This window comes from Arthrobacter sp. SAFR-044 (assembly GCF_059414985.1).
The window spans coordinates 883-109298 of the sequence record NZ_JBPFDN010000014.1; the positions used below are offsets into that span (position 1 = coordinate 883).

Sequence of the window (108416 nt, forward strand, 5' to 3'; positions counted from 1 at the left end):
CTGTGGACCTACCCGGGCCAGGGGAACGGCCTGTTCGGGTGGCGCATCAAGGTGGGCGATGGCTGGAACGTCATGACGGCCATCAGCGCGGCGGGTGACCTGACCGGAGACGGGGAGCCCGATCTCGTTGCCCGTGACACCAACGGGAGCCTGTGGACCTACCCGGGCCAGGGGAACGGCCTGTTCGGGTGGCGCATCAAGGTGGGCGATGGCTGGAACGTCATGACCGCCATCAGCTGATACAGGTGCACACAGTTATTTGAGGCGAGGCAACGTCAGTGAGCGCCTGAAGCAGTCGGGGATTTCTGTAGCAGCGCAGAAGCTATCGCCGGTGGCGGCCAAAACCGCCGCCGAGGGAGGGCTGGCTCCTGGATCTCCCGAGACCAGGAGCCAGCCCTCGGCGCAGCCCCGATGAAGACTGGATGGGCCCTCCCCAGCGAGGTGGCCACCGCCCGCAAGACGCCCCTAGCTAGCGGAAGCCGCGCGCGTTCAACCCGATCAGGTTAAGTACGTCCTTCTGCATGGCCAGTGCCGCCCCCTTCGGGCTGGACCGCCCGCCCTGCACAGTGACATCCCCGGCCTCCGGGCAGCTAAAAACCGCAGCCTTCTCCGGGCCGGCAATGGAGAAAAGCGGGTCAGCTGCTGAAACTTCTTCCAAGCGGACAGTAACCATCATGGGTCGCGCCAGGGAGGCGCCGGCCACCGCGCGCAAACGAAGTCCTGCCCCAGCGGCGGCCACCGCCCTGGCAGGCGTGGTGGAGCCGATCGGCTCCGCCTCCACGGCAATCCGGGAAACATCCCAGTTCCAGAGAAGCCCGGCGATCAGCCGTACCTTGGTGGCCGAGTCCTTCCCGGAAAGGTCTGCGGAAGGGTCTGCCTCCGCAATACCGCGGCGCTGTGCCTCCAGCACGGCGGACTCCAGCCCCGCGCCGCGGGAAAGCTCGTCCAGGATGAAGGTGGACGTGCCGTTGGGGCAGGCCCGGACGGCGTTGCAACCCATGCCCCTCACGGCAACACGGGCCATGTCCGCAGTGGGAAGCGCCGCTCCGGTGGCTCCGGAAATACGGATCCGGCTCCCACCTTCCCCGGCCGCACGTTCGAGGTCCCGCCAGTGGCTCAGGATGTGGCTCTTGGTGGCTGTCACCACATCCACGCCACCCCTCAGGGCAGCAAGCGCCTCCTGCAACGCGCGCGAGTGAGCTTCGGGCGAGGATGGCAGTGCCTGGACCAGGACGCCAGCCCGGGTAAGGGCCAGCGTCTCTTCAATGGACCGCACCGGCGCCCAGGAGGAGCGCCCCGGCACACCACCGCCGGGCGCAAGCAAGACTTCGGCCGCCCGGCCCCGGATGGCAGCAACCTGCAGCGGAGAAGCCTGCTCCTGGACAGCATCGGCAAAGGCGCGGCCCACGGCACCGAAGCCGGACAGAACCAGCCGCACGGGTTCCACCACCCCCCTACTTCTTCGTCATCCTGTACCGCTCGATCTGCCGCAACCGCCGCAGGAGGCTGTCGCGCCGCGGGTGCGGGACGGCGTCGGGCTCTTCCGCGGTGAGATCGATGTGTTTGGTGCCGTACTGCCAGAGCAGCAGGTCGTCCAGGAGCCGGTCCGGGCCGGGGGAGTAGCGGTGGTCCAGGGCCTTGCGGACCTCCGTGATCCGGTTGGCGCTGAGCAGTCCCGCCAGCTGCATGGTCTGGTTGAGCCCGTGCGCGGCGAGGAGCTCGGCCGCCCAGCCCCAGTCATCGTCCACCTTGCGGTCCACGTGCGGGAGCAGGGTCCGCCAGACGTCCCGGATCCGGTTGGGGGTGAGCGGGGCCGCGCCCTCGCCATCCATGTCCCAGAAGCTGCGCACTTCCTCGTAGCTTTCGTGCAGGTCAGCGAACGCCGTCTCCACGGTTTCCAGCATGGCCGCGGTGGCGGTGAACTGCCGGTCGAAGTGCGGCGTCCAGGCGCGCGGGTCCTCTGCCTTGAACCGGATGTCGTGCTCAATCTCGCTCCACGCGTGGGCGAAAATGGTGCGGATCTGGCACTCGAAGAAGTAGCTGCCGTTGGGCTGCAGATCCGGGTTGAAGACCTGCTGGTACTCCTTGACGGCTTCATTCTGGATGGTGCGCAGGATCAGGTGCCGGCTCGAATACCCGTAGGTGCCGGACTCGATGGAGCCGATGTCCTTTTCACGGTCGCCGCGGCAGTCGAAGAGCTGCCGCTGGCGCTTGATGATGTTGGCCACCGCGGCATTCTCCGCCGGCAGCTTGGTGATCACCCGGATGCCCACCATGTCATTAAGCGTGCGGAACGGGTCCGGAAACTTCAGGAGCCTCCGCCCGCCCGGCTCAAGCGGCTCCTCGGTGCGCGAGATCTTCTCTTTGAAGGATTCCACCGTCTTGGTGCGGCCCGTGACGAACAGCGGCGTGACCTCGCTGTCCTTCAGCATGTCCCGCAAAACCAGCAGGACATCACGGGTAACCAGCTTCAGGGCAGGCCGGACGCGCTCATAGATCTCCACGTTGTGCTGCACCGACTCACGCAGCGGTGCGTCCAGACTTTCCCAGTTACTCGCCATGGTCCCAGCTTACGGCGGGGGTATGACAGAACGACGGCGGCGCGGAGCCGGCTGGTCTCCCGGGGTGCCCCGCGCGATGCCCCTATCGCCAGGCCTCCCGACCCGGTGGGGCCTGGGACGCGAAAGGGGGCCCCGGGGGGAGGCCAAAGTGTTGACCCGCCGCGCGGGCGGGCCTAGATTCCTTCCCAACTGGGGGCAGCGGCCGTTGAGCCGCCGGCATCGGTCTGGTCGCCGCGAAGGCACACGACAATTCCCCTCCGGCGGCGTGAGCGTCGCTGCGGTGAGCAGGGACCCCCGCCGCCCGCACTTTCCAGGACTGCAACCATGACCAACCAGACGAAGACCCGCCGCATCGCCGCGGCAGCAGTGGCACTTATGGCGGCCGGTGCGGCCGGGATCAACGCGGCGCAGGCAGCACCCCAGGACAGCCCGGCCCGGTATGGGCACGGCGCCGCGGGAAGCGGCGACCCCTACTTTCCCTACGCGGGCAACGGCGGGTACGACGTCCTGCACTATGACCTGGCCCTGCAATACACTCTGCCGGCGGATCCGGCCGCACTCGCCGGGAAGCTCGCAGGGGAGGCAACCATTACCCTCCGCGCCACCCAGGACCTGGACAGCCTTAACTTCGACCTGCGCGGCCTTGCGGTGACGGCGGTGGAGGTGGACGGCAAGGACGTCAGCCACGGTGCGGGCCCTTCCGGCTGGACACAGGTGCAGGATGACGCCAACCGCACCTGGGAGCTCACCGTGGGACTCCGGACAAAACTGAAGGCAGGCCAGAAAACCACCATCACTGTCGACTACGGCGGGACCACGGGACGGCCGGAAGATACCACGGGGGCTCTCTACGGCTGGGTCACCACCGCTGACGGGGCCATGGTGGTCAACGAGCCCGATGGCGCGCCCACATGGTTTCCCGTAAATGATGACCCCGAAGACAAAGCCACCTACTCCTTCCACATCACGGTCCCGGAAGGGAAAACAGCGGTGGCCAATGGCCTGCCCGACGGCAAGCCCAAAACCAATGCCGGGTGGACAACGTGGACCTGGGAAGCGGCGGATCCGATGGCCAGCTACCTTGCAACGGCGAGCGTCGGTGACTACACCCTCACGTACGCCAAAGGACCCCACGGCCTGCCGATCATCAATGCGGTGGATGACGGCGTGGCAGGAGCCGAGCTGGAGAAAACCACCGCAGCCCTCGCACTGCAGCCCCAGATGATCACGTTCCTGTCCGGCCTGTTCGGACGGTACCCCTTCGAGGCTTTCGGCGCGGTTGTGGACGATGATTCCGTGGATTACGCCCTGGAGACCCAAACCCGGCCGCTCTATTCAGGGGCTGCCGATGAGGCCACCGTCGTCCATGAACTGGGACATCAGTGGTTCGGCAACGACGTCAGCCCGGCAGATTGGAAGGACATCTGGCTCAACGAGGGCTGGGCAACCTACATTGAGTGGCTGTGGGCCGACCATGCGGGCCACGCGACCGTGGCGCAGCAATTCGCGGACACCGTGGCGGAACTGGACAGCAAGAACCTCTGGGCGGTGAACATTGCCGATCCCGGCCGGGACAACCTCTTTGCGGCGGAGGTTTACAACCGGGGTGCCGCCGCCCTCCATGCCCTGCGAGCCAAGGTGGGGGACAAGGCGTTCTTTGCGGGAGCCAGCGATTGGCTGGACCGCTACAGCAACTCCTCGGCCACAACGGACGACTTTGAACAGGTGATGGAGGCGGCTTCCGGCCTGGAGCTTGACGCGTTCTTCAATGACTGGCTGCGGGAAGGGAACCGGCCGGCGATGCCGTAGTGGACCCGCGCACCACCAGCGACGTCTCCAGGGTGACGCCGCCGTGCCCCAGCGACTTCCCCTCCATGAGGCCGCGCAGCTGCTCGCCGGCCTTCTGGCCCAGGGCCGTGGCGGGCAGGTGCACACTGGTCAGGCCCGGATTGCTGGTGGCCGAATAGGGCAGATCGTCGAACCCGGCCACGGCCAGCTCCTCCGGGATCCGGATCCCTGCCACGCGCGCTTCCTGCAGCACCCCGTATGCGTGGGTGTCGGTGGCGCAGGCGACGGCGGTCACCCCCGCGCGCTGCCACTCCGGCCACGCTTCGGCGAACGCACCCGCAGCCGCACCGACGTCGATGGTGGTGCTGATAATGCGCTCCGGGCTTACGGAGATGCCGCGCGAGGCGGCCTCCTCCAGGAACGCCGCGCGCCGGACCGCGAACGTCTCGGTGCCGGTCACGCTGTCCACGTAGGCCGCTTCCCTGTGCCCTGCATTAGCCAGGTGCGCCGCCAGCTGGCGCGCCCCGCTGGCCACATCAAGGTTCACGGAGGGCGCGTAGGACTCCAGCCCCGGCGCATCAAGCAGGACAAGGGGCGACGGCGACGCGAGGTCTTCGAGGAACCGTGCGTTGGGTGCGTCCACCAGCAGCCCCGCCGGGCGGAGGGACATCAGCCGCCGGACGTCGTCGGCCTCCGGAAACTCGCCGGCCTCGGTGACGGACAGCAGCAGCTGGTACTGCGGGCCCAGCGATTCCCGCACACCTGCGATCACCTTGGCGAAGAACGGGTTGGAGATATCCGGCGCCACCAGGATCACGATCGAGCTGACGCCCTTGGCCAGGGAACTGCCGATCCCGTCCACCACGTACCCCAGCTCCGCAATGGCCTCCCGCACCCGGGAAATGTTGTCCTCGGCCACGCGGCCGGCCGTCTTGCCGTTGGCCACCAGCGACACCGTGGCCACCGAAACGCCGGCCCGCGCGGCGACCATCGCCGCCGTCACCCGCCGCGGCCGTGGCCGTTGCTGCTGCACCTGTTCCCCGGAATCCATACTTTGATCGTAGTAGGCACCGGCGCACACAGGTCCCGGCCCCGAAAGGCTTGCAAGGCGAGCAGCGTTCCCTTCCTTGTCGCATATGGCATCAAGCGTTTGACGTGCGGCAACAGCGGACGTCACGTTAAGCGCTTGACGTGCACCGCAAAACCCTGCCATGATCACTCGCGGAAGACTTAGAACCCCTGCCGTGAGGCAGGGCCCCAATGACGTGGAGCACCATCGTGGAACCAAATCCCCGGACCAGCACCAGCGAGCCCCGGAAGAACCAGCCTGAACCCCGGAAGATCATCCTGGACTGCGACCCCGGCCACGATGACGCCGTGGCCCTGCTGCTGGCACACGGCAACCCCAACATCGAACTGCTGGCCGTCACCACGGTGGTGGGCAACCAGACCCTCGAAAAAGTCACCCGCAACGCCCTGGCCGTCGGCACCATCGCCGGCATCACCGGCGTCCCCTTCGCCGCCGGCTGCCCCCGCCCGCTGGTCCGCAGCATCGAAACCGCACCGGACATCCACGGCGAGTCCGGCATGGACGGCCCCGCCCTCCCTGAGTCCACCATCGAGCTGGACCCGCGCCACGCCGTCGACCTCATCATCGACACCGTCATGGCGCACGAGCCCGGCACCGTCACCCTGGTCCCCACCGCCGGCCTGACCAACATCGCCCTGGCTGCCCGCAAGGAACCGCGCATCGTGGAACGCGTCAGGGAATTGGTCCTCATGGGCGGCGGCTACCACGTGGGCAACTGGAGCGCCGTGGCCGAATTCAACATCATCATCGACCCCGAAGCCGCGCACATCGTCTTCAACGAAAAGTGGCCCGTGGTGATGGTGGGCCTGGACCTCACCCACCAGGCGCTGGCCACCCCGGAGGTAGTGGAGAAGATCGCCGCCATCGGCACCGGCCCGGCGAAATTCGTCACCGAGCTGATGGACTTCTTCGCCCACACCTACAAGGACGCCCAGGGCTTCGACTACCCGCCGGTCCACGATCCCTGCGCCGTCGCGTACGTCATCGACCCCAGCATCGTCAGCACCCGCAAGGTCCCCGTCAACATCGAACTCCAGGGCACGCTGACCCTGGGCATGACCGTGGCGGACTTCCGCGCCCCGGCCCCCGCCGACTGCCACACCAGCGTGGCCGTGGACCTGGACCACGCACGGTTCTGGGACCTCGTCACCGACGCACTGGTCCGCATCGGCGAGCCCGGCACCGGCGACAAAAACAGCAACACCCAAGCGGACGACGGCGACCCGCGCCGAGGCGCGGCGCCCACCCAAGGCAACACGGCCGACGTCGTACGCCCGGAAAGTGCCTCCCTCACCACCGGAGGGGTCAAGTAGATGGCCACCGCAACCATGACTGAAACCAAGACCGGCCGCGGCAACATCGCCGCCCTCATGACCGCCCTGCTGGCCGCCTGCGTGGCGTTCCAGCTCAACGCCTCCATGCTCAGCCCCGCCCTGGTGACCATGGGCCGGGAACTCAAGGCGGACCAGGCCCTGATCGGGCTCTCGCAGACCTGGTTCTTCACCGCCGCCGCGCTGTTCTCCCTGTTCCTGCCGCGCCTGAGCGACATCATCGGCCGCAAGAAGGTCCTGGTGGGCATGATGCTGCTCATGGCCGTGGGCTCCGTCATCGCCGCGCTCGCGCCGGACATCACGTGGCTGTTCGTGGGCCGCATCATCCAGGGCGTCAGCGGACCCACCGTCCCGCTCTGCCTGATCATGCTGCGCTCCGCCGTCAGCAACCCGCGCAAGTACGGCACCCTGATGGGCCTTATTACTGCCGTCAACGGCGGCGTGGCCGGTGTGGACTCGTTCGTGGGCGGCTACTTCGCCGAGCACTTCGGCTTCCGCAGCATCTTCTGGCTGATGGTGGTCCTGGCCGTCGCGGCCACCGCCCTCATCATGTTCCTCGCCACCGAGAGCAAGCCCGGCGCCGGCACCCGCATGGACTGGCGGGGCGTGTTCTTCATCGTGGTGGCCGTGGGGGCCCTGCTGACCGCGCTGAACGAGGCCGCCAAGCTTGTGGCCGGCTTCGACTCCGGCACGCTCATGCTGAGCCTCGCCCTGGTGCTGGTGTCCGCCGTCGCGTTCTTCGCGTTCTGGCGCACCGAACAGCGCGCCGCCCAGCCCATGGTGGAAACCGTGCACCTGCGCCAGCGCGCAACCTGGGCCCCGCTGCTCACCACCACCCTGACCATGACCGGCATCTTCGCCGTGATCAACGGCATCGTGCCCGCCTACGTCCAGGCCGCCTCGCCGGGGTTCGGCGTGGGACCCACCGAGATGTCGCTGATCATCCTTACTCCGTACGCCCTGCTGGGCTGGCTGGTGGGCCCGCTCAGCGGCAGGCTGGCACCCGTCCTCGGGTACACCAAGGTGCTGCGGATCGGGCTGCTGGGCAGCATCGCCGCGCTCGCCGTCATCGCGTTCCTGGGCCTGCACAGCCTGCCGATGATGATCGCCGGAACAGTCTTGCTGGGCATCATGTACGCCGGTACGGTCAACATCATGCTCAATGGACTCGGCGTTGTCCTCTCGCCCACCGGCAACCCCGGCTTTCTTCCCGGCATGAACGCGGGCGCCTTCAACCTGGGCGCAGGGCTGAGTTTCCTGATCCTGCCCGCCGTGCTGGTGGCGACGTCGGCGTTCGGCGACGCGACGGCGTCATACCTCACCGTCGTGGTGGTTGGCCTGGCCCTGACCGTGGCAGCGTTTGCGGCGTCGCTGCTGATCCCCAAGCCGGTTGAGGCCGAGGTGGCACCGTGAGTGCTGCCGCCGCTTCTGGCCGGATCGTCGTCGTCGGCTCCCTGAACGCGGACCTCACCATCTACTGCGAGCGGCTTCCGCAGCCCGGCGAAACCGTGCAGGGCAACGGGTTCGCCGTGAATCCCGGCGGCAAGAGCGCCAACCAGGCCGTGGCCGCAGCGCGGCTGGGCGGCCACGTCAGCCTGGTGGGTGCGGTGGGGGAGGACGCCAACGGCAACATGCTCGAGGCCTCGGTGGCCGGCGCAGGCGTGGACGTCAGCCACGTGCGCACGTCCAGCGAGCCCACTGGTGTCGCCGTGATCGCCGTGGACGCCCGCGGCGAGAACAACATCATCATCTCGGCCGGCGCCAACGGCACCCTGTCCCCGGCGGACGTGGCCGGCGCGGCGGAGGTCCTTGAGGGGGCCGCCGTGGTGAGCCTCTGCCTGGAGGTCAGCATGGACACGGTGCTGGCTGCTGCCCAGGCAGGGCACGACGCCGGCGCCACGGTTCTGCTGAACCTGTCGCCTTACGCGGAGGTTCCGTCAGCCCTGGCCGGGTTGGCGGACGTCCTGCTGGTCAACGCGCATGAGGCCGCGCTGTTCCTGGCTTCTGCCATTCCCGGGGCGGAGGCTCCGGCCGGGGAGTGGGACGCGGTGCGGGAGCGGTTTGCCGGCCGGGGGATCCGGCAGGTGCTGGTGACGCTGGGTTCGCGGGGGTCCGTGGTGCTGGATTCGCTGGCTTCTCCCGGCGCCCGGGTGACCCGCGTCCAGCCCACCACGGTGGGGGCCGTGGACACCACCGGCGCGGGCGACGCCTTCACCGGAGCAGTTGCCGTCCGGCTGGCAGCGGGTGATGCGCTGGCGGATGCTGCCGCGTTCGCCTCCGTTGCCGCGGCGCTGGCGACCACCCGCAAAGGGACGCAGGCGGCGTATCCGGAAGCGGCCGACGTCGAACGCCGCCTCGGTACGCCCTAACCGCATCAACTGCCCGCCGACCCACCCATCGATTGCTCCGTAATTGTCGTTTTCGCGCGTGAAAACGACAATTACGGAGCAACGGATGGGTTTAGGTAAGCGCGTCCAGGGTCACCCCGGTGTGTTGCGCGAGCTGCGTGAGCAGGGCGTCCTGGAACTGGGGGTCGTTGGCAGCCGGGTGCGGGGCCTGCCGGTGCTGGTGGTACCAGTAGCCGCCGCTGGACAATGCTTCGGGGTCATCACTGGTGGCCAGCCACTCCTGCGTGCGGTGGCCCAGTTCCAGGCTGTCCGGAGCCGACCGGCCGCCCATCCGGGTGGGCACCCAGCCGGGATCCACCGCGTTGCTGGCGACGCCCGGCACCAGCCGGGCCACCGCAGCCGACAGCGCAGTGACGTGCAGCTTGGTGGTGGAGTAGGAGGCCGTCGTCGTGCGCCCTGTCCAGTCCAGGCCGTCCAAACCGGTGTCGCCGCCCCGGTGCATGCCGCTGCTCAGGTAGATGAGCCGGCCGGGGCCGGGGATGAGTGCCGTCAGGAGGTACGGGGCCACGACGTTCACCGGTAGCAGCGCCGTGCCGCTGAGGACGCCGGCGTTGTGGATGACGGCATCGATCCCGCCGATCCCGTTGACGTCCTCCGCGATCTGCCGGACCTCGGCCAGGACGGCGAGATCTCCGACAACGCATTTTGCCCCGCGGTCCAGCAGGTGCTGTACTGCGGGGACCCGCAGGGAGGACCGCGCGTGCACGATGACGTCGTGGCCGTCCTGCAGCAGCGTGTCTGCAGTTGCGAGGCCAAGCCCGTCGGTGGATCCGGTGATGAAGACGCGTGCCATTCGCGGCCCTTCCTGGTAGCTGGGTTCTCCTTACGCTACCCGTGGCGCTCCCGCGGTCCAGTCCCTGCCTCGCCGGGACTGGATCAGCCGCGCTTCCTGCCCAGGATCAGTGCCAGCAGTCCTCCGAAGGCCAGGAACAGCAGCCCGACCACCAGCAGTCCGCTGTTGACGCCGGTGTCGGCCAGGGTCTTGGACTCAGAGGCGCTGGCCACTGCCGGTGCGGCGGTCCCGGCCGCTGCCGGGACGCGGGTACTGCCGGCAAACGGCTGGACAACGTAAGAGGCGGCACCGCCCGGGAAGGGCGCGGTGTGGTCAGCGGCATGGGCGGCTGCGCCGTTGGCAGCCAGAAGGCCGCCTGCGATGACGGCGCTGAGCAGGCATCCACGGATAGTGCGGTGCATCATTTGGAGTTCTCCTGAAAGTTGGTTCGGGCCTACTGCTTAGCCCGGGGATTGGCTCATTCGCGCTGGGCGGGAAGGGGCCTCAACTAGTCAGGAGATGATCCGGGGTCGAAGGACACCGGTGCCGGGGCAGTGCTCGAACCGCCCTTGATGGCGGCTGTGCGGGCCGCCGGGACCTGCAGGTCATGGACGCTGAGCCATGCGGGAACGGCGGTAACACCACCGCCGGACGCGCTGCTGGCGCCGGTGGCACCCGGAACGATAGGCGTCGGATCAGCCGGCCCGTGGAACGGCCGGCTTTGCGGATCCGCTCCCGACGCCAGCGGAGTCCCGGCAGCGGGCCTTATCCGGGGGTCGCACGCCGGGCCGTGGCTGTAGAACGATTGGCGGGGCGCGGGAATCTCGTGGAGGGACTGCACGGCAGCCGGTGCAGCGCCGGTGGTCCCGGCCGCGAGTTCAGCTGGCTGTGCAGGCACGCCATCACTGGCCGACGGAACGTCAGCACCGGCCGGGAGCGGCGGCGCCGCCGTCGTAAGCCCGGGGGTAACGGGAACGACGGTCCCCACGGTTTCGCCCATAACGCCATCCACAGTGCCAACGGCCGGATCCACCACCGTCGCCACGGCTCCTGCCGGCACTACCGTACTGACCACCGGAACAGCCTGCAGCGCGTCGTCGGCCGAGGCGCTGACATCCTCCACCACCGGGCGGAGGGGCGGCAATGCGGCAGGTGGCGGAGTGGCCGGAGCGCTTACCGGTCCGGATTCCGCTGGCGCCAGGACGTCAGTGGCCCGATGGGTGACGGTGGTGACCGATGCCACCGCGGCCTGGCCGGGCACCGGAAGCGGGCCACCGGGAGGGGAGGAATCAGCGGACGCTCCCGCGGCGGACAAGGCAATCCACGATGCGGCTGCCGCCACGGCGAGCAAAAGGAGGCGGAGAAAAGCCCAAACAGTGAGTTTTGACTTCATCCAGAACGCCTCCCCCAGGCTCACCTGCAACAATGCTGCCCACCATAAGCACAGCCGTACGGCAGAGTCCAACCACTTCAAGAACGCAATCAGCAGGAAGCGGTCGGATGTTTGCGCTGCTCAGGCCGCGTCTGTCGGGGCGGCGCGGTGGTCGATGCCGGCGGTCAGGCTGTCGATGCGGTCCATGGCTTCATTGAGTTGCTCGACGGCGGCCCACAAGTCCGGATGCTGCTGACGGACCTGCTCCAACGTGGCCCCGGTGGACCGAAGGGACCCGAGATCGAAACTGACATTCGTGCGGGCACCGGCCACGGCAGCGCGGAGGGCACCGAACGCGACCACGACGTCCGCGACCAGCGCACGGTTGCCGTTGATGGCCAGCCAGGCGAGGTCATCGACGGCTCCGATGGCGCGCTCGCCAAGGACAGCAGAGGACGCCGCGGCCTCCACGGATGCCCGGCGGATCGCCTCGTCCCGTTCCTCGCCCGGGTCCAGGCGGAAGGCGGCACCGAAAGCCTTGGAGGCGGATGCATCGTCATCTGCCAGGCGCAGGGCTTCCCGGCGCAGCGCCTGGGCCCGCGTCCGAATCCCGGCCGGCTCCCCGCCGTCGTCCTCCCCGTCGCCGCTGTAACCGGCGACCATCGACGTCAGCGACGCCGCCACCGCCAGCATCAGGCCGGTCCCCGCGCCACCACCTGGCGACCCCGTGGACTCCGCCAGCGCGCGTGTCCACTCCTCAACAGTGGATTCCTGGGTGGTTACTTCAGCCTCTTCCATGCCAGGAACCGTGCCCACAACGGCCACCGGCTAAACGGAAACGGCGGCAATGCCCACACTGGCCCAGTTATGCCGGCGGGACCTTGGGAAATCCAAGGTCCCGCCGCCGGCTGCCGTCCAAAAGTGGGCCAGTCTGACACCGTGGCCACGGCGCCCGCCTGTAGTGTCGGCAGGGTGCAACGCCACCGCTATGACTACGGCCAGGACCCCAGCCAGTGGGGCGAGCTTTTCCTACCGGATCTTCCGGCCGGCGGTAAACACCGGGGCGTGGTGGTGGTGATCCACGGCGGCTACTGGCGCTCCACGTACGGGGCCGAGCTTGGGGAGCCGCTGGCCAGAGACCTCGCGGAACACGGCATGGCCGCCTGGAACCTGGAGTACCGCCGTGCCGGCAACGGCGGCGGCTGGCCGGGCACGTTCCAGGACATCCTGGCAGGCATCGACAAGCTTGCCGCGCTCGCAGGGCCGCACTCGCTGGACCTGGGTAGGGTGGTGGCGCTGGGGCACTCGGCCGGCGGCCACTTGGCGGTGTGGGCCGCGGGCCGGAACCGGTTGGACCGGCTTGGGGCGGCGGAAGCCCGCGAGGTGGAGAACGGGGCCGACGGCGTGCGCCTCACCGGGGTGGTGAGCCAGTCCGGCGTGCTCAACCTGGCCGAGGCCGAAAGGCTGCGCCTCAGCAACGGTGCGGTGGGCAATCTGCTGGGCGGGCCGCCGTCGGACTTCCCGGGGCGCCACCGCATGGCCGACCCCATGGTGGCGCTGCCCCTGGACGTTCCCGTCTACGCCGTCCACACAACCGAAGATGAGGATGTTCCCCTGGTCATGTCCACGACCTACGTGGACGCAAGCCGTTCCGGGCCCGTCCCGGCGCAGCTGGTCACGGTACCGGGGGACCATTTCGCACTGATCGATCCCGCCGCGGAAGCGTATGTGTCGTGCCGGGAACTGGTGCGGCAGCTGCTGCACTGACACGAACTGCTGACGCCGCCGTCTTTCTGGCAGAGTATGACCATGCTCACAGTGATCGGCGAAGGCCTTGTTGACGTTGTCCAGCGCGCCTCGGGAATTGAGGCCCACGTGGGCGGAGGTCCCCTGAATGTCGCAGTTGGCCTGGCCCGGCTCGACCACCCGGTGCAGTTCATCGGCCGTTACGGCCGGGACGCGTACGGCGACTCGGTGGCCGCGCACCTGCGCGCGAGTTCGGTCATGCTGCCGCTGCCCCCGGACGAGTTGCCCACCAGCGTGGCCACCGCACTGATTGACGACGACGGCGCCGCCACCTACACGTTCGACCTCGCCTGGGCGCTGCCGCACCTGGCAGACCGGCTTGGCTTCATGCTGCAGGGAACCACCCTGGTGCATACCGGTTCCATTGCCACGATGCTGGTGCCCGGTGCCACCGAGGTGCTGGCCGCCGTCGAATACGCGCACCCGTCCGCCACCATCAGCTTTGACCCCAACTGCCGGCCCAGCATCATCAGGGACGTGGACTTCGCCCGGGAGCAGGCTGAAAAGTTTGTCACGTTGTCCGACGTGGTCAAGGCCTCGGATGAGGACCTGGCCTGGCTTTACCCGGGACAGGACGTGCTGGATTCGGCCCGTAAGTGGCTGGCGCTGGGCGGGGAAGAAGGTCCGGCGATGGTGGTGGTCACCCGCGGTGCGGACGGGCCGTGGGGTGTGTGCCGTGCCGGGGAAGCATCCGTGGCCGCCCCAAAGGTGGAGGTGGCGGACACCGTGGGGGCGGGGGATTCCTTCATGGCGGCGCTGCTGTCAGGCCTGGTGGACCGGGAGCTGGACGGCGCCCAGAACCGGCAGGACCTGCGCGATCTTCCTGTCGAGGGCCTGACTGAACTTTTGGCACACGCCGCCTGCGCCGCCGCTGTCACGGTGTCCCGCCCGGGCGCCAACCCGCCCACCCGGGAGGAGCTGCACGGGGCCGCGTTAAAGGAGGGTTAGGCGCTCGTCAAAGCTGCGGGACGCAGGGTCCGCTGCCCAGCAGGGCCAGACCGGCCCGGTCGCCGTCGGCGAGGTCCAGAACACCCATGTTTTCGGAGTGCATCAGTTGGGTTGGATCATCGACGTGGTCCAGGCCCAGCACGTGTCCGAGCTCGTGCATGATGATGGCGCGCACCTCCGCCGCGCCGTCCGGCCTGCTCGCCATGATGCCGGCAAGATCAGGAGCATCAAGGCGCACCTGGCCGGCTTCGAGGATCAGGGGCTGCCCGGCGGCCTCCACGTAGCCGCTGCCGCCAAGGCCGGCAACATTTCCTGCAAGGCCGGGCGTCTCAACGGGTGTTGACCAGGCGATGAGCACCGGCACCCACCGCTTTCCGTAGCGGTCAGGCTGGAAGGCTGACCGGTCATCAGACGGCGCTTCCGTGGTTGGTCCATCATCGACAAACTGCAGGCCGGATGCTTGGGAGACTGCCGCCACTGCTTCCCGGACCAGGACATCACCACCCGGCAACGCGTTGTCCGGCCGGACAGCGTAATGGACCGGGCGGCACGGATCGTACGCGACCAGCCGCTGGCCTTCTTTCGGCGACTCCTGCAGCACAAAGGCGGTAGAGCCCGTGCTTGCGGGTGGTGTGCCCAACGGCGCGGCAGCTGCTTCGTATCCCGGCGGCGGCATCTTCGCCCCGGGCAGGTATGGAGCCAAGACAGGAAGAACCATGCGGTCGAAGAGCGCCGGTGTGAAGTACAGGCAGGCCACCAGGGCGATCCCCAACACCGCGCTGAACCGTACCGACCGCTTGGGCTGGCGCCGTAGTTTCCTTGGCCGGCGGCGGAACCTCTTGCGGCCGGGCTGAGGAGGTTCCGTATTGCGCCACGGCGCGGGCGCCTCAGTGTTACCCAATGCTTCATCAATGGCCCACTGAGGGATCCGTCCGGTTGGGGAACGGCGGACATTTGCCGGCAGAAAGCCCGGTGTATCCGACAACTGATCCCTGTCTGTCCCAAAACCGTGCACCGGCATCCCCCAGTCTTTCGCAGCCCGCCGAAGGGCAACCCCCTCAGCCTATTGGCGCGCTGCCCACCCTTGGCGCGGGAAAGGCGCAGGATTTAGGCAAGAAAGGCGGCCCGCGGCAAATCGATTGCTCCGTAATTGTCGTTATGAGGGGTCAAAACGACATCTACGGAGCAATCGATGAGGCTTTACTCCTTGCCGAGCCCGGCGGCCGAGGTGATTCCGTTCGAGACACTGTTGAGGGCCCGCAGGTCGAAGATCCCGTTGATGTCGGCCTGCTTGGTGGTGCCGGCGGCCACGCCGTCGGCCAGGAGCTTCTGGTAGGTTCCGGCCAGCGGGTCAACGGTGAAGACGATGTTCTTCAGGGAGCGGTCGATGACATCCGCCTTCAGTTCGGCGCCGGCTGCTTCCTTGAGGGCTGCATTGATGACGGTGGCCTTGTCGCCAACTGAAGCGCTGTTGAGCCATTCGACGGACTTCGCGTGGCCCTTCAGGAGTGCCTTGACGGTGTCCGGGTGGTCTGCCGCGAACTTTTGGTTGACGATCAGGATGGTGGTGGGGAACTCGCCCGGCTTGCCGGACAGCGAGCCGTCCCAGAGGTCCTTTTCGTCCACCAGCACCTTCGCGCCGGCATTCAGCACCAGGCGTGACGCCCACGGCTCAGGCAGCCACGCGCCGTCGAGCTTTCCGTCCTGGAACAATTTGAGCGTCTGGGCGTTCTCCGTGGGGTTGATGGCGACGTCGCCGCTGCCGTCCACGCTGGTCTTGTAGCCCTGGGATGAGAGCCATGCGCGCAGGGCCACGTCCTGGGTGCCGCCCAACTGCGGGGAAGCGAGCGTCTTGCCCTTGAGGTCGGCGGCGGAGCTGATTTCCGGCTTGACCACCAGTTGCGCCCCACCGGCTGCGGCGCCGGCGATGATGTTGATCGACTGGCCCTGGCTCTTGACGAAGGAGTTGATGGCCGGGTTGGGACCAATGTAGGTGGCGTCGATGGCACCTGCGTTCAGGGCTTCGATGGCTGCGGGGCCGGCATTGAAAACCTGGGTGCTGAGCCTGGTGCTCCCAAGCTCGTCGGCGATGAAACCCTTGTTGACGCCTACCAGTGCGGGGGCGTGCGTGACGTTTCCAAAATAGCCGAGCTTCAGCTCGGCGGCGGGGCTGCCGGAAGGAGCAGTGTCCTGCGCGGGGGCCGGGGTGCCGCTGTTGACGGAGGAGGCGACGGCGGCGCCCCCGCCAAGGAGGGCCAGGACGGCGGCCGCGATGCCGATCTTGAGGCCGACGGGGCGCGTGGGCCTGGCTGACTGGCCGGCGACGATGCGGGTGGAGCCGTGCGCGTTCTGGGGATTGCTGTCCTGCGGGTTTGCCATGGGGAATCCTTTGCTGGGCCGATGTTGAGACGAGATTACGGAGCACCCGGAAACCCCACAATCGATGCTGTAGCAGGCGTTCACAGGGCGTCGCGAACGCTCAACACGGCGTAGCGGGACGTCACCACCCGTCGCAGGACGTCTTGATTCAGGGCCGAAATGTGCCCGGGTAACCGCCGGGGTGTTCAGTACCCGCCACCCTGATTTGCCTGCCGCGTTGGTGGGTACGTGCACCGCATGGGGACTTTGTAAAACTAGTCAAGGAGACTCTCATGTTGCTTTGGATCGCCATTATCATCGCTGTTCTCTGGCTTCTCGGCCTGCTCGCAAACATCGGCGGCGGGCTCATCCACATCCTTTTGGTCGTCGCAGTGGTCGTCCTGATCTTCCACTTCATCCAAAACAGGTCCCGAGCCTAGACAGGTCCCGCCTCCAGGAAAGAGGCCGCGCCTTCAGCCGGCGGCGGGGCCTCTTTCAGGCCGCCTTTACCAACGGGAGTTCGTCCCAGTGCGTGGTGTACCGGGGCGAGCGCATGTCCCGTTTCATGGTCCAGTCCAGGCCGGACCTGATCCCTGCGTGCCCCAGTCCGATCGAGCCACGGCCGAAGCGACGGCTCACGTCCTCCAGCAGCGGCCCGATGCCGCGTTCCTCATGCGGGTTTTCGAACGGCTCCAGCGGCGGCTGGTTTCCGGTGGGCCGCAGGTCGGTGAGCATGAGGCCTGCCTTGGCATACCGGAGTCCTTCCCGGATGTGGGGCAACAGTGTGTGCGCGGCTTTGGTGAGCAGCAACGGATCCGCCGTGGGCATGGGCAGTGAGACGCACACCGAGGGGTAGGACTGTTCGTTATCCCGGAAGGGGGACGTGGCAGCGAACGCCGTCAGGACCTTTGCCTGCAGCCTATGCTTTGAGAGCCTGGCGCTCGCCTGCTGCCCGTAGACGCTGAGCACCTCCCGAAGCCCGGCGACGGTGGTCACAGGAGTGGCAAAAGAGCGGGAGAAGATCAGCTGGTCGCGGCCAATCCGCTCTTCCTCCATGGGAATGCAGGGCGTGCCGCGCAGTTCCAGGACGGTGCGCATCACCACCACCGAAAACTTGTCCCTGATCATCACCGGATCCGCCCCAACAAGGTCCTTGGCAGTGAAGATTCCCAGCACGTTGAGCCGCTTTGTCAGCCGCCCGGCAATGCCCCAGATCTCGTCCACCGGCAGCCGGGCCATCAAACCCTCCCGCACCTCCGCCGGAACGGATTCCCACAGGCAGACTCCGCCGAAGGCGGGATTGTTCTTGGCCCACTTGTTGCACAGTTTTGCCAAGGTCTTGGTGGGTGCGATGCCCACGCACACGGGAACGCCCACATGCCGCCGTACTGCCTCTTTCATCCTGCAGCCCAGGGCCAACAGCTCTCCCGGGCCGCCCTTCACGCCCAGGAATGCCTCGTCAATGCTGTATATCTCCAGCCAGGCGGAGTACCTGCCCAGCAGCTCCATCACCCGGGCGCTGATGTCCCCGTACAGCTCATAGTTGCTGGATTTTGCCACCAGGCCCCACTCCTTGGCCCGGGGCGCGAGCTTGAACCACGGTTCGCCGGTGGTGATGCCAAGTGCCTTCGCTTCCGGGGAACGGGTCACCGCACAGCCGTCATTGTTGGACAGCACTACCAGCGGGCGCCCCTCCAGTGAGGGGTCGAATGCGCGCTCGGCGGAGGCATAGAAGCAGTTGACGTCCACGTGCGCGATCTGCGGCATCCGCCGCATGGGGACAGGCTTAGCCACAGCACTTCCCACCCATTGTGGCCCTCAAACGTGGTGCAGGCATCTGGTGGCGACACCCCAGATGGTCAGCTCGGACAGCGCGGGAACATGGATGTCCGGGTACTTGGGGTTCTCGGCCTGCAGCACCACGCCCGTGGGGGTGATGCGGAGGCGCTTCACGGTCAGTTCCCCGTCCAGCACGGCGATCACCACGGAGCCGTCCTTGGGCTCAAGGGCGCGGTTGACGATCAGTTCGTCTCCGTCGCTGATGCCTGCACCCTCCATGGAAATCCCCGTGACGCGGACCACGAAGGTGCTAGTGATGTCCTTGATCAGGTGCGCGTTGAGATCGATCCTGCCGTCGAAGTAGTCCTGTGCCGGAGACGGAAAACCCGCCGCCACCGCCACCGGCGAGATCAGCACCGAGAACAAAGAGGCGCCCGCGTCTATCACGCGGGGACCGACAATAACGCCCACAACACACCTTTATTCGAAAATATGTTTCCTTCAGCCTTCGGCTGGATGTCTTTGACGTAGCCTACGGGTGGCCTACGACAGTCACGCCCGGCTTCGCGGAGTGTTATCTGGAGTGTTGTCCACGAGTTCACGGTTCAGTCAATTGGGCCTGTTAGACCGGATGCCATCACACGAACCTGCTTCCAAGGAGCCGCGATGCCCTGGTCCGTTCAGCGAGTGCTTCAGCGCGATGGCGGGGAGTCGTGGACCGTCACCGATCCCTCATACGATGTTGTGGCTCCGGTCGACCGTTTCCTGACCCATTTGGACGCGGTTGATCGGTCACCTGGGACTGTTAGGTCTTATGCCTTCGACCTGCGAGACTTTTTCACCTTCCTTGAACGGTGCCAGGTCCAGTGGCGTGACGTGCAGCTGGAGGACCTTGGCCGCTTCGCTAACTGGCTGCAGTTGGCTCCCAGTGAGAGAGGGGGACAAATGCGGCGGCTGGCCGTTGGGGCGCAGCATTGTTCGGCCGCGACGATCAATCGCAAGCTTTCCGCCGTCGGGTCGTTCTACCGGTTCCATCATCAGCATGGGGAGGTCTTGGAGTTCCCGGCGCTGACGAACCGTCATGGCGGCGGAAGATCATGGAAACCGTTGCTTGCGCATCTGGGCGGCCCGGGGCGGCCGGGGAAGGAATTGAAGCGGCGGGTGCCGGCTAGAACGCCACGAATGCTCACCCCAGAACAGGTATCGGCGGTTCTGGAGGCCTGCGACCACCTGCGGGACAGGTTGCTGTTCGCCCTCTTGGCCGGGACGGGAATGCGGATCGGTGAAGCGCTTGGCCTTCGTCACAGTGACCTGGATTCTGCGGAGTGCCTCGTGAAGGTCCGTTTCCGGCAGAACGCCAATAACGCCAGGGCAAAAACTGGTGACCGCGACATTCCCATCCAGCCCGGCCTGGTGCGGCTGTTCGCGGACTACTTGTTCGAGGAGTACGGGACACTGGATTGCGACTACGTTTTCGTGAATCTTTGGGCCGAGCCCGTGGGCCGTCCCATGACCTACCAGGGTGTCCTTGATCTGGTCGCCCGCCTGCGTGCCCGCACAGGTTTCCACTTCACGCCGCACCAGTTCCGCCACACCTATGCCACAGACTTGCTTCGCAGCAACGTCCCATCGGAGGTCGTCCAGAAGCTTCTGGGCCACTCATCCGTCGCTACTACGATCGACACGTACTCACATATTGACGTCCAGCACCTGCGGAAGGCGCTGGCTGCGGCAGGGTGGGTTCCTCAACGCCCGGAGACCAGCAATGAATCCCCTTCCTGGAACAGGGCACAAGATGAACCCGCCTAGAACAAGGGGCGTCTCTGCCGGCCCCGGTGACGCCCTGCCACGCATGCGCGTCGCCCTATCACCACGCTTCGACGCCGCAGTGATAGTCCTTGATGACCCGGAACTGACGGCAAATTTGTACCCGATCTGCAGCATCGACGGGTGCGCCCGGTTCCTTAGCACCAGACAGCTCTGCCAGACGCACCTCGGCCGGTGGAACAAGCTCGGCCAACCCACACTCGATGAATTCAGGACCATGTCGGGCCCCAAGACCAATCCTGAAAAAATCGACCTCACCGGCCTGCCAGAAAGGCTCCGGGTCGAGCTGGCCTTATCACTTCAACTGTTGGCATCCAGCCCACGGAACGGCCGACGCTTCCGGTTACAAGACCTACGCGACCTGATCAAAGTTCTGAGGCAACTGGAGGCCGGGTCATTGCTCACGGAGCTGCCCTTAGAAAGCGCCGAAATCCAGAAGGGTTCCAAGGAAATGCGACGGGCGCACGCTGCCCTGCACGCGGCACTGGAACACTTCCTGGAACCGCCTAATGCGTCCTCCGAGTTCGAACGCGATGCCTGGCGGCTCGAGATCATGGGCTTCCGAGGCCGGACCGGCCAGCAGGGCATATTGCGGTTCGGCACCATCCCGCAGCCGTGGCTAAAGATGCTTGCCAAGCGTTTCATGCGGTGGCGGATCTCAACAAGCACGAGCTACTCCCAACTCAACCGGGACATGACAGCCCTTCACCGCCTGGCTGACGCTTTCACCGAACATGCCGGCGCCAAGGGAACGGTGCAGAATTTCACCAGAGAAAGCATCGAGGTCTACCTCAACCTCCTGCTTCGGCTCCGCCTGAGCCCGGCTAGCCGCAGCTACTCGCTCAGCTCAACAGCCCTGTTCCTCCGCGCTATCCGCGAAAACAACTGGCAACCAGACCTGCCGCCATCTGCCGCAATCCGTTCCAGCGACCACCCCCGCCGCACTGCAGCTCTTCCCCGGGCGCTCCCGGAATTCATCATGGCCCAGATTGAAGACACCAAGGCTCTCGCGCAACTGGAGCAACCGCACCGGCTAATGATGCAGATACTTACCCGCACCGGCCTACGCCTTTCCGACACCTACCGTCTGGAAATCGACTGCCTCCTCAGCGACCACCAGAACGCCCCCTACCTGCGCTACTTCAACCACAAAATGTCCCGCGAAGCGACCCTGCCAATCGACGACGAACTCGCCGCCGCGATCACCGAGCAGACCAAGGCCGTGCGAGCAGTCCTGCCGGACGCGCGCTACCTGGCCCCCGCCCCCAACTCCAAAACCGGCGATCGGCCGTGGAACCCCGGAACCGCCGCCGGCCACATCCAGACCTGGCAGAGGACAATCGGACTCCACGATGAGCAAGGCCGTCCGTTCCGCTTCACCGCTCATCAGCTCCGACACACATATGCGACTCGACTCATCAACGCCGACGTCCCGCAGGAAGTGGTCCGCCGACTCCTCGACCACGAATCGCACGAAATGACCGCCCGATATGCCCGGCTAAAGGACGAAACAGTCCGCCGTCACTGGGAACAAGCCAGGAAAATCACGATTCACGGCGAGATCATGAACCCATCGGAGGATGCCGCAATCAACGATGCAGCCTGGATGAAGGAAAACCTGGGCCGGGTCACCATGGCCCTACCAAACGGCTACTGCGGTCTGCCACTGCAACAGGCCTGTCCCCACGCCAATGCCTGTCTAACATGCCCGGTCTTCGTCACCACCCCCGACTTCCTTTCCGATCACCTCGACCATTTACGCTCCACGAAAAGACTCATCGCCCAAGCTGAATCGGCAGGACAAACCCGCGTCGTGGAGATGAACAGCCAAGTCGCGACCAACCTGCAAAACATCATCGACACCATCCAAAGCACCGGGGAGCGAAGCAACATCGATGCGAACTGACAACAGCCAGCACCTCCTGGCAGCCACGCGGCGTCGATCCGACAGGGCGCGTCAACAAGTGGAGGAAGCACTCAAACAACTCGGGCAAACCACACAACCCGTGACCATCAGTGAACTGGCGAGAAGATCAGGCGTTTCACGCTCGTGGTTATACACACAACCGGACCTGCTGGAGCAGTTCCAACAAAGGAAAGTACCCGCCAAAATGGCCCCAACGGGACCAGATGTTCGCGCATCCGAGGCATCAATCCAGCGGCGCCTCGAGCTCGCCCACAAACGAATCCGACAACTGACCGACGAAAACAAACGCCTGGAGGAGCGGCTGGCACGAGCACACGGCGCCTTGCGCGAAGCCCGACATTGACGCCTTTCGCCTTGCAGCGGCTAGAGAGTCAGTGTCCGGTAGGCGATCCTTAACCGGGCTTGTGGCGCTCGGCAGAACATGCTGCTGTTATGAGGGGACCGGGGCTACGGCAGTCTCACAAAACTGCCAAGGCTTTCCCAGGTTTTGGTCTCGTTGTTGAGGATGGTGGTCGCGGCACCGGATCCTTTTACTTCTCGGAAGCCGTATTGGAACCCCTGGATGGAATATTCCTCGGCCGTACCATCTTTGTGCTGCTGGGGCAACAGGAGTGCGATGTAGTCCTTCCCGACAGTAATTTCGGCGTCCTCCGAATAGGTTTTTTTGATGTATTGGACTCCTGTTGGCTTCTGACCGCCGTTCAGGTGTGCGAACTTGTCCTGTTGCTGGGGATTGAGGCTCTTCCAGTAGTCATCGAAGGAGACGATTCCACCGCCTTTGTTGTAAATCAGCTGTGCGCCGGGCTTCACGTCTCCCTTGTATACGGCCTGGACGGTCATCTTCCCGATGGTTTGGGGGAAGGTGTATTGATCGAAGATGGGGCTGTAGGTGCGCCCGCCGTCTATTGAGTCGATATGCACGCGGGCCACGATGGGGTAGGTGTCATATCCGTAGTACGGGTCGCTCGCGTCCCACATGAAGTCAGCGTCGCTTTCGGAGTCCTGAATTTGGTCAATTGGGATGGCGGCGTACGCATCGTGAGGATTTCCGGGTGCAGCCTGTTCCACCTGCTGGTTCATCCCGTGATCGGCAGCGCTGGGTGGATTCTCTGTGCTGGGCATTTGCAGTGCTACGGCTGCTCCGCTGACGGCCAGAGCAATTACGACACCAGACAGCAGGATCCGTTTGCCCCTGGTGTTTTGAAGGTGACGGTTTTCCGGGGTTCCGCGCTGCGCAACAGCTGTTACCAGCGCTTCGATGGCTGCGCTCCGGGCCGGTGTGAATTGCGGTGAGTCTGGTTTGTTGGTCATGGCTAGTCCTCTTCAGACGTCAATGCAGTCCGCGGCGGCAGGAGCCCAGCAGGTGGGTTCACCAGCCTTGAGAGTTTGCTCTTTGCGCGGGAGAGCCTGGATTTCACGGTGCCTGGAGGAATTCCCAGCAGGGCGCTCACCTGCGACGTACTCATGTCCTCATAGACACACAGCGCGATGATCTCCTGGTCCTGCCGACCCAGTGAGCGGTAAGCGCGGTGCAGAAGCTGGGAACGGCGGTCCTCGTCAACTGCTTCTGCGACGGAGTCACTGTGATCCGGCACTGCCGGGCTCTGTGGAAGTTTCCGCAACAGGCGTTCATAGCGAAGCGTGGATCTTTTCTTGTTCCTGGCAACATTTGTGGCAGTTACCAACAGCCAGCCGAGCATCGACTCGTCCACCAGTCGCACTTTGGATCTGCATCGCCACGCTTCAAGGAACACCATTGCTGTCACGTCTTCAGCTTCAAATGTGGTCCGTACCAGCCGGAGGCTGTGAACAAAGACCCGGTCCCGGTGGCGCTTAAAAAGGGAAGCAAAAGCAGGGCCGTCGCCGTCCATGGCGCGCTGCCAAAGCTCCTTGTCTGTAGATGAATCTTTGCTGTCCCCCATGTCTATAAGTGTCCGGCACCCCGACCGCGGTTCCATCAAAACGGCGAGGCATTTCTAATCGCGCTACTTGCGAGGATTTGGCAGTTGTTTGGTAAGTCCCGTGAGGGCTTCTGTGCGCCTGCTCATCCACTTGGCACCGCCCGGAAGCCGGTCCACCACCGACAGGCATTCCGTCCTGGGAAGCGTTCATCGAAATTCCCGCCGGCCCAAAGTCTCTTGGGTTCCCGTAAGACCGCCCCCAAAACTGCCCGGCTATGGGGCCGCAGAGACTACACACCGGAGCATCTTCAGAACACCGGCATTGACCGAGCGCTGGGACTACTCCAACAGCCTCCACCGGAGGCCCGTCAAGGACAGGTGTCTTCGCTCTCGAACCCATGTCCTATAAGGAAAGGCGCGCCGAGAGCTAATGGGAATATATGTTCGATAGTTTCAGTGTAGCCCCGGGCGCCGACAACGTGCAGTCCCGCTCGTGGGGGACTAGGCTCAGGCCACGTCTGCTTTGGGGGGAAGCGATGCGATTAGTACGGCGTAGGTGGATTGCGGCGACGATGACGCTGGGACTGGCGGGGTGCGGGTACGCTCCTCCTGCCCGCCGGCCAGCGTCTTACCACCGGCGCCCCGGTAGTCCTCAAGGGCACTCGCGCGCCGGCCGATGAAAGCCTGAGCATGTGCCTGAACTACGCACGGCTCCTCTCCGTGGAATCGGCGAACGCGAGCCAATCGCCCACGTAGACTTGCAGGATGCGGTTGGTAGCAAGCGATATTGACGGAACGATCCTCGGACACGACGGAAAAATCAGCGACCGCACCATCCGTGCCTTCCACGCCTGCCGGGATGCCGGCGTCGAACTGGTGTTTGTGACCGGCCGCCCGCCCCGCTGGCTGCACCCGCTTGAAGAACAGCTGGGCCACACCGGCCGCGTGATCTGCTCCAATGGCGCCGTTGTCTGGGACCTCGAGGCCGACCGCCTGGTCTCCGCCCGCACGCTTGCCATCGACACCGTCCTGGAAGCCCGCCGGATCATCAAGGCGCTCCGCCCGGCCGCGCTGTTCGCAGCGGAAACGCTCACCGGCTTCCATTTGGAACCGGGCTTCATTGAAAACGACTCCAGCGAACTCCTCGCCGAATTCACCCCCGCCCCGCTGCGGGACACCCTCACGAGCGATGATTCCGTGGTCAAGTTCCTCGCCATCGTCCGGGACGGCACCCCCGACGACTTCCTGGCCGAGGTGGCGCCCGCCGTCGAACACCTGGCCGCCACCACCCACTCCTCGCCGGGCATAGCCATGCTGGAACTGTCGCTTCCCGGCGTGAACAAGGCGGTCACCCTCGCTGAATACGCGCGCGCCCTGGGCATCGAAGCCGCTGACGTGGTGGCCTTCGGTGACATGCCCAACGACATTGAGATGCTCCGCTGGGCCGGTCACGGGTACGCGATGGCCAGCGGCCACCCGGAAGCCATCCGCGCGGCAGGACAGCAGGCTCCGCATTTCGACGACGACGGCGTGGCCCAGGTTCTGGAGGCCCGGCTCGCCGCCCTGGGCGTCCAGCTTTCCTGACCCTGCTTTCCTGCCCCTGCCTTTGCTGGATGCCGCGCCCCCATTTTCACAGCTTGCGCTCACCTGCCGTTTACCTTGCCTCCGTAGCGTGAAGCCTGGAGAGCAGGCACCCTCCCGCCGGCTCAAAGGGGGCAATAATGGCACGAAACGTCAGGCAGCAGGCGGGCGATGCGCCGCTGCGCAAAGCAACGCCCGCTCCGCACTGGAAGCAGCTGCGCCAGGGTGACCGGGTCCGGGTCCTGTTCGCGCCCGGTTTCCAGGCAGGCGGCGTGGTGGACACCATCACCGCGGACCACACAGCTGTATGGATCCACCTGGACGGCGGCCGCGGGCGGACGCTGCTGCACTGCGGCGACGGCGTGGACATCCTCCCCTGCGGGGAGACCGCCTGCCTGGACTGACGGCAGGTTTCAATCGCCTGAGCAGCGGTAGGCTCGGGGTGTGAGCCTGCCTTTCTTTGAGCACCCTGACGACGCCGGGCGGCAGCTCCCCATTGCCATGGCCCATCGAGGGTTCTCGGCTGAGGGCCTGGAAAACTCCATGGCAGCGTTCCGTGCCGGCGTCGAACTCGGCTTCCGCTACCTTGAAACGGACGTGCACACCACAGCGGACGGCGTCCTGCTGCTCTTCCACGATGAAAGCCTGGACCGGGTAACTGACGGCAACGGCCGGGTCGCGGAACTGCGGGCCGTGGACGTCGCCAAGGCCCGGATCAACGGACGCGAGCCCATCCCCACGTTCGACGAACTGGTCACCGAGCTTCCCGAAGCGCGGCTGAACCTCGACGTCAAAGACTGGGGCTCGGTCCACAGCACTGCTGCCGCCATCGAGCGGCACCAGGTGCACCACCGGGTGCTGGTCACCAGTTTCTCGGACCGCCGGCGCCGGGCGGTCCTGAAACTGCTCAGCAGGCCGGTTGCCTCATCCGCCGGAGTGGCCTCAAACGCCCTCTTCACCCTGCTGGGCCCTGTGCTTCCCCGCAGGGTGTTCCGGCGGTTGATGCGCCGGGTGCTCCGGGACGTGCACGCGCTGCAAGTGCCCGTCCACTATGGACGTGTCCCCGTTGTCACCGCCGGCTTCATCCGGCGCGCCCATGACCTTGACCTGGTGGTGCACGTGTGGACCATCAACGATCCAGGCGAAATGCACCGGCTCCTCCAACTGGGCGTGGACGGCATCGTCACGGACCGGGCAGACCTGCTCCGCGACGTGCTGCAGGTCCGCGGCCAGTGGCCGGACAGGCCCGGGCGTGCCAGCCCGCCGCCTGGGCCGGCTGCCTAGGCCCGGTCTGTTTCCGTGGGCGCCGTGGCGTCGCCGGCCAGGCCGCCGTCGTCCGTCCCGCCGCCCTGCTCCCGGTCGTTGTGCGCCTTGTCGTTGTCTGTCTCATCGACGTCCCCGCCGAGCGGACTGTTGGATACCGGAGCCGGGGCGGCCCCGGTCTTGAGGCCGGGCGCCTTCTGCTTCTCCGCCTCCATCGCGTTTGAGCCTTCGCTTAGGGATGAGTGGACTTCCACGTCATCATTGGGGTCTGCGGGGTCCGGCACGTCCGTCTTCTCCGTCGGCTTGGATGTCCCGGCCAGGTCTTCCATGGCGTTTTCTGCTGCCTTGCCGATGCTGTCGCCGATTCCCATGTGACTGCTCCTTTCGACATTGCATGCCGGCCGCCCCAGCGGCGAACCGGCCCTACTCCTCCAGAATTATCAGCATGCTTACAATTAGTCCAGTGCTGGGGAATGAACCGCAGCCGGAAAGGAAGGAAGGCAATGAGCACTTACCATCCGGAAAATGACCCCGCGAACCCCGACCGTCCGGGGAAGGAAGACGTGGGTGCCGCCCAGCCCCACCTTGCGCAGCAACGCAGCAGGGAGTCGGCCGGTTCGCCAAACCCGGACCCGGCAGAAGGGAACGTCACCGGCCTGGAACCGGGCGGGGGAGTGCCGCCGGGAGAGACGCCGCCGGCGGAGGACCAGATGAGCAGGGACCAGGGCCACTCCGAATGACTCCTGGGCGTGGAGCGGGGCGGCGCGCTCAAGGCCCGCCGCCCCGGCGCCTGCGTCACCTTCTCAGGACGGCTGTTTTCCCGGCGGGATGGCCCGTGATTCCCCCGGCCCTGCCAGATGGCGCTCCAGTCCGTCCATATCAAGGCGCGTGTTCCAGTTGGCCCAGTCCCTGGGGCGCACCGACGGCCGGCCCAGCAGGTACCCCTGGCCGGCGCTGATCCCCAGTTCGGTGAGGACCTTGAGCTCACCCACGGTTTCGATGCCCTCGGCCACCAGGGTGATGCCGACCTGGTCGGCGAAGTCCACCAGGCAGGCAGCCAGTGCACGCTGGAGACCGTCGTTGTCGACGTCGCCGATCACGTTGCGTCCCACCTTGAGGAAGTCGGGCCGCAGGTGGACCATGCGGCTCAGCGCACCGGCACCGGTGTGGGTGTCGTCGACGGCGATGCGCAGCCCTTTCTCCCGCAGCGGATTGATTGCGGAGAGGAACTGCAGGTATTCCTCTTCCGGAATGTCCTCGGTTAATTCGAGCACCACCCGGTGGATGGGCAGTTCAATGTGGTCGAACAGCTCCGGAAGCCGGGGGTCCATGCAGGACGTGGGCGAAATATTGAGGGACACATAGAGGTTCTCAGGCAGGTCCCTGGCCGCCGCTGCCGCGGATCCCAGCGCCGAGAACTCAAGGTTGGCGCCCAAACCCACGGCGGCAGCCTCGGCAAACCACAGCTCGGCCGCCGCGCCGTCGTCGCTGACGAAGCGGGAGAGCCCTTCGGCGCCCACCACGGTTCGTCCTTCCAGTCCGTAGATGGGCTGGAATGCGGTCATCAGCATATGGTTTTCGAGCAGCGCGCTGATCCGGGAGGTGCTCCGGATGGCGTCCAACTGCTCCGCGAACTGCGGCGGGAGCGCCGGTGGTGTGAGGCGCATGTCCCGGGCGCTCTCCAGCGTTTCCACCATGTTGGCGTCACTGCGCCGGGTCTCCAGGAGATACTCCAGCAGGGCCCGCTCCGGCACGCCGGGATTCTCATCGAGGGTGTTGCTCAGCCGCTGCCGGACGGCGGCTCCCGCAGGATCCGTATCCGCCAGCACGGCGGCGATAATTCCCCATGCCTGTACCCGAACCGACATTAGCAACGCCCCCAGTTGACGAAGTAATGACCCGATGGCCCAATAGTGTTCAAATGTCCAAACGCCTTATAAAAGAACGGTGCTGCCAACCTGATTTCCAAGGCGGCGAAAAACCAGACACCGCACGCTGATCGTATAACGGCGGCCGCAAAAGTGCAGCAGTTTTTGCGTTACTGGTTAGCGCTTTCCTGCTGGTCAGCCAGCAGTTCCGGAATCCGGTCCGGGGGAACGGGCCGGCTGAAGTAGTAGCCCTGGGCACTCCGGCAGCCCAGGCCGCGCAGGATTTCCGCCTGCTCGGCCGTTTCAACGCCCTCCCACACCGCTTCCAGCCCGCATGCCCGCACCAGCTGCAGGACCGCTGCCACCAGGGCGGGCTGGTTGGGGTCGCTCTCCAGCCCGGTGATCAGCGACCGGTCAACCTTGACCCGGTCCACCGGCAGCCGGCGGAGGTAGCTGATGGACGAGTAGCCGGTGCCGAAGTCATCGATCTCGATGCCCACGCCCAGGCCGCGGAGGCCGCCCAGCGAATACCGGTCCAGCTCATTGCCTTTGACGATGGCCACTTCCGTCAGCTCCAGGACAACCTGTTCAGGCCTGACCCCGGTCTCCTGGAGTGTGTTGCGCACGTCCTCGATGAACTGCAGGCTTTGCAGGTCGGTGGCGGAGATGTTGATGCGCACGGAGAACCTGCTGTCCACCAGGGTGGCATCAATCCAGGCCCGCAGCTGCTTCACCGCGGTCCTGAGGACCCAGAGGCCCAGTTCCGAGATCAGTCCGGCCTCTTCGGCAAGAGGGATGAACTCATCGGGCATGATGAATCCGCGGGTGGGGTGGTTCCACCGGACCAGCGCTTCCACGCCCTCGATCCGTCCGGTGCCCAGCTCCACCACCGGCTGGTAGTACAGCGTCAGCGCGTCGTTCTTGATGGCGGCCCGCAGGTCATCCACCAGCTGGCTGCGGAGCCGGCGCATCAGCAGCAGTGCGGGCTCGAACCGGTGCAGCTTGTTCTGCCCTTCGGCCTTGGAGGCATACATGGCGACGTCCGCTTCCATCAGCATGTCCTCCGGGCTCTGGCCCGCGCTGCCCACGCTGAGCCCGATGCTGGCACCGCAGCGCACGCTGCGGCCTGGGAGCTCAACGGGTTCCTTGAGGGACGCCAGGATGCGGTGCGCCACGATGGCCGCCTGGTCTGCCGAGGCGGAGGGCATGACGATGGCGAATTCATCGCCACCCAGGCGGGCAACGACGTCGGACGAGCGCACCGCGGCCCGAAGCCTGTCACCCACGGTCACCAGGACCTGGTCACCGGCCGTGTGCCCCAGGCTGTCGTTGATGGATTTGAAGGCATCCAGGTCCATCAACAGGATGGCCGGCCCTTCCTCCGCCCGCTCGCCGTCCGCCGCGGCCCGGGCTTCCAGCGGGGCGCGGAGGGCCTCGAGCAGCGCCGACCGGTTGGCCAGTCCCGTCAGCGGGTCCTGCATGGCCATCTTCTGCATCTCAAGGTGCGCCTCGTGAAGAAGCTGGGTCCGGACCTGGACCCGCTGCTCGAGTTCCTCGTAGATGACCTGCAGGTCTTCAGCCAGCAGATTGGTGCCCATGATGATCGCATCGAGCTCGTCCCGGGCCGGGGACACCTCTATCCGGGACGTAAGGTCGCCGGAGGCAAGCCGGACAATGCCTTCCAGGAGCTGGGAGAGCCGGGGATCGTCATCGGCAAACATGCCAGTCCTCCTTCGGCGCCTAGTTGGCCTGGACGCGGTCGGTGCCGAGGGGAAGGCTGACCGTGACGGTGGTCCCGGTGCCCAGGGTGGAGGCGACGTCGATCCGGCCGCCATGGCGGTCCACGATGTCTTTTGAGATGGCAAGGCCCAGCCCTGTTCCAGGGATGGCGCCGTTCATCGCGTTGGAGGCCCGGTAGAACCTGGTGAACACGTGGTTGATTTCGTCCTCCGAGATGCCGATGCCGGTATCGGCGACCCGCACGGTGGCCCACTTGGAGCCATCGGCCGTGGCATGGGATTCGCTGCCCACCTCGATCCGGCCGCCGCTGGGCGTGAACTTGATGGCGTTGGAGACGAGGTTGGTGAACACCTGCTGCAGCTGCACCTCATCGGCGAGTATTTCCGGGTCCTCCGGAACCGGGTCCACCTCGATGGTGACGTTCTGGAGGGTCGCCAGCGGGCGGAGCGCCGCGGCCACCAGGTCCAGCGTGCGTCCCAGGCGCACCGGCGACAGCTGCATTTCGGCGGTGTCCAGGCCGCCGCGGGAGACGCTGAGCATGTCCTCGATGAGCGTCCGGAGCCGTTCGGTGTTGCGGACCACGATGTCCAGCATCTGGTGGACTTCCTTGGACACCGGGTGCTCGGTGCTTTCCTGGATCATGTCCAGGTACGCCATGATCGAGGTCAGCGGCGTGCGCAGCTCGTGGTTCACGGTGGCCAGGAAATCTGTCTTTGCCTTGTCGAGTTCGCGCAGCTGCTTCACCACCTGCTGCTGGCTGCTGATCAGGTGGCTTTGGATGAGCCCGTAGGCCGCGTTTCCGGCCACGTGCTGGATCAGTCCCAGTTCGGCGCTGGACCACGTCCGGGGGCGGTCCATTGTCGCGATCCAGATGATGCCCAGGGAGGACTTGCCTTCGCCGATGGGCACCGCCAGGGTGGAGGCCGCTCCCGCGACGGCCCGTGCCGGCTTTTCGTCGGCCCTGGGCTCGGTTTCGTTGCCGTCCGCGGACAGTGTCTCTGTTCCGGCCCAAAGCGCATCGGCCGTGGCCCGCGCCTCGTCCTCGCCGGGAAGGGCCTCCCGGGGCAGTTCCGCCAAGCCCTGCCGGTGCCAGCTGGCGGTGATCACCGGGACGCGGTGGTCCTCGAAGGTGGCCAGGACAACGTGGTCGGCCTTAAAGGTCCGGCCGAAGCCGGAGACCACGTGGTTGGCGATTTCTTGCGGATCGTTAGTGGCGCGGACCGCGGCGGAGACCTCACGCAGCTGCTCGCGGAGCCCCTCGGCCTCCTGCCGGGCGGCACGGCGCCGGGCCACCTGCTCGATGAGGACGGATGCGCGGTGCACCAGCTCTTTGGGCTCCGGCGGTTTGGTGATGCAGTCGTGGACGCCAGGGGGGTTGGCTGCGGCTGTCTCCTGCGGATTGTCCAGGTCCACCATGACCAGGACGGGGACCGCGGACTGGGCGGGGGACAGAAGCGCGTCGGCGACGACGACGGAGGGTTGGCCCGCGTCCAGCAGCGCGGCGAGGCCGTCCGCGTCCGTTGCCTCCAGGACGCCGTACCCGGCGTCCCGCAGTGCCTGGGCATTGCGGGCCAGCCGGCCGGCGTCGGGATCGGCGACGACGGCGGTGCGGGCCAGGCGCACGCCACTCGGCACAGCCGTCACAGTGTTCCTTTCCTCCCAGTTGAGTACATTCTAGGGGGACGCAGGCCGAGCCGGTCCAGACCGGGCGCACCCGCGGTTCGACGCTCCGTCATCGCCACCGCGGGGAGACGCGCCGTAAGGCGACTGAAGCGGCGTGGGTTGGCCTGGGTGGACCATATATTTGAGCGGTGTCCTCCCCAACGAAGTCGCCGCGGTCCGTCCTGCAGAAGTACCTGATGATCCCCAAGCTGGTCAGGTTGTCCCGGGGCGCGCCAAAGGACCGGCACAAGGCATGGGATGCGTACTGGGCGGGCATCACGGCCACGGGTCCGGGCGGCGAGGTCTTGTGGGATTCGGGCAGCGACCATGAGTTCCTGGGCTACAGGGACAGCCTCCTGCGCTACCTGGACCCTGCGCTTCCCGTGGTGGACGCCGGCTGCGGACACGGCAGCTTCACCCGGGCCCTCGCCGGCGTCTTTCCGCGGGTGGTCGGCGTGGACGTGTCGCCGCACGCTGTTGCCAGGGCCCGCGTGGAGTCCGCCGGAACCGGCAACATGGCCTTTGAGGCACGGGACATGACGGCGGAAGGCGCCGGGGCAGCCCTGGCAGAGTCCATCAACGCTGACACTGACGGGGCCAACGTCTTCATCCGCGGCGTCCTGCACGTCCTGGCCCCGGCACACCAGATGGCGCTCGTCGAGAACCTCCGGTTCCTGGCTGGCCGCCGCGGCACCGTCTTCATGGCGGAAACCAACTTCCAGGGGAACCCGGTGGAATACGTGTCCCATCTCGGGGCAACCACCCGGGGCATTCCGGCGCCGTTGGAGCTGGCCATCCGCGGACTTCCCATGCCGGGGCACTTCGGCCCCGAAGAGCGCGGACTTGCGTTCCCGGCGTCGGACTGGGAACTCCTTGAAGATGGCCACACGGCCATTGAAACCAACCCCGTGACAGGTGTGCCCGGCCAGGACCGGGTGCCCGGTTACTACGCCATCGTCCGCCCCTGCAGGTAACCCTGCCCGCAGGGTTATTAATATCCCCGCAGACTTCCGCAGGCAGTCCGCAGATCACCTTCCTTCCCCTTGACAGGGAAGCAGATCCAGAGGCTCCATGGTAAGTAGACTTACTAGTTAGCCGAGGCGAAAGGAAGGCCGCTGTGGCAGAGGATAAAGGCAATAGGGCCCGCAATCCGGGCGGGGAAGGGGACGAAGAGGATCTGGGCGCCGGTCCCGAAGGCGGGAAGATCCGGCGTGGACCCGAGTCCTCGAAATCCCTGAAATACTCGCAGGAAATCACCTCGCCGGATGACGAGCCGGAACGCGAAGGCCGCAGCCTGGCCACCACCCACCACGAAGCCATCAGGCAGTGGGCGGAGGAACGCGATGGCGTTCCGGCCACGGTGGAGGGCACGGAGCACGGCGACCATCTCGGAGTGCTCCGGATCGACTTCGGTGGCAAGGACGACAAGCTCCGCCACGTCAGCTGGGAGGAATGGTTTGACACCTTCGACTCCCGGAAACTGAACTTCATCTACCAGGAACAGCGCAGCGACGGCACCCAATCCAACTTCTTCCGGCTGGAAAACCCCAACCGGGAAGACGCCTAAGCCGCACCCGCGCCCCAGCGTCCCCGGGCACCGGATTACCTTCCGGGGCCGCTGCACCGGCCGCCGGCGCAAGACCCACAGGAACGATCATGACCAGCCTCATTCCGTCCGGCGAACTCCGCCGGATGCTGCTGCCCCCCACCTACGGACGGCACGTCACCTCCGCCACCGAATTCACCATCCTTTCCGTGGAGGTATGGGCCTCCGGGTTAGTGGTAAACATCCACCTTCCCTCTGACGACGCCCCCGAGCCCCGGCTTATGCTGCAGGACCACTTCGGGACCGAATACACGCTGCAGGAATCCGCCACCGTCGGCAGCCGCAACCTGCAGGTCTTCACCCCATCGGTGCCCCCCGGCACCAGGAGCCTGACCATCAGGTCAGCCGACGACGCCGACGGCCGGCCCGTCGTGACCTTCGCGGTGCCCCTCATGGCCGTGCAGGAAGACCGGCGAAACCTGGCGGCGGAAGGCCGCGAAACCTCCACCGCCGCCGACGACGAGTCCTACCAACCCGACCTCCGACGCCCCGCCTGACCTACCGAAAGGTCCGCCATGCCCGACACCAGCAACTTCACGCCCTCCACCGCCATTGTCACCGCCTCCGACTCGGGGATCGGCAAGGCAACAGCTGTTGCGCTGGCCCGCGCCGGAATGGACGTGGGCGTTACCTGGCATACGGACAAGGCGGGTGCGGAGGGAACGGCCGAAGAGATCCGCAACCTGGGACGCAGGGCCGTGGTCCGGCAACTGGACACCACCGAACTCCGCGGCGCGGCGGCCGTCATCGACGACCTTGCCGCAGAACTGGGCGGGCTGGACGTTTTCGTGAACAACGCCGGCACGGGGGCCAACACCAGGTTCCTGGACATGGGCATCGACGACTGGATGCGGATCCTGGACACGAACCTCAACGGGGCATTCGTCTGCCTGCAGGCCGCGGCACGCCGGATGGTCGCGGCCGGCAAGGGCGGGCGCCTGGTGGCGGTCTCCAGCGTGCACGAGTTCCAGCCCCGCGTCGGGTCCTCCGCTTACGACGCGTCCAAGCACGGACTGGGCGGCCTCATGAAAACGCTGGCCCTGGAGCTGGGACAGTACGGGATCACGGCCAACACGGTGGCGCCCGGCGAGATCGCCACGCCCATGACAGGGCAGGAGGACCAGGATCCGACGACGACGGAGCGCCCGGGGGTGCCGCTGGGCCGGCCGGGCCATGCGCGGGAGATCGCAGACGTCATCGCCTTCCTCGCCTCGCCCGCCTCAAGCTACGTGACTGGGGCCGCCTGGGTGGTCGATGGCGGCATGCTGCAGATGGGCCCCCAGGCGGGTTCGCACCTTACGGGCAACGAGTGGCGGGAAGGCTAGGCGGTTCCAGCCGCCAGGCAGTCCGCATTGCGGATCTGGCAAGCGCTTTCCGAGTCCGTGCTGGCATGATGGAGCGCATGCGCATTCTTATCGCTCCGGACAAGTTCAAGGGGTCCCTGACCGCAGCCGAGGCCGCCGCCGCCATTGCCGAAGGGGCGCTGCGGGTTTACCCCGATGCCGTCGCCACCCAGTTCCCCATCGCCGACGGCGGGGAAGGAACCCTGGAAGCGGCCGTCGCCGCAGGCTATGAGGAGCGGCTGAACGCCGTGGTGGGCCCCATCCTCGCCCCGCTCGGCGCCGCCTGGGCCATCCACAAGGGAGGCGACGGCAAGGTGACGGCAGTGATCGAGACGGCGCAGGCGTCCGGCCTGGCGGACATGGAGCCGACCCCGGAAAACTCCCTCCGCGCCCACAGCTACGGCTGCGGCCAGCTCATTGCCGCGGCCCTGGATGCCGGTGCCACCGAGATCGTCCTGGGGCTGGGCGGTTCGGCCATGACCGACGCCGGCAGCGGCGCCCTGCGCGCCCTGGGCCTGAAACCCCTGGACTCCGCGGGCAACGTGGTGCCCCTGGGCGGCGGGTCGCTGGCCGACGTCGTCGCCCTGGACATGAGCGGGCTGGACCCCCGGCTCTCCGCAACCACTTTCCGCATCGCCGTCGACGTCCAGAACCCGCTGTACGGGCCATCCGGCGCCGCCCACGTCTTCGCCCCGCAGAAAGGTGCGGACCAGGAGACCGTGGAAATGCTCGACGCCGGGCTGCGCAACTGGGCGTCAGTGCTGCGGGAAAATACAGGCCGGGACGTGAACGTCCCCGGCGCCGGCGCCGCCGGCGGCTTCCCGGCGTCGTTCCTTGCCTTCACCGGCGCCACGCTTGAAGGCGGCTTTGCACTGGTGGCCGGCCTCACCGGACTGGCCGGCCAGCTGGACCAGGCGGACCTGGTGATCACCGGGGAGGGGTCCATGGACTCCCAGTCGCTGACCGGCAAGGCGCCGATCGCGCTGGCCGACGCGGCCCGTGAACGCGGAATCCCCGTCATTGTCGTGGCCGGCAGGATCCTGGTGACCTTCGATGACCTCGCCGGGCACGGAGTGGTGGCCGCAGCCCAGTTGCTGGATGTGGCATCCAGCCCGGATGATGCTGTGGCGAACGCCGGCAAGTACCTGGCCTGGGCAACCAGCCAGGTACTTGAGGGCGCCTAACCCACGATCGTGGTGTTGCGTCGCCGCCGGAAGATGAGGATGGCAATCACCACCAGGACGGCCACGCCGGCGACCACCCACGGGGTGTAATTCAGGCGGGTGGACTCATTCTGCGCCGACTCGCCGGTCCCCGGATTGGCCGGACCTGTGGACGCGGTATCCCCGGGAGAAGGCGTGGGAGAGGTGGCAGCGGCCCACGCCCCTCCTGAGGATCCCGAGGCCACCCGTTCCGGGAGTGCCTGGCCGGTGGCGGACACGGGCGCCGCAGCGGTGGCCGTGCCGGCAGCAAGGGCCGGGGCGGCCAGGAGCAGCAGGGCCAGCAGGGTGGTTCGCACGAAAGTTCGCATACAGTCTCTCCTCTTTGAGCGTGGCTGGTTGGGTTGAACCGGGGCCTCAAGCACCGGTTTCGTAGTGGGGTTCTGCAGTTGGCTTTGATTCCGGGGACCCCTTTTCCCGGAGGTAAACCGACGCGCCCACCAGGACGGCGACGGCCAGGAACTCGCTTTGCCAGTTCTGGAAGGACTCGAACCAGAAGCGGCTGGTGCCCAGATACTGCAGGAACGATATGGCGGGCTGGCCATGGCTTTGCTGATCCTGGTTGTACTCGTCGACGCCTCCTGCCGCGTGCAGGAGGAACGAAGCCAGGAACAGCACGAAGAACATGATCGACAGGGAGTGCTCATACAGTTTGAGGGCGGCGCCGCCGCGCCGGACCGGCCACGGGGTGGCCCTGCTGATGGAAGCGTGGCGTGGATCCTCATCCTGCGGTGCCTGCTGGCCCATCGGTTTGGACTCGGATGAGCCCTTCTGGAACAGGAACACTGTCAGGACCACGTACATGGCCATCTGCAGGAACTCCGATTCCCAGTTCTCAAAGGTCGCCTCCACGAAGGCGCCCGTTCCCAGGAACTGCAGGACCGATACCGCAGGTTCCCCGTGAGCCTGCTGCTCATCGCTGTAGGACGCTGCGCCGGACAGGATCATCCCCACGAAAAACGCGAGGAAGAGGCCCGCGTTGGCCAGCAACAGCCCATGCTCTTTGGCCCATTTACGCATTTCTCACTCCTTAGCTTCGGCGGCCGGGAGCATTTTCCCCGAGGCCCGCTTATTCAGGCGCAGCGGCACGAACACCAACATGACCACCATGACGCCCAGCAGTGCGCCACCGGCTGTGATTCCGGCCGAACGTCCAACTGCCACGTCGAAGACAAGGGCTGCCGTCCCCGCGCTCAACAGGGCAATGCCTCCGAGCGCGATTTTGGTGATGGTGTCCGCGCTCGAGACCAGTGTTTCCTTCAGCCGTTTGCGGAAAAGCCGGCGGTGCACACTCACCGGGAGAAGGATGAACGCGGTGGTCAGGGCCGCGATCACCACATTGGTGAGGTAAAGGCCCACTTCCCAGTCGTCCAGCTTTTCAAACCGCTGCTGGAACGGCAGGGTCAGCAGGAAACCGGCCAGGATCTGCACGCCGGTCTGGAGCACCCGCAACTCCTGCAGGAGTTCCGCCCAGTTACGGTCCAGCTGCTCCTCGCGGGTCTCGTTCCGTCCCGTTCGGCCGGTGTAGTCCTCAACTTCGGACATCTGCCCTCCTCGCTCTTCCCGCCTGGTCCAGGCCTTCTTTCTACTCCTCCCGTACCCAGAAACAAGGCAGGCCGTTGCGCCTTCTCCAACATTTGATAAGTTTACTGATTATTACCCGCGGTGGTGGACTTGGTCTTCTGCCCGGGATAGCTTCAAAGGGCCGGAGCACGGCGGGCTCTTCTACATCGACACCGGTCAACCGACAGCAGGCAGGCGGACTATGAGCGACACGGACAAGCAGACAGACCAGCCAAAAGATCCGCGCGGCGGCTACCACTCCGGCCCGTTCCCGGAGCAGGAACAGAAGCAGCCCGGGCTCACGGCGCCAATGGATCCCAAACCGGACCACGGGGAGCACAGCTACAAGGGAAACGGCAAGCTCGAGGGAAAAGCGGCACTCATCACCGGCGGGGACTCCGGCATTGGAAAAGCTGCAGCCATCGCCTTCGCCCGCGAGGGTGCCGACGTCGCCATTTCCTACCTGCCAGAGGAGGAAGACGATGCCCAGGACACGGCAGAGTGGATCAGAAAAGCCGGGCGGCGGGTGCTTCTCTTTCCCGGGGACGGGCGCGAAGAGCAATTCAGCACCCGCATCGTAGAGGAGACGGTGGCCGAATTCGGACGCCTCGACGTCCTGGTGTTGAACGCCGCGTACCAGAAGAACCGCGAAAGCCTGGAGTCACTTCCCACCGAGGAGTTCGACCGGGTTTTCCGCACCAACCTTTACTCGCTGCTGTGGTCCGCGCGGGCGGCGGTACCGCACCTGAAGGCCGGTGCTTCGATCATCACCACGGCCTCCATCCAGGCCTTCAACCCGTCACCCGGGCTGATCGACTATGCCATGACCAAGGCGGCGCAGGTGGCGTTCACCAAAGCCCTGGCCCAGGAGCTCGGCCCCAGGGGAATCCGCGTCAATGCTGTGGCCCCGGGCCCGATCTGGACACCCTTGATTCCTGCCACCGAGTGGCCGGACAAGCTCCCGTCCTTCGGGCAGGACACGCCGCTGGAACGGGCGGGACAGCCGGCGGAACTCGCCGCGGCCTATGTGCTGCTCGCATCCGAGGACGGCTCCTACATCTCCGGCGCAGTCCTGCCGGTCACCGGCGGCAAGGGACTCTGAGCAGGACGGGGCAGCATCACGGCGGCAGTGCCAAGAAGACCAGCAACATCGGCAACGAACAACAGGAGGAAGCATGACGCAGGAGAACCAGCAGGCTGAACCCGAGTCCGCCCCGGGCGGCTACGGCACCCCCACCGCGGAACAGGAAGCGGCAGGCACCCAGGGCGGCCAGCAGTCCGGCGGGGGAGCGCAGCAGTCCAGCGGCGGCACTTCTTCAGGCGGCGCGGACACCAATGAACCGCAAGCGGGAACGGGCCAGAGCCAGGTCCCGCATGACATGGACCTTCCCTCCAGCGCCGCGGAGATCGACGAGTCGAACGACGATTCCCAAGGATCGGCGCCGGTCTCATCCGAGTCCGGCCAAGAGGCCACGGGCATTCCGGACGGCAGCGGAAACGACCTTCCGCAGGAGGAATCGCCCAATGACGACGACGAAAGCTTCGACGCCGGGTAAGCCAGCCTGAGCCAGGGCCCCTGTTTTTGTCGCCTTTGACGGTGGCCGAAGCGGGGCCCTTTCGCCGTTCCGGCAGGGCAGGCCTACGGGCATACATCCAGCCCCGCTGGGTACGGAACACGGGAAACCAATTCGCCGGCCAGCGGCAGCCGCAAGCACCTTGTGCTGCCCGCCGGCGCCAACTTCAAAGCCAGGAAGGTGAACCGTGGGCATGAGGTTTTCGGAGCAGTGGGCCCGGCAACCAGACGGGCCGGGCAAGGTGGCGGTGGACGTCCTGGTGCCCACCTGCAACCGGCCGGCCGAACTCGCCGTCACCCTCGCGGGACTGGCCGCACAGCAGGAACCTGAGTTCGCCGTTGTGGTCAGCGACCAGTCCGCGGGGCAACCGGCCTGGGAACACCCTGCCGCCGCAGCTATGGTCCGGGTGCTTGAGGCACAGGGCCGCCCCGTCACGCTGCTGCGCCACCTCCCGCGCCGTGGACTTGCCGAACACCGGCAGTTCCTGCTGGACCAGTCCACCGCGGACCAGTGCCTCTTCCTGGACGACGACGTCTGGCTGGAACCCGGTGCCCTGGCACGGCTGAGCCAGGCGCTCGACGAACTCCAGTGCGGCTTTGTGGGAATGGCGCCCCAGGGCCTGTCCTTCCTTGACGACCACAGGCCGGAACAGGCGGCAAACTTTATGGCCTGGGACGGCCCCGTGACCCCGGAACGCGTCCGTCCGGGCACCCCGGAATTCGAACAGTGGCCGCTGCACAGCGCCGCCAACCTCAGCCACCTCAGCACGGAACTGTCGCTGCAGCCAGGCCAGTGGGTGCCGTACCACGTCGCATGGCTGGGCGGCTGCGTGCTCTACCGCAGGGAGGCATTGCACGACGCCGGCGGGTTCCGTTTCTGGAGCAGCCTCCCGGCTGACCACGCCGGGGAGGACGTGGTGGCGCAGTGGCAGGTAATGGAACGGCATGGCGGTGCGGGCATCCTGCCCTCCGGCGCGGTCCACCTGGAGTCGCCCACGACCGTGACGGACCGTCGGGTGGAGGCCCACGACGTCGTCCTGAAGAAGGACTCGGTCTGACCAGCCCCTAGTGGCCGGGTGTGGCGGCGAGTTTCAGTCCGAATCCCACCAGGACGGTACCGGTGATGCGGTCCACTACCTTGATGCTGCGGGGACCCTTAAGCCACTTCGAGGCGAGCTGCGATCCGAAGATCAGCAGGGTGAACCAGGCCATGGTCAGCAGGCAGTGCACACCGGCCAGCACCACACCCGACAGCAACGGTGAGGTCCCGGCAGGGATGAACTGCGGGATGGTGGCGATATAGAACACCCCTACTTTGGGGTTGAGCAGGTTGGTGCCGGCACCGGTCGCCCAGCCCCGCACCAACTGCCCGTTCCCGGCCACCTGGACCGCGGCCGCTTCGGATGGCGTTGCCTCTGCCCCTGCCTTTGCCCGGCTCTTCCACAGCAGGGACGCGCCCAGCCAGACCATGTACGCAGCGCCGGCCAGGGTCAGGGCGCGGTAGGCAATTTCGGAGGCTGCCAGCAGGGCCGATACGCCGACGGCGGCCGCCACTCCCCAGATCATGGCACCGGTGCTGATGCCCAGGGCGGTGGCAAAGGCGTAGCCCCGCGACCTGGTGATGGACGAACGCAGCACGAGTGCGGTGTCGATGCCGGGAACCAGTGTCAGGAGTCCTGCCACTACGGCGAATGAAAGTACGGCCTGGGTAAGAGTCACCCTTCCAGAATAAAGGGGCCGGCGGCTGCCTCAGTTCCCGCTGCCAGGCACGCCCGAGGCGTCCAGCGGGTACGCCACATACGCGAAACGGTCCGAATCCGGCGACCAGCTGTTGACATTAAGGGTGCCCTGGCCGCCGAACACCGGCCAGGTGTTCAGCGGCGTGGCCCAGTCACTGGTGGAGACAAGGACGACGTCGACCGGCAGGTCCGCGGGGTGGCCTTGGGTTCCTGCGGGGAAACGGACGTAGCTCGCAAGGCGGCCGTCGGGGGAGAGATGCGGAAACCAGTCCACAGTGCCGCTCTTCAGGAGCTGCTCGAACTGACTGCCGCCGGGCGGACGCGGCCAAGCTGGGCGTGTCCGGGAACCATGGTGAAGGATTCGGTATTCAGGTACAGCCAGGTTCCATCCGGGCTGTACTCCGGCCCGTCGCAGTGGCCGGGTCCGACGTCGACCGTTGCGGCAGCACCGCCGTCGGACGCCGTGGTCATCAGGCGGCCCGGCCGCGTGAAATCCCCACCCTCAATCCCGACATAAGCGAGGTGCTCGCCGTCGGGACTGACGCCATGCAGGAAATGGAAGCAGCCGTCGTCGTCGGTGATCCTGGTGCCCCGGCCGCCAGCCAGCGGCGCACGGTAGATGTGCCCGTCGTCAGCCGAAAGGAAGATGGTCTCACCGTCTGGTGCCAGCACATGGTCGTTGTTAAGGGCCGGGACGCCGGTGAGCGGGACCTCGGAAAGGGACCGGTCAGCCAGGCTCAACGTCCAGAGCCTGCCATCCCCGTTGAGGATGAGTGCCTGGCCGTCGAACGTCCAGTTAGGTGCCTCGAGAAGCATATTCTCCGTGGAGTATGCCAACTCGGGTTTCCCCGGAACCGCTGCAATCCATACCTCGCAGCGCTGGCCCGGCCGAAGCCTCCGCACGGGTCAGTCCTTGCTGCTGAAGGCGGCGTCGAAGCTGGTTTGGGAGGCGGGGAAGTCGTATTTCTTGAGTGCTGCGAGGGCTTCGGGGGCGCCGTGGAGGCGGTCCATGCCGGCGTCTTCCCATTCGACGCTGATGGGGCCGTCGTAGCCGACGGCGGCGAGGGCGCGGAACGAGGCTTCCCAGGGGACATCGCCGCGGCCTGCGGAGACGAAATCCCAGCCGCGGCGGGGGTCGCCCCAGGGCAGGTGGGAACCCAGGACGGTGTTGCGGCCGGTTTGGCGGATCTTGGTGTCCTTGCAGTCCACGTGGTAGATCCGGTCCTTGAAGTCCCAGATGAAGGAGACGGGGTCGATGCCCTGCCACATCATGTGCGAGGGGTCCCAGTTCAGGCCGAACGCTTCGCGGTGGCCGATGGCTTCGAGGGTGCGGACGGTGGTCCAGTAGTCGTAGGCGATTTCGGAGGGGTGGACTTCATGGGCGAAGCGGACGCCGTTTTCGTCGAAGACGTCCAGGATGGGGTTCCAGCGGTCGGCGAAGTCCTGGTAGCCGGCGTCGATGACTTTTTCCGGGACGGGCGGGAACATGGCGACGTACTGCCAGATGGCGGAGCCGGTGAAGCCGACGACGGTGTCCACGCCGAGGGCCTTGGCGAGCCGGGCGGTGTGTTTCATTTCCTCGGCGGCGCGGGTGCGGACGCCTTCGGGGTCGCCGTCACCCCAGACCTTGGACCCGACGATGGCCTGGTGGCGGAAGTCGATGGGGTCATCGCAGACGGCCTGGCCCTTGAGGTGGTTGGAGATGGCCCAGACCTTGAGGTTGTATTTGTCCAGGATTTCGAGTTTGGAGTCGACGTAGCCGGGTTCGTCCCAGCGCCAGGCGTCCAGGTGGTCTCCGGAGACGGCGATTTCGAGGCCGTCGTAGCCCCAGCCGGAGGCAAGTTTGGCGACTTCTTCGAAGGGCAGGTCGGCCCACTGGCCGGTGAACAGGGTGAACGGGCGGGGCATGCGGGGCTCCTTGACTGAAGGCTGGGCTGGCGGGCGCGGCTGGTGTGCGGCGCTAGTGGCGGACGACGGTGAGGGTGCTCTTGTTGGCTGCGGATTCCTCCACGGCGTCCAGGACATATTGGACGTTCAGTCCTTCTTCGAACGACGGCGAAGGCTGGGTCCCGTCCTTGATGGCGGTGAGGAAGTCGCGGACCTGGTGGGTGAAGGTGTGTTCCCAGCCGATGATGTGGCCCTGCGGCCACCACGCTTCGAGGTAGGGGTGCTCGGGCTCGTTGACCAGGATGCGGCGGAAGCCTTGTTCGCGCACTGGGAGTGTCGCGTCGAGGAAGCCGAGCTCGTTGAGGTTTTCCAGGTCGAACAGGAGACTGCCCTTGTCGCCGTAGACCTCGATCTGCAGGCTGTTCTTCCTGCCGGTGGCCACCCGGGAGACCTCGACGGAGGCGATGGCCCCTGAGGTGAGGGACAGTGTAGCCCAGGCGGCGTCGTCGACCGTCACGTCCTCGGTTCCCTCTGACCCGGGGCGCTGGCTGACGAAGGTGTTGAGCCGGCCGGAGACTTCGGTGACCTGGCCGCCGAGGAGGAACAGGACCTGGTCGATGGCGTGGGAGGCGATGTCGCCGAGGGCACCGGACCCGGCGGTTTCCTTCCGCAGCCGCCAGGTCATGGGTGCCTGGGCGTCGGCGAGCCAGTCCTGCAGGTAGGCGGCCCGGACGTGCCGGACGGTGCCCAGCCGGTCTTCGGCGATCAGTTCTTTCGCGAGGGCCAGGGCGGGCACGCGGCGGTAGTTGAAACCGATCATGGACTGCACACCCCGGGCGCGGGCCTTCGCCGCTGCGGCGGTCATGAGTTCGGCTTCGGCCAGGGTATTGGCGAGGGGTTTTTCCACCAGCACGTGCTTGCCTGCCTCCAGGGCGGCGATGGCGATCTCGGCGTGCATCCAGCCCGGCGCGCAGATGTCCACGATGTCGATGTCATCCCGTTCGATCACGGTGCGCCAGTCAGTGGCTGATTCGGCCCAGCCGTACTTCGCAGCGGCCTCAGCCACGGCGGTGGCGTCCCGGCCCACGAGGACCTTCTGCTCGAAGGCCGGGACGTCGAAGAAGCTGGCCACATTCCGCCACGCGTTGGAGTGGGCCTTGCCCATGAAGGCGTAACCGATGGCGGCCACACCCAGCGGGCGGGAGGCCGGGCGGGAGGCCGCCCGGGAGGCCGGGGATTCTGACGGGTGTGCGGGTGCGGTCATGATGCGTTCCTGCGTGCTTCCTGCTGGCTGGACGGGTGTTGCCGGGTTAGATGGTTGCGGTTTCCGGCGCCCAGTCCTCGGGGAGGGCGGGGGATGCCGGGGCCGAACTCTCGACGTTGACGAACGTGCCCGAATCGACTGATTCCGAGATGGAGACCATGGTGTCCAGGACGTGGTAGGCCAGCTCGCCCGTGGCGCGGTGCGCGACGCCGGCGCGGATGGAGCGGGCCATGTCCAGGACACCCATGCCGCGGCCGTTGGCGGGTCCGGTGGCGGGAACTGTGGTCCAGTCCTCGTCGCCGGCGCGCCAAAGCTTGATGTCGCCGGTGAAGTAGTTGGGGTCCGGCAGTGAGATGGTGGCTTCGGTTCCGGTGATCTCTACGAAGCCCATCCTGGTGCGGGGGGATTCGAAGGAGAAGACGCTGTGCGAGGAGGCGCCGGATTCGAACTGCGCCATCGCGGAGACGTGGGTGGGCACCTCGACGGTGAACTCCTCGCCTGCCTTGGGCCCGGACCCAATGACGCGCACGTCCTTGGATTTGGAGCCGACGGCGGCTACCTTGCGGATGGAGCCGAAGGCCTGGACCAGGGTGGTCAGGTAGTACGGGCCCATGTCGAACAGCGGGCCGGCGCCGTGCTGGAAGAGGAAGGCCGGGTTCGGGTGCCAGGATTCCGGGCCAGGGGTCTGGAACGTGGTCATGGCCGTCAGGGGAGTGCCGATGTCGCCGCGCTGGATCAGGCGCAGGGCGGTCTGGATCCCGGCGCCGAGGAAGGTGTCCGGTGCGCAGCCCAGGCGGATGCCGGCGGCGTCGGCGGTCTTGAGCAGGCCGAGCCCGGATTCGCGGTCCAGGGAGAAGGGCTTTTCGGTCCAGACGTGCTTGCCGGCGTTGACGGCTGCTGTGGCCACCTCCACGTGCGCGGCGGGGATGGTGAGGTTGACGATGATTTCGACGTCCGGGTGGTCCAGGGCCTTGTCCACCCCGCCCCATTCGGGGATGCCGTATTCCTTGGCGCGGGCTTCGGCGGCGTCCTCGAACAGGTCGGCGATGACGTGGACCTTGAGGTCCGGGAACGCCGTGAGGTTGTCCAGGTACTGCTTGCTGATCACGCCGGCGCCAATGACGCCTACGCCTACCGGGCCGCTGCGGGCCGGCTTGCCTGCGGGGGTGCTCATGCGTTGGCTCCTTCGGCTGCGGTGTTGGTCTCCAGGAAGGCAAGGCTCTGGGCGATGCCCTCGAAGATGTCGCCGTCGTAGTCGTCAAACTCCACCACGCCCACCTCGAGGGACTTCGCGGCTGCGATGACGTCAAGGACCGGGACCTTGCCCTGTCCGGCCGGCTGCTGTGCCTTGTTGTCCCTGGTCAGGGGGCCGTCCTTGATGTGGATGAACTTCACGCGGTCACCGAGCTTGGCGAGGATATCGATGGGGTCCTGGCCGCCGACGGCCACCCAGTAGGTGTCCACTTCCAGGACCAGTTCCGGATCCAGCAGGGACTCGAAGTACTCCAGCGCGGTGCGTCCCTCGATGGTGGACTCCAGTTCCCAGGCGTGGTTGTGGTAGCCAACCCGGATGCCGTACTCCGCGCCCTTCTTTGCGGCGGCATTGAGTTTCTCCGCGGTGGACTGGATGTCCTCGGCCTTCTGCCAGTGCTCGGCAGGCAGGAACGGATCGATGACCGTGGTGATGCCCAGTTCCTTGGCCGCGGCGAAGATCTCGTCCTGGTCCTGGCTCAGCAGCGGCGCGTGGCCCGACGGTGCGGTGAGGCCGTTTTCCTTCAGGGCGGCGCCGAGTTCCTTGGCGGTGGCCACGAAGTTGTAGGGCTCAACCTGGGTGTAACCGATCTCTGCAACCTTCCGGATGGTGCCTGGAAGGTCCTCGGCGATTGCGTTGCGCAGGGTGTAGAGCTGGAGTGAGTAGGACATGGTTTTCCTTAACGTTCTGTGGTGGGTCGTTGTGGGCTTGTGTCAGCGGCCGGCGAGGGAGCCGCCGATGCCGCCGACGCTGAAGTATTTGTTCAGCGTGGCGAAGACGATGACGGGCGGGAGCATCATGACCACGGCCAGGGCCATGACGGATGTCCAGTCCGTGGCGTTCTGCTGGAAGAAGGACTGCACGCCCATGGGAAGGGTGAAGATTTCGTTCGAACGCAGGAACACGATGGCCACGAGGTAGTCGTTCCAGGCCAGGAGGAAGGCGAAGATCGCGGTGGAGAGCACGCCGGGAAGGGAGTTCCGGAGGACCACCTTGGTGAAGGAGCCGAAGACCGAGCACCCGTCGATCCAGGATGCTTCCTCAAGGCTGATGGGGATGGAGTCGAAGTACGCGGCCATCATCCAGGTGGCCACGGTCATGGTGGAGCCCACGTAGATGATGGTCAGGCCCAGGAGGTTGTCCACCAGGCCCATGCCGGCGAACAGGATGAACAGCGGCACCACGGAGGTGATGATGGGCAGGGACTGCATGACGAACAGCAGCAGGGAGTACCCGGAGACTGCCTTGCTGCGGCCGCGGGAGAGCACGTAGCCGGCCGGGGCTGCCACGGCCACGGAGACCACCACGGTGGAGAGGGTGGTGACCAGGCTGTTCTTCAGCCAGGTGGCGGCCAGGGTCTTGGAGAAGACGCCGCTGAGGTTCTCGAACGTCAGGCCGGTGGCGGTGCTGTTGGGGCCCGGGGTGAAGGCGAGCACCACGGTGACCATGATGGGAATCAGCACGATCGCGGTGATGATGAGGATCGCGGTGAACCGCCACCAGCGGCCGCGCTGGCCCGCTTCGGAGAGGACCCTGCGTCGCTTGCCGGTGTCGACGCCGAGCGCGGGGCCGGATTCTGCGTGGGCGTGAAGGACTGCGCTCATTATTCGACGCTCGACTTTCGGATCTGGCGGTACAGGATGACTGAGATGACCACCAGGGTCATGGTCATGAGGAAGGCGATGGCCACGCCGGGGCCGGTGGCGAAGTCCTGGAATACGGTCCGGTAGGCCAGGACCACCAGGGAGGTGGTGGCACTGACGGGCCCGCCGCCGGTGAGCAGGTAGATGGTGGGGAAGTCGTTCACGCAGAAGATGGTCATCAGGATCCAGCTGATGTACGTGGACCGTGCAATCAGCGGAAGGGTGATCTGGCTGAACTGCTGCCAGCGGCTGGCGCCGTCCATGCTGGCTGCTTCGTAGACGGTGCTGTCCACGGAGGCCAGGGCGGCGGAGATCATCATCATCATGAAGGGGAAGCTGACCCAGACCTTGAATACCATCACCGTTACGGAGGCCAGGGTGGGATCCGCCAGGAAAAGCGGCGTACCCATGCCCAGGCCCCGGAACAGGGACGGGATCAGGCTGTCCGGGGTTGCCACCAGCCAGTTCCAGGCGGTGGAGGACACCACGATGGGCACCACCCAGGGCAGGAGGAGCAGGACCTTGAAGGTGTTGCCGGCCGGGATCTTGGTGCGCAGGAGCAGGGCGAGGCCCAGGCCCACGAGCCAGGACCCGAAGACGCCCACGATGGTGAACCACAGCGTGAACTGGGCAGCTTTCCAGAACGCGGGCGAGCCAAGGACCGTGGCAAAGTTCTGCGCGCCCACGAAATTGCCGGTCTGGAGCAGGTTGCCGTCATGCGTTGCCTGGACGGCGGCATAGATCAGCGGGTAGCCGTGGATCAGGACAAGCAGGACCACGGAGGGAAGCAGGAGCCAGAAGAAGGTCCTGGTTGCCTGTGCCGATAGCTTGCTCTTGCGTTTGCCGGGGGCGGCCCCGGACCCGCCGGGGGCAAGTCCCCGGCGGGCCCTGGACAGGCCGGACTGTGCGGTGGTGCTGGACATGGCCGGTGCCGTTCTACTTCTTCAGGACCGATTCGAGGCCGGACTGGAAGGCCTGCAGTGCGGTCTTGGCATCCGACTTCCCGGTGATGATGGTCTGGCTGAACTGGTTCAGGGCCTGTCCACCGTCAAGGGCGGCCAGGTTGGCGTTCAAAGTGTTGCCCTGGGCAGCGAACGTCTTGGCGATGGGCTGCCAGTCCTTGACGATCTTGACGTTGTTGGGATCGTTGGCGAACTCCGGGATCTCGGTGATGGACTTGAAGACCGGGAGGGCGGACATCAGCTTCTTCTGCCACAGCTGCTTGAGCTGGCCCAGGTAGTACACCAGGAACTCCTCCGAGGCTTCCTGCGACGGGGTGTTGGTGTACATCATGATGTTGTTCGGGAACACGATGGTGGCCTTGTCCCCGTGCGGGCCGGTGATGGGATCCGCCACCAGCAGGTCGCCGGAGGTATCGCCCACGCGCTGCGGGACGTTCACCTGGAAGAGGCCGTAGCCTGCCTTGCCGTCCTTCCACTGGGCCGACATGTTGTCCGTGGTGTAGCTGACGGCGGCCGGATCGACGATGCCGTTGGACACCAGCTCCAGGACGAATTCCATGGCCTCGACGTTGCGGTCGTTGAGCAGGTCCAGCTCGCCGTCCTTGTTCCAGACGCCGCCGCCGTTGTTGACCATCATCATGATCATGGAGTGGTTGGCGTAGTTGTTGCCCGTGCCTGCGCCGGTGGTGAAGCCGAATGCACCCACCTTCTTCAGGGCCTTGCCCGCCTCAAGCAGGGACGGCCAGTCAGTGGGCAGGGCAACGTTTGCCTTCTCGAACAGGGACTTGCGGTACCAGAAGACGCGCATATCCAACTGCCACGGGACGGCCACGTAGCCCTTGCTGGACTTGAACGGATCCAGCACGCCGGGCAGGAAGTCGTCGAACTGGCCGTTGGCCTTCAGCTTCTCGATCACCTTGTCCGCGTAGGCGATCTGGCCCTGCTGCTCGAACTGGAATGCCTGGAAGCCACCGCCCGTGGACACAGCCGGGCCCGTCTTTGAGGCAATGGCAGAGGAGAAGGTCTGGTAGAAGTTGGCCCACTGGATGATCTGGTAGGACGCCTTGCTGCCGTTCGCACCGGAGAAGCCTTCGGCGATGCCCTTGGCGGCGTCGTTGTAGGCGGGCGTTGCCCACGGCATATCCCAGAACTTCACGGTCCCGCCGGCCCCGCCCCCGCCGCCTCCCTGTGACGCCGAGCCGCCGCCGCAGGCAGCGAGCAGGGGTACGGAGGCTGCGGCAGCCGTCAGGCCCAGGAAACCGCGCCGTGAGAAGGAGCGGCTCTGTTCGGGAGTTGCGTTCATGATGTGTGTCCTTTCGGGACCGTCTTGCGCTGTGCGCCGTTGGTGCGGTCCTGCTCATCGTTGAGAGTGGAGGTGGGACTGGACTGTGCTTTGGGACTGCTTGTTCGGTTGCGTATCGGTGGGCTGGTTACGTGGCAGCGAGGGTTGCGTAAAGGTCGGTCAGCCGGGCAAACCCGGCCAGATCGTCCGGGAGGGTGCCGGCGCTGAGATGGTTCTTCAGCCGCCGCCACGCCGCCCGGTGGGCGGATTCGTACAGGGTGGGAAGCAAAAGTTCGCCGTGGGCCCCGGTGACCCTGACGTCGGCGGGCCACGCCGCGTCGGGATCCGGAACGCGGACGTCCACCCCGCCGTCGGCCGTGTAGAGATGGATGTCGACGCCGGACCGGCGGGCTGCCGTGAGCACGCCCTGGGCGGTGAACGGGGAGCCGTTGGCCAGCCTGCCGGTGACGGTGTATCCGGTGGTGCCGCTGCGGAGGATGCCGACACCGTGGAGCGGTCCGCTGACGGCCAGCACTGCGGCGAGGTGCCGGGCCAGGAGCCGTTGCAGGTCCGTGCCCGGCGCTGCCGTGGCAACGCTGTCCATCAACGACGCCGTGCCCAGGGCGCTGCGTACGGCATCGCGGGCGTCGGGATCGCCGCTTTCGCTGACGAGTGCGGGGTTGGATGCCCAGTGGAGATCGAGGACGACGGCGGCCCCGGCGGCCTGTGTGGCCGCCGCCAGCTGCGTGGCCTCCTCGGGGACGGGATCCACTACCAGGATGCCGCGGGAACCTGCTTCGACGGCCCGGGCGGCTTCCGTGGTCCAGCCTGCTTCGCCTGCAATAACGGCAACGTCGGCTGCCAGGTCCTCCGACGCAGGGCCGAACGTTGCCGGCAGGGAGGCTACCGCCAGGGCTACTGCGCCTGCCTCTTCGGCCTGGGGCGTTGCTGTCACTGTGTACGCGCTCATGCTGTGGCTCCTGCCCTTTCCGCAGAAGCAGCGTGTCCTGCGGCAACGTTCTGCACGGTGGCCTCGGAGATGGCCAGGGCGAAAGTGAGGTCGTCGATCAGGGCCTGGGCGGATGGCGCCTGGCGCGTTCCGCGGGCCAGTTCAGCCAGTTCGCGCCACTCACCTTCGTAGCCGTTGTGGCCGTACGGGCCGAAGGTGCTGGTCTCGCTGTCCCGGGAGAAGGTGGCGACGGCGGAGCCGGCCTGGACGTAGGACGGCGTGAAGTCGATTCGGAGCGCGGAATCATCGCCGATGGCCTCGAAGGTCCACTCGGGCTTCCAGGTGCTGTTCATTACGGCACGCAGTTCGATGACGCGGGTGGGGGTTCGTAGCGAGACGGAGTACCCGAACGGCCGGACGTGCCGCGCCTGGAGGACCTCGATCTCGCCGAAGTCCGGGGTGAAGCGGCGCACCAGCGGCAGGTCGTGGATGGCCAGGCCCATGATTCCGCCCTGCATCATGGCCTTGACGACATCGATATCCGAGTAATCGTGCGTCCCGGCGGCCGGGCGGGTGATGATCTCGGTGGCGAAGTCCTCGAAGCGGGCGTTCGGCGGGAGCACGATGGAGGAGCGGATGGTGTGCACCTGCTCGGGAAGTTTGCCCCAGTTCTGTTCCGCAGCGAGCCAGCCTGGGTCGAAGGTGTGCATCGCGCCTACTACGATCGGCACGCCGGTCGCGGCGCTGACGTCCGCGATCCTGGCCGCCTCGTCGCCGTTCATGGCGAAGGGCTTCTCGCAGAGGACTGCTTTCTTACCGGCCCGGCAGGCGGCAATGACCTGGTCGGCGTGGAACTGGTGTGGGCTGCAGATCGCGACGATGTCCACCCCAGGATCGCCAAGGAGGGCCTCCATGCTGGTGCTGGATGCGGCACCAACACGCGCCGCCACTGAGGAGGCCACAGCGGGATCCACGTCCATGATGTGGCGTACTTCCAGAATGTCCTGGAGGCGGGCCAGTGCAGGGAGGTGGATGGCCTGGGTGACGGGTCCGGCGCCGAGGATGCCGACGCCGATGGGCCGGTCGGCTGGCGCTGTGAAGTGGGACAAGTTCAATTACCTCTTTGTAAGCGGACTCTGGAAGATCGGAGCCATCACCGCGACGGATGGCTGCCATCGGAACTGCAGATGTGCCTTGAATCACAACCTAGAGCGACTTTTGACGCGCGTCAAGCAAAAGCTGTCTGTTGCGCGCCATTCTTCTGCTGTGGTGACAGCACTAAGTAACAGTGTTATGACTTAGTGCATGACTTCAACGACCGGCAGGCAGGCCGGAAAAGACTCCGACGTCGGCAGCCTGTCGCGGGCAGGGGACCTTTTCCAGTTGCTGCGTGACGGTAAGGCCCGCACGCGGGCCGAGCTCGCCCTGAGCACGGGGCTGGCCCGCTCCACGGTCGCCTCGCGGATCGACGCCCTCATGCTCTCGGGCCTGGTGGGCCCGGCCGGGGAGGCGCTCTCCAGCGGCGGCAGGCCGCCGTCGCGCTTTGCCTTCAACCCGTCCGCCCGGCTGGTGCTGGCCGTGGACGTGGGGGCCACCCACGTCATCGTCGCGGTCACGGACCTCGGCGGGAAGATCCTCGCCGAGCACCGGCTGGCGCAGCAGGTGGCAGCCGGACCGGAGGCCGTGCTGGACCAGGTGGTTGCGCAGGGCAGGGAGCTGCTGGCCTCGGCCGGCCGGAGCGTCACAGAACTTGCCGGGATCGGCATTGGCCTGCCCGGGCCCGTGGAACATGACACGGGCAAGCCCGTAAAGCCTCCCATCATGCCCGGCTGGGATGGGTTCGACGTGGTCAGCTACGTCCAGCGGTCCCTGCCCGTCCACGTGCTGGTGGACAACGACGTCAACATCATGGCCCTGGGGGAGCAGTCCGCCCATTGGCCCGAGCACAACAACTTCTTCTTCGTGAAGGTGGCCACCGGCATCGGCTCCGGCATCATCAGCAACGGGGAACTTCAACGCGGCGCCAACGGCACGGCAGGCGACCTCGGGCATGTCCAGGTGGCCCGGGGCACGGAGGTCCTGTGTGCCTGTGGAAACTACGGGTGCCTGGAAGCGCTGGCGTCCGGTCCCGCCGTCGTGCGTTCCCTCCAGGACCAGGGACTGGACGTGGCCAAGGGCGCTGACGTGCTCCGGCTCGCCGCCGACGGCAACCTGCAGGCGATCCAGGCGCTGCGCCAGGCCGGCCGGGACATCGGTGAGGTCCTGGCCACCGTGGTCAACCTGCTCAATCCGTCCGTGATTGTGGTGGGCGGCAGCTTTGGTGAGACGGGGGAGCACGTGGTGGCCGGCATCCGCGAAGTGGTGTACCGGCGCTCCCCCCCGCTGGCCACCTCACACCTGCGCATCAGCGTCTCCCGCGCCGGAAGCCAGGCTGCCGTGCTGGGGGCAAGCCAGCTGGTCACCCAGTACGTGCTCTCGCCCGCCGTCATCGAAGCCACCCTGGCCAGCGCCATCGCCGGGTGACGCCGGAGGATCCCCGGCGCCACCTGGCGATCAGCCTTACGCCTCCGCTTCGGGCTCCGGGGCCTCAGTCAAGAGCAGCGCGGTTCCGCCATAGGCGGGCAGCTCCAGGAAGAAGCTGTGCAGGTCATCCACCTGCCCCACGGTTTCGCCGCTGAACAGGTCCTGGACATTGGCGCCGGACGGCAGTTCATTGGACTGGATGCTGCCGGCGATGTCCTGCCCGGAGAAGTTCAGCGCGGTGACCTGCAGGGCCCCGTCTTTCAGTCGGTTGACCAGCACCAGCGCGGCGCGGTTGGAGACCTCGGGCACGTCCAGCAGGGTGCCCGTGGCGATCCCGTTTTCTTCCCGGACGGCGAGGATCCGCTGGAGGCGGCGGGCGAAGGAGTCCTGGTCCTGCAACTGGTCCGGCAGTGATCCGTACAGGCTGCGGGCCCGCGGCATCCCGGCCGAGGAGCTGGTGGCGTCCGGGCTGGTCCCCATGAGGTCGTGCGCGCCCCGGTTGATCCAGCGCGTATCGCCCTGGGACGTGAGTTCGCGGACGCTGCTGCGGTCCAGGGCCATGATGCCGGTCAGGTCCCAGCCGGAAAGGGCAAAGACGCCGGGCTGGAGCGCGTTGTACATGGCCAGGAGCAGGTGGACGTCCCGGATCTGCGCCTCCTGCTCCGGGGTTACTGTGGCCGGGTCCTTGATTCCCAGGGCCGCCATGATGAAGCTGACAGTAGTGCAGGCAATGCCGTTGGTGGTGAACACGGCGTTGTACGGCGCATTCTCCCCGGTGAGCTGGTCCCGCAGGGTCTGCTGCACATTCTCGGCCAGTTGGGCGCCGGTGAGTTCCTCACCGTTGAGCTCGAACATCTCGTCCCGGTGTCCGGCAGCGAAGTGCAGCAGCTCGTAGGTGAGTTCGTCATGGTTCTGCAACGCGTGCACCAGCGAGGCCTGGTCCACCCCGATTTCCATGGACAGGCGGAGGGTCAGCCGCAGGAACTCGGTATCGGCCGTCACGAGGGAGTAGTGGTAGGCCGGCCGGGTGATGAAGTCGTAGGAAAGGTCCGGCCCGGCCTCCGAAGTTGCCTTGATGTCATCGATGGTCAGGTTCAGCTCCTGGAAGGAGAACCCGCCCACTTTGCGGATCATGGAGCCGATGAGCTGGTTGGCGGCCTCGGACAGCGGGTGCCCCTCGGACCATCCGGGCTGCTCCTCGGCGCTCTTCTCGACGCCCAGGAAGCCGTTGGCGTCCAGCCGGAGCGCTCCTGTGCCCAGGTCCACCAGGGAGTGCAGGGCATCGCCCACCACCAGGCGCATGCCGGCGAACGTGGGGTCAAGCCAGTTGATGGAGGGCTGGCCGGCCTTGAAGTAGTGCAGGTAGACCCAGCGGCGGGTCTTGCCCGTGGTGTCCACGATGGGCCGCGTGGCGCTCCAGTTCGTCTCCTTGACCCCGGGCTCGTAGAAGATGACCCGCTGCAGGCGGCCGATGATGTAGCCGGCCTTCTGCAGGGCCTGTTCGGAGTCGGGGCTGAGGTTGACCGAGTCCGCACCCTCCGGGACGTCCGGGAGCAGGTTCCAGTCCTCTTCCGGGATGTCCACCATGTGGTAGATCCCGGGGTAGTCCCGGAAGTTCATCTCGGCCAGGCGGAAGTCTGCACCCTTGCCGGTGTGGCCGGGCACGATGTCATCGATCACCGTGCCCTCGTGCTCAGCCGCGACCTCGCACATGCTGCGGAACTCTTCTTCGGTGCCGAAGACCGGATCAATCGCCATACTGATGCGGTCAAAGTGGCCATCAACGCTGGGCGTGTGGGACCAGCCGCTGATGCCGCCGGCGAGCTTCACGGGTCCGGTGTGGATCCCTCGGATACCGATTTCGCGGAAAGCCTTCCACATCTCGGGGTCGCCCAAGGCGGAGAGGAAGGACTGGCCGGTCCGGGTGATGAAGGACAACGGGTAGGCGGTAAACCATACGGAGGCGCGTTCGACGGCGGCCCGCGGGTTGGGATGGGCATACGAGTTCTGCCACATGCTGGCCTGGCCGGACAGCTGCCGTGCCAGCGTATTCGCATCCCCGAGCATGGCCTGGTTGCGCAGCCACTCCACATACGCGGCGTTCCGCCCATCGAATTCGAAGGACGGCCTGCTGCCCACGAACTGCCGCCGGCGCGCGATGGGCCGAAGTGCCTTGGGCCGGGCAGCGAAGAACTGCTCGTCGAAAGTAACCTCCAGGTCCGGTGTCGGCTCCGCAGCGCCCTCTTCCACTTCCGCATTGCCCGCGGCGGCTGCATCCGCTTCTGAAGTACGCTCGCTGGTGCCCGGCTCCCGCATAAGCTCCTCTTTCCGTTGCTCGTTTCCGTGCTGGCATGGATGCTCCAAGACCCCTTGCCCAAGGTCAGGTACCCAAGCGAGCAGGGAGTATTCGGTGTTCCCCCTCCCGATGCTACTGCGCAGCGGAGCCTGCGGAAGGGACGCCGGCGCGCCGCTCCTCCCTAAGCCCGCGAATCCCCCCTGTTTTGCCCGTTTCCCCCACCAACGCGTCCACGGGTCGTATTCTTAGAGCAAAGGTTTTGCAGTGGGCCGAAGCGCTGATAGCAGGGCTGGAGCATGGCCGCTGATCCCACGGGGCAGGTTGGCTGGGGACCGCTTCCAGTTACCCCGGAGCCGGTATTCGACAGCAAGGACGTCGAAGACTACCTCTGGGAGGTCACCCGCGACTTCATGACGGGTATCACAGGTGAGCGCCGCGGCATCGGCTGGGCGGCCACCCTCTTTCGCCTGGGCAAGGCACGCACCCTCGCGGCCAGTACGGAGCAGGCGCGCGAGGCCGACCGCGAACAGTGCTCGTTTGCCGACGGGCCGGTCATGGACGCCGTTCGCACCGGGGAATTCGTCCTGCTGTCCGACCTGGGCCGGGACCGGCGCTGGCCCGGCTATTCCAGCGCCGCGGCCGGCCATGGCGTGCAGTCCCTGCTTTCCGTCCCCATCCTTACCGAAGGCGCCACGAGCGCTGCCATCACCCTCTACGCAGCGTCCCCGCATGCCTTCACCAGCGATGACCTGGTGCAGAGCCAAAGCTATGTACGCCAGGTGTCGCGGGCCCTGCGCGTCGTAGTCCGCACTGCGGAGCGCGCGGAAGCAACAGCCGGTCTCGCCGTCGTCCAAAGCTCGCTGGTCCTGGTGGACCTGGCGGTGCGCAGCCTCATGAACGAATACGGACTCACCCGCGAGGGTGCACTGCGGTTCCTGCAGACGCAGGCGCTGCACCACGAACTGGACCTGAGGGACGCGGCACTGTATGTTGTGGCCCCCGGCGGCGTGGACCGCGGGGGCGGGCAGGTTCCAGGGCGGCGGCAGGAAACGTTCGACGGCGTGGCGGAGCTTCCGCGCCCGTCGGCGACGGGGCGGGACTTTCCAACCGGAAAGTCGCCCCGGAAGGAAGCTGCGGCGGGGAAGGAACCCCCGCCGGCGGCGGAAGGAAGGACGGCATGACCATCGAGAAGCAGGAGCTGAGCTCCGTCGTCGAAGGACCGGACAGACACCCCTGGCACCGGTTCGTTGCCTTGGGGGACTCCTACACAGAAGGAATTGGCGACCCCGAACCGAACAGCCTGGGCGGCCTCCGCGGCTGGGCTGACCGGGTGGCCGAGGAACTCGCCGACAGCCAGCCGGACTTCGCCTACGCCAACCTGGCGATCCGGGGTTTCCTTCTGAAGCAGATCCTCGACGTGCAGCTGGAGCCGGCCCTGGCACTGAAACCCGACCTTATCGCCATGTCCGGCGGCGGTAACGACATCGTGTTCCGCCACGGCGACCCGGACAAGCTGGCGGAAAAGATCGACGAGGCCGTCGGTATCCTGTCCGCCACCGGTGCCACGGTGCTGCTCTACGCAGGTCCGGACTGGGGCGATACTCCTGTCTTTGGCAAGATCCGCGGACGCGTGGCGATCTATAACGAGCACCTGCACAGGATCGGCGCGCGGCACCACGCCATCATGGTGGACCTGTGGTGCCTGCCTGAGCTTCAGCACGCACTGATGTGGGACCCGGACCGGCTGCACCTGTCCCCGCTGGGCCATCACTCCGTGGCCGTGGCAACCCTCAACGCCCTGGGGGTAGCGCACACCCTCAAGCCGCTCCAGCCGCGGCCGCTTCCGGCCCATGGGTGGACGCAGGCCCGGGCTGAGGACCTGGTGTGGGCGCGGCAGTACTTTGTGCCGTGGGTGCTCAAGCGGCTGCTTCCCCACCACGCCGGCGACGACCTTGCGGCGAAGCGGCCCCAGCCGGCGCCCGTGTTTGGCTTCGGCCGCCCGGGACCATTCCCGCCGGGCCACCCCGCCCGCCAGGCGCCTGCTGCCGGCGGTGCCTCCGGTGTGCAGCCGGCTGCGGTCCCCGGGGTACCGGCGGACAGGGTGGCCTGAGGGGTTTAGCGCTTTTTGGGGGAACGCTTCGACGCTGCGTTCAGTGCCGACTTGACCGCAGGAGGCAGGCCGCCCTGCTCCGTTTCGGGTTCGGCCACCGTTCCACGGGCCTTCGCGATGGCCTTCATGCCGTGGTAGATCACCAGCGCGGCAGCGGAACCAAGGGCGATGCCGGTGAACTTCAGGTCTCCGATGGTCCAGGTGTAGTCGGCGATGCCGATGATCAGGGCGACGGCCGCAGTGGTCAGGTTGACGGGGTTGGAGAAGTTCACCTTGCTCTGAACCCAGATCTTCACGCCGAGGATGCCGATCATGCCGTACAGCATGGTGGCGGCGCCGCCCAGCACGCCTGCCGGGACGGTGGCAATCAGTTCGCCGAACTTCGGCGAGAAGCTGAGCAGGATGGCGAACATGCCGGCAACCCAGTAGGCCGCCGTCGAATACACCTTGGTGGCAGCCATGACGCCGATGTTTTCCGCGTAAGTGGTGGTGCCGGAGCCGCCGCCGAAGCCGGCCAGGACGGTAGCGGCACCGTCCGCCATCAGCGCACGTCCGGAGACGCCGTCGAGGTTCTGGCCCGTCATGGCGGCAACGGACTTCACATGGCCGATGTTCTCCGCCACCAGCACCAGGACCACGGGGACGAACAGGCCCAGGACGCCGATGTGGAATTCGGGGGTTTGGAAGTGCGGAAGGCCGATCCAGGCTGCGGCGTCCATCTTGTCGTACTTCACCTCGCCGCGGAGCATGGCCACCAGGTAGCCCACCACCACGCCCACCAGGATGCTCAGCCGGCCCAGGATTCCGCGGAACAGGACGCTGACCAGGATGATGGTGGCCAGGGTGATGACGGCGGTGATGGGCGCCGCGTCGAAGTTTTGCTTTGCGGCGGGGGCCAGGTTGAGGCCGATCAGCGCCACGATGGCACCCGTGACGATGGGCGGCATGAGCCGGTTGATCCAGCCGGCGCCGAACTTCTGCACCACAGCACCCACAAGGGCAAGGGTGGCACCCGCGAGGACTACGCCGCCCAGGGCGCCGGGGATCCCGAATTGCGCCTGCGAGGCGGTGATGGGTGCGATGAACGCAAAGCTTGAGCCCAGGTAGCTGGGCACCCGGCCCTTGGTGATCACCAGGAACAGCAGCGTCCCGATGCCCGAGAAGAACAGGGTGGTGGCCGGCGGCATCCCGGTGATGATGGGAACCAGGAAGGTGGCTCCGAACATGGCCACCACGTGCTGCATGCCCACGCCAATGGTCAGGGGCCACGCCAGGCGCTCATCGGGGGCCACCACCTGGCCGGGCTTGATGGTTTTGCCGGTGCCGTGCAGCTTCCATTTGATTCCGAGCATGCTCATGGGAAGGAATGCCTTTCAGGGGGTGCCGCGAACGGGCGAAGATCAACTCGGTCCAGAATACCGCCAAGTAATTCCCGCCGGCCTGCTGTGGCCAACGTCACGGGCCGTCACGGGAAGAGGGGGAAAGCACTTGAAGTTGCAACTATGGAAAGCAACAGAGGCCACCCCGGCACGAGGGCGGCGCAGCGAAAGGGAAGCCAATGACCATTGCCCACGAAGAAGCGGTTATCGATTCGGCAGCCGTGGACGCCATCTTCGCCCAGGCCCGCACCGCCAACTCCTTCACCGGCGAGGTGACGGACGAGCAGGCCCAGGCCATCTACGAGCTCACCAAATTCGGCCCCACCGCATTCAACTCCCAGCCGCTGCGCGTCACGTACGTCCGCTCTCCCGAGGCCCGCGCCACCCTGGTCGATGCCCTGTCCCGCGGCAACCAGGCCAAGACGGCCTCCGCGCCGCTCGTGGCCATCCTCAGCTACGACACCGACTGGGCCGGCAAGTGGGACAATTTCCTCCCCGGTTACAACGCCCCCAAAGCCATGTACGACGCCGACCCGGCCCTTGCCGCCGCCACGGGCAACAACAATGCCCACCTGCAGGCCGGCTACTTCATCCTGGCTGTCCGCTCCCTCGGTTTCGCCGCCGGCCCCATGACCGGCGCCGACTTCGCCGCGATCGACGCTGCCTTCTTCCCCGCCGGCGACCAGAAGAGCTTCCTGGTGGTCAACATCGGCCAGCCCGGCGAGGAGGCCTGGGGAGATGCAAAGCCGAAGTACTCCTACGGCGAGGCTGTCCGCACCATCTAACCCAGGACGCCCCATCACGTCCTGCCCCCCCCTTTTTCCAACGCGCCATCACCTTTAACGCCTTTACCCCACACGCGCCATCACCTCCTGATGGCGCGTGCGGTTTTAGGGGCGGGAGGTGATGGGGCGTTGGGCGTTTAAGGGCAGGATGTGATGTGGCGTCTGAGGGGGAGTGGGAGACTGGGGCATGCCGATGCGCAACCTGATCTTCGTGGCCTTCGTCGAGCCCGTGGCCGAGGGTCAGGTTTTCCCGCGGACGGACTGGCCGCTGCACATCACGCTGCTGAGGTTTGACGTGAAGTTCGACGCCGGCGCTGTCGCCACCACAAACACCCAGGACAGCGCGGACGTCGCCGAACGCATCGCTGGGCTCGCTGACGCGCCGGCGGCCGCGGCGCTGGGGGCCGCGCTGGCAGTGGGGGAGGATGCCGCCTTCGGCCGCAACGGCTCGGTGCCGGTCAACCTCATCCTGCCCCAGCCGGACCTGCAGGCCCTGCACGAACAGCTCGTTGCCGCCGTCGACAGCCTGGGCGGCAGGATACTTACGCCCGCCCACACCCTCGCCGGGTACCGACCCCACGTCTCGCACCACGGTGGCAAGCGCCTCCACCCGGGCGACGCCGTCGTGCTTGACCGCGTCGCCCTGGTGGATATGGCTCCCGACGGCGACCACGCCATCAGGCGCGTCCTCCGGCTGTGGCGCCGCGAAGGGGAGAGCTAGGCGATGACGCTGTCCACCAGCGCCTTGGCCTCGGCCTGCACCTGCTTCAGGTGCTCCTCGCCCTTGAAGGACTCGGCGTAGATCTTGTACACGTCCTCGGTGCCGGACGGTCGGGCCGCGAACCAGGCATTCTCGGTAACCACCTTCAGCCCGCCGATGGCTGCGCCGTTGCCCGGCGCCTCGGTGAGCTTGGCGGTGATCTCTTCGCCTGCCAGCGACGTGGCGGTCACGTCGGAGGCGGATAGCTTGCCCAGCTTCGCCTTCTGCTCCCGCGTTGCGGCGGCGTCGATCCGAGCGTAGACCGGGGCGCCGAACTGGTCAGTCAGGCCCTTGTACAGCTGGGACGGGGACTTGCCCGTAACGGCGGTGATTTCGGACGCCAGCAGGGCCAGCAGGATGCCGTCCTTGTCCGTGGTCCACACGCTGCCGTCCAGCTTGTTGAAGGAGGCGCCGGCGGATTCCTCGCCGCCGAACGCACCTTCCCCGGAAAGCAGGCCCGGCACAAACCACTTGAAGCCCACGGGGACCTCCACGAGCTTGCGGCCCAGGCTTTCGGCCACCCGGTCGATGATGGAGGAGGACACCAGGGTCTTGCCCACCACGGAGGCGGGGTTCCAGCCGCTGCGGTTGCGGTACAGGTAGTCGATGGCCACGGCGAGGTAGTGGTTCGGGTTCATCAGCCCGCCGTCGGGCGTGACGATGCCGTGGCGGTCGGCGTCGGCGTCATTGCCGGTGGCGATATCGAAGGAGGATCCGCCGGCAGACATGCGCTGAATCAGCGATGCCATGGCCGACGGCGACGAGCAGTCCATGCGGATCTTCTCGTCCCAGTCCAGCGTCATGAAGGCCCACTGCGGGTCCACCGTGGGGTTCACCACGGTGAGGTTCAAGTGGTGGCGCTCGGCAATCTCGCCCCAGTAGTCCACGGAGGCGCCGCCCATGGGGTCGGCGCCGATCCGGACGCCGGCGTCGCGGATGGCGTCCAGGTTCAGGACGGACGGAAGATCGTCCACATAGCTGGAGAGGAAGTCGAACTTGCCGGTGGTGTCCGCTGCCTGGGCGTCCGCCAGCGGAATCCGCTTCACGCCGCGCAGCCCGTTTTCCAGCAGCTCATTGGCGCGGTTGGCGATCCAGCCTGTGGCGTCCGAGTCAGCCGGCCCGCCGTGCGGGGGGTTGTACTTGAAGCCGCCGTCGGCCGGCGGGTTGTGGCTGGGCGTCACCACGATGCCGTCGGCCTGCGGGGCTCCCGGCGCGGCCTTCCGGTTGTACGTGAGGATGGCGTGGCTCAGGGCCGGGGTGGGGGTGTAGCCGTGGCGGGCGTCGACCAGCACCTGGACGCCGTTGGCGGCAAGGACCTCGAGGGCGGAGTTCTGGGCCGGCTCGCTCAGCGCGTGGGTGTCCTTGGCCAGGAACAGCGGCCCGGTGACGCCCTGCGCCGCCCGGTATTCCACGATGGCCTGGGTGATCGCCACGATGTGCGGCTCGTTGAACGAGGCCTTGAGGCTGGACCCCCGGTGCCCTGACGTGCCGAACACCACGCGCTGGCCGGGATCACCCAGGTCCGGCGCGATGTCGTAATACGCGTCAAGGAGCGCAGTGATGTCAACAAGGTCCTGGGGTTGGGCAACTGTACCCGCGCGGCTAGCCATGGCTCCAGCATGCCAGAAGCTGGCGGGAGTCAACACGACCCGCCCAGAATCCGGACGCTGTGACCTGGCATGACGCGGCAAAACCAAGTAGTCAACCTGAGTACACGGCGGCAAAAGTACCTATATACCGGCCCTTCCGCACCCTGCTAATTTCAAGAAAATTCCACGAAACAACCGAGTGGAACGGACGACGGCGGCCTGCCGCCGCCGTCCTGTCCGGCAAGGAAACGGGGACGTCCAATGGGGGCAGGAGACGGGGCAGCGGAGCAGTCCAGGCATGCTGCCGAGCGCGTTGCACGGTTGAAGCGCCGGCTGGACCAGGCCGAACACTCCACCAGGGCGTGGGACGCCGGCGCTGTAGGGGAGCGGATAGTGGCCGACAAGCTCAGCGAACTGGTTCCCCGCGGCTGGTACGTGCTCCACGATGTCCACTGGCCGGGGCGCCCCAAGGCGAACCTGGACCACGTCCTAGTGGGCCCGGGTGGCGTGGTGGTAGTGGATTCGAAGGACTGGACCGGCGAGGTGCGGGTGGCTTCCGGGGTGCTGTGGCAGGGCCGCTACGCGCGGACCCAGGCAGTGGAAGGTGCCCTGGCCCAGTGCGCTGCCGTTGCCTCGGTGCTGCCTCCGCCGCACCGCCGCCTGGTCCGTCCGCTCATCTGCATGGCGGCGCAGCCGGACCTTTTCGGGATAACCGACTCGGACGTCGCCGTCGCGGGTTCCCAACGGCTGGTCGGGGCCATCGAGGCGCTCCCGGCAGTGCTCGACCAACAGGCGGTCGTGGGGCTGTACGAGGATCTGGGCCGGCAGCTCACGCACGAGCAGGAACCCGGCATTACGGCCTTGCGCAACGTGCGTCCGGGGACGGTGGTGCGTCCCGCGGGAGCACTGCCCCCGGCCGGCCCCGCGGCGCCCCAGGGCGGTAAGACCGGTTCCGGGGACGAGGCTGCCAGGGCCCGCAGCGTATCGCGGCACCCCGCTGGACGGGCCCTTCCGCCACGGGAAACACAGGCCGGCCAGCGGGCGGGCGGACCGGCTGGACTGCCGGCAAAAAAGCGGTCAGCGGGGCCGGCCGGGCCGGGGCGCCACAGCCGGAACACCAAAGCACAGCAGCACGGCAGTACCAGCGGAGGAAAGCTGGCACTGCTGGCGGCCTTCGTTATTTTCGCCGTCTATATCCTGCCCTACTTGGCCCGGTAGCCTCCCTGCCGTCCCCGGCCCGCAGCTGGTCCCCGGCGGCTCGGCGGACTGCGGCGCCGATCCGGGTGAGCCGGTCCGAATCGAGGGCCCAGGCCTGCCAGTAGAGAGCGACGTCCTGGTGGGCATCCTCCTCCAGCGGGACCAGTGCGCCGTCGGCCAGCTCGCCGGTCAGTTGAAGCTGCGGAACCATGCCCCAGCCCAGCCCGGCCTTGACGGCTGCGAGGAACCCCTGGGAAGAAGGGACGGTATGGGTGGGCGGAAGCTGCGGCACGCTCTTCGCGGCGAGCAGCTGCTGCTGCAGGGTGTCCTTTAGATTGAATTTCAGGACCGGCATTGCTGCCCAGTCCACGCTGCCGGACGTGGAGAAGCGGCGGCGCAGCCCAGGTGTGGCCACCGGGATGTAACGCATGGACCCGAGCAACTCCACGCGGCACCCGCTGACCGGGACGGGGTCGGAGGTCACTGCGCCCATCACCGCTCCGTCGCGGAGCAGCTGGCTGCTGTAGCCCTGGTCCTCCACGTGGAGGTCCAGGGCAGAGTCCTCCCAGCCGGCGGCCCGGTGCAGCACCGGAATAAACCAGGTGGCCAGCGAATCCGCGTTCACCGCCACCGGCAGATGGGCCCGCGAGGATGACCCGACTCCCAGTGCTGCCGACGTCTCCGCCTCCAGGACCTGGACCTGGCGGGCCATCCGCAGCAGCAGTGCGCCGGCGTCCGTAGCAGTACAGGGCAGCCGCCGGCGCACCAGCACCCGGCCCACTGACGTTTCCAGCGCCTTGATGCGCTGGCTCACCGCCGACGGCGTTATCCGCAGCAGGTCAGCGGCCGCCTCAAACGTTCCTTCGTCTATCACCGCGACGAGGGCTTTCAGGTGCTCCAGGTTCATGAAGATATTCTAAGGAACGCGACGAATCTGTTATTTGCCTACATGTAGGCCGGCGTCCTACGGTCGTTGCCATGTTGACCGCAGGAATTACGGGCATGCTCACCGGGCTGGCGCTGATCGTGGCGATCGGGGCGCAGAATGCCTTCGTGCTGCGCCAGGGGATCCGCCAGGAGCACATCGGTGCCGTGGTGGCTGTCTGCATGGCCGGCGATGCCCTGCTGATCCTGACGGGGACGGCGGGTATCGGGGCGCTGATCACCCGGTTCCCCGAAGTGCTGGAAGTCCTTCGTTGGGCGGGAGCCGCCTACCTGCTGTGGTTCGCGGTACGGTCCTTCCTGGCTGCGGCAAGGCCTTCCGCGCTGGCGGAGCAGGCGCCCCGGTCGAAGAACTCCGTGATCGCCACCACGGCGGCCCTGACATTCCTCAACCCCCATGTCTACCTGGACACGGTGGTGCTGCTGGGCAGCCTTGCCAACCAGCAGGGACCCGACCTTCGCTGGACTTTTGCCGCCGGCGCCGTGGCCGGAAGCATCCTGTGGTTTTCAATCCTGGGCTATGGGGCAAGGGCGCTCGCAGGAGTGCTGAGCAGTCCCCGGACGTGGCGGTGGATCGACGCGTCAATCGGCGTCCTGATGGTGATCCTGGCCGTCCGGCTGGTTCTGCACTGAAGTAGGCTGTAGCCAGATTTACAGGGGAGAAACCATGAGCAACCAGCCATCCCAGGGACCGGACTACCAGCGTCCCGAAAACCAGCACGGCGGCTCGCCGTGGCCGGGGTACCAGCCGCCGGCCCAGTACGGGCAAGGGGCAGGCTACGGCCAGCCCCAGTACAACAAGGACCAGTACAACCAGCCGCAGTACGGCCAGTCCCCTTATAACCAGGCCCCATACAACCAGCCCCAGTACTTCGGGCCGCCGTCCTACTACGGGAGGACCATGGAGCCGAAGACCCTGAGCATCGCCAGCATGGTCTGCGGCATCGCCTCGGTGATCATGGGCTGGCTGTTGCTGCCCCAGTTCGCCGCCATCATCACCGGGCATCTGGCCCTCCGGCGCGAGCCCTCGGGCAAGGGGATGTCCATTACCGGCCTGGTGCTGGGCTACCTCTGCCTGCTGGGTTACGGGGCGCTCTGGCTGCTGTTCATCATTGGCGTGGCCGTCGCCGGCACCGCCGGTTCGAATACCGGCACCTTCTGATCCCGCCAACCCCGCGGAACCGGACAAGCGACAAAGGCGGTCCGGGCACCTGTGCCCGGACCGCCGTCGTACTCGCCGAAACGGCCCGCTTTACCCCTGCGCCGCCGCGGCGGCCGGTACGGCAATGGGGCTCTCCGGGTAGATGGACTCCGCCGGGGCACGGTTGGTTGCCTTGGCCCAGGGGTAGTAGATGGCCAGGGTCGCAACGATCCCCACGAGCCAGGAAATGTCCGCGCCGCCCAGCAGTTTGGTGACGGGGCCGGTGTAGAGCGCCTGCGCCAGGAACGGGATCTGGATGACGACGCCGATTCCATAGGAGACCAGGGCGGCAGCGTTCCAGCGGCCGTAACGGCCGTCCGGGTTGTAGAGGGCCGGGATGTCCAACCGGTCGCGTGAAATCTTGTAGTAGTCAACGAGGTTGATCACGGACCAGGGCGTGAAGACCATGAGCAGCAGGAGCACGAAGTTCTTGAAGAGGTTCAGGAAGTCCTTGCTGGCGAACAGCGCGACGAGGACGCTGGCGGCGATTACCGCCACGATGAACGCGATCCGAACGGCTTTGGAGACAGTGTCGCGGCGGTTGACGGCGGTACTGATGGTCACGCCGCACATGAAGGCACCGTAGGCGTTGAGGCAGTTCACCGTCAGCTTGCCCGTGACGATCATCAGGTAGATGCAGACGGCGATCAGGCCGCCGCCGGCGAGGTCGCCCATGTAGCCCACCTGGTTCTTCAGGAAGTCCCCGCCGAGCTTGGCGGCAGACAGGCCGCCGGCCAGGGCGCCCAAGGTCATGGCCCACTGGGCGCCGCCCACGGAGCCGGCGAAGGTGTACCAAAAGGTTTTCCGCTCCGAGGTGTCCGCGGGAAGGTAGCGGGAGTAGTCGGCAACGTATGGGCCGAACGTCAGCTGCCAGCCGGCGCCCAGGGCAACGGCGGTGAGGAAGGTGGGCCCCTCGAAGCCTCTGACCATCATCACCTGGGTGACATCGAACTTGGTGACGACGGCGACTGTCAGGTAGAGGAAGCCGGCCAGGCCCAGCACTGTGGCGATGCGGCCCAGCGCGTGGATGTACTTGTAGCCCAGGATGGCCAGCAGGGCAGTGGCGGCACCGAAAATGAGGATTCCGACGGCGGGCGTGTCCACTCCCAGCATGAGGTTGATGGCCTGCCCCGAGAGCACGGTGCCCGTGGAGGCGAACCCTACGTACATCAGGATGACCAGCGCCAGCGGGATCACGGCCCCGTAGACGCCGAACTGGGCGCGGCTGGAGATCATCTGGGGCAGCCCCAGCTTAGGCCCCTGGGCGGAGTGGAGGGCCATGACGGCGCCGCCCAGCACGTTTCCCACCAGCAGGCCAACGATGGCCCAGAAGGCGTCAGCCCCGAACACCACCGCCAGGGCGCCGTCCACGATGGCGGTGATTTGCGCATTGGCACCGAACCACAGGGTGAACTGGCTCCGGGGGTGGCCGTGGCGCTCGCCCCGCGGAATCATGTCGATCGATCGTGCCTCTACGGCGGTACTGCCTCCGGCCATGGCCAAACTCCTCAGTGATGAAAACGTAAGGTCCATCACATCGGGTTTAGGGCCCAGGCAACACCGCGATTGCGGCGCGGGTGTCCGGGAAACCAGACAGGCCGCCGTGTCGCGCTCAAAAGTCCCCTCGGGATGGACTGTTCCCCTGCGCGTGGCAGGGGGAGTTGTCCGTGCGGCGGGGAGTCGTCGCCGCGAAGCCGGTCGGCGGCTGCTAGCTGTATTGACCTGAGAGGTTGGTGACGCGGCTTGCTGGTGGCTGACCTTGAAGTGAGGTGTGGCCTCGGTGGTGATTGTAGTGGTGCAGCCAGGCGGGGAAAGCGGCAACACGCTCTGCCTCTGATTGGTAGGGGCGGGCGTAGGCCCATTCGTCGAGCAGGGTGCGGTTGTAGCGCTCGACCTTGCCGTTGGTCTGAGGACGGTACGGGCGGGTGTATTTGTGCTTGATGTCCGGGCCAAGAGCGTCTTTGAAGGCGTGGGAGCGGTAGCAGGGGCCGTTGTCCGTCAGAACCCGTTTAACGCTGACGCCGCGGGATTCAAAGAAGGTGTTGGCGCGTTCCCAGAAACCGGCCGCCGTTTCTTTCTTCTCATCGGACAGGATCTCGGTGTACGCGAGTCTGGAGCGGTCATCGACGGCGTTGTGGAGGTAGTGGTACCCCGGTCGGCGGTTCGCTGCGGAGCCGGTTCTGTTGCGCCAGCCGGCGGCCCTGCCGAAGGCCCTGTGCCCGCCACCGTCCGGAATCCGGCCGAGTTTCTTGATGTCCACATGGACCAAGTCCCCGGGCTTCTCGTGTTCGTAGCGGCGAATCACTCGTCCGGTGCCACGGTCAAGCCAGGCCAGTTTCGCCAGCCGGTAACGGGACAGCACCCGGTGCACGGTAGAGGGGTGGATGCCCAGCAGATATCCAATTCTTGCCGGCCCCCACCGGCGGTTTACGCGGATGGCGATGATCCGCCGCTCCGTCCGCATTGCTGTCCGCCGGGGAGAAGAATGCGGGCGGCTGGAGCGGTCTTCCATCCCGGCCGGACCGTGCTCGCGGTAGCGCCGCGCCCAACGGGCAGCAGTCGGGACTGAGACCTGGAAGCGTTCCGCGGCCCGGCGCAGACTCCAGCACTGATCAACGACACATTGCGCAAGCTGCAGCCGGCCACGAGGGGTCAGAAGAGCGTTAGGGTGGGACATGAAGACCTCCGTGCGTGGAATTGGACTCTAGACAAGCCCCACTCCACCCGGAGGTCCTCTTCATGTCACCAAACCACGCCGAACGTCATCAACGTCTGTGGTCAATACAGCTAGCGGAGCAGTTCCACGTCGGAGACAAGCTCGATGTGGGCCAGCATCGCGTTCGCCGCGCCCGCCGAATCCTGTGCCCGGACGGCATCGGCGATCTTGCGGTGCGAGGCAAGGGACTGCTCAGGCCGCCCGGGCTGGCCCAGGGACTCCATCCTGGTTTCCAGGATCATTTCGGCGATGAAGGCCATAAGCTGCGCCAGCACGGAGGAATGGGCTGCGGCGGTGATGGCCTGGTGGAACAGTTCGTCGCCCTGGGTGCCGCGGTCTCCATCGCCGATTTCCCGTGCCATGACGTCCAGGGCGTTGTCGATGGCGGCGAGGTCCTGGTCCGTACGGCGTTCCGCGGCAAGGGCGGCAAGCTTCACTTCCAGGGTGCTGCGGGCCTCCACGATCTCCGGCAGGCGGCTCTGGTGCTCGCGAAGGCCCTTGACCACTGAGGCCACGCTGGGCCGACGCGCCAGGACGGCGCCTGTACCGTGCTGCACGTCGATCACGCCAAGCACTTCAAGGGCCACCAGGGCCTGGGCCAGGGTGGCGCGGGAAACGCCAAGCCGCTCGGCGAGGTCCCGCTCCGCCGGGAGGAGGTCGCCGGGCTTGAGCTGCGCGGACTCGATGTAGGCGAGGATCTGCTCCACCAGCTGCTCATAAAGGCGCGGACGCGATACCCGCTCCAGGCCCTGCCGTGCTGTCTTCTCCACAAAGCCCTCCCTTGGACGTACCGGACCAGAATACCTGCTTCCGGTATTGACAGATAGACTCACTGTCTAAGAGGCTAGTCCAGTGAGCCAGTAACTCATGTCACACTTTCGCTCCCCCTAGCTTCCCCTAACGGAGGACCAACGATGTCCGCTCCAGTCCTGTCCATCATCATCCTGGCGGCGATGTTCCTGCTCGCCACCGTCCTGCCCCTGAACATGGGCGCGCTCGCTTTTGTGGGCGCCTTCCTGCTCGGCGCCGTGGTGCTGGGCATGTCCACCAACGAGATCCTGGCCAACTTCCCCGGTGGCCTCTTCCTCACGATCGTCGGCGTCACCTACCTGTTCGCCATCGCGCAGAACAACGGCACCATCGACCTGCTGGTCCGGGGCGCTGTGCGCCTGGTGGGCAGCCGTGTTGCCCTCATCCCCTGGGTCATGTTCGCCATCACCGCCGTCATCACGGCCGTCGGCGCACTGTCTCCCGCCGCCGTCGCCATCATTGCCCCCATCGCCCTGAGCTTTGCGGGTAAGTACAAGATCAGCCCGCTGCTGATGGGCATGATGGTGATCCACGGTGCGCAGGCTGGCGGCTTCTCGCCCATCGCGGTCTACGGCGTCACGGTCAACGGCATCCTGGCCAAGACCGACCTTGCCTTCAGCCCGACCGCGCTCTTCCTTTCAAGCCTCATCTTCAACTTTGTTATTGCGCTGGTGCTGTTCGTTGTCCTGGGCGGTAAGAACCTCCTTTCCTCCAAAGTGGGGCATTTCGTGGAGCAGGCAGCAGAAGCCCGCATGTCCGTTAGCGTCGGTGCCAAGGCCGCCGGCGGCGACGTCCCGTTCAAGGGATTCGGCTCCGGCATGTACGGCCCCCGCGACCCCGCCGGCGACGGTATTGCCGCCACCAAGGAGCGCAAGGACCGGATCCCGCAGCTGGTCACCATCGCCGGCCTGGTCGTGCTGGCTGTCGTGGCCCTCGGTTTCAAGATGGACGTCGGCTTCGTGTCCATCACCATCGCGATCGTGCTGGCCCTCGTATCGCCCGCCGCCCAGAAGGGTGCCATCAACAAGATCAGCTGGTCCACTGTGCTGCTCATCTGCGGCATGCTGACCTTCGTCGGCGTGCTGGAGGAAGCCGGCACCATCGAGTTCGTGTCCAGCGGCGTGGCCGGAATGGGAATGCCGCTGCTGGCAGCCCTCATCATCTGCTTCATCGGCGCCGTGGTGTCCGCCTTTGCCTCCTCCACGGCCATCCTTGCGGCCCTCATCCCGCTGGCCGTCCCGTTCCTGTCCACCGGCGAGATCGGCGCCGTCGGCGTCATCTGCGCCCTTGCCGTCTCCGCCACGATCGTTGACGTCTCGCCCTTCTCCACCAACGGCGCCCTGGTGCTGGCCAACGCCCCGGAGGGTGTGGACAAGGACAAGTTTTACAAGCGGATCCTCGGCTACAGCGGCATCGTCATCGTGGCAGGACCGGTCCTGGCGTGGCTGGCGCTGGTGGTCCCCGGCTGGCTCTAGCCGCCACCGCATCCGCCGCCGTACTTACGAAAGGAAACCCAGCACATGAGCACCGCCGAAACTTCCCAAGGCCTCCTGGCCGGACACCTTGTCGTCGACCTCAGCCGCGCCCTGGCCGGACCGCACGCCGGCATGATGCTGGCGGACCTCGGGGCCCGCGTCATCAAGGTGGAGAACCCCGGTACGGGCGATGACACCCGGGGTTGGGGGCCGCCCTTTGTCGGTCCCGAAGATGACCTGCAGTCCACCTATTTCATGTCCTGCAACCGCAACAAGGAATCCATCACCCTGGACCTGAAGAGCGAAGACGGCCAGGCGGTGCTGCGCGGGCTGCTGGAACGGGCGGATGTGGTGATCGAGAACTTCCGGCCCGGCGTCATGGACCGGCTGGGTTTCTCCACCGCGGCGATGCATGAAATCAACCCCCGCCTGGTGATTCTGTCCATCACGGGCTTCGGCCACGACGGCCCCGAATCCCAGCGCAGCGGCTACGACCAGATCCTGCAGGGCGAAGCCGGCCTGATGTCCCTTACCGGCTCCGGCCCGGACGACCCCCAGCGCGTGGGCGTTCCCATTGCCGACCTGCTCTCCGGCATGAACGGGGCGTTCGGCGTCCTCGCGGCCCTCGTTGAGCGGAACCGGACCGGCCAGGGCAAGGTGGTCCGCACCTCGCTGCTGGCATCACTGATCGGGGTCCACGCCTTCCAGGGCACCAGGGCCACCGTTGCCGGTGAAGTTCCGCAGGCCCAGGGCAACCACCACCCGTCCATCGCCCCTTACGGCCTGTTCAACTGCAAGGACGGGAGCGTGCAGATCAGCGTGGGCAGCGAGAAGCTCTGGCAATCATTCGCCGCGGCCTTTGGCTTGGATGCGGCTGCTCCGGGCTTCGCCAGCAACGCCGAAAGGGTGCGGAACCGCGGCGAGGTGATTGCCGCCGTCGAACGCGCCTTTTCGGAGTACGGTGCGGTGGAGCTGCTGCAAAAACTGAACGACGCCGGGATCCCGGCAGGCAAGGTCCGCTCACTGGATGAGGTGTACGGCTGGGAGCAGGTGGCGTCCCAGGGGCTCGTGGTGGATGTACAGCATCCGCTGCTCGGAAAAGTAAGCCTGCCCGGGCCGCCGCTGCGGTTCTTCGCTCCCGGTGATGCCGCGGAAACCACCCTGACCGAACACGACGCGCCACCGCTGCTCAATGAAGACGGGCCGGCGATCCGGGAGTGGTTGGGCCTCACTGCTGCCGGCGCCACTGCCGCTCCGGGGGCACAGTAGCGTGGCGACGGCGGAAAAGGTGCGGCACATGAACGCTACCGAGCTCCTCGAGGCCGTGGTGGACCCGGGGTCGTTCATCTCCTGGGACAAGGAGCCTGAACAGCCGATGCTGTCTGAAGAGTACGCCCGCGACCTGGTCCGGGCGCGCGAACGCAGCGGTGCCGATGAATCCGTCATCACCGGCGCGGGGCTCATCCGCGGCCGCCGCGTGGCGCTGATCGTCAGCGAATTCTCTTTCCTCGCCGGCTCGATAGGTCACGCGGCGGCGCAGAGGATTGTTGCCGCCGTCGAACGCGCCACTGCCGAAGGGCTGCCACTGCTGGCTGGTCCTGCGTCCGGCGGCACCCGCATGCAGGAAGGGACGCTCGCGTTCCTCTCCATGGTGAAAATCACCGGCGCAGTCCGGGCGCACCGGCAGGCGGGCCTTCCCTACCTTGTCTACCTGCGGCACCCCACCACGGGCGGCGTCATGGCGTCCTGGGGGTCTTTAGGCCACATCAACGTGGCCGAGCCGGGTGCCCTGCTGGGCTTCCTGGGCCCGCGGGTGTACGAGGCACTGTACGGTGAAGCGTTCCCGGAGAACGTGCAGGTGGCGGAGAACCTGTTCAGCAAGGGACTGATCGACGGCGTGGTGGAACCCGAAGACCTGGCCGACCTGGTGGGCCGGGCGCTGGACATCCTGGCCGCGAACGGCAGTGCTGGAGGCGGAACGCTGCCGGGGTGCCTGCCCGCCCCACCCGAGACGCTGGACATCAGGCCCTCAACCGCTGATGCCTGGACCTCGATCGAGATTTCCCGGCGGCAGCGGCGGCCGGACCTGCGCCAGCTCCTGAAGATCGGCGCCACGGACGCGCTGCCCCTCAACGGAACCGGGCAGGGGGAAAAGGACCCGGGCCTGCTGCTGGCGCTCGCCCGCTTCGGCACCCAGCCCTGCATCGTACTGGGACATGCGCGCCCGCTGCGGAAGGACGCGGCCGGCATGGGTCCCGGATCGCTGCGCGAGGCGCGCCGGGGCATGAAGCTGGCGGAGGAACTGCGGCTGCCGCTGCTCACCGTCATTGACACTGCCGGTGCTGCGCTCTCCCAGGAAGCGGAGGAGGGCGGGCTTGCCGGGGAAATTGCGCGCTCGCTGCACGAACTGATCGGGCTCGAATCGCCGTCGGTTTCCGTGCTGCTTGGCCAGGGAGCCGGGGGAGGGGCGTTGGCGCTGCTGCCCGCGGACAGGACCATCGCCGCCCAGCACAGCTGGCTCTCCCCGCTGCCTCCGGAGGGCGCCAGCGCCATCGTGCACCGCACCACCGCGTTCGCGCCGGCCATGGCCGAGGCGCAGGGCGTGGACGTCGCCGCGCTGTATGCCAGCGGACTGGTGGACCACATCGTGGATGAACGCGGCGATGCTTCACTGGAGCCGCGCGAGTTCTGCACCCGGATGGCGCGGGCCATCGAGTACGAACTGGCTTCGGTGGCCGGCATTCCCGTACCTGAACTGGTGACTGCCCGCGCCCGGAAATTCGCAACCCTGGGCGCCCGCTAGGAGTACTTCCTGCCTCAGCGCAACCAGGGGGCCGCGGCGCATGGCTGCGGCCCCCTTCTCCCTGGTTCTACCTCCGCTGCTGCGTCCCGGACCGGTGGGTGTTCCTGCGGAGCTGCAGGATGCGCGCGCCGCCCGCCGCGGCCACCAGGACGCCGCCGGTCACGGCAGCGATGAACAGTGCCATGCCCAGCGGGACGGAGCCCTCGAAGCCCAGGAACTTCACCAGGACCAGCTCCTGGTTCTGCAGGATGAAGATGATCAGCAGGATCAGGAGCACCAGGGCGGCCACCACTGCTGCCCAGATGACTCCGGCGCGTGTGACCTTGCGCTCCGGGGCACGGCCGGCCGTGGGTGAGGGGGCCGCTCCGGTGGCAGGTGTCCCCGGCGCCCCCGGCGAATAGGACGGGGCATTGCCATAGGTCGCTGCCCGGTCCATTGAGGGCTGCGCCGCGTTCGACGGCGTCGGGCCGGCTTCCGTTTCGGGCCGGCGGTCCGGTCCCGGTGTGTACTGTCCTGCACTCATGCTCGTCCCCTTTCCCAGAATGCTAAGCATGCTTATTGTTCAACCATAGACGCCAGTCTTGCCGGAGCACAACGACAAGGGCGCCCTTCACGGGCCGTCGCTGCACCGGGAACAGGTGGCGGGAGGGGCTGACATGGCGGAGGGATCCCCGTGCGGGGACCCCTCCTTTGACTCTTGCCGGGGTGTTTGGCCCGGTGTCAGACCCTCTCCCTGCTCTTTTCGGCGGAGGGGGTGCGCGGCGCAGGAGTCCTGCGCCAGTTGGGGAAGGCCCAGAAGGTAAATTCCTGTGCCTTGACCGGCTCCCCGGGCGTCTCCGCAGGGGTTTCCGGTTCCGCTTCAGGCCGGCGCTTGGTCTCTTTCTTTGCGCCCCACCCGAAGTCCTTGCTTGATGCGTAGCACATCACAGACCTCCTCAAGGTGACTGCCCTTTAATCGTCCTCCTGCCCGGCGCTGGAGTCGAGACCGCGACAACGGCGGGCCGGCGTGAGTCGGGAGGGCGCCGGGCAGGGAGGTATGAGGTGGCAGGGACGGCGGGCGGGACGGTGCAGCCTGTCAGTTGCCGTTGGCCACTACGTCCTGCGCCTCCTGCGGGCGGTGGAACTCGCAGGGTCCCTGATGGCGGAGGGGGAGAAGGCAGGTCCGGCCCGTGGGCAGGTGGACCAGTGCGCAGCGGCCGGCCAGGGCCAGGTCCTCCCGGACGTTGGAGTTGCTGAGGTCCGGCCGGTCATCCTCTGAGATGTCGGTGGTTCCGGGGCTTGTGGCCGGGTTTTCGGCGTTCATGGTGTGGCAACTCCTCATCGGGCGGACGGCGAAGGGGGTGCTGAAGGGTGCTTTTCCAGTCTGCGCCGCGGGGGTTACGGGCGGGTTAATCCGATGTTAGGTTCAGGTCAACAACAGCAACCGGGCCGGTGCCTGCACATACCTTGACCGGCCTGTACCCAAACTGGCCTAGTACCCCAGCTGGTGCGCCACCTGCAGCAGGAGTGCTTCCGATCCCATGGGACCCACCAGCTGGATTCCCATCGGAAGTCCATTCCCGGCGGCACCGCCGGTCCAATGAACAGGAATGGTGATGGCCGGAAGTCCGCACACATTCACCATTGAGGACCACGGGGCGTATTCGCACTGTTTCCGGTAGTCGCCGTCGGCATCTCCCGGCCACTGGGCCGACGGCCACCGGTCGCTGCCGTGCGCGGTCCCGGTGAACCAGCCCACCGGCCGGGGGGTCTGCGCCAGCGCGGGCATCAGCATCAGGTCCCACTGCCCGTACTGCGCCACGGTGTCGTGCTGGAACTGCCGCAGGAATGCCAGCGCCTCCGCAAGTTTCGCCGGGCTGCGCTGCTGGGCGCGCCGGCGGAAGGTCCGGGTGAGGGGCGCCAGCAGCGCTTCCCGAGTGGGACTGATCCTGGCGGCGCCCACCCCCGCAGTCCAGGCGGTGGTGAAGGCGTCCGGGTACCGGTTGTCATAACGGACGGCAGCGTCACCAAGGGTATGGCCGGCCTGCTCCAGCAGCGTTTCACCGGCCCGGAGCGCGTCCAGGGCTTCCGGGTCCGGCGTGAACGGAAACGTGGTTGACCAAGGGCTGTCCAGCGTGACGCCGATCCGCAGCCGCGGCGGCTCCTGCTCGATGGCGGCCAGGTACCGGTTCCCCGGCGCCAGCGCATCCATCATCAGTGCGGCGTCTTCCGCGCTGCGCGCAAGGGGGCCCGGCACCACCAGCCGCGCGGGGTCCCCGGCACTTTCCCCGGCTGCCACCAGTCCACGTCCCGGCTTCAGTCCCACCAGTCCACACGCCGCGGCGGGTATGCGGACTGACCCGCCGCCGTCGGTTCCGGGGGCGAAGGGCAGCAACCCTGCCGCCGCGGCGGCCGCGCTGCCGCCTGAGGACCCTCCGGAACTCCTGCTGGGTGCGTGGGGATTGCGCGACGGCGGTGCGATGCGGTTCTCGCTGTAGGCCGTCAGTCCGAATTCGGGCACCTGGGTCTTGCCCAGCGAAATCGCGCCGGCATCCTTGAACAGGGCCACGAGGGGAGTATCGGCGGGGGCTGGTTTGTGGTCCAGTGCGGCACTGCCGTGAGTGGTCACTACACCCGCGACGTCGGTGAGGTCCTTGAAGGCGATCGGCATGCCATGCAGCGGGGGCAGGTCATCGGCGTCGCAGCGGGAGCGCAGGCCATCCGCCGCCCGGGCCTGATCCATGGCCTGGTCCGCCGTCACCGTAATAAAGGCTCCCAGAAGGGGGTTTTGCCGCCCGATCCGGTCCAGGAAGTGGGAAGTGACGTCGGTGGAAGACACCGCTCCACTGTGCAGGAGGTCCCGCAGGGCAGTTGCGGGGAGTTCGTGGAGCTCAGGCACGGTGGCAGCCTTTTGGCTGCAGCCCGGCGTTCCAGCTGGCGCGTGCTGGTGGTGGGGAAAGGGCGGTCAGCTGCTGGGACATCGAAACCTCCTCGGGACTTCCCCAGCCTAACCCGCCCCTATTTCTGGATGTGTTCCGGGCGGAGCGGAGGGGAAGGGCTAGGCTTAAACCTGACTTTGATCTGCCAGACCGCCAAGACAGGACTCCGATGAGCGATTTCGACACCGTCCCCGTCCATGACGTCCCCGCCGACGCCGTAATCCTGGACGTCCGGGAGGATTACGAGTGGGTTGCCGGCCATGCTGAAGGTGCTGTCCACATCCCCATGGAACAGATCCCGGCCCGGCTGGACGAACTCGATCCGGACGAGGACGTCTATGTGATCTGCCGGACGGGCGGCCGCTCCTTCCGCGTTGCCCAATGGCTTACTGGCCAGGGATATACCGCCATCAACGTGTCCGGGGGAATGGACCAGTGGCTGGAATCCGGCAAGCCCCTTGTCTCGGACAACGGGCTCAAGCCGCTGGTGCTTTAGTGCCCGGCGCGTCCCGCACCTACGCCTTCCTCGGTCCGGAAGGAACGTTCACCGAGGCCGCCCTGCTGGAGGTGCCCGACGCCCTTCAAGCAGTCCGGCTTCCGGCCTCGAACGTCAATGCCGCGCTTGACAAGGTGCGCGGTGGATCCGCTGACGCCGCGATGGTCCCCATCGAGAACTCGGTGGAGGGCGGCGTCACGGCCACCCTGGATGCCATCGCTACAGGCCAGGAACTGCGGATTGTCCGTGAGGTCCTGGTACCCATCAGCTTTGTCCTGGTAGCCCGGCCCGGCGTCCGGTTGGAGGACGTGCGGCGGGTATCGACGCACGGTCACGCTTGGGCACAGTGCCGCCTGTGGATGGACCATAATATACCGGAGGCGGAATACGTTCCCGGTTCCTCAACTGCCGCCTCGGCCCTGGGTCTCCTGGACGGGGACTGCCATTACGACGCGGCGATCTGCGCCCCGCTGGTGGCCAGGGAACATTCGGGGCTGTCGGTCCTGGCGGAGAACATCGGGGACAATCCCGGCGCGGTGACGCGCTTTATCCTGGTCAGCCGGCCGGGAAGGCTGCCGCCGCGCACCGGTGCAGACAAGACCACGGTCGTGGTCCCGCTTCCGGAGGACCGGCCCGGCGCCCTGATGGAGATCCTGGACCAGTTCGCCAGCCGCGGTGTCAACCTCAGCAGAATTGAATCTCGCCCTACGGGCCAATATCTGGGCCACTACTTCTTCAGCATCGACGCAGACGGCCACGCCGGCGAAGCGAGGGTCGCTGACGCGCTGGCGGGGCTGCACCGCATCAGTCCCGGCACCCGCTTCCTGGGCTCGTATGCCAGGGCGGACAAGCAGGCCACGCTGGTGCCGGCGCATACGTCCGATGAGGCTTTCACGGCCGCCCGGACCTGGGTGGAATCCATACTCGCAGCGGAATCCTCCGCAGGTGAAAGCGGTTCCGGGGCTTCGCCCAAAGCGTAGGTAAATGCCTTCGGAAGTACTTCCGCGGGCTGTGGACAATGCGTATGCTTGCCTGATCCACACGGGGTATGGCCCCTGATGAAGGGAGCGGGTCATGACCAGCAGCACTGAGAACGACGGCCAGGGGATGATCGTCAATCCCAAGCCCACGGGCGATAACCAGGACTGGGACGGGGACGACGCCGACCGTGCTGACCGCCTGCGCTTCGAAGAGGAGCAGGCGATGATCCGCGAGCAGTCCGAGGCCCATGCTGCTGCCAAACAAGCCCACGCGGACGCGAAACCCGGCGCTGAGGAAGGCAAGAAGGCCGGGTCCTGACGCCGGTGCCCGTTACCGCACGGTGCGTGGGCTGCCCTGCACCGGACCGCTGTCCTGTACCTCTCTTTTTACCCTGACCAGGAGTGACCGGGGCTCCACCTGAACCGTCAGCTGTGTGGCTTCCCCTGCCGTGTCGCCGTCGAGCTGCGTGGGCATGGGTTCGGGGCACTTGATGACTACCTTGACTGACCGGTAAACGGTCATGATGGGCAGCTTTCCGCTGTGCTTGAACATGATCTTCACGTACATCAGCAGCCAGCCCAGGGCGCTGCGGGGGCTCATGACCACGACGTCGAGCATGCCGTCGTCGATCATGGCCTGCGGGATGAAATCGATGCCGCCGGGGACCAGTCCGCAGTTGGCGAAGAGCACGCTGCGGATGTTGCGGACCTGCTCCGGGCTGCCATCCATGGTGATGGAAACCTTCTTCCGCCGGCCGGGCAGGTGGCGCACGCCTGCCTCCGTGTAGGCGAGCCAGCCCACGGCTTTCTTCAGCCCCGCATTGGTGTCGGCCAGGACTTCGGCGTCCATGCCGATTCCGGCGATCACCAGGAAGACGTGCTCCGAGTAGTGGCCTGTGCGTGAGTTCTCGATGGCCATCCGGGCGGTGTCGATGTACCGCTGGCGGCCGAAAAGTGCTGTCTGCACGTTGCTGTGGAGGTCGTTTACATCCAGGTCCACGTTCCGGGCCAGCAGGTTTCCCGTCCCCAACGGGATCAGGCCCATGGCAACGTCGGTGTGCGCGAGGGCCTCAGCCACCACGCGGACGGTGCCGTCGCCGCCGCCCACCAGGACGACGTCGGGCTTGCCCGCCAACGCAGCCTGCATTTGTGAAAAGCCGGGGTCCTCCGCCGTCGTCTCGAAAAAGACCGGTTCCTCCCAGCCGGCGGCCAGGCAGGCCCTGTGGATCATTCCCCTGGCTTCGTCGGCCCGCGCCTTAATGGGATTCAGGACGACGGCCACCCGCTGCTGCGCCAGCCCTGAGTCGTAGGCTTCGCCGGCTACCGCGCTGCGCATATGCAGGGCCTTGAGGCGACGCACCCCCCACCAGCTGGAGGTGGCGAAGGCAAGCGCCACCGCAATCAGCAGGTAGAGAATCCAGTCGCTCATGGTGCTTCAACAGTAGCCCGGCGCACGGTGGGCCGCGGCACGGAGCCGCACGCCCGCCGTCGTGCAGTGAATTGGATACCCTTGTCTGGTGATCGACGTAAAAGACCTCAGCGAAAACCCGGACAAGTTCCGTGCCAGCCAGCGCGCCCGCGGCGCGGACGAATCAGTGGTGGACGCGATCATCTCCGCGGATTCCGCTCGCCGTGCCGCCCTGCTCCGCTTCGAGAACCTCCGCGCGGAGCAGAACGTGTTCGGCAAGAAGGTGGCGAAGGCCAAGGGCGAGGAGAAGCAGGCCCTGCTGGCCGAGGTCAAGGAACTGGCCAATTCGGTCAAGGCGGCCTCAGCCGAGGCCGATGCGGCCCAGACCAAGCAGGAAGAACTGCTGCGCACCATCCCCAATCTGGTGGAGGACGGCGTCCCTGAAGGCGGCGAGGACGACTACGTGGTAGTCAAGACCGTTGGCACCCCGCGCGAATTCCCTGACTTTGAGCCGAAGGACCACCTGGAGATCGGTGAGCTGATCGGCGCCATCGACATGGAACGAGGCGCCAAGGTCTCCGGAGCGCGCTTCTACTTCCTGCGGGGGGTGGGTGCCCGGCTGGAGATGGCACTGCTGCAGATGGCCATGGACCAGGCCATCGAGGCCGGCTTCATCCCCATGATCACCCCCACCCTGGTGCGCCCCGAGACGATGCAGGGCACCGGCTTCGATGTAAAGCACGACGCCGAGATCTACCGTCTCGCCGAAGACGACCTTTACCTGGTGGGCACCTCAGAGGTGGCGCTGGCCGGATACCATGCCGACGAGATCCTGGACTTCTCCGCCGGGCCCGTCCGCTACGCGGGCCAGAGCTCCTGCTACCGCCGCGAGGCCGGGTCGCACGGCAAGGACACCCGCGGCATCATCCGCGTGCACCAGTTCAACAAGGTGGAGATGTTCATCTACACCACTGTTGAAGAGGCGGCTGCCGAGCACCAGCGCCTGCTGGCCTGGGAAGAGGAAATGCTGGCCAAGTGCGAGCTGCCGTACCGGGTCATCGACACCGCGGCCGGCGACCTTGGCATGTCTGCAGCCCGCAAATACGACTGCGAAGCCTGGGTCCCCACGCAGAACGCTTACCGCGAGCTGACGTCCACCTCCAACTGCACCACGTTCCAGGCCCGCCGCCTGAACATCCGCGAGCGAGTGGTGAACGCGGAGGGTGTTTCCAAGGGGACCCGCGCCGTGGCCACCTTGAACGGCACCCTGGCCACCACCCGCTGGATCGTGGCGCTGCTTGAGCACCACCAGAACGCGGACGGCTCTGTCAACGTGCCCAAGGCGCTGCAGAAGTACCTGGGTGGCCTCGAGGTCCTCCCGGTTCTCTAGGGTCCTTCCGGAATTCCCCGCCCTGTGGACTACTCCCCCCGTAATGCACGGGGGTCCTGTCCACGGGACGGGGTTTTTGTGGCCGGATGCCCGCAGCAGTAAGCCGTTGGCGCAAGAGGTCCGGGGTGGACAGCGTCTTCCAGTCCCACCTGACCACCTTGTAGCCAAGAGCCCTTAGCCGGTCTTCGCGCTTCTTCTCGGCCAGAATTGCTTCCTGGGTGCTTCGGCCGGCGAGCAGGGCTTCGTCCAGATATTTTGCGTCGCCGTCGAATTCGCCGATCACCTTGGCCTCAGGCCAGAAGAAGTCCGTCCGCGCGATGAAGCCTTCCTGGTCCTGGAACACCTGCTGCAGCACGGGGGCAGGCAGCCCGAGCATGTGAATGAGCGCCCTGCTGCGGGATTCCCCAACGGACTCAGACGCCCCGTTAGCGAGGGCCAGCACCTCCTGCATCCGACGGCGTTTGGCGGTAGAGGCCTGCAGGGCTGCTGCCGCAGCCAGTTGCTGGCGCGTCAGTCCCTCGCCGGGGCGGCGGCGCGGGTCCAGTACTGCGTCTGCCAGCACCACGGCGTCCGGAAGATCCAGCCTGGTGATGCAGTCGGTCACTGTCTGTTGCAGCGAAGTAACGGAAAAACCCTGGCGTCGAATTGCATCGGCCGGCCAAAAGTGGCGGGCAACGCCGTAACTCCGGATGTCTTCGATGCCGGTGAGCTCTGTCTTGGCATCCCGTGCGGCAGTAGTGGTTGGCGGGCGCTTTCCCGCTTTATGGGGAGACAGTGTGATGACGTGAACGTGGCTTGGGACTCCCGGGCCGGGAAGACTCCAGATGCGCAACGCCGTGAGGTAGCAGAATAGGGTGTCCGGATCGGCAGCGGCCACTGCTGCCATCGTGACCCCGTAACGCTGCCAGGGCTTGAGGCCAAGCCAGGCGGCCTTGCCGAAATAAACTCCGGCCCGGACCCTGACCACGATGCCGTTCTTGTAGTCCCTGCTTAGCGCCCGGCTGTTTCCAGTCAGGGCGCGACGCCTACTTGCCAGCACCAGGACAGCTTCATTCGATTCCATAAATTCATGCTGGAGCGGTTGACCGGAATGAGGGCGAATCAGGATGCCGCATGTGGAAAACCCATCCAGATCTCCCCTTGCCGAGGACAAATCCCCGCGTAACGCGGTGGGGACTTGTCCTCGGCGGGGGGATTGCCTTCGCGCCATGTGGAAAACCGCCGTGTTAACCAACAGTTCAATAAACCTGTGGCCCGCGTCCTAGCGCGTGTCAGTTACGTCTGCTTCACTATGTGGATGACAACGCTGACTGAAACCTCAGTCGCCGGCAACGATGACCGGCGAGACAACAATCGAGACTACAACCAGGACAACATCGCCTTCACCGCTGTCGATCGGAAGTTCATGGTCGCCCTGGACGTGGACGGCACCCTGGTCAACCACGACGGCCACATGTCCCCTGGCGTACGGGAAGCCGCGCAGGCCGTCGTGGCCGCCGGGCACGAGGTGATGATCGCCACCGGCCGCTCCCTGAACGCAACGCTTCCCATTATCGAGAAAATTGGCATCGAGCGTGGATACGCCGTCTGCTGCAACGGGGGCGTGACCCTCCGGCTCCACCCCGAACTGGACAACGGCTACGAAGTGATCCACAAGGCCACCTTCGATCCCGCACCTGCCCTGCGTGCCCTCCGCGAACGGCTCCCGTCCGCCAAGTATGCGCTTGAGGACGCCGACGGCAACTTCCTCTCCACCGAGCGGTTCCAGGATGCCAGCTTCGGCGTGGAGGCGGTAGGCGTCGACTTCCACACCATGCTGGAGGCTACCGCCGTCCGCGTGGTGGTGTTCAGCACCGAAAACACGCCCGAGGAGTTCAACGAGGCCATCAACCACGTGGGCCTGGCGGGAGTGACCTACTCAGTGGGCTGGACCGCGTGGCTGGACATCGCTGCAGCGGGTGTGACCAAGGCCAGCGCCCTGGAAAACCTCCGGCTCCGGCTTGGCTTCGAAGAACACCTGACTGTCGCGGTGGGGGACGGCCGGAACGACATCGAAATGCTCACCTGGGCCGGCCGCGGCGTCGCCATGGGGCAGGCCCCGGCAGAAGTGGTCGCCGCAGCGGACGAGGTCACCCACTCTGTGCACGACGACGGCGCCGCCCACGTGCTGCGCAGCCTCCTCTAAGGCGCTGACCGGCACCCTCCGCTGCCGCGATTCAGGCCACGCCGCTTAGCCAAGGCAGAATAGGGACATGACCCTTACGACGTTCGCCCTCGTCCGCCATGGCCAGACTGACTGGAACGCGGAGCGCCGGCTGCAGGGAGCAACCGACATCCCTCTGAACGACGTCGGCCGCGGCCAGGCGCGGGACGCCGTCGGCATCCTGGAGCCTTACGAGTGGGACGCCATCGTCTCCTCGCCGCTGAGCCGCGCTGCCGAGACCGCGGACCTGATCGCCGAAGGGCTCGGCCTCAAGGTCGCCCGGCGCGTCCCGGAACTCACCGAGCGCAGCTTCGGCCCGGCCGAAGGGATGCAGGCCGGCCCCGAGTTGGAGGCCCTGCGCGTGCCCGGCGGGTTCAAGGGCGCCGAAAGTGAAGACGAGGCCGCGGACCGTGGGCTCGCGGCGCTGGAAGCCCTGGCGGAGGAGTTCCGGGGCCAGCGGCTCCTGGTGGTCACCCACGGCACCCTGCTGCGCGTCAGCCTCAGCCGCGCCATCGGACAGACCCTCGCCAGCGTGGACAACGCCGCCCTCAACCTGGCCCACCACCACGTGATCGACGGGTGGAAGCTGGAGTACTTCAACGGCGAGCCGGTCCTGGCCGCCACCGGGAGCTAGGACCCAAAGAAGGCGCCGGGACAACCACGGCAGTAAAGCACGACGGCGGGACGTGGCTCAAGGCAGTCAGCGCACCGCGAGGATCAGCGCCAGCAGCCTCGCGGCAGCAGGCCGGGCAGCATGTTCTTCATTCCACTGCGCCCGTGCCACCGCTTTGCTGACGGCCTGCGTGGTGATGCCCAGTTCCTGCGCCACCGCCTTCTGCTGGCCGCGGACTCCAGGGGTCAGCAGGTCCAGCACGCGCCATTCCGCGCCTGAGCGGTCCCGCACGATGTGGCCCAGCAGCCGCAGGATGGCTTCGGCGTCGTGGGCAACATCAGCCAGCGGCCCCTCCACCGCAACCGGCACCCGCTCCTTGCTGCTGCGGAGCCGGTCCACGGCACGGCGCGCATAGACCAGCCCGTGTCCGGACGCGTCCTTGATTTGGTTGGGGAGCGGCTCGTCCACCGGTCCGGCGCCAATGCCCACGTACCAGTGCCCGCTGCGAAGAGCGATGAGGGCGGCGTCCACCGCCTGGTGCGGGCACTCGACAATCCCCTGGACTTCGTCCTCCACCGACCGGTCGAAATCCAGGCGCGCGGGAATGTGCCGCAGCGCCTTGAGCAGCTGCGGCACCTGGTCGCCGTCGCGCCGGCTGTCCGTCTGGTTGATGGTGAGGGTGTACATTCTGGGTCCACACTACCCGGAAGTAGGTACCGCGAAACTGCCGGTTTCGCCAACAGTCACCCGCCACTTCACATCAGGAAACGCCGAGGGCCCGCATCAGGTGCGATGCGGGCCCCGGCGGCAAAAGCGGCGGATGAAGCGGTGGCGCCGGCTACTGGTCCACGGAGACGGCCGCCCTGGTGGCCGGGAACCGGTCCCAGGCGCGGTGCGCGGCGAGCAGCCCGGAAACCTCGGCGGTCACCGAGGCTGCATCGCTGCCGGCAGCAACGCCAACCGTTTCCTGCTGGATGCCGATCGCCTCAAGAACTGCCGCGCCGGAACCCCACACGCCGATGGCCTTGGCGTGGCGGTATGCCTCGGCGAGCATGAGGGCGACCCGTGGATCAGGGGCGCCAACCGGCTCCCCGGCTTTGGCATCGCGCCCGGCGGAGGCATCAGATGCGGGCTGCTTGCCTCCGGCCACGATCAGTGCGTCGAACTCGGTGGACCGCGCTGTGAGGAACGTACGCTGCACCGTCACCGAAAGCCCGTCCGAGGAAAGCGTGCCGCCGGTTGGTGCGATGACCAGCGGAACCATGCCCTCGCCGTCGAGCGCTTTGCGGGCGGCCTCCACCTCCGTCAGGTCGCTGGAGGAATCGGCAATGATGCCCACCACCCGCCCGGCAACCGGCCAGGTATCACCTACCTGGGAGACCGCCGGGCTGGGGTCGCGGTCCGGGACCTGCTCGGTGGCCTCCGGCGCGGGCATGCCCAGCCCGGCGGCCACCGCGGGGCACAGTGCGGCGTCGATGTTGGCTAGGGCCTGGAGCTGGCGTTCGCGGACGGCGGTTTCGTAGCACTTGCCGAGCTCGAACGTGTAGGCCTGGATTACGTGGTCCTGTTCCACCGCGCTCAGGCTGCGGAAGAACAGCCGGGCCTGGCTGTAGTGGTCGTCGAAGGAAGCCGGGTTCCGCCGTTCCTTCATCGATTCCGCAACCGCCTCGGGCACGTCCACGAACGCCCCGACGTCCTGCCCGGCCAGGAACGGGCACCCGCCGTCCAGTGAATTGGGCCGGTATGGCGCAACGCCCGCATGGTCCGCCGTCTGGTGCATGCCGTCGCGGAGCATGTCGTTCACGGGTGCGTGTGGCCGGTTGATGGGGATCTGCGCGAAGTTCGGGCCGCCCAGGCGCGAGATCTGGGTATCCAGGTAGGAGAACAGGCGCACTTGCAGCAGGGGATCGTTGGTGACGTCGATACCCGGCACCAGATGCCCGGGGTGGAACGCCACCTGCTCGGTTTCCGCGAAGAAGTTGGTGGGGTTCGCGTTGAGCGTCATGAGCCCGATGGGCTGTACCGGCGCCAGTTCCTCGGGGATGAACTTGGTGGGGTCCAGCAGGTCGATGCCTTCGAACATTTGGTCTTCCGTGTCCGGGAACGTCTGGATTCCCAACTCCCATTCCGGATAGGCGCCGGCCTCGATGGCGTCTGCCAGGTCGCGGCGGTGGAAGTCCGGATCCATGCCGTTGATGATCTGGGCTTCCTCCCAGACCAGCGAGTGCACGCCCTGCTTTGGCTTCCAGTGGAACTTCACCAGGGTGGTGTGCCCGGCAGCGTTGACCAGGCGGAAGGTGTGGACGCCGAAGCCCTCCATGGTCCGGTAGGACCGGGGGATGCCGCGGTCGGACATGTTCCACAGGGTGTGGGCCTGCGCCTCGGTGTGGAGCGATACGAAGTCCCAGAATGTGTCGTGCGCGCTTTGGGCCTGGGGGATTTCGCGGTCGGGATGGGGCTTGGCCGCGTGCACCACGTCCGGGAATTTAATGCCGTCCTGGATGAAGAACACCGGAATGTTGTTCCCCACCAGGTCGTATGTGCCCTCATCCGTATAGAACTTCGTGGAGAACCCACGGGTGTCCCGGACAGCGTCCGCGGACCCGCGGGAGCCAAGGACGGTGGAGAACCGGACAAATACGGGCGTTTCGACGTCCGAGGCAAGGAAACCGGCGCACGTTACCTTCGACGCCGTCCCGTAGGACCGGAACACCCCATGCGCCCCGGCGCCCCGGGCGTGGACAACACGCTCCGGAATCCGCTCGTGGTCAAAGTGCGTGATCTTTTCGCGCAGGTGATGGTCCTGCAGCAGGATGGGACCACGAGCGCCGGCCTTCAGGGAGTGGTCCGTGTCCTGTAGCCGAAGGCTCTGGGCCGTGGTCAGGTACTGGCCGGACTGGGCCCGGGCGGTGGCAGGCGCACCGGTAGGGCTGCCCGTGGGGGACACCGCTTCAGGACCGCGCTGGTCCGGTTTTGGCGGCAGCGGCTCCCGCGGGGTGGTGGGCTCTTCGAGTGCAGGAGGCTCGCTGGACGGAACCCCGGGAATTACAACGTCGTCTTCGGCTGGCATGTCTTGGTCTCCCCACAATTGATGTTCCCGGCCTCCGCCGCAACGAAAGCTAAGCTTGCTTAGTACCCTACAGGTGCCCAAGGTCGGGAAGGCAAGGTTCGACGACGGGGCTTGCCTGCCTGCCGCTTCATCTGTTCCGATGGGGAAACGGCCGCCTGCAGCGGCACACCGACGTGAGGATGGTTATGGCCGGCAGCACAGGACAGGATGTAAAGCCGCAGGATGGGATGCAGGACGACGTGCGGCAGGAAGGCATCGGGCAGGACGAACTCGAGCTCGTCGACAGGTGGTGGAGGGCCGCCAACTACCTTTCGGTAGGCCAGATCTACCTTCGCTCCAACCCGTTGCTGCGCGAGCCGCTGCAGGCTGAGGACACCAAGTCCCGCCTGCTGGGTCACTGGGGCACCACGCCCGGACTCAACTTCGTCTACGCCCACCTGAACCGCGTAATCCGCCGCGACTCACTGGAGATGCTCTTTGTGGCCGGTCCCGGGCATGGCGGTCCCGCCGTCGTCGCCAACGCCTGGCTGGAGGGAACGTACTCAGAAATCTATGCCCATGTTGGCAATGACGAGGCCGGCCTGGCCGAACTGTTCCGGCAGTTCTCCTACCCCGGCGGCATCCCCAGCCACGCGGCCCCGGAAACCCCCGGCTCCATCAGCGAGGGCGGCGAGCTCGGGTATTCCCTCGCCCACGCCTACGGATCGGTGTTCGACAACCCCCAGCTGGTGACCGCGGTCGTGATCGGTGACGGCGAAGCCGAAACGGGGCCGCTGGCCGCCAGCTGGCATTCGCACAACTTCCTGGACCCGGCGGCTGACGGTGCGGTCCTGCCCATCCTGCACCTGAACGGCTACAAGATCGCCAACCCCACCGTCCTGGCCCGGATGCCGCAGGACCAGCTGGAGCAGCTGCTGCGCGGGTACGGTCACGAACCGTATTTCGTGACCGTGGCGGATCCGGACGACACGGAGCAGGCGCACCGTGATTTCGCGGCCGTGCTGGACCAATGCCTGGCCGATATCAGGGCCATCCAGGATGCGCACCGGCAGGACGCAGCCGGTGAAGAAGCGGGGGAGGGCGGGCACCGCTGGCCGATGATCGTCCTGCGCTCACCCAAGGGCTGGACCGGGCCCCGCACCGTGGACGGGCTGCAGGTGGAGGGCACGTGGCGGGCGCACCAGGTGCCGCTGTCCGAGGTCCGCACCAACGGGGAGCACCTGAAACAGCTGGAGGAATGGCTGGAGTCGTACCGGCCCAACGAACTGTTCGACGGTGACGGCCGGCTCCGGCCCGACGTCGCCCGGGGTGCGCCCACCGGTGATTTCCGGATGAGTGCCACGCCACACGCCAACGGCGGACTGCTCCGGCGCGCACTGAAACTGCCCGCGTACCAGGACCACGCCGTCGAGGTTCCCAGCCCGGGCACGGACCGCGTCAGCCCCATGGTCACGCTCGGCACCTGGATGCGGGACGTCGTCGCGCAGAACATGGACAACTTCCGGCTGTTCGGTCCAGACGAGACGGCGTCCAACCGGCTGCAGAACGTCTACGAGGTCACCGACAAGGTGTGGCAGTACCGGATCGACGACGTCGACGAGCACCTGGCGCGCTCAGGCCGGGTCATGGAGGTCCTCAGTGAGCACCTGTGCCAGGGCTGGCTGGAGGGCTATCTCCTCACCGGCCGGCATGGGGTGTTCAACTGCTACGAGGCCTTCGTCCATATCGTTGATTCGATGTTCAACCAGCACGCAAAGTGGCTGAAGGTATCCCGCAAACTGCACTGGCGCCAGCCCGTCCCATCGCTGAACTACCTGCTGTCCTCACACGTGTGGCAGCAGGACCACAACGGGTTCTCGCACCAGGACCCCGGCTTCATCGACCACGCGGTCAACAAAAAGGCCGAGGTCATCCGGGTGTACCTGCCGCCGGACGCCAACACCCTGCTGTCCGTCATGGAGCACTGCCTGGCCTCGACGGACTACGTGAACATCGTGGTCAGCGGCAAGCAGCCCTCACCCACCTGGCTGGGCCCCGCCGATGCCGCCAACCACTGCCACCGCGGCCTGGGCATCTGGACGTTCGCCGGTTCGGAGGTGCCCGGCGAGGAGCCCGACGTCGTGCTGGCCTGCGCGGGTGACGTCCCCACCGTGGAGACGGTGGCGGCTGCGGAACTGCTCCGCAATGGTGCGCCCGGGCTCAAGGTGCGCGTGGTGAACGTCGTGGACCTGATGCGGCTGCAGGACGAAAGTGAGCACCCGCACGGCCTCCCCGCCCACGACTTCGACGGCATCTTCACCGCTGACAAGCCCGTCATCTTCGCCTACCACGGCTACCCCGCGCTGATCCACCGTCTCGCCTACCGGCGCACCAACCAGCAGGGCCTCCATGTGCACGGGTACAAGGAGGAGGGGACCACCACCACGCCGTTCGACATGGCCATGCTCAACGGCATCGACCGGTTCACCCTGGCCATCGACGCCATTGATCGGGTGCCCGGCCTGGCCGAGAAACACTCGCTGCTGCGCCAGGACCTGCAGGACCGGCGGAATCGGGCGCGCGAGCACACCCGGACCCACGGCGAGGACCCGGAGGAGATCCGGAACTGGAAGCTGGGCGGCTGATTTACTGCAGCGGCAGCTCGTCCAGCGTGCAGGACGGCAGGTGGATCCAGCCTTCGCTGCGGGCGGCTTGGGCGTGGGCGGTACCGGGCAGGAGCGTACGACGGCGGGCCACGGCCCGGGCGGTCAGCGAGGCGATGACGGCGTCGAACAGGTCGTCCGAAGCGGTTAGGCTGTCCCGGTGCCCGGCCAGGTCCAGCCAGGGCGCCTGCTCTTCGAGGGCCGCCAGCAGGAGGCCCAGGCGTTCGGTTTCGGGGATGCCGCGGCCTTTGTAGCCGCGCCCGTTGAGGCCCCAGATCTTCAGTGATGCCGCCGGGTACACCTCGGCGAGGCGTCCTGAGCCGTCCCGGGGCTGGGGGGCGTGCTGTGCCGCGATTTTCGCCTGGATCACGGCGCAGCGCATCGCCGGATGGGCCAGCCGGTCGGCGGAGACGCTGAGCGGGATCAGCCCGGTTTGGGCAGTGCAGAACCGGTCCGTGTCCCGGTAGGCAAGCAGCCGCCGGCCCGCGATGCCGTCGTGTTCAAGGACGGGGGCCGGATCGTTGTTCAGGTGGCCGGTGAGGAACGGGATCAGAGCGTCCGGCCAGCCCACGGGGCAGTCGACGCCGGTCATGTCACAGGTCCCGAACAGGTCCACGATCTCCTGGTCGCCAACGTCCAGGGCAAGGTGGGCGAGCCGGGCGGAGGGTTGTGCGCCGGCTTCCCCGCCACCGGAACTGCTCTCCCACTCGATCACCGCGACTGCGGTCTTCTTCGTGGCCGCGGCAAGATCCACGCCGAGGGTTCTCACGTGCGCTCAGACCCGCCGATAGTGGAGGGCGTCGTCAACAGCCCCCGCTTCGCCGAGATCGTCGCCGCGGGCAAAACCGGCCCACAATGACCGCAGCGCCCTGCCGGTCATGTCCACATCCTCCCAGCGGGCACCGGCGATCAGCCCCACGCCGTCCCAGGTCTTCCGTGTACCCAGGAGCAGGGGAAGGTCCACGGTGTGGGCGGCGCCGAAGATGTTGCCGGGCGCATGCCAGGTCAGGACGTAGCGGTATGCGCGGCCTCCTGCCTTGGCATGCCGCCGCGCGAACCGCCTGGTGGCGCGCCCGTAGACGGTTACGGTGACCACCCAGTCGATGGCGCGCACGGCGGCCTTGCCCACAAACGGAATCTTGGCCAGGCCCATCAGGCGGGGACTGCGGGGGAGGAACAAGCGGGCCTCCTCCGAAGTGTGGCCGATCAGGACCTCAATGGCGGGCGCGGTCCGGTTCCACGCAGCTTCAATGCCGGACTCCTCAGGAAGTGGATCGTGCCCGTACTGGGTGCCAAACGGCATCGCTGCCAGCATGCCGAACTTCCTGGCCACCTGGGTGACCCGTGCCTCGAGCGCCACCACGTCCATGGCGGGCGTCTGTTCCGTGACGCCGTCGGCGGCAATGCCCATGGCGTGGTTCATCTTCGCCCGGCCACGGGTAATGCCCAGCGGGGCGCTCTGGATGATGGCGCGCTGGAAAAGGGCGGGAGCCTCCGGTGTGGCCATCAGATGGGCGATGGCGTCACCACCGGCGGACTGGCCGAATGCGGTGACCCGGCCGCGATCGCCCCCGAAAGCGGCGATGTTCCGTTGTACCCACCGGAAAGCCTCGAGCTGGTCCAGGAGTCCCAGGTTGCCGGGGCGTCCTGCCGGCGTCGCCAGGAAGCCGAACAGTCCAAGCCGGTACGTCACGGAGACCACGACCACCCGGTTCTCGGCCACCAGCCGTGCGGGGTCGAAGATGGCCAGGTCCCCGGATCCGGTGGTGTAGGAGCCGCCGTGGATCCAGACCATGACGGGCAGCTTTTCGTCCGGCATGAGGTCGCCCGGCATGGTGATGGAAAGGTTCTGGCAGTCCTCGCTGCCGGGAAGCTCGCCATATCGGGTGCCCAGGACGTCGTCGAGGAACGGGACCGGCGCCTGCGGGCACGCGGGGGAGAGGGACGTGGCGGATAGTTCGGCGGTCCAGTCCGGGGCCGGTGAGGGAGGCTGGAACCGGGCAGCAGTGGCATAGGGGATGCCGGTGGCGCGGATAACGTCGCCGTCCCGCCAACCGGTGACTGGACCGCAGGGAGGATTGAACGAAGGCTCGGAAGTCACAGGCCAACGATTCCACAGATTCACGGTGGCCGAACAACAGGAATCCCCGCCTCCCGGACCATTCCCCGGCGCATAACGCGGGGTTTGGTCCAGCAGGCGGGGATTCTTGGCGAAGCCGCACTGAGGCGGCCTGCCGGATGTGTCAGTGTCCGGTGGGCACGTAGCGCTTGATCGAGGCTTCCAGTTCGGCTTCGGCGGCGGCGCGGTCGCCCCAGCCTTCGGCCTTGACCCACTTGCCCGGCTCCAGGTCCTTGTAGCGGGTGAAGAAGTGCTCGATTTCCTTGATCAGGAATTCGCTGACGTCGCTGACTTCCTGGATGTGGTCGAAGCGGGCGTCAACCGGAACGCACAGCACCTTGGCGTCGCCGCCGCCGTCGTCGGTCATGTTGAAGACGCCGATGGGGCGGGACTCAACAATGACGCCCGGGTGCAGGTCAAAGTCCTGCAGCAGTACCAGTGCGTCCAGCGGGTCGCCGTCCTCGCCGAGGGTGTTCTCGAAGTACCCGTAGTGCGTGGGGTACTGCATGGAGGTGAAGAGGACGCGGTCCAGGCGGACGCGGCCGGTCTCGTGGTCAACTTCGTATTTGACGCGTGATCCCTTGGGGATCTCGATGGTCACGTCGTGCTTCATGGGAATGCTCCTCGGCAATTGCAGGGGGTGCGCGGCACACTTGACGGGCCCACAAAAAGCGTGTCGGTGCCGCCGACTACAATTGAGGATATAGCGAGAGGCCCTGGAATCAGGAACTTGTGGGGAAATTTCAGGACTTGAGGACCAGCACCAGCATGACCAATTCAACCGGCGGGGAACAGTTGCGCGCCCGCCCGCCACGGCGCCGGGGGAGTGCGGTTAAGGGGTCAGGCACGTCTTGGCCACTGGCACTGGCAGCGCTGGTCCTGCTCGTCCTGGCCATCCCGGGAGCCCTGCTGGTGGCCCCTGGATTCCGCGGTCCTGATGCCCCGGCCCCCGCCCCCACGCCGCCTTCCTGGCAACAGGCCCCCGCCACACTTTCCGCCCCGCAGGTGCTGGCGACATTGCAGCCCTCCGCCCCGACGCCCGTGCCGGCGGTGGTGGCGGCCCAGGTGGAGCCGGTGTTGAAGGCCGACGGCGGCGGTACTTTCACGGGCATGGTGCAGGACGCGCTCACGGGCCAGGTCCTCTTTGACCGGGGCGGCGCGGAAGGCCGGGTGCCGGCGTCGAACCTCAAGCTGCTGACTGCCGTGGCCGCCCTGCGCACCCTGGGGCCGGATCACCGCTTCACCACGAAGGTGGTGCAGGGTCCTGCCGTCGGGCAGGTAGTGCTGGTGAGCGGCGGCGACGTCCTCCTGGGCGCCGGGGAGTCGCGGCCTGGGCAAACCATGGGCCATGCCGGCCTGGCCACGCTGGCAGCCCTTACCGTGCAGGCCCTCCAGGCCGCCGGGACCACCGGCGAGATCAAGGTGCTGGTGGACGACTCCCTCTTCACCGGCCCTGCCTTGAATCCCAACTGGCAGCCCGGAGATGTGGAGGCGGGAGAAATCGCTCCGGTGTACCCGCTGGCCCTTAACTCAGCGCGCTTCGATCCCGCCGTCACCACAGGTCCCCGGCCCGAGGATTCGGCAAAGGCTGCGGCCGAGGAGTTCGCAGGGCGGCTGCGTGCGGCAGGTGCCGGGGCGGGACTGACGGTGGCAGCCGGCGTCGAGCGTTCACCCGGTGGGGCACAAACCACCGGTGCAGTCCTCGCCGCCGCGGAGTCAGCAACCGTGGCGGAGCAGGTGGACCTGATGCTGCAGGTTTCAGACAACTACCTGGCGGAAACCATGGGCCGGATGGCGGCGTTGGCCACCGGACGGCCCGGAAGCAATGACGGCGCCACGGCCGCAGCCACGGCGGAACTTGCGGCCGCGGGGGTCACTCCGGATGCCGTGAAGCTGGTGGATGTGTGCGGCCTGGCCATGGGCAACCAGGTTACGGCCCGCCAATTCACGGACGTGGTGCGGGCCATCACCACGGGCGCCGATGCCAGGCTTCGCGCCGCCCTGGACGGCTTCCCGGTCGGCGGGCTGTCGGGAACCTTGGACACCCGCTACGGGGATGCCACCACCTCGGGCGGTGCCGGGCTGGTTCGCGCCAAGACCGGGACCCTGAACACGGTGCTGGCGCTCAGCGGCTATGTGGTGGACGCCGACGGCAGGCTCCTGGTGTTCTCCTTCATCGGCAACGGCCTCACGCCCGGAGCAGCCGGCAATAAGGTGGCACTGGACCGGGCCGCCACCGCGCTGGCGGGCTGCGGCTGCCGCTAGCGCGGGCTTGCGGTTGTCCCAAGCAGCGCGGCCATCACGACGGCGGCCAGCACCGACTTCCACCCCTTGCGTGGGCCGACGGTCAGGGGAGCGATGGGACGGTAGGGGATCATGCTGTCCTTCTTCCATGGTCACGAGCGGCCGTGAACCGCGTACGCGGTGTGCGGGGCCGTAACGGTTGTGCAGGTAGTGGCCGCTCCTGTGCGGCAAAATGCTTCGTGGTTTCCACTGTGCCGGTCTGGACTGGGACGGCGCTTTCGCCCTCCTGTGCGGTGGCTGTGCAGTTTCGCCGGTGAGCGAACTTAAGGACGATCCCCAGCCTGCTGTGTTCTGATGGGACTCATGGAGTCCACTGCGCGCGAGTCCGCATCGACGATGTCCCCTTCAGGCCAGTCCAACGGGACCCAATCCAACGCGGCACAATCAAATGCCGCCCAGGCCCTGATCAACTGGGACCTCGCTGCCTCTACCGCGGCGCGGCTGGCACCGGCCGGACCCGTGCTCGACGGAAAAGCCATCGGCGAGGCGGTGGACAGCCTGCGCCGGCTCGCCGACGCATCCGTGCCGCACGTCCATGAAATCACCGGGCTGGAAGCGGCGCGGGACCTGCGCGACTCCTCCGTGCTGGTGGTGGACCGGGCGTCCTGGGCCAAGGCCAACACCCAAAGCTTCGCAGTGATGCTCAAGCCCGCCATGCAGAAGATGCTGGACACCCGGCGCGGAAGCCTCAGCCCCGCCGCCGCCCAGGTCAGCGGCGCCATTACCGGCAGCCAGCTGGGCGCCGTCCTGGCGTTCCTTTCCAGCAAGGTCCTGGGCCAGTACGATCCCTTTGCGGCGCTGGCGGAGAACTCCACGGCCCCTGCTGCCGGCCGGCTCCTGCTGGTGGCTCCGAACATCGTTTCGGTGGAGCGCGAACTCAACGTCGCGCCGGAGGATTTCCGGCTCTGGGTGTGCCTGCACGAGCAGACCCACAGGGTGCAGTTCGCGGCAGCGCCGTGGCTGCGCCACCACATGCTGGAGCAAATCGACGAACTCAGCGGCCACCTCCTGGGCAATGTCGATTCGCTGATGGAGCGTGCGTCAGCTGCCGCACGCTCGCTGAAGGACCGTTCGGCCAGCGGCAATACGCCCGGCCGCGGCGCCATCCTGGACCTGCTGCAGGACCCCGAGGAAAAGGCTGCCATCTCGCACCTCACCGCGGTGATGAGCCTGCTCGAAGGGCACGCGAACGTGGTGATGGATGCCGTGGACGCGAGCATCGTCCCGTCCGTCAAGACCATCCGGCAGCGGTTCAACGACCGCGGCAAGGACCGGGGTGTGATCGAAAAGTTCATCCGCAGCCTCCTGGGCCTGGACGCCAAGATGCGGCAGTACTCCGACGGTGCCCGCTTTGTCCGCGCCGTAGTGGACGTGGCCGGAATGGAAGGCTTCAACAAGGTGTGGGCCTCGGTGGACCACCTTCCCACCGAGCCCGAGATCCATGACGCCAAGCTGTGGCTCGACCGGATGGGCCTGTAGTTGCCTGAAGATGTACCTGCGCACTCGGCGGGGCCTGGAGTCCCGGCCCCGCGCAGTGGCCGACGGCGGCCCGGCAGGCTCGCGCCCGTCGTCGGCACGGCGCGCAAACTGATGCAAAACGCCCTGGCCGATGCGGGCTATCCCCGCCACGTCCTCGTAGCCTGCAGCGGCGGGCCGGATTCCCTGGCGCTTGCCGCCGTCGCCGCTTACTTCGCCCGCCGCGGCCACGTGGATGGCCACCCCCTGACCGTGGGCGCAGTGGTGGTGGATCACCAGCTGCAGGAGGGGTCCGGTGATGTTGCCGCCCGCACCGTGGAAGCTCTGCAGGACCTGGGCCTGCAGCCGGTGGAAATCCGTACCGTCACGGTGGCCGCTGCCGGCATGGGCCCCGAGGCCGCCGCCCGTGAAGCCCGGCACTCCGCGCTTGAGGCCGCAGCCGCGGAGCAGGGTGCGGAGGCAGTCCTGCTGGGCCACACCCTGGACGACCAGGCCGAACAGGTACTGCTGGGCCTGGCCCGCGGCTCCGGCACGCGCTCCCTCGCTGGGATGCGGCCGGCCCGGGCAGGCGCCGGAGAAACCGTCCTGTTGCGGCCCTTCCTTGGCCTCCGGCGCGCGGACACCGAGGAGATTTGTGCCGTGGAGGAGCTGGACCCCTGGCACGATCCCACCAACTCCGACCCCGCGTTCGCCCGGTCGCGGACCCGGGTGGAGGTCCTGCCGCACCTTGAGGAAAAACTTGGTCCCGGCGTCGCCGAATCCCTGGCCCGCACCGCCGCCATCCTCCAGCTTGACGCCGACTACCTGGAGGATGTGGCGGAAAGCACCTATGCATCCCTTGTTGAACGGGACGGCAGCGGACTGAGCCTGCCGGAGGAAGCGCTGCGCGCGTTGGCACCGGCCATCAGGTTCCGCGTCATCGCCAAGGCAGCGGCCGACGCCGGGGGGCAGCAGCCCAGCTACCGGCGCCTTTTGGCGGCAGAAGCACTGCTCCGGCGGCAGGGCTCGGCCGGCCCCGTGGAGCTTCCCGGCGGCGTGAGTGTCTACCGGTTGTCCCTGGCGCAGCTGGAGGAATCGAAGGGGGCCGCCGCTTCCGGGGCTCCGGCCGGCGCCGGTTCCGTTCCCCGCGAACCCGCGGGCTGTGGGAAGCTAGTATTCCGGCCTCAAAAACCGCCCGCAAAATAGTCGCACCCCGCATCTAAACAGGAGCCATTGGTGGATTCAAACGACGTCCAGGCAGATCTCAAGCACGTTCTCTACACCAAGGAACAGATCCAGCAGCGGATCACCGAACTCGCCGCGCAGATCGACAAAGACTACGAAGGACGCGAAATCCTCATTGTTGGCGTCCTCAAGGGTGCCGTGATGGTTATGGCTGACCTGGCAAGGGCACTGCACAGCCACATCTCCATGGACTGGATGGCCGTGTCCTCCTACGGCTCCGGTACCCAGTCTTCCGGTGTGGTGCGGATCCTCAAAGACCTGGACACCGACCTGATGGGCAAGGACGTGCTGATCGTCGAGGACATCATCGACTCCGGCCTGACCCTTTCCTGGCTCAAGACCAACCTGGAATCCCGCGGCACCGCGTCCGTGGAAATCTGCACCGCGTTCCGCAAGCCCACCGCAGCCAAAGTGGAGATCGACGTCAAGTACGTGGGCTACGACATCCCCAACGAATTCGTGGTGGGCTACGGCCTGGACTACGCCGAAAAGTACCGGAACCTGGACTTCGTGGGCACCCTGGCCCCGCACGTCTACGAGTAACCCCTTCCCCGCGAGATGGCAGTTCACGGCAATGTCGCCGGCCGGGACTGCCGTCAAATGCCATCTCGGAGGCCCTGTGGTGAAGCCCGGGAAGCGTGAGTAGCTGCAGCGTGGGCATCCGGGACGTGGCGCGGGAAGCCGGTGTATCGGTCACCACGGTTTCGCACGTCCTCAACGAGGTCCCTTCCGCCCGGATCAGCGCGGAAACGCGCGAGAAAGTCAGGACGACGGCGGCCCGGCTGGGTTACGGCCCCAACCGTGTGGCCCGTGCCCTCCGCAGCCGCAGGTCCGGTGTGCTGGGTCTGGTGGTTGAGGATGTGGCCACCACCCCGCACGCCGGCCGCATCATCCTGGGCGCGGAGCAGGCGGCACGCGCCCGCGGCTACACCCTGATGATCGTCCCCATCCCTGGGCCGGCAGGAGCCGGCGCCGGCCCGGAAACCGGGCGCGCCCGATGGGAAACCGGCTTTGAGTCCCTCCAAACCGGCGTTGAGTCACTCCTGGGGCGGCAGGTGGACGGGATCCTCTACTCGGCCAGCTGCCAGCGGGTTGTGCAGGCCTCCGTCAACCTGGGCAGGGTCCCCGCGGTCTTGGTGGATGCCGTCGCCGCGGACGGAAGCTTCCCGGCCGTTGTCGCCGACGAATACAACGGTGCCGGCGCCGCGGTGGATGCACTGCTGGCCGCCGGCCACACCCGGATCGGATTCCTCAACAGCGCAGACGGGAACCCCTCCCCCCACCGGCGCTTCCAGGGGTTCCAGGAAGCACTCAAGCGCACAGGAGTACGGGGAGCCTCCGGCGCTGTCGAGACGGCGTCGCCCGATGCATCAGGTGGGTACGCGGCCGCCCGCACGGTCCTGGCTGCCCGCAACCCGCCGTCGGCCCTCCTTTGCTGCAACGACCGCATGGCCATGGGAGCGTACCGCGCCGCCGCGGAACTGGGCCTGTCCATCCCCGGAGACCTGTCCGTCGTCGGATTCGGCGACGAGGAACTCATTGCGGACAACCTCCACCCGGGCCTGACCTCCGTAGCCCTGCCGGAACACGAAATGGGCGCGTGGGCAGCCAACTGCCTGATCAATGGGATTGAAAGTGCTGCGGCGGATGCCGGCGCCAACCAACTCACCGGCGTACCGGCCCCGGCGCTGCTCGCGTGCCGGCTGGTCGCGCGTGGATCCGTGGGTGCACCCGGCACCGGGATGCCACAGCGCTGAAGCGGCATTCGGCAGGCTGCCGTACTATCTACGCCCACAGGGAACTTTTGCTTTTCGCTATGCGTGATTTACTCCGGACGGTGTATAGCTAGAAGCTGACGCAGCACCATCACGCGCGCAGAGTACTCGCCGTGAAGCACTACCGGAAGGGACGGGGTCAGCCCCCGAACAGATGAAAGCTAAGAACTTCTTCAAAGGCCCGGGCATCTGGATCGTCGTTGTGGTCGGTCTGCTCCTTGTGGCTTTTGCAACGCTCGCCCCCGGCGGTGCAGCCCGGATCGATACGGACAAGGGCCTGGAACTGCTCTCCGGCAACAAGGTGGAGCAGGCCAAGATCTTCGACGGCGAGAACCGCGTTGACCTCACGCTGAAGGACAACCTGCAGGTGGATGGGCAGGACAAAGGCAAGAGCGTCCAGTTCTTCTACGTGGATGCCCGCGCACAGGACGTGGTGAAGGCCGTCACCGACGCCAAGCCGGCCCAGGGCTTCACCGACCAGCCGATTGAAAGCAACTGGTTCTCCGGCCTGCTTTCCCTCCTGATCCCCGTGATCCTGCTGGGCGCACTTTTCTGGTTCCTGATGACCCGCATGCAGGGCGGCGGCTCCAAGATCATGCAGTTCGGCAAGTCCAAGGCCAAGATGGTCAGCAAGGACATGCCGCAGGTGACCTTCGCGGACGTCGCCGGTGCCGACGAAGCTGTGGAGGAACTGCAGGAAATCAAGGAATTCCTGCAGGAACCGGCCAAGTTCCAGGCGGTCGGCGCCAAGATCCCCAAGGGCGTGCTGCTCTACGGTCCGCCGGGTACCGGTAAGACGCTGCTGGCCCGTGCGGTTGCAGGTGAGGCCGGCGTACCCTTCTTCTCCATCTCCGGCTCTGACTTCGTGGAAATGTTCGTCGGCGTGGGCGCATCCCGCGTCCGCGACCTCTTCGAACAGGCCAAAGCCAACTCGCCCGCGATCATCTTCGTGGATGAGATCGACGCCGTCGGCCGGCACCGCGGCGCCGGCATCGGCGGCGGCAACGACGAACGCGAGCAGACCCTCAATCAGTTGCTGGTGGAGATGGACGGCTTCGACGTCAAGACCAACGTCATCCTTATTGCCGCCACCAACCGGCCCGACGTCCTGGACCCGGCACTGCTGCGTCCCGGCCGTTTCGACCGCCAGGTGTCCGTGGAGGCCCCGGACCTGATTGGCCGCGACCAGATCCTGCAGGTGCACGCCAAGGGCAAGCCGATGGCGCCCGGCGTGGACCTGAAGGGTGTGGCGAAGAAGACGCCCGGCTACACGGGCGCCGACTTGGCCAACGTCCTGAACGAGGCCGCGCTGCTCACCGCGCGCTCCAACGCCAACCTGATCGACGACCGTGCCCTGGACGAGGCGATTGACCGCGTCATGGCCGGGCCGCAGAAGCGCAGCCGCGTCATGAAGGAACACGAGCGCAAGATCACCGCCTACCACGAAGGCGGCCACGCCCTGGTGGCGGCTGCCCTGCGGAACTCGGCGCCGGTCACCAAGATCACCATCCTTCCCCGGGGCCGGGCCCTGGGTTACACCATGGTGGTTCCGGAAAACGACAAGTACTCCGTGACCCGGAACGAACTCCTGGACCAGATGGCTTACGCCATGGGCGGCCGCGTGGCAGAGGAGATCGTGTTCCACGATCCGTCCACCGGTGCCTCCAATGACATCGAGAAGGCCACGGGCACCGCGCGCAAGATGGTCACCGAATACGGCATGAGCGAACGCGTCGGTGCTGTGCGCCTGGGCCAGGGCGGCGGCGAGCCCTTTCTGGGCCGCGACGCCGGGCACGAGCGCAACTACTCCGACCAGATTGCCTATGTCGTGGACGAGGAAGTGCGCCGACTGATCGAGCAGGCACATGACGAGGCCTACGAAATCCTCACCGAGAACCGGGACATCCTGGACTACCTCGCCCTTGAGCTGCTGGAGCGGGAGACCCTCAACCAGGCCGAGATTGCCGACATCTTCCGTGACGTCCGCAAGCGGGACTTCCGTGAGGTGTGGCTGTCCAAGGAGACCCGTCCCGTCCAGTTGACCGGACCCGTTGAGAGCCGCCAGGAGCGGGCTGAACGCGAGGCGCAGGAGGAAGCGAAGAAGGCCCGTCTGGACGAGCCGCTGGACGCCCAGCCCCCGCACCCGCAGGGCGTCTCGGAGGATGCTCCGTTTCACGGAGGGGTCCCCGACTCGGGGCCTGACACCCTTCGCGGCTAAGCTTTCCCTGTGACTTCCTTCGACGACGACGACGTTTCCGCCTCTGCCGCATACCCGGCGGAGGTCGGTTCCCACCACTCCAAGAGCGAAAAGGTGGACCGCCCACGGATCGAGGCGGCCGTCCGCGAGATCCTCCTTGCCATCGGCGAGGACCCGGACCGCGGCGGCCTCCTGGATACCCCCAAAAGGGTTGCGAAGGCGTACGCCGAGGTTTTCGCCGGACTGCACCACGATCCTGCGGACGTCCTGTCCACCACCTTCGATCTGGACCACGAGGAACTGGTCCTGGTCAAGGACATCCCCTTCTACTCCACGTGCGAGCACCACCTGGTGCCGTTCCATGGGGTGGCCCATGTTGGTTACATCCCCTCGCACGACGGCAAAGTGACCGGGCTGAGCAAGCTGGCCCGGCTGGTGGACATCTACGCCCGCCGCCCCCAGGTGCAGGAGCGGCTGACTACAGAAATTGTCGAAGCGATGGTGAAGCACCTCAAACCCCGCGGTGCCATCGTCGTTGTTGAATGCGAGCACATGTGCATGTCGATGCGCGGCATCCGCAAGCCCGGAGCGAAGACCGTCACCAGTGCGGTCCGCGGGCAGCTTCATGACCCGGCCACCCGTGCCGAAGCCATGAGCCTCATCCTCGGAAGGTAACAACAGACCATGGATTCACTCGCTGCAGCCCCTGGAACGGGACCCGCAACGTCTCCGCTGCCCATCCTGCGCAAGCCCAGGCCGGCCGCGCGCTTCGAAGACCTCCCCACCGGCCGCACCCTGGTCATGGGAATCCTGAACGTCACCCCGGATTCGTTCAGTGACGGCGGCAAGCATGCGACGGCGGACACCGCCATCGCGGCCGGCCTGCGGATGTTCTACGCGGGCGCGGACATCATCGACGTCGGGGGCGAGTCCACCCGGCCCGGCGCCGACGAGGTGACCCCGGACGAAGAGCAGCGCCGCGTCCTGCCGGTGATCGAAGCGCTGGTAAAGGCCGGCGCCCTGGTCAGCATCGACACCACGCATGCCTCCACGGCAGCCGCTGCCCTGAAGGCCGGAGCGGCCATCATCAATGACGTCTCCGGGCTGACTATCGAACCGGAGATGGTGGAGCTGGTGGCAGCCTCCAAGGCGCCCTATGTCCTCACGCACCGGCGGGGTGACGCCAGGACCATGAACTCGCTCGCCGAGTACACGGACGTGGCAGGGGAAGTGGTGGCTGAGCTGGCAGGAGTGCGGGACAAGCTCTACGCAGCCGGTGTCAGCCAGGAACAGATCATCATCGATCCGGGCCTGGGGTTCGCCAAGAACGACGCCCAGAACTGGGAACTGCTGCAGAACCTGGACCAGCTGGACAGCCTGGGCCACAAGGTCCTGGTGGCCGCCTCCCGCAAGCGTTTCCTCGGCACCCTGCTCACGGTGGCCGGTAAGTCTGCCGCTCCCGACGAGCGGGACGCTGCCACGGCCGCGATCACAGCCATCAGTGCCTACCGGGGGGCCTGGGCCGTCCGCGTGCACGACGTCGGATCGAGCCTTGACGCGGTCAAGGTGGCTGCGCGCATGGCGGCAGCACCCGCAACACAAGCTGTACCCAAGACGCAATAGGGCCGGGGGACCCATGGACAGGATTACGCTGACCGGAGTGACCGCCGTCGGCCACCACGGTGTCTTCGATTTCGAACGCCGGGAGGGCCAGCCCTTTGTTGTGGACGCCGTGCTCTACCTGGACTTCACGGAAGCGGCGCAGTCCGACGACGTCCGGGACACCGCCCATTACGGTGAGGTGGCGCAGCGTATTACCGAGTGGATCACCGGGGAGCCCCTGAACCTCATCGAGGCACTCGCGGTGCGGATCGCCGACAGCCTCCTGGCCGAATTCACGCTCCAGGCCGTGGACATCACTGTCCATAAACCCCAGGCCCCCATCGAGGTCCCTTTCGGTGACGTGGCAGTGACGGTCCATCGGAAACGGGCCTCCGCTGCCCGCGCGCTGGCCGGGGCGCAGGCATGAACGGGATCTACACCAAGGCCGTGCTCGCCCTGGGAAGCAACCTCGGGGAACGGAACGAGACCCTGACCGAGGCTGTGGCGGACCTGGTGGACCCGCCGGAGGTCCGGCTGCTCGCCGTCTCGCCCATCGTCCAGACCAAGGCGGTGGGCGGACCCGCCGGCCAGCCGGACTTCCTGAACATGGTCATCACCGTGGAAACCATCCTCACCCCTGAGGAACTGCTGGAACACTGCCAGGCCGTGGAGAACAAGCACCTCCGGGTCCGTGAGGTCCACTGGGGGCCGCGGACGCTCGACGTCGACATCATCACCTACGGCGACCTCCACAGCGATGACCCCGCGCTGACCATCCCGCACCCGCGTGCGGCGTCGCGTGCTTTCGTCCTCTACCCCTGGTCCCTCATCGAACCGGCTGCCACGCTGAACGGCGAACGGATCAGCACGCTGGCTGCCCGGGCGGAAGATTTTCCTGACCTTGCCCCGTTCGACGGATTCGGGGACTTTGACGGCATGCCGACGGCGGGAGCGGTGGAGGAGCGGTGAAGCCCATCAACCCCCTGCGCCTGCTGCTGATCTGCGTCATCCTCGCGGTTGCCGGCTGGTCGGCCACGGTTGTCACCAGCCGTTACAGCATGGCCACACCCGTCCTGCCGGCCACCGCGCTTGCCACCATGGGCGTCATCGTCATCATTACCCTGGTCCTGGGTATCCGGATCCTGAGGTGGCGGAACAGCCGCGAGCCCAACAGCAAGGCCAAGAAGAAGCAGCTCGATCCCCTCCTGGCAGCCCGCACCCTGGTCCTGGCGCAGGCGTGCGCTTACGCCGGAACGGTGCTGCTGGGATGGCACGTGGGCATCTTCCTGGACCAGCTGCGGATCTGGAGCCTGCGCAATGACCAGGGCATCACCTGGCTGGCCCTGGCCATGGCCGGCGGCGGCCTGGTGATGATCGTGGTGGGGCTTATTGTGGAGCGGTTCTGCAGGATCCCGCCTGAAGATGGCGATACCAACGGCGTCGACGGGAAGAAGGGCCGGACTGCCCGCGGGGAAACCGCGGGGGAAGGCGAATATGCCTACCGAGGCGATTGACCCGCCGGGTATCGCCTGGCAGCGGGTGTCATCGAAATACGTTACGGTCCGCCTGGTGGAGTGGGCCCTGGCCAACCTCGCCACCGTGCTGGTCCTGTCCGCGCCGCTGGTGTTCGTCCTCCTGGGCTGGTGGCGGTGGCCGCCGCTGTGGCTGGCCGTCACCGTTCCGGCCGTTACCCTGCTGCTTGCTCTATGGCGGCTGGTCCTCATTCCGCGCCAGGTCCGGGCCATCGGCTACGCCGAGCGCGACGACGACCTGCTGGTCAGGAGCGGTATCTTCTTCCAGCGCACCATGGCCGTCCCGTACGGCCGCATGCAGTACGTGGACATCGCCGTTGGTCCGGTGGAGCGTGGCCTGGGCCTGTGCACCGTCAAGCTCCACACAGCATCCCCCGGCACCAATGCGCGCATACCCGGCCTTCCGGCAGCGGAAGGCGCCCGGCTCCGGGAACAGCTGGCCGCGCGGGGCGAAGCCAGGCTGGCAGGACTGTGACCACTGACGGCCAGCTGCCCGGGCCGCCGTCGCTGCCGCCTCCCGCAGTCCCGGACACCACGGCAACGCCCGACGGCGAATGGCTGCGTGTGCATCCCGCCTCACCTTTCGTCCGCGGCTGGGTTGCCCTGGCCGCCATCGCGTTCTTCTTCGGCAGGGACCTCTTTGAACGGACGCTCCAGGGCCAGCCCGTATTCGAGGACGGCTTCGCCAGGCGTGCACCCTGGCTCCTGGGCGGCGGGGCCGCGGTACTCGCCGTGGCAGTCCTGGGGTTCATCCTGACCTGGTACTTCACCAAGTACCAGGTGTCCGGAGGCTACGTCCGCGTCAACAGTGGACTCCTCTTCCGCCAGCACCGGCAGGCTCGGCTGGACCGGGTGCAGGCGATCGACATTGTGCAGCCCCTGCTGGCCCGCATCTTTGGCCTGGCCGAACTCAAGTTTGAAGTTGCCGACGCCGGAGAATCCGCAGTGCGCCTGGCCTACCTCAGGATCGATGACGCCCGCCAACTGCGCGCCACCATCCTCGCCCGGGCCTCCGGGGCTGAGGCAAGTTTCGGTGGGGGCCCGGTGGCCGGCATCGACGCCGCGGCGCGTCCAGGTCCCGGCAGCCCATTGGCGGCGCCCTTTGGCGCGCCCGCACCCGAGGCTCCCGAAATCCAGGTACTCAGCGTGCCGCCGTCGCGCCTTATCGGCTCGCTGCTGCTGAGCGAGCAGAGTTTCTTCATCGTGGTGGGCGGCTTCGCGTCCGTGGTCCTGTCCGCGCTGACGGACAACCGCGCTTTCTACTTCTACCTGGTGCCCGCAGCGCTCGGCCTTGCCGCCAGCTACTGGAACTTCTTCAACAAGGGCTACAACTTCACCGCCGCCGTCTCGCCGGATGGCATCCGCCTGCGGTATGGGCTGCTGGATACGCAGGCGCAGACGCTTCCGCCGGGCCGGATCCAGGCCGTGAAGATTGCCCAGCCTCCGCTGTGGCGTCCGTTCGGCTGGTACCGGATGCAGGTGAACGTGGCCGGCTACGGGACATCGGGCAACGCCGTCGAAGGCAATACCAGGACCATCCTCCTGCCGGTGGGCAAGTTCACCGACGTCATGGCCATGCTCTCGCTGGTCCTGCCGGACCCCGGGACGGACCGGCCGGACACGGTGTTTGCTGCCGGGCTTGGCGGCAGGGATTCTGACGGCGGATTCACCACCACCCCGCGGCGGGCCCGGCTGCTGGCGCCGCTGGCTTGGCGGCGGAACGGTTTTGCAGCCACTGACACGGCACTGCTGATCCGTTCCGGGCGCTGGTGGCGTGAACTTGTTCTGGTGCCGCACCAACGGACGCAGTCACTGGCGCTCCACCAGGGGCCCCTGGCGCGTCGGTTCCGGGTTGCGGACCTGGTCCTGCACACCACCGCCGGCCCCGTTGTCCCGCGGTTGACCCAGGCCGGGTTGGACGAGGCCAGGCAACTCTTTGATGAGCAGTCGGCGCGGGCCAGGCTGGCCAGGAAGCGGCAGACCACCGAACAATGGTTGCGGCAGGTTGTTCCGGCTGTGGAGCCCTTGCAGGTGCCAGCCAGGCCACTGTCCGGGGCGCATGTTCCCGGGGTGCGGCTCCCCGGGACAGCAGCCAGTGAACCCCGCACCCATCACCAACAGGAAGGCCAGCAGCATGGTTAAGCCCGGACGCCTCGGCGTCGGAATCATCGGCGCCGGCAAAGTGGGGGCCGTGCTCGGCGCGGCACTGCGCGCTGCCGAGCACGCCGTCGTGGGAGTGTCAGCTGTCTCTGACGCAAGCCGGGAACGGGCTGAGGCGCTGCTCCCCGGCGTCCCCATCCTTGAAGTCCAGGACATCGTGGAGCGTGCGGAGCTGGTGCTGTTGGCGGTGCCCGACGACGCGCTGCCGGACTTGGTGGAGGGGCTGGCGAAGCTCGGAGCCTGGCAGCCGGGACAGCTCGTGGCCCACACCTCGGGCCGGTTCGGCGTGGGCGTGCTGCATCCGGTCCGCGCTGCCGGCGCCGTGCCGCTGGCGTTGCACCCGGCAATGACGTTCACGGGCATGAGCCTGGACCTCACCCGGCTGCTCGACTGCACCTTCGGCGTGACGGCCGATGCCGCCATGCTCCCCATCGCCCAGGCGCTGGTGGTGGAGATGGGGGCCGAGCCCGTGGCCATCGCCGAGGCGGACCGGACGCTCTACCACGCAGCCCTGGCCCATGGGTCGAACCACCTGGTCACCTTGGTGGCACAGGCCTCCCAGCTCCTGCGCGAGGTGGGAGTGGAATCGCCTGAACGCATGCTGGGACCGCTGCTGCGGGCCACGCTGGAGAACGCGCTGGCCTCGGGGGAGTCGGCGCTGACCGGGCCGGTGGCCCGCGGCGACGTGGGCACCGTGCGGGCGCACGCGGAGGCGTTGCGGGAGTTCGACGGCGGCGGGCAGGGCGATGTGCTGGCGGCCTACCTTGCGATGGCCCGCGCCACTGCCCTGCGCGCTGAAGCGCGCGGCCTGCTGAAACCCGACCAGCTGAAGGGGCTGCACGAGGCCCTCGATCCAAAGGAAGACTGAATGCCCATTCAACTCGTCACCACCGTTGCCGGCCTGAAAGCCGAAAGCGCCCGTCTGCTCGCCGCGAAACAGGGTGCTTCGCAGGGGCTTGTTCCCACCATGGGCGCACTCCACGAAGGCCATGCAACGCTGGCGCGCACCGCCGTCGAGCAGAACGATGTGGTGGTGGCCAGCATCTTCGTCAATCCCCTGCAGTTCGGCGATGCCGTTGACCTGGACCGCTATCCGCGGACGCTCGATGCGGACCTGGCCCTTCTTGAGGAGCAGGGCATTGACCTGGCTTTCGCGCCTTCAGTGGAAGAGGTCTACCCGAATGGGCAGCCGCTGGTGCGGGTTACCTCCGGGCGCCTTGGGGAGAAATGGGAGGGTGCTTCGCGGCCCGGACACTTCGACGGCGCCCTGACCGTTGTGGCCAAACTGCTGCACTATGGAATGCCGGCGGCGGGCCTTCCAGCCGGCCCTGCAGGATCTGCCGGCAGCAGCCTGCCGGCATACCGGGCCTACTTTGGCCAAAAAGACGCCCAGCAACTGGCCCTGGTCCGGCGGATGGTTTCAGACCTGAACTTCCCCGTGGAGATTGTGGGCGTGCCAACGGTGCGGGCAACGGACGGCCTGGCGCTGTCCAGCCGGAACCGCTTCCTGTCCGACGCCGAGCGGGACGCCGCGCTGGTCCTGTCCAGGGCCCTGCGGCTGCTGGAGGAGCGGGCGAACGCCCATGAGCCGCTGGACCTTGATTCCGCGATGGCGATGGTGGAATCCCAGCCCTTGGTGTCGCTTGACTACTTTGACGTGGTGGACCCGGGCACCCTTGAACCGCTGGCCGAGAATTGCCGGGAAACACCCTTCCGCGGCGAGGCCCTGGCACTCATCGCGGCCAAGGTGGGCCCGGTGCGCCTGATCGACAACGTGCCGTTGAGCTCATAACTGCCGCGTTAGTCGCCGCGCATTGCCCTGGACGGGACCGGCTACAGGCCTGAATGGTCCCGGTTGATCATGAGCTGTTCGAGCAGGGCGCGTTCAGGCTGGCCCGGGTTCCTGGCGACGCAGCGGCGAAGCCGGGCCCGGGCGAGCTCTTCACTGGGGTCCTGGCCACCAAGCAGCTCATCGATGATTTCCTGCGCCTGCCACCGCAACGACTCTATGGCGAACTGCCTGACCTCTTGGGGCGTGTCACTGGACATCCACGGATCCGGATCCGACGGGACACTTTGGAACATCCGCTCTGCTGACATTGGGGCCTCCTTGCTCCAAACCGGCGGACCCTTGGGTGCGCCTTGCGGTGTTCTAAAGAACTGCGTAGGAGAAACACTACAGCGGGAAAGACCGGTCTGTCTCCCCCTGCAGTAGACTTCAAGTCCTATGAGCACAGAGGCGAAGGTCCCGAGAACTGATGCGGCGTCCCAGGCCCCCGCACTGGAGGGTCACACCAATTCGGTGGAGCGGATCCTTTCGGTTGCCTATGAGTTGTTCTCCCGCAGGGGAATCCGGGACGTGGGCGTCAATGAGCTCATCGAGCGGTCAGGGGTGGCAAAGGCCACCTTCTACCGGCACTTCCCGTCAAAGGACTCGCTGGTCCTGGCGTTCCTGGAACAGCGGGACAAGCTGTGGACCGTTGAAGCGATAGTGTCCCAGGCCCGGGGTCGGGGAGAGACGCCGGTGGAGCGGCTGCTGGCGATCTTCGACGTCCTGGGTGAATGGTTCCGGCGCGATGACTTCGAAGGGAGCACCTTCACGCAGGTCCTGCTGGAGATGGGCCCGTCCCACCCCCTGGGCCAGGCCAGCATCAACTACCTGGCGAAACTCCGAAGCCACGTGCAGGCATTGGCTGAAGAAGCCGGGCTGGTGGACCCCGATGGGTTCGCTCGTTCCTGGCAGATCCTGATGAAGGGATCCATTATTTCGGCTACCGGCGGTGACCTTGATGCAGGGAAGCGCGCCCGGCAGATGGCCGCCTGGCTGATCGAGCACCACACGGCTTAGCGGCTGGCGCTGCAGGGCGGGCTTCGGGCCGACCTTCGGGACTGACCTTCGGGACTGACTGTGGCAGCCTACGGCCGGCTCCCTACGGCGTCCGGGAAAAGGGCGAATGGCGTGGCGAGGAGTTCGGCCCAGAGTGGATCGTCGGCTGGCAGGTCGTCGAGGTCCACGTATCTGTCGTCGTCGGGTTCCCACAGGGGAAGGTCTTCGAGGCTGGCCTCCAGGCACTGGCATTCAGGGGGCGAGACCCACTGCGGCCATTGCGGGCAGCCTTCCGCGGGCCAGTGGGTTGGTTCGGGGCCGGGTTGTTCGGGTTTGTAGTGGCGTCCGGTGGGTGAGGTCCAGCCGGGTGGTCCATTCCTGTTGGCCGGGTCGGGTGTCCACCTGCTGTGGTGTTTGAGTCGATGGTGTTTGGGGCAGAGCTGGGCCAGGTTGCTGGCGTTGGTGGTGCCGCCGTGTTCCCAGGCGGTGAGGTGGTCGGTTTCGTTGTCGCTGGTCTTGTTGTTGCAGCCGGGGAACGTGCATTTGGTATCCCGCATCCTGATCCAGCGTTTGATGGCCTCGGTGAGCCGGTAGTTTTTGCGGCCGATTTCCAGTGGTGCCCCGTCGCG

Annotated in this window: 108 protein-coding genes and 1 pseudogene; 57 read left to right on the plus strand and 52 right to left on the minus strand. The window is 66.7% G+C overall.

Annotation, left to right across the window (positions count from 1 at the left end; genetic code table 11):
* Positions 1-240: pseudogene (locus tag ACR65J_RS17925) on the plus strand (S8 family serine peptidase); the annotation flags it as partial.
* Between the two features lie 229 nt (positions 241-469).
* Here the strand turns inward: ACR65J_RS17925 and ACR65J_RS17930 are convergent.
* Together ACR65J_RS17930 and ACR65J_RS17935 are read right to left on the minus strand one after the other, a co-directional pair.
* Positions 470-1450 carry a hypothetical protein gene (locus tag ACR65J_RS17930; protein ID WP_440171600.1) on the minus strand — a complete coding sequence of 327 codons (981 nt, stop codon included), beginning with the start codon at positions 1448-1450 and terminating at the stop codon, positions 470-472.
* A 4-nt stretch (positions 1451-1454) separates the two neighbouring features.
* The gene (locus tag ACR65J_RS17935; RefSeq protein ID WP_440171602.1) at positions 1455-2561 is read right to left on the minus strand and encodes a GTP pyrophosphokinase; all 1107 of its coding nucleotides are present in this window, start codon (positions 2559-2561) and stop codon (positions 1455-1457) included.
* Between the two features lie 324 nt (positions 2562-2885).
* Here ACR65J_RS17935 and ACR65J_RS17940 point away from each other — a divergent pair, with 324 nt between their 5' ends.
* Positions 2886-4370 carry a M1 family metallopeptidase gene (locus ACR65J_RS17940; RefSeq protein WP_440171604.1) on the plus strand — a complete coding sequence of 495 codons (1485 nt, stop codon included), beginning with the start codon at positions 2886-2888 and terminating at the stop codon, positions 4368-4370.
* Here the strand turns inward: ACR65J_RS17940 and ACR65J_RS17945 are convergent.
* Positions 4327-5340 carry a LacI family DNA-binding transcriptional regulator gene (locus ACR65J_RS17945; protein WP_440171797.1) on the minus strand — a complete coding sequence of 338 codons (1014 nt, stop codon included), beginning with the start codon at positions 5338-5340 and terminating at the stop codon, positions 4327-4329. The two genes, ACR65J_RS17940 and ACR65J_RS17945, sit on opposite strands and share 44 nt — an antisense overlap.
* Positions 5341-5609: 269 nt before the next feature.
* On the opposite strand from ACR65J_RS17945, the gene uriH reads away from it, so the two are divergent.
* The 3 genes from uriH to ACR65J_RS17960 are packed head-to-tail and all read left to right on the plus strand — an operon-like array spanning position 5610 to position 9139.
* Positions 5610-6752 (plus strand): uridine-preferring nucleoside hydrolase UriH, encoded by a 1143-nt coding sequence (uriH, locus tag ACR65J_RS17950; protein ID WP_440171606.1) that lies wholly within the window; start codon positions 5610-5612, stop codon positions 6750-6752.
* The gene (gene uriT, locus ACR65J_RS17955) at positions 6753-8183 is read left to right on the plus strand and encodes a uridine transporter UriT (RefSeq protein WP_440171608.1); all 1431 of its coding nucleotides are present in this window, start codon (positions 6753-6755) and stop codon (positions 8181-8183) included.
* Entirely contained in the window at positions 8180-9139 is a 960-nt protein-coding gene (locus ACR65J_RS17960; protein WP_440171610.1) for a ribokinase, read from the plus strand. The genes uriT and ACR65J_RS17960 overlap by 4 nt, the downstream gene beginning before the upstream one ends.
* 91 nt (positions 9140-9230) lie before the next feature.
* On the opposite strand, the gene ACR65J_RS17965 is transcribed toward ACR65J_RS17960, so the two are convergent.
* From ACR65J_RS17965 to ACR65J_RS17980, 4 genes are all read right to left on the minus strand, one after another.
* Positions 9231-9971, minus strand: a complete 741-nt coding sequence (locus ACR65J_RS17965) for an SDR family NAD(P)-dependent oxidoreductase (RefSeq protein WP_440171612.1) — start codon at positions 9969-9971, stop codon at positions 9231-9233.
* Positions 9972-10054: 83 nt separating this feature from the next.
* Positions 10055-10375 (minus strand): hypothetical protein, encoded by a 321-nt coding sequence (locus tag ACR65J_RS17970; RefSeq protein WP_440171614.1) that lies wholly within the window; start codon positions 10373-10375, stop codon positions 10055-10057.
* An 83-nt stretch (positions 10376-10458) separates the two neighbouring features.
* Positions 10459-11343 carry a hypothetical protein gene (locus tag ACR65J_RS17975; protein ID WP_440171616.1) on the minus strand — a complete coding sequence of 295 codons (885 nt, stop codon included), beginning with the start codon at positions 11341-11343 and terminating at the stop codon, positions 10459-10461.
* 120 nt (positions 11344-11463) lie between these two features.
* On the minus strand, positions 11464-12120 hold the full coding sequence (locus ACR65J_RS17980; RefSeq protein ID WP_440171618.1) for a cyclodeaminase/cyclohydrolase family protein: 657 nt from the start codon (positions 12118-12120) through the stop codon (positions 11464-11466).
* A 174-nt stretch (positions 12121-12294) separates the two neighbouring features.
* Here ACR65J_RS17980 and ACR65J_RS17985 point away from each other — a divergent pair, with 174 nt between their 5' ends.
* Complete coding sequence (locus tag ACR65J_RS17985; RefSeq protein WP_440171620.1) at positions 12295-13089, plus strand: alpha/beta hydrolase; 795 nt, start codon at positions 12295-12297, stop codon at positions 13087-13089.
* A 36-nt stretch (positions 13090-13125) separates the two neighbouring features.
* Entirely contained in the window at positions 13126-14076 is a 951-nt protein-coding gene (locus tag ACR65J_RS17990) for a carbohydrate kinase family protein (protein WP_440171622.1), read from the plus strand.
* A gap of 7 nt (positions 14077-14083) precedes the next feature.
* Here ACR65J_RS17990 and ACR65J_RS17995 read toward each other — a convergent pair whose 3' ends face one another.
* Positions 14084-14851 (minus strand): matrixin family metalloprotease, encoded by a 768-nt coding sequence (locus tag ACR65J_RS17995; protein ID WP_440171624.1) that lies wholly within the window; start codon positions 14849-14851, stop codon positions 14084-14086.
* A gap of 425 nt (positions 14852-15276) precedes the next feature.
* A complete protein-coding gene (locus tag ACR65J_RS18000) occupies positions 15277-16455 on the minus strand; it encodes an ABC transporter substrate-binding protein (RefSeq protein ID WP_440171626.1) in 1179 nt (392 codons plus the stop codon).
* 272 nt (positions 16456-16727) lie between these two features.
* Between ACR65J_RS18000 and ACR65J_RS18005 the strand changes: the two genes are divergently transcribed.
* The gene (locus ACR65J_RS18005) at positions 16728-16874 is read left to right on the plus strand and encodes a lmo0937 family membrane protein (protein WP_440171627.1); all 147 of its coding nucleotides are present in this window, start codon (positions 16728-16730) and stop codon (positions 16872-16874) included.
* A 55-nt stretch (positions 16875-16929) separates the two neighbouring features.
* Here ACR65J_RS18005 and ACR65J_RS18010 read toward each other — a convergent pair whose 3' ends face one another.
* Together ACR65J_RS18010 and ACR65J_RS18015 are read right to left on the minus strand one after the other, a co-directional pair.
* Positions 16930-18210, minus strand: coding sequence for a Y-family DNA polymerase (locus ACR65J_RS18010; RefSeq protein ID WP_440171799.1), 1281 nt, complete (start codon positions 18208-18210; stop codon positions 16930-16932).
* Positions 18211-18252: 42 nt separating this feature from the next.
* A complete protein-coding gene (locus ACR65J_RS18015; RefSeq protein ID WP_440171628.1) occupies positions 18253-18684 on the minus strand; it encodes a LexA family protein in 432 nt (143 codons plus the stop codon).
* A gap of 195 nt (positions 18685-18879) precedes the next feature.
* Here ACR65J_RS18015 and ACR65J_RS18020 point away from each other — a divergent pair, with 195 nt between their 5' ends.
* Genes ACR65J_RS18020 through ACR65J_RS18030 form a run of 3 tightly spaced genes read left to right on the plus strand, consistent with a single transcriptional unit; the run spans position 18880 to position 22310 of the window.
* Complete coding sequence (locus tag ACR65J_RS18020; RefSeq protein ID WP_440171630.1) at positions 18880-20022, plus strand: tyrosine-type recombinase/integrase; 1143 nt, start codon at positions 18880-18882, stop codon at positions 20020-20022.
* Between the two features lie 43 nt (positions 20023-20065).
* Positions 20066-21946, plus strand: coding sequence for a tyrosine-type recombinase/integrase (locus ACR65J_RS18025; protein ID WP_440171632.1), 1881 nt, complete (start codon positions 20066-20068; stop codon positions 21944-21946).
* Positions 21936-22310: a DUF6262 family protein gene (locus ACR65J_RS18030; protein WP_440171634.1), complete on the plus strand. Its 375-nt coding sequence runs from the start codon at positions 21936-21938 to the stop codon at positions 22308-22310. Before ACR65J_RS18025 ends, ACR65J_RS18030 begins: the two co-directional genes overlap by 11 nt.
* A 104-nt stretch (positions 22311-22414) precedes the next feature.
* On the opposite strand, the gene ACR65J_RS18035 is transcribed toward ACR65J_RS18030, so the two are convergent.
* Together ACR65J_RS18035 and ACR65J_RS18040 are read right to left on the minus strand one after the other, a co-directional pair.
* On the minus strand, positions 22415-23278 hold the full coding sequence (locus ACR65J_RS18035; RefSeq protein ID WP_440171635.1) for a hypothetical protein: 864 nt from the start codon (positions 23276-23278) through the stop codon (positions 22415-22417).
* A gap of 2 nt (positions 23279-23280) precedes the next feature.
* Positions 23281-23889 carry an RNA polymerase sigma factor gene (locus tag ACR65J_RS18040; RefSeq protein WP_440171637.1) on the minus strand — a complete coding sequence of 203 codons (609 nt, stop codon included), beginning with the start codon at positions 23887-23889 and terminating at the stop codon, positions 23281-23283.
* Between the two features lie 744 nt (positions 23890-24633).
* Between ACR65J_RS18040 and ACR65J_RS18045 the strand changes: the two genes are divergently transcribed.
* From ACR65J_RS18045 to ACR65J_RS18055, 3 genes are all read left to right on the plus strand, one after another.
* The gene (locus ACR65J_RS18045) at positions 24634-25452 is read left to right on the plus strand and encodes an HAD family hydrolase (RefSeq protein ID WP_440171639.1); all 819 of its coding nucleotides are present in this window, start codon (positions 24634-24636) and stop codon (positions 25450-25452) included.
* 137 nt (positions 25453-25589) lie between these two features.
* On the plus strand, positions 25590-25853 hold the full coding sequence (locus tag ACR65J_RS18050; RefSeq protein WP_440171641.1) for a hypothetical protein: 264 nt from the start codon (positions 25590-25592) through the stop codon (positions 25851-25853).
* A gap of 40 nt (positions 25854-25893) precedes the next feature.
* A complete protein-coding gene (locus ACR65J_RS18055; protein WP_440171643.1) occupies positions 25894-26733 on the plus strand; it encodes a glycerophosphodiester phosphodiesterase family protein in 840 nt (279 codons plus the stop codon).
* Here ACR65J_RS18055 and ACR65J_RS18060 read toward each other — a convergent pair.
* Positions 26730-27083: a hypothetical protein gene (locus tag ACR65J_RS18060; RefSeq protein WP_440171645.1), complete on the minus strand. Its 354-nt coding sequence runs from the start codon at positions 27081-27083 to the stop codon at positions 26730-26732. The two genes, ACR65J_RS18055 and ACR65J_RS18060, sit on opposite strands and share 4 nt — an antisense overlap.
* A 132-nt stretch (positions 27084-27215) precedes the next feature.
* Here ACR65J_RS18060 and ACR65J_RS18065 point away from each other — a divergent pair, with 132 nt between their 5' ends.
* Entirely contained in the window at positions 27216-27452 is a 237-nt protein-coding gene (locus tag ACR65J_RS18065; protein ID WP_440171647.1) for a DUF6480 family protein, read from the plus strand.
* A 63-nt stretch (positions 27453-27515) separates the two neighbouring features.
* Here the strand turns inward: ACR65J_RS18065 and ACR65J_RS18070 are convergent, their stop codons facing one another.
* The 3 genes from ACR65J_RS18070 to ACR65J_RS18080 form a co-directional block, all read right to left on the minus strand.
* Entirely contained in the window at positions 27516-28580 is a 1065-nt protein-coding gene (locus tag ACR65J_RS18070) for an EAL domain-containing protein (RefSeq protein WP_440171649.1), read from the minus strand.
* Between the two features lie 170 nt (positions 28581-28750).
* Positions 28751-30301 carry a putative bifunctional diguanylate cyclase/phosphodiesterase gene (locus ACR65J_RS18075; protein ID WP_440171651.1) on the minus strand — a complete coding sequence of 517 codons (1551 nt, stop codon included), beginning with the start codon at positions 30299-30301 and terminating at the stop codon, positions 28751-28753.
* A gap of 19 nt (positions 30302-30320) precedes the next feature.
* Complete coding sequence (locus ACR65J_RS18080; RefSeq protein ID WP_440171653.1) at positions 30321-31964, minus strand: ATP-binding protein; 1644 nt, start codon at positions 31962-31964, stop codon at positions 30321-30323.
* Between the two features lie 215 nt (positions 31965-32179).
* Here ACR65J_RS18080 and ACR65J_RS18085 point away from each other — a divergent pair, with 215 nt between their 5' ends.
* From ACR65J_RS18085 to ACR65J_RS18105, 5 genes are all read left to right on the plus strand, one after another.
* Positions 32180-32956, plus strand: a complete 777-nt coding sequence (locus tag ACR65J_RS18085) for a class I SAM-dependent methyltransferase (protein ID WP_440171801.1) — start codon at positions 32180-32182, stop codon at positions 32954-32956.
* A gap of 143 nt (positions 32957-33099) precedes the next feature.
* Positions 33100-33549: a hypothetical protein gene (locus ACR65J_RS18090; protein WP_440171655.1), complete on the plus strand. Its 450-nt coding sequence runs from the start codon at positions 33100-33102 to the stop codon at positions 33547-33549.
* A gap of 89 nt (positions 33550-33638) precedes the next feature.
* Positions 33639-34085 carry a hypothetical protein gene (locus ACR65J_RS18095; protein WP_440171657.1) on the plus strand — a complete coding sequence of 149 codons (447 nt, stop codon included), beginning with the start codon at positions 33639-33641 and terminating at the stop codon, positions 34083-34085.
* Positions 34086-34103: 18 nt separating this feature from the next.
* Positions 34104-34913, plus strand: a complete 810-nt coding sequence (locus ACR65J_RS18100; RefSeq protein ID WP_440171659.1) for an SDR family oxidoreductase — start codon at positions 34104-34106, stop codon at positions 34911-34913.
* 77 nt (positions 34914-34990) lie between these two features.
* Positions 34991-36115, plus strand: a complete 1125-nt coding sequence (locus ACR65J_RS18105) for a glycerate kinase (RefSeq protein ID WP_440171661.1) — start codon at positions 34991-34993, stop codon at positions 36113-36115.
* On the opposite strand, the gene ACR65J_RS18110 is transcribed toward ACR65J_RS18105, so the two are convergent.
* Genes ACR65J_RS18110 through ACR65J_RS18120 form a run of 3 tightly spaced genes read right to left on the minus strand, consistent with a single transcriptional unit; the run spans position 36112 to position 37696 of the window.
* Entirely contained in the window at positions 36112-36462 is a 351-nt protein-coding gene (locus tag ACR65J_RS18110) for a LuxR family transcriptional regulator (RefSeq protein WP_440171663.1), read from the minus strand. The two genes, ACR65J_RS18105 and ACR65J_RS18110, sit on opposite strands and share 4 nt — an antisense overlap.
* Before the next feature lie 46 nt (positions 36463-36508).
* Positions 36509-37171 carry a DUF6766 family protein gene (locus ACR65J_RS18115; protein ID WP_440171665.1) on the minus strand — a complete coding sequence of 221 codons (663 nt, stop codon included), beginning with the start codon at positions 37169-37171 and terminating at the stop codon, positions 36509-36511.
* A gap of 3 nt (positions 37172-37174) precedes the next feature.
* Positions 37175-37696, minus strand: coding sequence for a DUF6328 family protein (locus ACR65J_RS18120; protein ID WP_440171666.1), 522 nt, complete (start codon positions 37694-37696; stop codon positions 37175-37177).
* A 220-nt stretch (positions 37697-37916) separates the two neighbouring features.
* Between ACR65J_RS18120 and ACR65J_RS18125 the strand changes: the two genes are divergently transcribed.
* From ACR65J_RS18125 to ACR65J_RS18135, 3 genes are all read left to right on the plus strand, one after another.
* On the plus strand, positions 37917-38816 hold the full coding sequence (locus ACR65J_RS18125; protein WP_440171668.1) for an SDR family oxidoreductase: 900 nt from the start codon (positions 37917-37919) through the stop codon (positions 38814-38816).
* Between the two features lie 73 nt (positions 38817-38889).
* Positions 38890-39270 (plus strand): hypothetical protein, encoded by a 381-nt coding sequence (locus ACR65J_RS18130; protein ID WP_440171669.1) that lies wholly within the window; start codon positions 38890-38892, stop codon positions 39268-39270.
* Between the two features lie 211 nt (positions 39271-39481).
* Complete coding sequence (locus ACR65J_RS18135) at positions 39482-40345, plus strand: glycosyltransferase family 2 protein (RefSeq protein ID WP_440171670.1); 864 nt, start codon at positions 39482-39484, stop codon at positions 40343-40345.
* 7 nt (positions 40346-40352) lie between these two features.
* On the opposite strand, the gene ACR65J_RS18140 is transcribed toward ACR65J_RS18135, so the two are convergent.
* The 12 genes from ACR65J_RS18140 to ACR65J_RS18195 all read right to left on the minus strand — a co-directional run bounded on the left by ACR65J_RS18140 (position 40353) and on the right by ACR65J_RS18195 (position 51374).
* Complete coding sequence (locus ACR65J_RS18140) at positions 40353-41006, minus strand: LysE family translocator (RefSeq protein ID WP_440171672.1); 654 nt, start codon at positions 41004-41006, stop codon at positions 40353-40355.
* Between the two features lie 30 nt (positions 41007-41036).
* The gene (locus tag ACR65J_RS18145) at positions 41037-41300 is read right to left on the minus strand and encodes a hypothetical protein (RefSeq protein ID WP_440171674.1); all 264 of its coding nucleotides are present in this window, start codon (positions 41298-41300) and stop codon (positions 41037-41039) included.
* 11 nt (positions 41301-41311) lie between these two features.
* Positions 41312-41842: a TolB family protein gene (locus tag ACR65J_RS18150; RefSeq protein WP_440171676.1), complete on the minus strand. Its 531-nt coding sequence runs from the start codon at positions 41840-41842 to the stop codon at positions 41312-41314.
* Between the two features lie 90 nt (positions 41843-41932).
* Positions 41933-42934 carry a sugar phosphate isomerase/epimerase family protein gene (locus ACR65J_RS18155; RefSeq protein ID WP_440171678.1) on the minus strand — a complete coding sequence of 334 codons (1002 nt, stop codon included), beginning with the start codon at positions 42932-42934 and terminating at the stop codon, positions 41933-41935.
* A gap of 52 nt (positions 42935-42986) precedes the next feature.
* Complete coding sequence (locus tag ACR65J_RS18160; RefSeq protein ID WP_440171680.1) at positions 42987-44177, minus strand: Gfo/Idh/MocA family protein; 1191 nt, start codon at positions 44175-44177, stop codon at positions 42987-42989.
* Positions 44178-44223: 46 nt separating this feature from the next.
* Complete coding sequence (locus ACR65J_RS18165) at positions 44224-45351, minus strand: Gfo/Idh/MocA family protein (protein WP_440171682.1); 1128 nt, start codon at positions 45349-45351, stop codon at positions 44224-44226.
* Positions 45348-46100: a sugar phosphate isomerase/epimerase family protein gene (locus ACR65J_RS18170; protein ID WP_440171683.1), complete on the minus strand. Its 753-nt coding sequence runs from the start codon at positions 46098-46100 to the stop codon at positions 45348-45350. The genes ACR65J_RS18165 and ACR65J_RS18170 overlap by 4 nt, the downstream gene beginning before the upstream one ends.
* A 42-nt stretch (positions 46101-46142) precedes the next feature.
* Entirely contained in the window at positions 46143-47033 is an 891-nt protein-coding gene (locus ACR65J_RS18175; protein ID WP_440171685.1) for a carbohydrate ABC transporter permease, read from the minus strand.
* Positions 47033-47995, minus strand: coding sequence for a carbohydrate ABC transporter permease (locus ACR65J_RS18180; RefSeq protein WP_440171687.1), 963 nt, complete (start codon positions 47993-47995; stop codon positions 47033-47035). The genes ACR65J_RS18175 and ACR65J_RS18180 overlap by 1 nt, the downstream gene beginning before the upstream one ends.
* A 13-nt stretch (positions 47996-48008) precedes the next feature.
* Positions 48009-49337 (minus strand): ABC transporter substrate-binding protein, encoded by a 1329-nt coding sequence (locus ACR65J_RS18185; RefSeq protein WP_440171689.1) that lies wholly within the window; start codon positions 49335-49337, stop codon positions 48009-48011.
* Between the two features lie 127 nt (positions 49338-49464).
* On the minus strand, positions 49465-50286 hold the full coding sequence (locus ACR65J_RS18190; protein ID WP_440171691.1) for a hypothetical protein: 822 nt from the start codon (positions 50284-50286) through the stop codon (positions 49465-49467).
* On the minus strand, positions 50283-51374 hold the full coding sequence (locus tag ACR65J_RS18195) for a Gfo/Idh/MocA family protein (protein WP_440171693.1): 1092 nt from the start codon (positions 51372-51374) through the stop codon (positions 50283-50285). The genes ACR65J_RS18190 and ACR65J_RS18195 overlap by 4 nt, the downstream gene beginning before the upstream one ends.
* Before the next feature lie 196 nt (positions 51375-51570).
* On the opposite strand from ACR65J_RS18195, the gene ACR65J_RS18200 reads away from it, so the two are divergent.
* Positions 51571-52788: an ROK family transcriptional regulator gene (locus ACR65J_RS18200; protein ID WP_440171695.1), complete on the plus strand. Its 1218-nt coding sequence runs from the start codon at positions 51571-51573 to the stop codon at positions 52786-52788.
* 36 nt (positions 52789-52824) lie between these two features.
* Here ACR65J_RS18200 and treS read toward each other — a convergent pair whose 3' ends face one another.
* A complete protein-coding gene (gene treS, locus ACR65J_RS18205; protein WP_440171697.1) occupies positions 52825-55104 on the minus strand; it encodes a maltose alpha-D-glucosyltransferase in 2280 nt (759 codons plus the stop codon).
* Between the two features lie 276 nt (positions 55105-55380).
* Here treS and ACR65J_RS18210 point away from each other — a divergent pair, with 276 nt between their 5' ends.
* Positions 55381-56265, plus strand: a complete 885-nt coding sequence (locus tag ACR65J_RS18210) for a GAF domain-containing protein (protein ID WP_440171699.1) — start codon at positions 55381-55383, stop codon at positions 56263-56265.
* Entirely contained in the window at positions 56262-57194 is a 933-nt protein-coding gene (locus tag ACR65J_RS18215) for an SGNH/GDSL hydrolase family protein (protein ID WP_440171701.1), read from the plus strand. The genes ACR65J_RS18210 and ACR65J_RS18215 overlap by 4 nt, the downstream gene beginning before the upstream one ends.
* Before the next feature lie 5 nt (positions 57195-57199).
* Here ACR65J_RS18215 and ACR65J_RS18220 read toward each other — a convergent pair whose 3' ends face one another.
* Complete coding sequence (locus ACR65J_RS18220; RefSeq protein ID WP_440171703.1) at positions 57200-58552, minus strand: uracil-xanthine permease family protein; 1353 nt, start codon at positions 58550-58552, stop codon at positions 57200-57202.
* 200 nt (positions 58553-58752) lie between these two features.
* Between ACR65J_RS18220 and ACR65J_RS18225 the strand changes: the two genes are divergently transcribed.
* Both ACR65J_RS18225 and ACR65J_RS18230 read left to right on the plus strand, forming a co-directional pair.
* A complete protein-coding gene (locus ACR65J_RS18225; protein ID WP_440171705.1) occupies positions 58753-59358 on the plus strand; it encodes a malonic semialdehyde reductase in 606 nt (201 codons plus the stop codon).
* 193 nt (positions 59359-59551) lie between these two features.
* Positions 59552-60079, plus strand: a complete 528-nt coding sequence (locus tag ACR65J_RS18230; protein WP_440171803.1) for a hypothetical protein — start codon at positions 59552-59554, stop codon at positions 60077-60079.
* Here ACR65J_RS18230 and pgm read toward each other — a convergent pair.
* Positions 60076-61728, minus strand: coding sequence for a phosphoglucomutase (alpha-D-glucose-1,6-bisphosphate-dependent) (gene pgm, locus ACR65J_RS18235; RefSeq protein ID WP_440171707.1), 1653 nt, complete (start codon positions 61726-61728; stop codon positions 60076-60078). The two genes, ACR65J_RS18230 and pgm, sit on opposite strands and share 4 nt — an antisense overlap.
* A 240-nt stretch (positions 61729-61968) precedes the next feature.
* On the opposite strand from pgm, the gene ACR65J_RS18240 reads away from it, so the two are divergent.
* Positions 61969-62925, plus strand: a complete 957-nt coding sequence (locus ACR65J_RS18240) for a nuclease-related domain-containing protein (protein ID WP_440171709.1) — start codon at positions 61969-61971, stop codon at positions 62923-62925.
* Here ACR65J_RS18240 and ACR65J_RS18245 read toward each other — a convergent pair.
* On the minus strand, positions 62885-63811 hold the full coding sequence (locus ACR65J_RS18245; RefSeq protein ID WP_440171711.1) for a LysR family transcriptional regulator ArgP: 927 nt from the start codon (positions 63809-63811) through the stop codon (positions 62885-62887). The two genes, ACR65J_RS18240 and ACR65J_RS18245, sit on opposite strands and share 41 nt — an antisense overlap.
* Positions 63812-63882: 71 nt before the next feature.
* Here ACR65J_RS18245 and ACR65J_RS18250 point away from each other — a divergent pair, with 71 nt between their 5' ends.
* Positions 63883-64479 carry a LysE/ArgO family amino acid transporter gene (locus ACR65J_RS18250; protein WP_440171713.1) on the plus strand — a complete coding sequence of 199 codons (597 nt, stop codon included), beginning with the start codon at positions 63883-63885 and terminating at the stop codon, positions 64477-64479.
* A 34-nt stretch (positions 64480-64513) separates the two neighbouring features.
* Positions 64514-65008 carry a DUF4190 domain-containing protein gene (locus ACR65J_RS18255; protein WP_440171715.1) on the plus strand — a complete coding sequence of 165 codons (495 nt, stop codon included), beginning with the start codon at positions 64514-64516 and terminating at the stop codon, positions 65006-65008.
* A gap of 90 nt (positions 65009-65098) precedes the next feature.
* Here ACR65J_RS18255 and ACR65J_RS18260 read toward each other — a convergent pair whose 3' ends face one another.
* From ACR65J_RS18260 to ACR65J_RS18270, 3 genes are all read right to left on the minus strand, one after another.
* Entirely contained in the window at positions 65099-66544 is a 1446-nt protein-coding gene (locus ACR65J_RS18260) for a purine-cytosine permease family protein (protein ID WP_440171717.1), read from the minus strand.
* Between the two features lie 211 nt (positions 66545-66755).
* A complete protein-coding gene (locus ACR65J_RS18265; protein WP_440171719.1) occupies positions 66756-67724 on the minus strand; it encodes an IS481 family transposase in 969 nt (322 codons plus the stop codon).
* Between the two features lie 110 nt (positions 67725-67834).
* Positions 67835-68533, minus strand: a complete 699-nt coding sequence (locus ACR65J_RS18270; RefSeq protein WP_440171721.1) for a FadR/GntR family transcriptional regulator — start codon at positions 68531-68533, stop codon at positions 67835-67837.
* A gap of 144 nt (positions 68534-68677) precedes the next feature.
* Between ACR65J_RS18270 and ACR65J_RS18275 the strand changes: the two genes are divergently transcribed.
* Genes ACR65J_RS18275 through ACR65J_RS18285 form a run of 3 tightly spaced genes read left to right on the plus strand, consistent with a single transcriptional unit; the run spans position 68678 to position 72851 of the window.
* Entirely contained in the window at positions 68678-70048 is a 1371-nt protein-coding gene (locus ACR65J_RS18275) for an SLC13 family permease (protein ID WP_440171723.1), read from the plus strand.
* A gap of 45 nt (positions 70049-70093) precedes the next feature.
* Positions 70094-71317, plus strand: coding sequence for a CaiB/BaiF CoA transferase family protein (locus ACR65J_RS18280; RefSeq protein ID WP_440171725.1), 1224 nt, complete (start codon positions 70094-70096; stop codon positions 71315-71317).
* Between the two features lies 1 nt (position 71318).
* Positions 71319-72851 carry a carboxyl transferase domain-containing protein gene (locus ACR65J_RS18285; RefSeq protein ID WP_440171727.1) on the plus strand — a complete coding sequence of 511 codons (1533 nt, stop codon included), beginning with the start codon at positions 71319-71321 and terminating at the stop codon, positions 72849-72851.
* Between the two features lie 67 nt (positions 72852-72918).
* Here the strand turns inward: ACR65J_RS18285 and ACR65J_RS18290 are convergent, their stop codons facing one another.
* The 4 genes from ACR65J_RS18290 to ACR65J_RS18305 all read right to left on the minus strand — a co-directional run bounded on the left by ACR65J_RS18290 (position 72919) and on the right by ACR65J_RS18305 (position 75729).
* Positions 72919-73374 carry a LapA family protein gene (locus ACR65J_RS18290; RefSeq protein WP_440171729.1) on the minus strand — a complete coding sequence of 152 codons (456 nt, stop codon included), beginning with the start codon at positions 73372-73374 and terminating at the stop codon, positions 72919-72921.
* A gap of 197 nt (positions 73375-73571) precedes the next feature.
* Positions 73572-73775 (minus strand): hypothetical protein, encoded by a 204-nt coding sequence (locus ACR65J_RS18295; protein WP_440171731.1) that lies wholly within the window; start codon positions 73773-73775, stop codon positions 73572-73574.
* Positions 73776-73926: 151 nt separating this feature from the next.
* The gene (locus tag ACR65J_RS18300; RefSeq protein WP_440171733.1) at positions 73927-74154 is read right to left on the minus strand and encodes a hypothetical protein; all 228 of its coding nucleotides are present in this window, start codon (positions 74152-74154) and stop codon (positions 73927-73929) included.
* A gap of 168 nt (positions 74155-74322) precedes the next feature.
* Positions 74323-75729 carry an amidase gene (locus ACR65J_RS18305; RefSeq protein ID WP_440171735.1) on the minus strand — a complete coding sequence of 469 codons (1407 nt, stop codon included), beginning with the start codon at positions 75727-75729 and terminating at the stop codon, positions 74323-74325.
* Between the two features lie 209 nt (positions 75730-75938).
* Here ACR65J_RS18305 and ACR65J_RS18310 point away from each other — a divergent pair, with 209 nt between their 5' ends.
* The 3 genes from ACR65J_RS18310 (at position 75939) to ACR65J_RS18320 (ending at position 77564) form a co-directional block, all read left to right on the plus strand.
* Positions 75939-76265 (plus strand): rhodanese-like domain-containing protein, encoded by a 327-nt coding sequence (locus tag ACR65J_RS18310; protein WP_440171736.1) that lies wholly within the window; start codon positions 75939-75941, stop codon positions 76263-76265.
* Complete coding sequence (pheA, locus tag ACR65J_RS18315) at positions 76265-77245, plus strand: prephenate dehydratase (protein WP_440171738.1); 981 nt, start codon at positions 76265-76267, stop codon at positions 77243-77245. Before ACR65J_RS18310 ends, pheA begins: the two co-directional genes overlap by 1 nt.
* A gap of 94 nt (positions 77246-77339) precedes the next feature.
* The gene (locus ACR65J_RS18320) at positions 77340-77564 is read left to right on the plus strand and encodes a hypothetical protein (protein WP_440171740.1); all 225 of its coding nucleotides are present in this window, start codon (positions 77340-77342) and stop codon (positions 77562-77564) included.
* A gap of 12 nt (positions 77565-77576) precedes the next feature.
* On the opposite strand, the gene ACR65J_RS18325 is transcribed toward ACR65J_RS18320, so the two are convergent.
* Positions 77577-78674 carry a diacylglycerol/lipid kinase family protein gene (locus tag ACR65J_RS18325; protein WP_440171742.1) on the minus strand — a complete coding sequence of 366 codons (1098 nt, stop codon included), beginning with the start codon at positions 78672-78674 and terminating at the stop codon, positions 77577-77579.
* Between the two features lie 88 nt (positions 78675-78762).
* Between ACR65J_RS18325 and serS the strand changes: the two genes are divergently transcribed.
* Positions 78763-80043 carry a serine--tRNA ligase gene (gene serS / locus ACR65J_RS18330; RefSeq protein ID WP_440171744.1) on the plus strand — a complete coding sequence of 427 codons (1281 nt, stop codon included), beginning with the start codon at positions 78763-78765 and terminating at the stop codon, positions 80041-80043.
* Here serS and ACR65J_RS18335 read toward each other — a convergent pair.
* The gene (locus tag ACR65J_RS18335) at positions 79982-81106 is read right to left on the minus strand and encodes a hypothetical protein (protein ID WP_440171746.1); all 1125 of its coding nucleotides are present in this window, start codon (positions 81104-81106) and stop codon (positions 79982-79984) included. The two genes, serS and ACR65J_RS18335, sit on opposite strands and share 62 nt — an antisense overlap.
* Positions 81107-81340: 234 nt before the next feature.
* Here ACR65J_RS18335 and ACR65J_RS18340 point away from each other — a divergent pair, with 234 nt between their 5' ends.
* Together ACR65J_RS18340 and ACR65J_RS18345 are read left to right on the plus strand one after the other, a co-directional pair.
* Complete coding sequence (locus tag ACR65J_RS18340; protein ID WP_440171748.1) at positions 81341-82228, plus strand: HAD family hydrolase; 888 nt, start codon at positions 81341-81343, stop codon at positions 82226-82228.
* Between the two features lie 67 nt (positions 82229-82295).
* Positions 82296-82880 (plus strand): histidine phosphatase family protein, encoded by a 585-nt coding sequence (locus ACR65J_RS18345; protein ID WP_440171750.1) that lies wholly within the window; start codon positions 82296-82298, stop codon positions 82878-82880.
* Positions 82881-82946: 66 nt separating this feature from the next.
* Here ACR65J_RS18345 and ACR65J_RS18350 read toward each other — a convergent pair whose 3' ends face one another.
* Complete coding sequence (locus ACR65J_RS18350) at positions 82947-83546, minus strand: hypothetical protein (RefSeq protein WP_440171752.1); 600 nt, start codon at positions 83544-83546, stop codon at positions 82947-82949.
* A gap of 151 nt (positions 83547-83697) precedes the next feature.
* Entirely contained in the window at positions 83698-85929 is a 2232-nt protein-coding gene (locus tag ACR65J_RS18355; RefSeq protein ID WP_440171754.1) for a catalase, read from the minus strand.
* A 185-nt stretch (positions 85930-86114) separates the two neighbouring features.
* Between ACR65J_RS18355 and ACR65J_RS18360 the strand changes: the two genes are divergently transcribed.
* On the plus strand, positions 86115-88553 hold the full coding sequence (locus ACR65J_RS18360) for a phosphoketolase family protein (protein WP_440171756.1): 2439 nt from the start codon (positions 86115-86117) through the stop codon (positions 88551-88553).
* A 1-nt stretch (position 88554) separates the two neighbouring features.
* On the opposite strand, the gene ACR65J_RS18365 is transcribed toward ACR65J_RS18360, so the two are convergent.
* From ACR65J_RS18365 to ACR65J_RS18375, 3 genes are all read right to left on the minus strand, one after another.
* Entirely contained in the window at positions 88555-89340 is a 786-nt protein-coding gene (locus ACR65J_RS18365) for a DUF429 domain-containing protein (RefSeq protein ID WP_440171758.1), read from the minus strand.
* Between the two features lie 6 nt (positions 89341-89346).
* Entirely contained in the window at positions 89347-90672 is a 1326-nt protein-coding gene (locus ACR65J_RS18370) for a carboxylesterase family protein (RefSeq protein WP_440171760.1), read from the minus strand.
* Positions 90673-90814: 142 nt separating this feature from the next.
* The gene (locus tag ACR65J_RS18375) at positions 90815-91303 is read right to left on the minus strand and encodes an inorganic diphosphatase (RefSeq protein WP_440171762.1); all 489 of its coding nucleotides are present in this window, start codon (positions 91301-91303) and stop codon (positions 90815-90817) included.
* 155 nt (positions 91304-91458) lie between these two features.
* On the opposite strand from ACR65J_RS18375, the gene dacB reads away from it, so the two are divergent.
* From dacB to ACR65J_RS18450, 15 genes are all read left to right on the plus strand, one after another.
* Positions 91459-92955: a D-alanyl-D-alanine carboxypeptidase/D-alanyl-D-alanine endopeptidase gene (gene dacB, locus ACR65J_RS18380; protein WP_440171764.1), complete on the plus strand. Its 1497-nt coding sequence runs from the start codon at positions 91459-91461 to the stop codon at positions 92953-92955.
* Between the two features lie 342 nt (positions 92956-93297).
* A complete protein-coding gene (locus ACR65J_RS18385; protein WP_440171766.1) occupies positions 93298-94473 on the plus strand; it encodes a zinc-dependent metalloprotease in 1176 nt (391 codons plus the stop codon).
* A 111-nt stretch (positions 94474-94584) separates the two neighbouring features.
* Positions 94585-95655, plus strand: a complete 1071-nt coding sequence (tilS, locus tag ACR65J_RS18390; RefSeq protein WP_440171768.1) for a tRNA lysidine(34) synthetase TilS — start codon at positions 94585-94587, stop codon at positions 95653-95655.
* 30 nt (positions 95656-95685) lie between these two features.
* Positions 95686-96237, plus strand: coding sequence for a hypoxanthine phosphoribosyltransferase (gene hpt / locus ACR65J_RS18395; protein ID WP_041651844.1), 552 nt, complete (start codon positions 95686-95688; stop codon positions 96235-96237).
* A gap of 95 nt (positions 96238-96332) precedes the next feature.
* Entirely contained in the window at positions 96333-97451 is a 1119-nt protein-coding gene (locus tag ACR65J_RS18400; RefSeq protein ID WP_440171770.1) for a LacI family DNA-binding transcriptional regulator, read from the plus strand.
* Positions 97452-97623: 172 nt separating this feature from the next.
* Positions 97624-99687 (plus strand): ATP-dependent zinc metalloprotease FtsH, encoded by a 2064-nt coding sequence (gene ftsH, locus ACR65J_RS18405; protein ID WP_440171772.1) that lies wholly within the window; start codon positions 97624-97626, stop codon positions 99685-99687.
* Positions 99688-99696: 9 nt separating this feature from the next.
* On the plus strand, positions 99697-100341 hold the full coding sequence (gene folE, locus ACR65J_RS18410; RefSeq protein WP_440171774.1) for a GTP cyclohydrolase I FolE: 645 nt from the start codon (positions 99697-99699) through the stop codon (positions 100339-100341).
* 9 nt (positions 100342-100350) lie between these two features.
* Complete coding sequence (gene folP, locus ACR65J_RS18415; RefSeq protein ID WP_440171776.1) at positions 100351-101289, plus strand: dihydropteroate synthase; 939 nt, start codon at positions 100351-100353, stop codon at positions 101287-101289.
* Between the two features lie 13 nt (positions 101290-101302).
* Positions 101303-101695, plus strand: a complete 393-nt coding sequence (gene folB, locus ACR65J_RS18420; protein WP_440171778.1) for a dihydroneopterin aldolase — start codon at positions 101303-101305, stop codon at positions 101693-101695.
* Entirely contained in the window at positions 101692-102237 is a 546-nt protein-coding gene (folK, locus tag ACR65J_RS18425; RefSeq protein ID WP_440171780.1) for a 2-amino-4-hydroxy-6-hydroxymethyldihydropteridine diphosphokinase, read from the plus strand. The genes folB and folK overlap by 4 nt, the downstream gene beginning before the upstream one ends.
* Positions 102234-102782: a DUF3180 domain-containing protein gene (locus ACR65J_RS18430; RefSeq protein ID WP_440171782.1), complete on the plus strand. Its 549-nt coding sequence runs from the start codon at positions 102234-102236 to the stop codon at positions 102780-102782. The genes folK and ACR65J_RS18430 overlap by 4 nt, the downstream gene beginning before the upstream one ends.
* Positions 102763-103275, plus strand: coding sequence for a PH domain-containing protein (locus ACR65J_RS18435; protein ID WP_440171784.1), 513 nt, complete (start codon positions 102763-102765; stop codon positions 103273-103275). Before ACR65J_RS18430 ends, ACR65J_RS18435 begins: the two co-directional genes overlap by 20 nt.
* The gene (locus tag ACR65J_RS18440; protein WP_440171786.1) at positions 103272-104942 is read left to right on the plus strand and encodes a PH domain-containing protein; all 1671 of its coding nucleotides are present in this window, start codon (positions 103272-103274) and stop codon (positions 104940-104942) included. The genes ACR65J_RS18435 and ACR65J_RS18440 overlap by 4 nt, the downstream gene beginning before the upstream one ends.
* Positions 104935-105828 (plus strand): Rossmann-like and DUF2520 domain-containing protein, encoded by an 894-nt coding sequence (locus ACR65J_RS18445; protein WP_440171788.1) that lies wholly within the window; start codon positions 104935-104937, stop codon positions 105826-105828. Before ACR65J_RS18440 ends, ACR65J_RS18445 begins: the two co-directional genes overlap by 8 nt.
* Complete coding sequence (locus tag ACR65J_RS18450) at positions 105829-106752, plus strand: 4-phosphopantoate--beta-alanine ligase (RefSeq protein WP_440171790.1); 924 nt, start codon at positions 105829-105831, stop codon at positions 106750-106752.
* Between the two features lie 41 nt (positions 106753-106793).
* Here ACR65J_RS18450 and ACR65J_RS18455 read toward each other — a convergent pair whose 3' ends face one another.
* A complete protein-coding gene (locus ACR65J_RS18455) occupies positions 106794-107060 on the minus strand; it encodes a hypothetical protein (RefSeq protein WP_440171792.1) in 267 nt (88 codons plus the stop codon).
* Between the two features lie 127 nt (positions 107061-107187).
* Here ACR65J_RS18455 and ACR65J_RS18460 point away from each other — a divergent pair, with 127 nt between their 5' ends.
* Positions 107188-107808 (plus strand): TetR/AcrR family transcriptional regulator, encoded by a 621-nt coding sequence (locus ACR65J_RS18460; RefSeq protein ID WP_440171793.1) that lies wholly within the window; start codon positions 107188-107190, stop codon positions 107806-107808.
* Between the two features lie 68 nt (positions 107809-107876).
* Here the strand turns inward: ACR65J_RS18460 and ACR65J_RS18465 are convergent.
* Positions 107877-108416 (minus strand): HNH endonuclease signature motif containing protein (locus ACR65J_RS18465; RefSeq protein WP_440171795.1); only part of this gene is annotated, 540 nt, incomplete at its 5' end.

Coding starts and splice junctions, on each gene's coding strand:
- ACR65J_RS17935 (WP_440171602.1), bottom strand. CDS start 2,561: ATGGCGAGTAACTGGGAAAGTCTGGACGCACCGCTGCGTGAGTCGGTG.
- ACR65J_RS17940 (WP_440171604.1), top strand. CDS start 2,886: ATGACCAACCAGACGAAGACCCGCCGCATCGCCGCGGCAGCAGTGGCA.
- ACR65J_RS17945 (WP_440171797.1), bottom strand. CDS start 5,340: ATGGTCGCCGCGCGGGCCGGCGTTTCGGTGGCCACGGTGTCGCTGGTG.
- uriH (WP_440171606.1), top strand. CDS start 5,610: ATGACGTGGAGCACCATCGTGGAACCAAATCCCCGGACCAGCACCAGC.
- uriT (WP_440171608.1), top strand. CDS start 6,753: ATGGCCACCGCAACCATGACTGAAACCAAGACCGGCCGCGGCAACATC.
- ACR65J_RS17965 (WP_440171612.1), bottom strand. CDS start 9,971: ATGGCACGCGTCTTCATCACCGGATCCACCGACGGGCTTGGCCTCGCA.
- ACR65J_RS17970 (WP_440171614.1), bottom strand. CDS start 10,375: ATGATGCACCGCACTATCCGTGGATGCCTGCTCAGCGCCGTCATCGCA.
- ACR65J_RS17975 (WP_440171616.1), bottom strand. CDS start 11,343: ATGAAGTCAAAACTCACTGTTTGGGCTTTTCTCCGCCTCCTTTTGCTC.
- ACR65J_RS17980 (WP_440171618.1), bottom strand. CDS start 12,120: ATGGAAGAGGCTGAAGTAACCACCCAGGAATCCACTGTTGAGGAGTGG.
- ACR65J_RS17990 (WP_440171622.1), top strand. CDS start 13,126: ATGACCATGCTCACAGTGATCGGCGAAGGCCTTGTTGACGTTGTCCAG.
- ACR65J_RS18000 (WP_440171626.1), bottom strand. CDS start 16,455: ATGGCAAACCCGCAGGACAGCAATCCCCAGAACGCGCACGGCTCCACC.
- ACR65J_RS18005 (WP_440171627.1), top strand. CDS start 16,728: ATGTTGCTTTGGATCGCCATTATCATCGCTGTTCTCTGGCTTCTCGGC.
- ACR65J_RS18010 (WP_440171799.1), bottom strand. CDS start 18,210: ATGCGGCGGATGCCGCAGATCGCGCACGTGGACGTCAACTGCTTCTAT.
- ACR65J_RS18020 (WP_440171630.1), top strand. CDS start 18,880: ATGCCCTGGTCCGTTCAGCGAGTGCTTCAGCGCGATGGCGGGGAGTCG.
- ACR65J_RS18025 (WP_440171632.1), top strand. CDS start 20,066: ATGCGCGTCGCCCTATCACCACGCTTCGACGCCGCAGTGATAGTCCTT.
- ACR65J_RS18030 (WP_440171634.1), top strand. CDS start 21,936: ATGCGAACTGACAACAGCCAGCACCTCCTGGCAGCCACGCGGCGTCGA.
- ACR65J_RS18035 (WP_440171635.1), bottom strand. CDS start 23,278: ATGACCAACAAACCAGACTCACCGCAATTCACACCGGCCCGGAGCGCA.
- ACR65J_RS18040 (WP_440171637.1), bottom strand. CDS start 23,889: ATGGGGGACAGCAAAGATTCATCTACAGACAAGGAGCTTTGGCAGCGC.
- ACR65J_RS18045 (WP_440171639.1), top strand. CDS start 24,634: ATGCGGTTGGTAGCAAGCGATATTGACGGAACGATCCTCGGACACGAC.
- ACR65J_RS18050 (WP_440171641.1), top strand. CDS start 25,590: ATGGCACGAAACGTCAGGCAGCAGGCGGGCGATGCGCCGCTGCGCAAA.
- ACR65J_RS18060 (WP_440171645.1), bottom strand. CDS start 27,083: ATGGGAATCGGCGACAGCATCGGCAAGGCAGCAGAAAACGCCATGGAA.
- ACR65J_RS18065 (WP_440171647.1), top strand. CDS start 27,216: ATGAGCACTTACCATCCGGAAAATGACCCCGCGAACCCCGACCGTCCG.
- ACR65J_RS18070 (WP_440171649.1), bottom strand. CDS start 28,580: ATGTCGGTTCGGGTACAGGCATGGGGAATTATCGCCGCCGTGCTGGCG.
- ACR65J_RS18075 (WP_440171651.1), bottom strand. CDS start 30,301: ATGTTTGCCGATGACGATCCCCGGCTCTCCCAGCTCCTGGAAGGCATT.
- ACR65J_RS18085 (WP_440171801.1), top strand. CDS start 32,180: ATGATCCCCAAGCTGGTCAGGTTGTCCCGGGGCGCGCCAAAGGACCGG.
- ACR65J_RS18095 (WP_440171657.1), top strand. CDS start 33,639: ATGACCAGCCTCATTCCGTCCGGCGAACTCCGCCGGATGCTGCTGCCC.
- ACR65J_RS18100 (WP_440171659.1), top strand. CDS start 34,104: ATGCCCGACACCAGCAACTTCACGCCCTCCACCGCCATTGTCACCGCC.
- ACR65J_RS18105 (WP_440171661.1), top strand. CDS start 34,991: ATGCGCATTCTTATCGCTCCGGACAAGTTCAAGGGGTCCCTGACCGCA.
- ACR65J_RS18110 (WP_440171663.1), bottom strand. CDS start 36,462: ATGCGAACTTTCGTGCGAACCACCCTGCTGGCCCTGCTGCTCCTGGCC.
- ACR65J_RS18115 (WP_440171665.1), bottom strand. CDS start 37,171: ATGCGTAAATGGGCCAAAGAGCATGGGCTGTTGCTGGCCAACGCGGGC.
- ACR65J_RS18120 (WP_440171666.1), bottom strand. CDS start 37,696: ATGTCCGAAGTTGAGGACTACACCGGCCGAACGGGACGGAACGAGACC.
- ACR65J_RS18125 (WP_440171668.1), top strand. CDS start 37,917: ATGAGCGACACGGACAAGCAGACAGACCAGCCAAAAGATCCGCGCGGC.
- ACR65J_RS18130 (WP_440171669.1), top strand. CDS start 38,890: ATGACGCAGGAGAACCAGCAGGCTGAACCCGAGTCCGCCCCGGGCGGC.
- ACR65J_RS18135 (WP_440171670.1), top strand. CDS start 39,482: ATGAGGTTTTCGGAGCAGTGGGCCCGGCAACCAGACGGGCCGGGCAAG.
- ACR65J_RS18150 (WP_440171676.1), bottom strand. CDS start 41,842: ATGCTTCTCGAGGCACCTAACTGGACGTTCGACGGCCAGGCACTCATC.
- ACR65J_RS18155 (WP_440171678.1), bottom strand. CDS start 42,934: ATGCCCCGCCCGTTCACCCTGTTCACCGGCCAGTGGGCCGACCTGCCC.
- ACR65J_RS18160 (WP_440171680.1), bottom strand. CDS start 44,177: ATGACCGCACCCGCACACCCGTCAGAATCCCCGGCCTCCCGGGCGGCC.
- ACR65J_RS18165 (WP_440171682.1), bottom strand. CDS start 45,351: ATGAGCACCCCCGCAGGCAAGCCGGCCCGCAGCGGCCCGGTAGGCGTA.
- ACR65J_RS18170 (WP_440171683.1), bottom strand. CDS start 46,100: ATGTCCTACTCACTCCAGCTCTACACCCTGCGCAACGCAATCGCCGAG.
- ACR65J_RS18175 (WP_440171685.1), bottom strand. CDS start 47,033: ATGAGCGCAGTCCTTCACGCCCACGCAGAATCCGGCCCCGCGCTCGGC.
- ACR65J_RS18180 (WP_440171687.1), bottom strand. CDS start 47,995: ATGTCCAGCACCACCGCACAGTCCGGCCTGTCCAGGGCCCGCCGGGGA.
- ACR65J_RS18185 (WP_440171689.1), bottom strand. CDS start 49,337: ATGAACGCAACTCCCGAACAGAGCCGCTCCTTCTCACGGCGCGGTTTC.
- ACR65J_RS18190 (WP_440171691.1), bottom strand. CDS start 50,286: ATGAGCGCGTACACAGTGACAGCAACGCCCCAGGCCGAAGAGGCAGGC.
- ACR65J_RS18200 (WP_440171695.1), top strand. CDS start 51,571: ATGACTTCAACGACCGGCAGGCAGGCCGGAAAAGACTCCGACGTCGGC.
- treS (WP_440171697.1), bottom strand. CDS start 55,104: ATGCGGGAGCCGGGCACCAGCGAGCGTACTTCAGAAGCGGATGCAGCC.
- ACR65J_RS18210 (WP_440171699.1), top strand. CDS start 55,381: ATGGCCGCTGATCCCACGGGGCAGGTTGGCTGGGGACCGCTTCCAGTT.
- ACR65J_RS18215 (WP_440171701.1), top strand. CDS start 56,262: ATGACCATCGAGAAGCAGGAGCTGAGCTCCGTCGTCGAAGGACCGGAC.
- ACR65J_RS18220 (WP_440171703.1), bottom strand. CDS start 58,552: ATGAGCATGCTCGGAATCAAATGGAAGCTGCACGGCACCGGCAAAACC.
- ACR65J_RS18225 (WP_440171705.1), top strand. CDS start 58,753: ATGACCATTGCCCACGAAGAAGCGGTTATCGATTCGGCAGCCGTGGAC.
- ACR65J_RS18230 (WP_440171803.1), top strand. CDS start 59,552: ATGCGCAACCTGATCTTCGTGGCCTTCGTCGAGCCCGTGGCCGAGGGT.
- pgm (WP_440171707.1), bottom strand. CDS start 61,728: ATGGCTAGCCGCGCGGGTACAGTTGCCCAACCCCAGGACCTTGTTGAC.
- ACR65J_RS18240 (WP_440171709.1), top strand. CDS start 61,969: ATGGGGGCAGGAGACGGGGCAGCGGAGCAGTCCAGGCATGCTGCCGAG.
- ACR65J_RS18245 (WP_440171711.1), bottom strand. CDS start 63,811: ATGAACCTGGAGCACCTGAAAGCCCTCGTCGCGGTGATAGACGAAGGA.
- ACR65J_RS18250 (WP_440171713.1), top strand. CDS start 63,883: ATGTTGACCGCAGGAATTACGGGCATGCTCACCGGGCTGGCGCTGATC.
- ACR65J_RS18255 (WP_440171715.1), top strand. CDS start 64,514: ATGAGCAACCAGCCATCCCAGGGACCGGACTACCAGCGTCCCGAAAAC.
- ACR65J_RS18260 (WP_440171717.1), bottom strand. CDS start 66,544: ATGGCCGGAGGCAGTACCGCCGTAGAGGCACGATCGATCGACATGATT.
- ACR65J_RS18265 (WP_440171719.1), bottom strand. CDS start 67,724: ATGTCCCACCCTAACGCTCTTCTGACCCCTCGTGGCCGGCTGCAGCTT.
- ACR65J_RS18275 (WP_440171723.1), top strand. CDS start 68,678: ATGTCCGCTCCAGTCCTGTCCATCATCATCCTGGCGGCGATGTTCCTG.
- ACR65J_RS18280 (WP_440171725.1), top strand. CDS start 70,094: ATGAGCACCGCCGAAACTTCCCAAGGCCTCCTGGCCGGACACCTTGTC.
- ACR65J_RS18290 (WP_440171729.1), bottom strand. CDS start 73,374: ATGAGTGCAGGACAGTACACACCGGGACCGGACCGCCGGCCCGAAACG.
- ACR65J_RS18295 (WP_440171731.1), bottom strand. CDS start 73,775: ATGTGCTACGCATCAAGCAAGGACTTCGGGTGGGGCGCAAAGAAAGAG.
- ACR65J_RS18300 (WP_440171733.1), bottom strand. CDS start 74,154: ATGAACGCCGAAAACCCGGCCACAAGCCCCGGAACCACCGACATCTCA.
- ACR65J_RS18310 (WP_440171736.1), top strand. CDS start 75,939: ATGAGCGATTTCGACACCGTCCCCGTCCATGACGTCCCCGCCGACGCC.
- ACR65J_RS18320 (WP_440171740.1), top strand. CDS start 77,340: ATGACCAGCAGCACTGAGAACGACGGCCAGGGGATGATCGTCAATCCC.
- ACR65J_RS18325 (WP_440171742.1), bottom strand. CDS start 78,674: ATGAGCGACTGGATTCTCTACCTGCTGATTGCGGTGGCGCTTGCCTTC.
- ACR65J_RS18335 (WP_440171746.1), bottom strand. CDS start 81,106: ATGGAATCGAATGAAGCTGTCCTGGTGCTGGCAAGTAGGCGTCGCGCC.
- ACR65J_RS18340 (WP_440171748.1), top strand. CDS start 81,341: ATGACAACGCTGACTGAAACCTCAGTCGCCGGCAACGATGACCGGCGA.
- ACR65J_RS18345 (WP_440171750.1), top strand. CDS start 82,296: ATGACCCTTACGACGTTCGCCCTCGTCCGCCATGGCCAGACTGACTGG.
- ACR65J_RS18350 (WP_440171752.1), bottom strand. CDS start 83,546: ATGTACACCCTCACCATCAACCAGACGGACAGCCGGCGCGACGGCGAC.
- ACR65J_RS18355 (WP_440171754.1), bottom strand. CDS start 85,929: ATGCCAGCCGAAGACGACGTTGTAATTCCCGGGGTTCCGTCCAGCGAG.
- ACR65J_RS18360 (WP_440171756.1), top strand. CDS start 86,115: ATGGCCGGCAGCACAGGACAGGATGTAAAGCCGCAGGATGGGATGCAG.
- ACR65J_RS18375 (WP_440171762.1), bottom strand. CDS start 91,303: ATGAAGCACGACGTGACCATCGAGATCCCCAAGGGATCACGCGTCAAA.
- dacB (WP_440171764.1), top strand. CDS start 91,459: ATGACCAATTCAACCGGCGGGGAACAGTTGCGCGCCCGCCCGCCACGG.
- ACR65J_RS18385 (WP_440171766.1), top strand. CDS start 93,298: ATGGAGTCCACTGCGCGCGAGTCCGCATCGACGATGTCCCCTTCAGGC.
- tilS (WP_440171768.1), top strand. CDS start 94,585: ATGCAAAACGCCCTGGCCGATGCGGGCTATCCCCGCCACGTCCTCGTA.
- ftsH (WP_440171772.1), top strand. CDS start 97,624: ATGAAAGCTAAGAACTTCTTCAAAGGCCCGGGCATCTGGATCGTCGTT.
- folP (WP_440171776.1), top strand. CDS start 100,351: ATGGATTCACTCGCTGCAGCCCCTGGAACGGGACCCGCAACGTCTCCG.
- folB (WP_440171778.1), top strand. CDS start 101,303: ATGGACAGGATTACGCTGACCGGAGTGACCGCCGTCGGCCACCACGGT.
- folK (WP_440171780.1), top strand. CDS start 101,692: ATGAACGGGATCTACACCAAGGCCGTGCTCGCCCTGGGAAGCAACCTC.
- ACR65J_RS18435 (WP_440171784.1), top strand. CDS start 102,763: ATGCCTACCGAGGCGATTGACCCGCCGGGTATCGCCTGGCAGCGGGTG.
- ACR65J_RS18445 (WP_440171788.1), top strand. CDS start 104,935: ATGGTTAAGCCCGGACGCCTCGGCGTCGGAATCATCGGCGCCGGCAAA.
- ACR65J_RS18450 (WP_440171790.1), top strand. CDS start 105,829: ATGCCCATTCAACTCGTCACCACCGTTGCCGGCCTGAAAGCCGAAAGC.
- ACR65J_RS18455 (WP_440171792.1), bottom strand. CDS start 107,060: ATGTCAGCAGAGCGGATGTTCCAAAGTGTCCCGTCGGATCCGGATCCG.
- ACR65J_RS18460 (WP_440171793.1), top strand. CDS start 107,188: ATGAGCACAGAGGCGAAGGTCCCGAGAACTGATGCGGCGTCCCAGGCC.